This window comes from Caballeronia sp. INDeC2, from assembly GCF_023631325.1.
Lineage (GTDB): Bacteria > Pseudomonadota > Gammaproteobacteria > Burkholderiales > Burkholderiaceae > Caballeronia.
This window is the reverse complement of sequence record NZ_JALQDG010000030.1, coordinates 55,644-167,002: the sequence shown is the minus strand read 5'-3', so window position 1 is coordinate 167,002 and position 111,359 is coordinate 55,644. Positions and strand designations below refer to the sequence as shown.

The following is a 111,359-nucleotide window of genomic DNA, read 5'->3' as shown; positions in this document are numbered from 1 at the left end:
CTGTTCGATTCGTCAGATGATCATCAGCAACAGCCGTTCCCGCATGACGGTTTTGAAAGGAGGCTTGCGAACGGTTCTGTCGCAGGTTGCGACCCCAACCGGTATCACATAAAGTAGCTGAGCTTCTTTCCCGGATCCGCGCGTCACGCAACGCGCTCTTCGCGAGGTTCGAATGACTGCGAAAGCCTGTGCTTGGGTACTCGTACTGATGGCAGGCTCCGCAGCGGCGGCGCCTTGCTACAACGACGGCGATGTCGTCACGCTCGAAGGCACGGCAACGCGCCAGGCCGCGCATGAAGGAGATGCATCCTCGAAGCCCGCGTGGGTGCTTTCGTTGTCGGGACCGATCTGCGTGGTCAGCGCGAGCACGGGGCAGGGCGGGCGGCAGCAATCGAACGTTGCGGCGGTGCAGATCATCGATGCGACGCCAACGGAGAACGCGCGCGTCCAGTTGACGGGCAAGCTCGTCACCGGCAACGTAAGCGGCTACTACGCAGTGCCGACCGCGATCTGGGTGCTCAAGCAGCGCGTACTTTCGGGGCAATGACTCTTGCTGCCCGCCACGGGCGATGCGTAAAACCAGGGAGAAGTACGAACGATCAGGCGGCTTTCGCGTGCGCCTGATAGCGCCAGTACTCGGCGACGACGATATGCAGCGGTTGTTCTTCGAGCTTGCGTTCCTCGGCGAATCGCAAGATGGCGTCGAGTTGCGCGCCGTTGCAACGGAAGGCTGCACGGCGCGAGGCCGTCTGGTTTTTGTTGTACGTGTTCATGGCAATCCTTTTTTTAGGACCTTCCCCGACAGGGCAGGATCGTTCACGGGGCGGCCCGTGCGCGCGAACGCTGCCTGCTGCTTTCACATTAAGCCGGAGGCGCGCCCGCGCAACCGGCTGTTAGCGCACATAGCCGTCAAGACGTGAGAGATAGCGCAAAGCACGGGCCTGGCTAGTGCCGGGGTTCGTTGCTTTCAACGCCGGAATAAACCTTTCGGCCGTCTCGTTTAGCATGTATGGAACTCGCGCGGGAATCGAGACGCGGGGCGAGGGAGGAGAAGCCAGTGAGCGCCGATCAACATGCGCACGAGGAACTCGCACACATTGGACGGATGATCGCGGAACTGGAGCGTGTCGCGACGAAAGGGCACCTCGAACCGATGCGGCATGCCGTCATGCGGCCGGAGTACTGGCAGCGGCGCATCGATGCGTTGATCGTCGCATCGGCGAACGAGCCGTTGCGGCGCAATGCGGCCGCGTTGCGCGAGCGCCTCGCGGACGTATTCGCTAATGCGCTCGAACGGGATACGGGGTACGCGGGAGAACCGGCGCGGGAGACCGGCAGCAGAAAATGAAGCGAAGCGACGTGCGTGGCGGCGCGTGTGACGATCACATGCGCCGCCGCGGCGTCAACCTGTCTGCTCGACCGGCGTCACGTCGATATCGAGCTTCTGCGTGCCGCGCAGCACCGCGATCTTCACGGGCTTGTCGATACGCGATGCATCGAGCGTGCGCTGCAAGCCATCGACGCTATCGACGGCGATGCCATCCACCGCGACGATACGATCGCCCGTGCGCAATCCGCCGAGCGCGGCCGGACTGCCTTTCACGATTTCCATCACATGCACGCCGCTCGCGGACGCAAGCTCGAAGAAGCGCTGCACGCGTCGCGAGATCGGCGTGGTCGTGCCCGCCACGCCGATATACGCGCGCCGCACGCGCCCATACGCGAAGATCTGCATGATGACCCACTTCGCCGTGTCGATCGCGGTGGCGAAGGAGATGGCCTGCGCGCCGGAGATGATCGCGGTGTTCACGCCGATCACGTGCCCCGCCGAGTTGATGAGCGGACCGCCCGAGTTGCCGGGATTGAGCGCGGCGTCGGTCTGGATCACGTCGTAGATCATGCGGCCCGAGGTCGAACGCAGCGAGCGGCCGAGCGCGGAGACGACGCCTGTCGTGACGGTCTGCGCGAGCCCGAGCGGATTGCCCACCGCGATCGCGATCTGTCCCACGCGCAGGCTGCCCGAATCGCCCAGCTCGACATGCGGCAGCGGCTCCGGCGAACCGATGCGCAGCACCGCGAGATCGCTCGCGGGATCGTCGCCGACGAGATCGGCATCGAAGCGCGCGCCGTCCGCGAGCGTGACGACGATATGCGTCGCGCCATGCACGACATGGCTATTCGTCAGCAGATAGCCGTCCGGCGTGAAGATGAATCCCGAGCCCGTGCCGCCGACATTGCGGCGCGCGCCGCGCGGATCGGCGAGCTGGCGCTCGACGGAAATGAACACCACGGCTTGCTGCACGCGCTCGAGCGCGCCGATGACCGTGCGCGAATAGGCGTCGAGCAAGGCAGTATCGTCGATGGCGTCGAGCGGGGCGGAGGGCGCGGCGTCTTGCGCGCCGCGCGCAAGATCGTCGATGAATTGAGGCCGGCTTCCCATGGTGGTTGAACTCCCGTTGTCTGGGAGCGGACATGCGGGCCGCCGCCACCGATTTCAAGAGATAGCTGCGTTCGCAAGTAGTTTCATCGGCCCGAGCGTTTCGACGATGCGGCGCTGTGCATCGTCGCGCACGAAAAGCGAGCCTGCGAAGCCGAGCGCATTCACCGCGACGCCTTCGACATGCGAGACGCTGCGCGGCACCGCGAGCATCCAGCGGCGCGTGACGAGCAGGTTATAAGGCGCGCTCTGATGCGCGACGCCCGCGACATCGAGCGGCTGCACGCCGATCGCGTTCATCAGTTGCAGATAGGTTGCGTGCGCGTTCCCGGCGTCATCGTTGTCGAGCCATGCGGCCGCATGCGCGAACGCGAACTGCGGCGCGCGAAAAATGCCGCTTGTATGCGCGGCTTCGATGAACGGTTCGATGGGTAAGGTGTGACCGTCGAGCGGCAGCGGCACGATCTGCAGATGCTTGTGCGGCTGGCTCGATCCGGCGACCGTGCCGCCGTTATAGAAGCCGAGGCCCTCGAAGCGTTCGAGGCAGGCGAAGAGCGCGGCGAAGTCATCCTCGACGATCAGCGATTCCTGCGGCTCGAAGTCCGTCGTCACGATCAGAAGGTGATGCGCGAGCACGTTGAACTTGTTGAGCAACAGAAAGTGCCGCTCGCCGATATCGCCCACACGTAACGCTTCTTCGCACGGCGAGAACGGATCGCGCCATGCGCTCGCCGCTTCGGCCGTGGCCTTCGCCGCGAGCTTCGACGCTTCCTCCTTTCGCGCGAGATTCGCCGCTTGCCGCAAGAGAAAGCGCACGCCTCCATCTTCGATCACGCTTTGCACCGTGTCGAACGAACGCAGCGCACCGCATGCGAGCGCGCGTTGCGTTTGCGTGACGACGTCCTGCCACGAAGGGGCGTTCATTCGCGCCATGCTTCTCCTTTGCCGAACTCGAATCGATCGAGGGATGCCGCGTGCATTTCGATGCTATAGCCGGGCGCTTGCGGCGGCATATAGCGCCCGTTTTCGATGACCACAGGATCGAGAAAATGCTCGTGCAGGTGATCGACGTATTCGAGGACGCGACGATCGAGCGAGCCCGACACGCAGATGTAATCGAACAGCGAAATATGCTGCACATACTCGCACAAGCCGACGCCGCCCGCATGCGGGCACACCGGCACGCCGAACTTCGCCGCCATGAGCAGCACGACGAGCACTTCGTTCAGCCCACCGAGACGGCAGCTATCGATCTGACAGAAGTCGATCGCTTGCGCTTGCAGCAGTTGCTTGAAGATCACGCGGTTCTGGCAGTGCTCGCCGGTCGCGACGCCGATCATCGGTGCGAGGCGTCGGCGGATCGCGGCGTGGCCGAGCACGTCGTCGGGGCTCGTGGGTTCTTCGATCCACCACGGATCGAACTCGGCGAGACGGCGCATGTTCGCGATCGCTTCATCGACTTCCCAGACCTGGTTCGCGTCCATCATCAGCTTGCGGTCGGGGCCGATTTCCTCGCGCAGAATGCGCGCGCGCCGGATGTCTTCGTCGAGATTGCCGCCGACCTTCTGCTTGAAATGCGTCCAGCCCGCCGCGACGCCTTCACGCGCGAGCCGGCGAATCTTGTCGTCGTCATAGCCCAGCCAGCCCGCGGATGTCGTGTACGCGGGAAAACCTTGCGCGAGCATTTCCTTTTCACGTTCGCCGCGTGTTTCATGAAGGCGCTTCAACAAGGCGAGCGCTTCTGATCGCGTGATCGCATCGGTCACGTAGCGGAAGTCCAGGCAACTCACGAGTTGTTCCGGACTCATGTCGACGAGCAGTTTCCACACGGGTTTCTTCTCGCTCTTCGCCCAGAGATCCCACACGGCATTGACGACGGCAGCGGTTGCGAGATGAATCGCGCCTTTCTCGGGGCCGATCCAGCGCAATTGACTATCCGACGTGAACGCGCGCCAGAAGCCGCCCATGTCCGCGGCGATATCTTCGATGCTCCTGCCGACGACGAGCGGCGCAAGCGCCTCGACCGCCGCGACGACGACCTCGGTGCCGCGCCCGATCGTGAACGTGAGGCCATGACCCGCGAGTCCGGGCGCATCGGTTTCGAGTATCACGTAGGCGGCGGAGTAGTCGGGCGCGGCGTTCATCGCGTCCGAGCCGTCGAGCGACCGCGAGGTGGGAAAGCGGATATCGCGCACGGAGAGCTTCGTAATGCTGGTCATGTTGATCTCCTCGAAAGGTGGCGTGACGGCGATGCACAGGGTTTGAACGGAGGCTTGTATAAAGACGCGAATATGCTGCAACGCAGGAGGAGCAATCCGCATTGACAACCCGTGATCCACCTCCTAGCCTGCTAGCATGTTAGTGCGAAATCAAGGGCGGCGTGAGCTCATCGACGAATGAAAACAGTCTTGCCGCCGACCCTTACCGCGCGTTGCCCCGATTGCACGGTTCGGAGCGCGGCAGCCTCACCGACGCAGTCGAGGAGGCGCTGCGCGCGGCCATCGTCAATCTGGCGATGGAGCCCGGCATGATGATCGACAAGCTCGCAGTATGCGAGCGCATGGGCGTATCGCGCTTTCCAGTTTCGTCCGCATTGGCCAAGCTCGCGGCCGTGGGGCTCGTCGAAGTCTTGCCGCAGCGCGGCACACGCGTCATGCCTATCGTCATGCACGACATACGTCAGCATCTTTTCATACGCAGCGCGCTCGAAGTGGAAACCGTGCGCACGCTTGCTGTGGCATGCGATGCTGCCACGCTCGATGCGCTCGACGCCAACCTCGAACGCGAAGCCGACGCAGTGCAGCAAGGCTTGCGCCGCGAGTTTCATCTGCTCGATCTCGCGTTTCATGAATTGCTTCTCGACGCAATCGACTTGCCGCGCGTGAAGGAGATCGTCGCTGCATCGCGCAATGCGCTCGATCGCGCGCGCCGTCTGATGGCTAGTCCCGCGCGTCACGCGCATACGCTCGCCGAGCACACACGTATTGCCGATGCGATTCGCGCACGCAATGGCGATGCCGCCGCGCGCGCGATGCATGATCACCTGGATGAAGTCGTCGCGGAACTGCGGCGCTTTTCCGCTGAAAGACCGGACCTGTTCAGGGAGTAGGAGACAAGAAAGACGAGCGACATATGTGGTCAACCGCAATGGAGGAGACACACAATGAACCTGTTCAAGCAAGTGGGCGCCGTGGCGCTCGCGGCTGCGAGCCTGTGCGCATCATCGGCAATGGCGGCCGAGGACTTCAAGGGCGTGACCGTCAACGTGATGACGTTCGTCGGTCCGCAGATCGCGGAGCCGCTGCAACGCCGCGCGCCCGAGTTCGAAAAGCTCACGGGCGCGAAGGTGAACGTGCTGACGGTGCCGTTCTCTGACCTTTATCAGAAGCTATTGACGGACTGGGCGTCGGGCACGAACTCCGTCGATGCAGCGGTGTTCGCGCCGCAATGGATGGTCGATTACACGAAAGGCGCCTTCCTCGAAGACCTGACGCAGCGTGTCGCGAAAGACGCGGCATTGAAGGAAGACGACGTGATGCCGTTCTTCGTCGACTTCTCGCAGAAGTACAACGGCAAAACTTATCTCGTCGCGCTCGATGGCGACTTCCAGATGGTCTATTACCGCACGGATATCCTTCAGCAACTCGGCAAGCAGCCGCCGAAAACATGGGACGATTACCTCGATATCGCAAAGGCCGCGAACGGCAAGGTCTTCGGCGGCGACGGCAAACCGGTCGCGGGTTCGTGCATTTCGAAGAAGCGTAACGCGCAAGCGTATTGGGCGATCATCTCTATCGCGGGCGGTTATCTGCAATCGAAGGGCACGGCGCAAGGCGCATTCTTCGATCCGCGCAACTTCAAGTCGCTCGTGAACAACGACGGCTTCAAGGAAGCGTTGCGCATCTACAAGGAATCGACGACGTACGGACCGCCCAACGAAATCAATCTCGATGTCGGCGACACGCGCAGCGCGTTCATCTCCGGCCATTGCGCATTGACGCTCGACTGGGGCGATGTCGGCGTGCTGGCCATCGATCCGAAGCAGTCGAAGGTGATCGACAAGGTCGGCGCGGTGATCCTGCCCGGCTCGCGCAAAGTGGTCGATCGCGACACCGGCAAGCTCGTGGCATGCGACAAGACCACGTGCCCCTATGCGATCGACGGCGTGAATCACGCACCGTTCGCGGCCTTCGGCGGCTGGTCGGGCGGCATCAACGCGAAGGCGAAGCCGAAGGTGAAGGACGCCGCTTATGCGTTCCTGTCGTTCATGAGCCAGCCGGCGCAATCGAACGTCGACGTGACCATCGGCGCATCGGGCTTCAATCCGTATCGGCGTTCGCAGTTCACGGATATGTCGGCGTGGAAGAAGGCGGGCATGAGCGATACGGCGGCGAAGTCGTATCTCGGCGCGATTCAGCAGAGTTTGCAAAGCCCGAACATGATCATCGATTTGCGCATTCCGCAGAATCAGCGCTATGAGCAGGTCGTGCTCGATACCGCGGTCGCGCGCTTCGTCGCCGGCGAAATCGATGCGGACGCGACGATGAAAGCCATCGACAGCGGCTGGAGCGAGATCACCGACGATCTCGGCAAGGACACCCAGTTGCGCGCGTACAAGGCGTCGATCGGCGCGAAGTGATGACGAAGGCGGGCGCGTTCGTTCGTGACGCGCCCGCTTCGCAATGGAGATTCGATGAATACGCCGTCGCACGCATCGTCCGTGGTCGCGAACGAGCGAGGCTCGCGCGCGCGCGTCGCCAACTGGCTCGACCGGCAGGCGCCGTTCGTCTTCGTGTTGCCTACCGTGCTGCTGATTCTCGCGTTCTCGATCTTTCCGCTCGTGACGTCGGCGTATCTGTCGCTCACGCGCTTCGAACTGGGCGAGGGCGGTTATCAACTGACCTTCACGGGCCTGCGCAACTACGTGCGGCTCTTTTCCGGCAGCCAGCAATATCACTTCACCGGCGTGTTCCGCGCGCCGGGGATAGTTAGCATTGCAGCTATCGTGATCGCCGTGCTGGCGGTGATCGTGTGGTTCTATCGCTATTTCAGAGGCGACGGCCGCTCGATCATGGGCACGCTCGGCCGATCGATCAGCGCATCCGCGTTTCTAGCGCTCGTGTGGCTCGCGGCGAACACGCTCGGCGGCGGCGGCGCGCTCGGCAGCCTGATGGTGACGATCTTTTATGTCGTCCTCGGCGTTGCGCTGCAATTTTTCGTCGGGCTCGGGCTTGCCTATCTGTGCACGCTGCCGCTCAAGGGCGGACGCTTCTTCCGGCTTCTCTTCTTCCTTCCGCTGATGGTGACGCCCGTCGGCATCGCATACATGTTCCGCATGATGGCCGATACGTCCATCGGGCCGCTTGCGCCGGTATGGTCGTGGCTCGGCTTGGGGCAGATCGCATGGGCCGCGAGCCCGTGGCTCGCGCGGCTCGTCGTCGTGATCGGCGATACGTGGCAATGGGTGCCCTTCATGTTCCTCGTGATGCTCGCCGCGCTCGAAGGCACCTCGCGCGAACAGATCGAAGCGGCACAACTCGACGGCGCGTCGGCGTGGCGCGTGTTCCGCGATGTCACGTGGCCGTCCATCGCGCCTGTCGCCGCGAGCGCGGTGCTGATCCGCCTGATCGAAGCGTTCAAGATCGTCGACCTGCCGAACGTGCTGACGAACGGCGGTCCCGGCATCGCGACCGAATCGATGACGCTGCATGCGTTCATCGAATGGCGCGCGCTGAATCTCGGCGGCGCGTCGGCGGTGGCATACATGCTGTTCTTCGTCTCGACGATCGCATGCGTGTCGTTCTTCCAGTTCGTCGTGCGGCGCGCGCGAGGAGATCAATGATGAGCGCGTTCAAACGCTGGTTCGTGCCCGCGCGTCTGGATGAATTGCCGATCGGCGGCAAGGCGATCGCATATCTATTGCTCGGGCTATGGTCGCTCGTCGTGCTGTTTCCGCTCTACTGGATGGCGATAACGTCGTTCAAGCTGCCGGTGGATGTATCGACGGGGCCGCTCTACATCCCCTTCGTCGATTTCGAGCCGCATCTCGACGCGTGGCATTACATCTTCGTCGATCTCGGGCCGGACACGTATCGCCCTTATATGAATTCGCTGATCGTCGCGACATGCGGCACGGCGGCTTCGGTCTTTCTCGGTTCGATGGCGGCGTATGCGCTCGCGCGCATCGAGTATCGTCCGCCGGTTGCGGCGGTGGGTCTCGGCATCTTGTTGATCGCGTTGCTGATCGCGGCGGTCGCGTGGGGGCATGTCGATCTTCGCATCGCGCTCGCCGTCGCGCTTGCGTTGTTTTTCCTGCTGTTGCGCCCGATCATTCGACGTGCGCGCAAGCATCTGAACAACGACGACATTCTCTTCTGGGTCGTATCGCAGCGCATTCTGCCGCCTGTGGTCACGGTGATCCCGATCTATCTCATCTTCAGGGACGTCGGCCTGCTCGACACGCATCTCGCGCTCATCATCACGTATGCGACGGCGAACTTGCCGATCGTCGTATGGCTGATGTTCGATTTCTTCGATGGCGTCCCGCGCGAGATCGAAGAGAGCGCGCAGATCGACGGCGCGACGCGCTTCTCGATACTCTTCGGCATCGTGCTGCCTCTCGTCGCGCCGGGTCTCGTCGCAACGGGTCTGCTCGTGCTGATCCTCTCGTGGAACGAGTACCTGTTCGCGCTCTTTCTGACGACCGCGAATGCGCAGACGATGCCCTTGCTCGTCGCCGCGCAGAATGCGACGCGCGGTCCGCAATGGTGGAACATGTCGGTGCTGATACTCATCATGATCCTGCCGGTGATGCTGCTGACGCTCACGTTGCAGCGCTTCATCGTGCGGGGCATTCTCGTGGGAGCCGTGAAAGGATGACGGTCATGGATAGCGAGGCGGTAAAGGTCGACGACGCCCGCCTGACGAAGATAGCGGCGGCGCGCCAGCCGAAGAGCGTGTCGTTGAGAAACGTCGGCAAGGCGTTCGGCGACACGCGGGTGCTGCGCGATTTGTCGCTCGACGTGCAAGCGGGAGAATTCCTCGTGTTGCTCGGCGAATCGGGCTGCGGCAAGACGACGGCGCTGCGCATCGTTGCAGGACTTGAATCGGCGACGGAAGGCGCGGTGTTCGTCGGCGATACCGATGTCACGCACCAGTTACCGCGCGACCGCGATGTGGCGATGGTGTTCCAGTCGTATGCGCTCTATCCGCACAAGACGGTGTTCGAGAACATCGCGTATCCGCTCATCGTGAGAAAGCGCCCGAAAGCAGAGATCGATGCCGCCGTGCGCGAAGTGGCCGCGAGCGTGCAATTGGAGCCGTTGTTATCGCGTTTTCCGCGACAGCTGTCCGGTGGACAGCGTCAGCGCGTGGCGCTTGCGCGTGCGATCGTGCGGCGGCCCGCGGCGTTTCTGATGGACGAGCCGCTTTCCAATCTCGATGCCAAGCTGCGCGGCCACATGCGCGCAGAACTCAAGCACATGCAGCACGAACTCGGCATCACGACGATCTACGTGACGCACGATCAGATCGAAGCAATGACGCTCGCGCATCGTGTGGCCGTGCTCGACAAGGGCGCGTTGCAGCAACTGGATAGGCCCGCGCGCATCTATTCGGACCCGGCGAACCTGTTCGTCGCGGGGTTCATCGGTTCGCCGCCGATGAATTTTCTGCGCGGCACGCTCGAGCAAGGGCGCTTCGATGCGCCTGGTATTTCGCTTGCCACTGCGGTTCGTCATGAAGGCCAGGCGACGCTCGGCGTGCGTCCGGAGGAATGCTCGCTCGTGGCGCAAGGCGAAGGGGAATTGCAGGGGCGCATCTATTCGGTCGAATTGATCGGTGATCATTCGCTCGTCACGATGAATGTCGGTGAGCAGCAGGTGGTCGTGAAGGTGCCGAATACGTTCGCGGGCGAGATCGGCGGGGCCGCGGGCGTGCATGTGAACCGCGAGCGTATTTATTTCTTCGATGAGGGTGGGGCGAGGGTTCGTTCGGGCGGTTGAAATAGGTAAGCGTTCAAGGAGGTGGTGAAGGGGCGTCATCCGGATGCGGATCCGCAAGGGGCGGATCCTGCGATTCCTTTATTAGGCAGCGCCGATGTGTCCCGTGACGAGATGGGCGATATTGCCTCCGGCCATGAAAGCGGCGAGAGAGGCAATCCTTCGCAGATTTGACATGATCTTGTCGCAACATTGGACGGAGACTTGCGCCCCCTGCCAGGACGTTCCGACCAACGTTTTCCACGGTGAACAATCCATTTTGAAGGCGCCACGCGCATCATCGTAGGGGGATCGTCGCGCAAAACATCGTGTTTAGCCTGAACGTGCTCGAAGAGAATTCGGCTGAATGCCGTTCAGCGCGGACAGCATTTGAAGAAGCGCATCCTTGGGGAAGTCACTGGCCCACGAAGAAATTGCGAAGATTTTCGGCTTCGCTCGATGCTGACGTGGTGGTCGAGACTGGCCCGGCAACCGAAATCGCCAATGAAAAAAAATCGAACCGCAAGCCCCATCATTTTGATGCGCTAAGATCACACACCGCCCGAACCGATCGACCCATAACAGAACACATAAAAAAACGAACGTTCACAAACCGAGGATGAATAACCGATGCGCCGTGTGGTCTTCAACCAAAAGGGTGGCGTAGGCAAGTCCACCATCGTCTGCAATCTCGCCGCTATCAGCGCCTCCCGCGGCCTGCGCACGCTCGTGATCGACCTCGATCCGCAAGGCAATGCGAGCCAGTACCTGCTCGGCGCCGAAGCCCGCGACGCCCAGCCGAATCTCGCGAGCTTCTTCGAATCGGCATTGAGCTATAGCTTTCGCGAGCCGGCGTTCGAATCCTTCATTCATGCGACGCCGTTCGATAATCTCGACATCGTGCCGTCGCATCCGAGTCTCGAAGCGCTGCAAAGCAAGCTCGAATCGCGCTACAAGATCTACAAGCTGCGCGACGCGCTCAAGGGCATGCACCAGTACGACGCCGTCTATATCGACACGCCGCCCGCGCTGAACTTCTTCACGCGCTCGGCGCTGATCGCGGTCGAGCGCTGCCTGATCCCGTTCGATTGCGACGACTTCTCGCGGCGCGCGCTCTATTCGGTGCTCGATAACGTGCAGGAAATCCGCCACGACCACAATCCGGATTTGAGCGTCGAAGGCATCGTCATCAATCAGTTCCAGCCGCGCGCGAGCTTGCCGCAGCAACTCGTCGACGAACTGCGCGGCGAAGATCTGCCCGTGCTCAATTCGCATCTGTCGCTCTCCGTCAAAATCCGCGAGAGCCATCAGCACGCGCGCCCGATGATCTATCTCGAACCGCGTCACAAGCTCGCGCAGGAATATGTCGCGCTGCACGAAGAATTGAACGGCTGAAGCGACGCGCGACGACCAACGCGCGATGCGGGTCTTACCGCTCGTGCCGCCTCGCGAAATCTCGGGAATAAAACGGCGTCGCGGACGTTCATGCAGAAGACAGGCGCATTTCGTCGCGCCTCACTTCCCGCCAGATCATGAATATGACGACCGTTCCATCGCAGGCTCCGCATGGGTCTCTTGCCGGAAGTTCTCCCGGGGCGCCGCCTTCGACTGAAAGTCTCTCCGGCATGGTCGCATTCGTGCGCGCGGCCGAGTCGGGCAGTTTCGTGGCGGCGGGGCGCGCGCTCGGGCTCTCGGCGTCGGCGGTGGGCAAGAGCGTGATGCGGCTCGAAGCGAAGCTCGGCGTGCAACTGCTCAATCGCACGACGCGCAGGATCGGTCTCACGCACGAAGGCGCGCGCTTCTTTGCGCGCTGCAAGCGCATGCTCGCCGATCTCGAAGAAGCGGAGAACGAGCTGTTCCATTCGACCTCTTCGCCGCGCGGCCGTTTGCGCATCAGCGCGCCGTCGCTCGGCAGCCGGCTTCTGATGCCGCTCGTGCCGGAATTCAGGCGGCGTTATCCGGACATCGAACTGGATATCGATTTTAGCGATCGCGTCGTCGATATCACGCAGGAAGGCTATGACGCCGTGATCCGCACGGGACGTCTCGCCGATTCGCAATTGCTTGCGCGGCGGCTTGCGCAATACGGCCCGGTGGTGGTCGGCTCGCCCGCTTATTTCACGGGACACGGCGAGCCCATGACGCCCGCCGATCTCGAAGGCCATGCGTGCATCCGCTTCCGTTCTCCCGCGAGCGGCCGGCCCGAACCGTGGCGTTTCGCGCGCGACGATCACACCTTCGCCATCGATCCGCACGCGACGCTCACGTTCAACGACATGGAAGCGGTGCTCGCTGCATGCATTTCGGGCCTGGGCCTCGCCTGCGTGCCGGATTTCGTCGCGAAGAGCGCGCTGGAAGGCGGCTCGTTGCGCTCGGTGCTCGGCGCGCATACGCGCACGGAAGGCGTGTTTCAGATTCTCTGGCCGCCGAGCCGGCACGAAGCGCCGCGCCTGCGCGCATTCATCGATCACGTCGCGCAACGTCTGGGCGGGCTGCCGTCACACGAGGTGCGATTCCGCGCGGCGTAGTGATCAGCTTTTCTTCGTGGTCATCGCGACGAACGGCGCGGGCGCATGCGCGACTTTCTCGCTGCCGCACTTGGGGCATTTGAGCTGCACCGTCGCATGTTCGGCGATGTGCTCCGCGTGCTCGAAGTTCTCGCCGCAATCCTGACAACGATATTGATAAGTCGGCATGGCATCCTCCGCGCGCGACCGGTGATCCGGCGCGAGCGGCGCCGGTTCAACCCATTCTAGTTCAGCAAAGGCGCATGAAAATCGATCGACGATGAAACGATCACGTCCATTCCGCTTCATCGGCGTTCTGATCGGGCAGCGTCAACCCGGATGCGGGCAAAGGCAGCGCCGTCTTATAGCGCACCTGCTTGAGCGCGAAGCTCGAACGAATATTCGATACGCCCGGCATCTTCGTGAGCCGCTCCAGAATGAAGCGTTCGAGCGCGGCCACGTCGGGCAGGACGACGCGCAACAGGTAATCGGCGTCCCCCGTCATCAGATAACACTCCATTACTTCGGGGCGCTCGCTGATCGCCTGCTCGAAACGCGCGAGCGCGTCCTTGATCTGCTTTTCCAGACTGACCTGAATGAATACGTTGATGGAAAGCCCCAACGCTTCCGGATTCAGCAACGTGACGTGCTGCTTGAAAAGCCCCGCTTTTTCCAGCGCGCGCACGCGATTGAAGCAGGGCGTCGGCGAAAGATTCACCGCGCGCGCAAGCTCCGAATTGGTGATGCGCGCGTTTTGCTGAAGCTGATTCAATATGCCGATATCGGTGCGGTCTAGGCGCTGCTTGAGATTCGCCGTCATAGTCGAAAGATTCCGGTTTTTGGCGTTCTGGAAGAATAAACACACTACCGCAAAGCGCGGCGGCAGCCAAATGAGACGCACATTCTGCGCATCAATGGATATGCTTGAACATCCTTCAGCCACAGCGGAGTCGCGCCATGACCGACCTATCGAGCGGAACCAACCAGCTTCTTTCCATCGCCAAGGGACGTGAGGACGTTGACCCCGGCGAAACCGCCGAATGGCTGGAGGCGCTCGATGCCGTTGTCGCGCATGTCGGACGGGACCGCGCCCAGTACATTTTCGACAGGCTCGCGGAGCATGCACTGTCGGTCGGTGTCGAATCGGCGCGGGCGCGCGCGACGCCCTATGCGAACACGATTCCCGTCTCACAGCAGCCGCCTTATCCCGGCAATCTCGACATCGAAGAAAGGCTCGCCGCCGTGCTGCGCTGGAATGCGCTCGCGATGGTCGTGCGCGCGAATCGCGCATACGGTGAATTGGGCGGCCATATCGCGAGTTATGCATCGGCGGCGGATCTTTTCGAAGTCGGCTTCAATCATTTCTTCAAAGCCGCCGATGAGAACAGCGGCGGCGATATCGTCTATTTCCAGCCGCATTCGTCGCCGGGCGTGTATGCGCGCGCCTATCTCGAAGGCTTTCTCGATGAAGAACATCTGAAGCATTACCGGCGCGAGATCGCCGGACCGGGTCTGTGCTCGTATCCGCATCCGTGGCTCATGCCCGACTTCTGGCAATTCCCGACAGGCTCGATGGGCATAGGTCCGATCAATTCGATTTATCAAGCGCGTTTCATGCGCTATTTGCAGAATCGCAATCTGTTGCGCACGGAAGGGCGCAAGGTGTGGGGTTTCTTCGGCGACGGCGAAATGGACGAGCCCGAATCGATCGGCGCATTGTCGCTCGCGGCGCGCGAACAGCTCGATAACCTCGTGTTCGTCATCAACTGCAATCTGCAGCGGCTCGATGGTCCCGTGCGCAGCAACGGACGCATCGTCGATGAACTCGAGGCGCAGTTCACCGGCGCGGGCTGGAACGTGATCAAGGTGCTGTGGGGATCGGACTGGGATGCGCTCTTCGCACGCGATCGCACAAATGCGTTGCTGCGCGCTTTCGCGCATACCGTCGACGGGCAATTCCAGACATTCTCCGCCAACGACGGCCGTTATAACCGCGAGCGCTTCTTCGGCCAGAATCCGGAACTCGCGTCGCTCGTCGCGCATATGTCGGATGAAGATATCGACCGCTTGCGACGCGGCGGCCACGACGTGCGCAAGCTGCATGCTGCCTACGCGAAAGCGCTTTCGCATAAGGGTCAGCCGACCGTCATTCTTGCCAAGACAATGAAGGGTTTCGGCATGGGCACGGTGGGACAGGGCCGCATGACGACGCATCAACAGAAGAAGCTCGATCTCGACGATCTCAAGCAGTTCCGCGATCGCTTCCGCTTGCCGCTCTCGGATGAAGACGTCGAGCAAGTCAGGTTCTACAAGCCCGCGGATACTGCGCCCGAAATGCGCTATCTGCATGAGCGCCGCACGGCGCTGGGCGGTTATCTGCCGCGACGTCGCGCGAAGGCGTCGCAAGGCATTACGCCGCCCGCGCTCGATTCATGGGGCCAATTCGCGCTCGACGCCTCCGGCAAAGAGATGTCGACGACGATGGCCTTCGTGCGCATGCTCGGCAGCCTGCTGAAGGACAAGACGCTCGGGCCGCGCGTCGTGCCGGTGGTCGCGGACGAGGCGCGCACCTTCGGCATGGCGAATCTCTTCAGACAAGTGGGCATCTATTCGCCGCTCGGCCAGTTGTACGAGCCGGAAGACATGGGTTCGATGCTCTACTATCGCGAGGACACGCGCGGGCAGATTCTCGAAGAAGGCATCTCGGAGGCGGGCGCGGTGTCGTCGTGGATCGCGGCGGCGACGTCGTACAGCGTGCACGATCTGCCGATGCTGCCGTTCTACATCTATTACTCGATGTTCGGTTTTCAGCGCATCGGCGATCTGATTTTCGCGGCGGCGGACCAGCGCTCGCGCGGCTTTCTCATCGGCGCGACGGCGGGGCGCACGACGCTCGGCGGCGAAGGTTTGCAGCATCAGGACGGCACGAGCCATCTGAGTGCATCGACGATTCCGAACTGCCGCGCTTACGATCCCGCGTTCGCGTATGAAGTCGCGGCGATCGTCGACGAAGGCATGAGGGACATGATGGAGCGTCAGAACGACGTGTTCTATTACGTCACGGTGACCAACGAGAATTACGCACAGCCTTCCGCGCCCGGCGGCTCATTGGATGAAGCAACGCGCGAAGGCATCTTGCGCGGCATTTATCGCATCGACGGCGATGCAGACAAAGCGCACGTGCAATTGCTCGGCTCAGGCGCGATTCTCAACGAAGCGATTGCCGCGCGCACCATGCTCAAAGACGATTGGAACATCGACGCCGCCGTGTGGAGCGTGACGAGCTATACCGAGTTGCATCGCGATGGCGCGGCATCGGAACGTCTTGCGCGTCTCAACGACGACGACGCCGTGAACACACCGTTCGTCACGCGCGCGCTCGAAGCATCGCATGGTCCCGTGATCGCGGCGACGGACTACGTGCGCGCCGTGCCGGAACTCATTCGCGCCTACGTGCCGCGCCGCTACGTGACGCTCGGCACCGATGGCTTCGGCCGCAGCGACACGCGTCAGGCGTTGCGCGCGTTCTTCGAAGTGGATCGCGTGTCGATCGTCCTTGCCGCGTTGAAATCGCTCGTGGACGAAGGCGTCATCGATAAAACGGTGTCGAAGCGCGCGCGTGAGAAATACGGCAAGACACAGGAAGCGCACGACGCGCCCTGGATGCGTTAATCAGCCTTGTGCGCGGCGTCGAGCAGCTCGCGCACTTCGTCGTCGCTCGTCTGATCGAAGTCGATATAGAACTGCCCGACGCCGAAGTAATGATTTGGACGCAGCACGCAGACGAATTCGTCGACGACTTCGTTCACGCGCGCTTCGGAATCGAGCGGCGCAACGGGCAGCGCCGCGACGATCTTCGACGGATGCGCGTGACGCAAGGACATCGCCGCGGCCTTCATCGTCGCGCCGGTCGCCATGCCGTCATCGACGACGATCGCCACGCGCCCGACGACATCCAGCGGCGGCTGCGAACCGCGATACAGCTTCTCGCGCCGTGCGAGCTCCGCGCGTTCTTTCGCAATCACGCGTTCGAGATCGTCCTTCTCGACGCCCGCATATTGCACGATGCGCTCGTCGAGATAGAAGGCATCGCCGGATGCGATCGCGCCCATCGCGAGTTCGGGTTGAACCGGAACGCCGAGCTTGCGCACGACGAGCACATCGAGACGCGCGCCGAGCGCGAGCGCCACTTCATACGCGACCGGCACGCCGCCGCGCGGCAACGCGAGCACGGTCACATCGTCGCGGCCTTCATAAGCATGTAGATGCTGCGCGAGCTCGCGGCCCGCTGCCCTGCGGTTCTCGAACACGGAGTTCATGTTGCCTGTCCTTTCGCGCCCGACGCGCGCGAAAGAAAACGCGCCGCGCCGTCGAGACCTTCGTCGAATATCGAGCGATATCCGTTCGCGCCTTCACGCTGCAAAGCCCGGGCGATGTCGGCGTCGAACGCGTTATCGTGCACCGAGCGCAAGTCGGCGCGCAACGCGGCTTGAGGCAATGCGGCCAGCTCGCACGCGAGCGCTTCCGCCACGGCGCGCGCCTCGCCTTGCGGCGCGATGCGATTCGCAAGGCCGATGGCGAGCGCTTCCGCGGCATCGACCGCGCGGCCGGTGAGGATCAGATCCAGCGCACGCGACATGCCGATGAGACGCGGCAGCCGTATCGTGCCGCCGTCGATGAGCGGCACGCCGACGCGCCTGCAAAACACGCCCAGCACCGCCTGTTCCTCGACGACGCGCAGGTCGCACCACGCCGCGAGCTCGAGTCCGCCCGCGACCGCATGACCCGCGATCGCCGCGATCACGGGTTTGGTCAGCGCGAGCCGCGTCGGTCCCATCGGTCCGGGGCCGCTGCCATCGGGATGGATCTCGTTGCGGCGCGCGTCGTCGTCGAGCGCGGAGAGATCCGCGCCCGCGCAGAACGTGCCGCCCGCGCCCCACAGCACGGCGACCGACAACGCATCGTTTGCGTCGAAGCGCTCGAACGCTTGGCGCAGCGCGTGAGCGATGTTGCGATCCACCGCGTTGCGTCGTTCGGCGCGATCGAGCACGACCGTCACGACACGCGGATCGAGCGCGTGCGGTTCCATGCGTACGTGCTCGCCCAGATATTCGATGCGAAGCGCCATCGAAAGCTCCAAGTTCTCGCTGATGCAACTATCAGCATACTCGCCGCGCGACGCGATCACCATTTTGCGCGCGACCGGTGCATGCGATGCGACATGAACGTGCATTGCACCAAGATCGGGCGAAGCAGCGACCTTTCGAGGCGCGCGTTGCACCATGCTCTGCCGTGCCGATTCACGTCCGCGCACCGTTTCGATGCCGCTTGCGCCAACTTGGCCCGAAACTTGCAAAACGTGCGCCTCCTTCAAAATCCGATCGCTCGACGCATGCAGGCACTCCAAGCCGGAACCAACACTCTCTTTCTGCTGCTGGGCGCCGCAATGGTGCTTGCAATGCACGCGGGCTTCGCGTTCCTCGAACTCGGTACCGTGCGTCGCGAGAATCAGGTGAATGCGCTCGTGAAGATCCTCGTCGACTTCGCGGTATCGACGCTCGCGTACTTCTTCATCGGCTACAACATCGCGTACGGCGTCCAGTTCATGCACAGCGCCGATGTTCTCGCCGAACACAACGGCTACGCGCTCGTGCGCTTCTTCTTCCTGCTGACCTTCGCGGCCGCGATTCCGGCGATCGTGTCGGGCGGCATCGCCGAGCGCTCGAAGTTCAATCCGCAACTATTCGCGACGTGCGTGATCGTCGGCTTCGTCTATCCGTTGCTCGAAGGCGTGGCGTGGAACGAGCGCTTCGGCATTCAGGGCTGGCTGACGCAGGCGTTCGGCGCGCCGTTTCATGACTTCGCCGGCTCGGTCGTCGTGCACGCGTTCGGCGGCTGGGTCGCGTTGCCGGCGGTGCTGCTGCTCGGGCCGCGCCACGGGCGCTATCACAAGGATGGACGCATTGCCGCGCATCCGCCTTCGAGCATTCCGTTTCTCGCGCTGGGCGCTTGGGTGCTGGCGGTCGGCTGGTTCGGCTTCAACGTGATGAGCGCGCAGACGATCGACAAGATCAGCGGCCTCGTCGCGGTCAATTCGCTGATGGCGATGGTCGGCGGAACGCTCGCCGCGTGGTTCGCGGGCCGCAACGATCCGGGCTTCACCTACAACGGCCCGCTCGCGGGTCTCGTCGCGGTGTGCGCGGGCTCGGACCTCATGCATCCGCTCGGCGCGCTGATCGCCGGCGCGGTCGCGGGCGTGCTCTTCGTGCAGATGTTCACGTGCGTGCAGAACCGCTGGCGCATCGACGACGTGCTCGGCGTGTGGCCGCTGCACGGCATGTGCGGCGCGTGGGGCGGCATCGCGGCGGGCATCTTCGGGCAGAAGATCTTCGGCGGCATCGGCGGCGTGTCGATGTGGTCGCAGGTTATCGGCACGGTGGGTGCGGTGGCTCTCGCGCTCGCGGGCGGCGCGGCGGTGTACGGCGCGATCAAGGCGACGGTCGGCTTGCGGCTCGATCGCGAGGAAGAATTCAATGGCGCCGATCTCGCGATCCATCGCATCTCGGCGACGCCGGATCGCGAAATGGCGGGGTGACGCAAAGGCGCGCGCTTTGCTATAGCGTTATGAGGTTCACAGCCCACGCGAGCACATACGATGTCGAACGATCACACATCTCGTCAGCGCGGCATCATCGAAGAACTGAAGGTCGCGCAAGTTTTCGATCTCGACGCCGAACGCGAACGCCGCATCGCGTTCCTCGCCGACTATCTCGAGGCGCAGAAGCTCAGCACTTACGTGCTCGGCATCAGCGGCGGCGTGGATTCGTCGACGGCGGGCCGCCTCGCGCAACTCGCGGTGGAACGCCTGCGAGCCCGTCACGTCGATGCGCGTTTCATCGCGATGCGTCTTCCCTACGGCGAGCAGCGCGACGAAGCCGATGCGCAACGCGCGCTCGCGTTCATCCAGCCGGACGAAACGCTCACCGTCAACGTGAAGCCCGCCGCCGACGCGATGCGCGAATCGCTCGCGTCATCGGGCCTCGTGTATCGCGACGAGCGGCACGAGGATTTCGTGCTCGGCAACATCAAGGCGCGCCAGCGGATGATCGCGCAATACGCGGTGGCCGCCGCGCACTCGGGCGTCGTGATCGGCACGGATCACGCGGCCGAATCGCTGATGGGCTTCTTCACCAAGTTCGGCGACGGCGGCGCGGACGTGCTGCCGCTCTACGGCCTGAACAAGCGCCGCGTGCGCGCGCTCGCCGAAGCGCTCGGCGCGAGCGTCGACGTCTCGCGCAAGGTGCCGACCGCCGACCTCGAAACCCTCACGCCCATGAAGCCCGATGAAGACAGCTACGGTATCAGCTACGAAGACATCGACGATTTTCTGGAAGGCAAGCAGGTCACCGACGAGGTCTATACGACCATTTACCGCTTCTACGATGCGACGCATCACAAGCGCGCGCTGCCCGTCACGCCCGACGACGACTGGCGAAGGTACGCGCTGCGCTGAATGACGGCCCGGTTTTCATTCGTCATATCGCTTCGAGCGCGCGCCGGGTACGATATACCCGTCGATTTCCTCGGAGGCGCAACGCTTGGACTCCACAGAGACCGCGACATTCGATCTGCCGTTGCCCGTGCGCAATTTCGCGTCGATGCGAAAGATGCTGCTGCTCGTGCTGGGGGCGTCGATCGTGATTCCGCTCGCGTCCCTTTTTATTTACGGCTACTACGATCACCAGCGACGCTTCGCGGATGCGCAGGAATTGATCGAGCGTCTCACGCGCGTCGCCAACGAGCATGCGCTGAAGGTCATCGATCTGAACCAGCAACTGGAGACGCGCATCGTCGATCTGCTCGGCGACAGCGACGACGCGCTCGTCAAGCAACGCGAGGAAGGGCTGCACCGCACGCTCGACGACATGAGCGGCACGCTCGCGCAGATCGCCGCGATTTCCGTGTTCGGCGAAAAAGGCGCGCTGCTCGCGAATAGCCGCTGGTATCCGGCGCCTTCCGTGTCGATTGCCGAGCGCGACGACTTTCAGTCGGCGCGTGCCGTCGCGCCCGTGACGTACTTCTCGCTGCCGTTGCGCGGCAAGGTCGCGAGTTCCGATGTGTTCACGACGACGATGGGCCGCATCGGACGCAACGGACAGTTCTTGGGCGTCGTGTCGATCGCGTTGAAGCGCGACTATTTCAACGACTTTTATCGCGAACTCGCGGCGGGCGATCGCGCGCTCGTCATCGGGCTGTATCGGCGGGACGGCAACATTCTCGCGCGCTTTCCGGAGGGTGCGAACAGCACGCAGCCTGCAACGAACACGCCATTTACAAGCGCGTTTCGCAACAACGAACTGTACGGCGGCATGCGCATGCGTTCGAGCATCGATCACGTCGATCGGCTGCTCGCCTTCAGGCGCGTGGGCGATTCGCCGCTCTATGTATCCGCGGGTTATGCGACGTCGGTCGTCGAGAAGCGCTGGCGCGACAATCTCGCGCTCGTCGCGGCGATCGCGCTCGTGCCGTGCATCGCGGTGTGGCTGCTGATCGCGTTCTCGATTCGCCGGCTCGACGCCGAACAGGCCGCCTGGGAGCGATGGCAGGTCGAAGTCGCGACGCGCCTTTCCATCGAGGCATCGAGCCGCCAACTGCGGCGCATGAGCGCGCTCGGCAATCTCGTCGCCAACGTCGCGCACGACTTCAACAATCTGCTGATGGTGGTCGGCGCGAACATGGAACTTGCACGGCGCAAGCGCTTCAACGATGTCGAGAGCGAAGTGCTCGCGGTGGAACGCGCAACGGCCGGCGCGCAATCGCTCGCTCGGCGGCTCATGAGCGTCGCGCGCAAGCAGCCGCTCAGGCAAGAACTGATCGATCCGGCCAACTGGCTGAGAAGCGTGCTCGATCTCGTGAAGAAATCGGTGCATCCGTCCGTCACGGTGACGCTGGAGCTATCGCCCGATTTGTGGAACGTGACGGCCGATCCGGTCGAGCTGGAGCTCGCGCTCGTGAATGTCGCGGTGAACGCGAGCGATGCGATGCCGCATGGCGGGCGCGTGCTGATCCGCTGTCAGAACGCGCGCGTGCGCGGCGCCGAAACGGATATTCCCGATGGCGAATACGTGCTCGTCTCGATCACCGATAACGGCGAGGGCATGACCGAGCAGGTCCAGCGGCGCGCGTTCGAACCGCTCTTTACGACGAAGCAGCGCGGCGCGGGTACCGGTCTTGGCCTGACGCAAGTGCTCGCCGCGTGCGAGCAGGCGGGCGGCACGGCGCGCATCACGAGCGTGGCGGGTTCGGGCACGACGGTGCGGCTCTATCTGCCGCGTCGTCATGGGCCGATGCCGGAGACATCGAAAGCCTGCACGCCCGATGTCACGGAGCCGCCGATCGTGCCCGCGACCGACGACGCCGAGCAACCGCTGCGCGGCACGTCCGTGCTTCTCGTGGAAGACAACGCCGATGTCGCAGCGGGCGTGACGGCCGTGCTCGAAGTGTTCGGCTGCGCGGTGCATCACGAGGAAAGCGCGGATGCCGCGTTCGCGCTATTGGGCGAAGGCTATAGCTTCGATCTCGTCTTGTCGGACGTGCAGATGCCGGGCCGCATGAACGGCATCGATCTGGCCGAGCAGATCATCAAGCGTCTTCCTGCGCAAAAGCTCGTGCTGATGACAGGCTATGCCGACGAACTGGAACGCGCGAAGCATCTCGGCGTGCCGATCCTCGCGAAGCCTTTCGACATGGACGATCTACTCGATCTGATTGCGCCGGGCGTGCCGCACTGAACGCGCTCAGCGCTTGTCGTGCCCCGGCACGGCGCGCGCGCCGACGAGCGGGTTGAAGGCCGCGCGCTTCGGCTCCGCTGCTTCGGCGGTCTTCTTTGCCGTCTTCGACCTCGTATTGCCGCCCAGTTGGCTCAGCAGGTCTTCATCGTCTTCGGCTTGCGTTTCTTCTTCGTCGTTTGCCGAAGATTCGCCGCCCGCGAGATGCGCGACGACCGACATGAAGTCCTTACGTGCATTCTTCAGCGCGCGTCCCGGCATCATCACGAGCACGACGGCCTCGTATACGGAATGGCCATCGACGGTTTTCAGCGCCGTATCCTCGTTCCAGTCGATGCCGCTATCCGCATAAGCCGCGACGACATGATGCAATACCGCGGGCGACATCACGCCCGCATCGTAGAGCCCGACGAGCTGCCGTTCCGCGAGTGCGAACAGGCTCTTTGGATTGCGATTCGGCTTCTTCGCGGCCATTTACTTTGCGGCGGCGGGCGCGACCCGCCATATCGTATTGCCGACGTCGTCGGCGACGAGCAACGCGCCTTTGCCGTCCACCGCGACGCCGACGGGCCGCCCGAGCGCATGTCCGTCCGGCGATAGAAAGCCCGTCAGGATATCCTCGGGCGGACCCGAAGGCTTGCCGTTGTCGAACGGCACGAAGATGACCTTGTAGCCGCTCTTCGGCTTGCGATTCCACGAACCATGCTGACCGATGAACGCGCCATTGCGATAGCGCTCCGGGAACGCGTTGCCGTCGTAAAACGTGAGTCCGAGCGAAGCCGTGTGCGCACCGAGCGCATAGTCGGGCACGATCGCCGATTGCAATAGATCCGCGCGCTGCGGCTTCACGCGGTCATCGACATGCTGGCCGAAATAGCTATAGGGCCAGCCGTAGAACGCGCCGTCTTTCACCGATGTCAGATAGTCCGGCACGAGTTCGTCGCCGAGTTCGTCGCGCTCGTTCACCACTGTCCATAGCGCGCCGCTTTGCGGCTGCCACGACATGCCGTTCGGATTGCGCAAACCCGTCGCGAACAGGCGCGCTTGTTTGGATTCGATATCCACTTCCATGATCGCCGCGCGGCCGTTTTCGGCGTCGATGCCGTTCTCCGCCGCGTTGCTGTTCGAACCGACCGTCACATAGAGCTTCTTGCCGTCGCGGCTCGCGATGACGTTCTTCGTCCAATGATGATTGATGTCGCCAGCGGGCAGATCGATGAACTTCTCGCCGGGCGTCGAGATTTGCGTCGCGCCGTCTTCGTACTTGAAGCGCAGGATCGCATCCGTATCCGCGACGTAGAGGTCGTCGCCGACGAGCGCCATGCCGAACGGAGAATGCAGCTTGTCGATGAACACGGTGCGCGTTTCGGCGACGCCATCGCCGTCGGCGTCGCGCAGCAGCACGATGCGGTCCGGGCTTTCCACGCCGGCGCCCGCGCGCTTCTGAACTTTCTTCATCACGGCGCCCTTGATGCCGGCGTTTTCATCGTGCTTCGCGGGCGCGTTGCTTTCCGCGACGAGCACATCGCCGTTAGGCAGCGCCGCGACCCAGCGCGGATGTTCGAGACCCGCGGCGAACGCGGTCACGTCGAAGCCCGCGGCCGCTGTCGGCTTCTGTCCTTGCGCCCACGGTTTCGCAGGCGCTATGTTGACCGTGGGCAGCAGCGATCTGCGCGGCGCGGGCAGCGTTGGATCGGGGCCGAAGCCTTGCGCGTAATCATCGGCGATGGCCGCGCCGCTCGCGAGCATCAATGCGAGCGCAATCGCTTTCGTAAGCCGCTTTGTTTGCATTTTCAAACGTGCGCTCCTGACGAGTCAGCCCCCGCCGATGCCTTGTGTGACTTTGCCCGTGCCGCCGCAAGTCTTGCAATCGGCGCCATCGAGCTTGCCGGAGCCGTTGCAGTCCGGACAAAGATCTTCGCCCGTCCCCGGCGCGCCGGGATCGGCTTCATCGCCGGGATTGAGAGGGGGTTCCTGGGCCATTGCTGTCTCCTTGTCGTGAACGGGATTCGCTTCTCTTACAAAGAGAGCAAGCGACGTTCCTCGCGAGCTTGCAAGGCGTGCATTCGTCTGGCAGTCTTTTCACGCGAGCGGCGTTCATGGCACCGCAGTACTTAAGCGCATGCGCGTGTCCCTTCTGGTACGCATGATGCTCGCAAGTTCATGCGGCGTGAGCCGCGGCTTTCACCACTGCAACGTCATCACTTCGACATGCGATGACACAGCCAGGAGGGTTTCATGAGCGGAAATCAAAAGCAAATGGGCAATCAGCCGTCAACGCCGAATCAATCGAATCCATCGCACCGGCAACACGGCCAGCAGGAGAAGTCCCCGGGGCAGCCGCAGCAGGATCAGCAGTCCGGTCAGCGGCAGCAGAACCAGCCCTTGCCGCAGCATCAGGGCGGCCAGCGTCAACCTTGATCGTTCTGGAGAAGTGGCAGGAAGCAATGCGCGCGGCTTCGTTTCTACGAGGCCGCGTGCGATTTTTTTCAAGGCTTGCGTCCGAACGCTTCGCGCAGACGTTTCTTCGCGCGTTCCAGCGTGCTCTTGCGCGACTTCGGCAGATTGCGTCCCGCGCGATTGATATAGAAGTTGAGCATCGACATGGCCGACTGAAACGGCGAACCTTTGCGTCGCGCGCTGCGTGTCGATGAACGCTTGAGCGAATCGGCGATTTCCTGCGCATTGCCGGTCTTGAAGATATCGCGCTGGATATCCATTGCATCGCTCGTTTCCATTACATGATGCGACCAGCGATGCGTCGAGCGCGCCGGTTTCTTGCGCGCGCTCGCAAGCGAATGCCGTTGCCGCGTGCTGGGCCGCTTGCCGCTGCTGGTCGTTTTCTTCGATGCCGTCTTGCTCGTAGCCATAGTCTTACCTCAACGCTCTTTCCGATGATGCGCGACGAGCCGATGCGCCTCGCGTAACGCATCGACGATCGCCTTGTAGGCGCGCTCGCGTGTTTCGGGGTCGGGCGCGCGCAACGCGAACGAAGGGTGATACGTCGCAACGATCGCATGGCCTTCGTGCTCGATCGCATGTCCCATCGACGCCTGCAGGGTCGCTTTCGAATCGCGCAGCACGGACTTGAGCGCGGTCGAGCCGAGCGCGACGATCACCTTCGGCGCGACATCGCCCGTCTCCTTATCGAGCCAGTAATGACATGCTTCGATCTCGCGTTGCGCGGGTGTCTTGTGCAGGCGACGCTTGCCGCGCGGCTCCCACTTGAAATGCTTCACGGCATTCGTCACATACACCTCCTTGCGCGCGACGCCGGCTTCTTCGAGCGCGCGATCGAGCATCGCGCCCGCCGGCCCGACAAAGGGCTTGCCCTGCAAGTCTTCCTGATCGCCGGGCTGCTCGCCGACGATCATGATCGGCGCATGACGCGGACCTTTGCCGGGGACCGCTTGCGTCGCATGTTCCCATAGCGCGCAGCGGCGGCATTCGTCGAGCGATGCGGGCGTCTGGTCCGGTTCGACGCCGGGTTGCTTCGTGGCCATGTCTGCTCGCTCACGCGTTCGCGATGCGCCGCGCGTCTTCCAACGTGAGCGGCTCGCGCATCGCTTCGGCGAGACGGCACACGGCGGTGTCGTGTTCGCATGCGACGATCGCGCCCACATGTCCATCCTTCAACAGGTAGGCGATGAAATGTTGCGCGTCGAGATCGCCATCTATTTCGATGCTGTCCGGCTTCTCGACATGCCCGAGATAGTCGAAGGTCTTCTCGTAGTGATAAGTCCAGAAGTAGGGCACGCCGGCATATTCGCGCGCGCTGCCCGCCATGTTATAGGCAGCTACACGGCCGTGCTGCTCCGCAACGCGCCAATGCTCGATGCGCACGCTTTGGTCCGAGCGCGGCAGGGGAAAGTGCGCGATATCGCCGGCGGCATATAACTCTGGCGCGGCGAGCATGGTTGCATCTACGTTGACGCTTCCATCATCCGCGAGCGCGATGCCCGATAGAAACGATGTCGCCGGCTCGACACCCGTGCCCGCGATCACGACATCGGCTATCACCTTTCCGCCCGAATCGAGGATCACTTCGCTGACCGCATCCTCGCCCGCGAATTCGCTGATGCGCGCATTCATATGGAACGTCACGCCGTGCTTCTCGTGCAGCGCCCTGAACATCTCGCCGATGCGCTCGCCGAACTGCTTAGCGAACGGCACCTTGCCCGGCGCGACCACGGTCACGTCGATATCGCGTTTCCGCAGACACGAAGCCACTTCGAGCCCGATGAAACTCGCCCCGACGATCACCACGTGCTTGCATCCTTCGAGCGATGCGAGGATCGCGCGTGCATCATAGCGCGTGCGCAAAAGATGTACGTGTTCGAGATTCGCGCCGGGAATGTCGAGCGGCTTCGGAACGCCGCCGGTGCACACGAGCGCGGCTTCGTAATCGATTGTCTGTCCGTTCGCGAGTTCGGCGCGCTTCTCGTTCGGATCGAGATGAACGGCCTGCGATTCGATGCGTTCGATATCGTGCTTCGCGAAGAAATCGTCGTCGAGCAGGGGAGGCACATCGTCGGGCGGCATGTCGCCTGCAAGCGTGAACTTGCTGAGCGACGTGCGATCGTAGGGCTCGCGCCCGTCTTCGCCCGCGAGCACGATGCGGCCTTCGAAGCCCGCTTCGCGCAACGCCGAGCACGCAGCCGCGCCCGCCGCGCCCGCGCCGACGATGAGCATGGTCCGGGTCGCGTTCGTCGGCTTCTTCGGCACGTCGCCGCTGTCGATTGCCTGCGCGGGCACGTACACGTCGCCGTCCTTGATCGTCGCTTCGTAACGCGTCAATGCTTTCAGCGGCGGTGGTTCGACGAGACTGCCGTCGCGCACTTCGAATGTCCCCTTGTGCCAGGGACAAACGATACGCCCGTTGCAGATCGCGCCTTCGTCGAGCGGGCCGCCCGCGTGGGGACATTGGGCAGTATAGGCCCGTACGTCGTCGCCATCGCGCACGAGCAGAATCGGGATTTCCTTCGCGTCGTCGTCGCCTTTCACGCATACGCGTGTGCCGCGCTCGATGGAAAGATCCTCAAAGCGCGCGACTTTATGCAGGGTGGGGGACATCGCACTCTCCGGTGGCTGAAGCATCAGGCCATGCGAAGAGCGCGAAGCAATTATCGGACCGCGACAAAACGCCTGATCAAAGCGCTTCCGTCACCGCGCGCAGAAACTGCCGCGTGCGCTCATGTTGCGGCGCGGAGAAGAACTGCTGCGGCGGCGCCTGCTCGATGATCTTGCCTTGCGAGAAGAAACACACGCGATCGGCGAAGTCCTTGGCGAAGCCCATCTGGTGCGTGACCATCAGCATCGTCAGGTTGTGCTCTTCGCCGAGCCGTCGAATCACGGTGAGCACTTCGCCGCACAATTCAGGGTCGAGCGCGGAGGTCACTTCGTCGAACAGCATGATCTTCGGGCGCATGGCGAGCGCGCGCGCAATCGCGACGCGCTGCTGCTGTCCGCCCGACAACTGCGACGGATAGTGATTGCACTTTTCCGAGAGGCCGACCATCGAAAGCAAGTCGCGCCCGCGCTCGGTCGCTTCCTTCTTCGACAAGCCGAGCACGCTCATCGGCGCTTCGATGACGTTCGCGAGCGCGCTCATGTGCGGGAACAGATTGAAGCTCTGAAACACCATGCCGATTTTGCTGCGCACCTGCCGAACGTGTCGCGGCGATGCGGGCACGAGCTTGCCGCCGCGCATCTCGTGCGTGAGCGGCTGACCGTCCACGTCGATGACGCCGTCGGTGAGCGGGTCCAGCGTCATCAGCACACGCAGGAGTGTTGACTTGCCCGAGCCGCTCGGCCCGATGATCGCCACCTTTTCGTTCGGCGCGACGTCGAGATCGAGGCCGTCGAGCACGGTGAGCGCGCCATAGCGCTTGGTGACATTGCGAAAGCGCACCATCGGCGTATTCGCGCTGGCGTCGGCCGCTGCGCCGAGCGCCGGGTCGAGATCTCGTTTCATCTGCTGCTCCTGGAGTTGCATTACCGTGCGCCGTCCGTCCAGCGGGGTCTGAGTGGTCGATACGCGAGGCTGCACGTTCATGGCAGCCTCACGCGCCGTTCGAGATGACGCACGCCCGAAGCGAACGTCACGCTGATGATGAGAAAGAAGATCCCGGTCATGGTGATCGGTTCGAGATAGCGGAATGTCTCGGAGCCGATGTTCTTCGCCTGCTGCATCAGTTCGACGACGGTGATCGCGGAGAGCACCGGCGTGTCCTTGAACATCGCGACGAGATAGTTGCCGAGCGCGGGAATCACCGGGCGTATCGCTTGCGGCAGAACCACGCCCGTGTACGTGCGCCACGGCGAGAGCGAAAGCGCGCACGATGCTTCCCACTGTCCGCGCGCGACGCCGTTGAGTCCCGCGCGATACACCTCGGACACATAGCACGCATAGTGCACGGCGATGCCGAGCGTGCCCGCCATCAGCGCGGACATCGTGAAGCCATAGAGCGGCGCGACATAGAAGAGCACGTAGACCTGAATCAGCAGCGGCGTGCTGCGAATGAACTCGATGAAGAACGCAGTCGTCTTCGCGAGCGGCGCGAATTCGCTGCGCCGCATGATCGCGAGCACGAGGCCGAGCACGAGCGCGATCGCGAACCCGACGAGCGTGATGCCGATCGTATAGATCGCCGCGCGCGCCAGTTCGGGCAGGATATGTAGCGCGTATTTCACATCGAAGAGTTGACCCAGCGATGTCATGATGCAGCCCCCGGAACCGTGCGGCGAACGGCGACATGACTGCTCACGCGCCGCTCGAACACACGCATGACCGCGACGATCGCCTGCGCCATCACGAAGTAGATGAGCAGCGTGAGCCCGAAGATTTCCGCGGTCTTGAAGGTCGCTTCGTCGAGTTGGCGCGCGCGGAACGTGAGGTCCGAGAGCGTGATCAGCGAGACGAGCGACGTGCCTTTCAGCAGCTCGATCATCAGGTTGGTCGCGGGCGGCAGCGCGTTGATCATCGCTTGCGGCAAGACGATGCGGCGCAGTCGCGCGGCCGCGGGCATGTTCAGCGCCAGCGCCGCTTCATACTGGCCGCCGGGCACCGAGCGCAGTGCGCCGCGCAGGATCTCCGAGCCATACGCGCCGTAGTGCAGCCCCAGACCGACGATCGCCACGGTGAAAGGCGTCAATTGCACGTCGAAGGGCGGCAGCGGTAGCACGAAGAAGAGCCAGAATAGTTGCACCAGCAACGACGTGCCGCGAAACACCTCGACATACACGTTGCCGGCCCAGCGCGCGGCGCGGTAGGGCGCGGCGCGCAACGCCGTTGCGACACCCGCCATGACGATCGCGAGCAGAATGCTGATGACGGCGATCTGGATCGTGACGAGCGTGCCCTTCATCATCAAAGGCAGAAGCTCATTGAGGTCACTCATGACGGTTCCTCGCAAATTGATGAATGCTGTGCGTCGCTATGAAAGCGTGCTCAACCGGCGCACAACTCCGGCGCTTTCTTGGTCGTCACGTTGGACTTGTCGAAGCCGAAGGGGGCGACCGTCTTCAGATGATCGTCGGTGCCGAGCCACTGATGCAGTTCTTTGTTGACGGTGTCGCGCAAATCCGCGTCTTCGGGGCGAAACGCGAGCGCGCCGTAGCCGGTGTGCTTCGGATCGTCGTTGAACTGGCTCAGAGCTTCGACCTGCGGGCCGCCTTTTTCGGCGAGACCCTTCATCGTCAATGCAGTGCCGACCGCCGCATCGGCGCGGCGCGCGCGCACGGCCTGCAATTGCGCCGTGGTGTCGGGAACCTGCAGGATTTGATCATCCTTGATGCCCGCCTGGCGCGCATAACCGAGTTCGGCCGTCCCTGCCATCACAGCAAGTTTCGTGTCCGGTTGCTTTGCGACATCGGCATAGCTATGCAGGCTCTTCGGATTGCCTTTCATGGTCAGCAGCGTATCGGGAATCTGGTATTGCGGATCGGCGAAGGCCACTTGCTTGCAGCGTTCCGGCGTGATGTACATGCCCGCCGCGATCACGTCGAAGCGCCCGGCCTTCAGGCCCGGGATCAGCGCGCCCCATTCGGTCAGCACCGCATCGACCTTCTTCACGCCGAGCTTGGCGAAGACCTTCTTCGCTATCTCGGGCGATTCGCCGGTCACGGTGCCATCGGGCGTCGTGTAGGCGAAGGGCGTTTCGTTTGCATAGCCGATGCGCACCTCGCCGGTGCGCTGAATGCGCTGCAACGTGGTTTCCGCGCTCGCGCTCGTGGCATAGGCGGCAAGGCTCGCTGCCGCGACGCACGCCGCTGCCAGCATTCCAGACAGTCGCTTCGTGTTCATATCGTTCCCGTAGTGATGGTTTTTCAAGCGTGGTCGAGTGGGCAATCCGATGGCGCGAATACGTGAGACACAGAGAAAACCCTTATTCCACCGGGCTTTTAACGCGCTCGCAGCGCAGCCACCGACGCAGAATACAAAGCCATATATTTGTTCCGATTGCTCTAGGACAATTATTTTCACGCGCGCTTTTGCGCCACTATTGCGCATGGAACAGGCATGCGAGGAGCAGACGTGAATGAAAGATGGCGCGACGCCGTGCGCACGGTGCAGGGTGTGCAGTCCAAATACAAGCGGCTCGTCAAGGCGATGGCCGCCGACATAGAAAGCGGCGCGCTCGCATCGGGCGAACGTTTGCCGCCGCAGCGCGAAGTCGCGGCGGATCTCGCGATCAGCGTGCAGACCGTGACCAACGCATACAAGGAACTCGAACGGCAAGGGCTGATTCGTTGCGAAGTCGGGCGCGGCAGCTTCGTGACCGCGCGCGTGACCGAGACGATGTCCCACTACATGCTCGATACGGCCGAACGTTCGGTGGTCGATTTTTCCATCGCGCGCATCGTGCATACGCCCGAGCACGACGCGATGTGGCGCAAGGTCTGCGCGACGTTATCGACCATCGAGGATCAGCCGTGGATTCGCGCATTCAGGCCGATTGCGGGCTTCGACAGTCATCGTCAGGCGGGCGTCGAATGGCTCGCGTCGCTCAACATGCCCGCGAAGGTGGAGACGCTGCTCGTCACCAATGGCGTCGCGCATAGCATCTTTCTGGCGCTGGCGAGCATCGTCGGGCCCGGCGATACGGTGCTATGCGAAAGCCTCACGGATCATGGCGTGATCGGCTCGGCGAACGTGCTGGGGTTTACGCTCAAGGGTCTTGAGATCGACGAGCACGGCATACGCCCCGAGCACTTCGAGGAGGTCTGCGACAGCGAACGCGTGAGTGCGCTCGTCTGCACGCCGACGCTGAACAATCCCACGGTCGCGCTGATGCCCGATTCGCGGCGCCGCGCGATTGCGCGCATCGCGGAGCGCTACGGGGTGTATGTGATCGAGGACGATGTCTACGGCGCGCTGCCCGCCAAGACGCAGACGCCCATCGCGAGCCTGATTCCCGAGTTGGCGTTCTACTGCACGAGCATGACCAAGTGCGTGCTGAGCGGTTTGCGAACCGGCTTCATGACGGTGCCGCGGCGTCTCGCATTGCGCGCGGAAAGCGTGTTGCGCGTGAGTTGCTGGATGGCGACATCGCCGATTGCGGAAGTCAGCGCACGCTGGATCATGGATGGCACCGCGCAACGTCTCGTGCAGATTCAGCGCGAGCGTCTTGCGGCACGCCAGAGCGTCGTGCGCGAAGTGCTCGGCGAGTATGTGCTCGGCAGTCATCCGAACGCGCTGTCGGTGTGGCTGCGCGTGCCCGACGAATGGGAAGCGGAACGCATCACGCGCGAGCTGCGCAATCGGAATATCGCGGTAACGTCGCCCGATCCGTTTCTCGTGCGCGGCGCGGACCGGCCCAATGCAGTGCGCCTATGCGTAGGCGCGGAAGTGGGCGAGAGCACGTTCCGCACGGCCGTGGAAACCATGCGCGAAGTCTTCGGGCAATACCCGCATGTGCACGACTTCAACTAAATGAACTAGGACAATCGAAAACGATTTTTTAGGACATTAGACTGAGTTGCATCGTTACCCGAACACGGCACTCAGTCACCCATGTCCGCACTCACGCTCGCCGATGTCTACCGCGCCCGCCAGCGCATCGAAGGCCGCGCGCTCGTCACGCCGCTGGTTCTTTCGCTGTCGCTGTCGCGCATCGCAGTCGTGCCGGTCCATCTGAAACTCGAAACGCTGCAACCCACGGGCAGCTTCAAATTGCGCGGCGCGGCCAATGCGCTCGCGCAACTCGTCGAGCAAGGATGCACGCGTGTCGTCACGGCATCCACGGGCAATCATGGCCGCGCGGTCGCGCACGCGGCGCGCGCGCTCGGCATCGAAGCGGCGGTGTGCATGTCGTCCCTCGTGCCGAAGAACAAGGTCGATGCGGTGGCCGCGCTCGGCGCGCGCGTCGTCATCGTCGGCAAGAGTCAGGACGATGCGCAGATCGAAGCGCAACGTCTCGTGCGCGAGGAAGCTTATGCATTCGTGCCGCCTTTCGACGACGAACGCGTGATCGCGGGACAGGCCACCATCGGCCTCGAAATTCTCGAAGCGCTGCCGGATACGGCGAGCATCGTCGTGCCGTTGTCGGGCGGCGGGCTCTTCAGCGGCATCGCGTTCGCGGCAAAGAACATTCGCCCCGGCGTGAAGCTGATCGGCGTGTCGATGCAACGCGGCGCCGCGATGCACGCGAGTCTCGCGGCGGGCAGGCCGGTCTTCGTCGACGAACTCGAGACGCTCGCCGATTCGCTCGGCGGCGGCATCGGCCTCGATAATCGGCACACGTTCGCGATGACGCGCGATCTCATCGACGATGTCGTGTTGCTCGATGAAGTGTCGATCGCGCGCGGCATCGTGCATGCGTATCGCGAAGAGCGGCTCGTCGTCGAAGGCGCGGCGGCGGTCGGCATCGCGGCGCTGCTCGATGGCGCGATTGCCGCGCAGGACGGGCCCATCGTGATCGTCGTGAGCGGCAGCAACATCGATATCGAAACGCATCGCCGCCTGATCGGAGCGGCCTGAACCCATGTCCAACATCGATACCTCCACCGTGCTGCTCGGCCAGGCGCAGTTGCGCAAGCTCGTGCCGCTCGACCTCGACGCGATCGGGCAAGTCGAAGCCGCGTTCAAATCGCTCGCGACCGAAGCCGTGGCGATGCCGCCCATCCTGCGTCTCGACATTCCCGAGCACGCGGGCGAAGTCGATGTAAAAACCGCTTATTTGCCGCGCTTTTCGAGCTTCGCGATCAAAGTCAGCCCGGGCTTCTTCAACAATCCGTCGCTCGGATTGCCGAGCTTGAACGGGCTGATGCTGGTGCTATCGGCGCACACGGGTCTTACCGAAGCCGTGTTGCTCGATAACGGTTACCTCACTGCGGTGCGTACCGCGGCCGCGGGTGCGGTCGCGTCACGCTGGCTCGCGCGCAAGGATGCGAAGCGCGTAGCGATCATCGGCGCGGGCGAGCAGGCGCGTCTGCAATTGAAGGCGTTGCGTCTCGTGCGCGACGTCGAGCATGTAACGGTATGGGCGCGCGATGCCGAAAGCGCGCATCGATTCGCGCGTGACTGCGAAGACTTGCCGTGCGACGTGGCCGACAGCGTTCATCAAGCGCTCAAGCATGCGGATATCGCCATCACGACGACGCCGAGCCGAGAGCCCTTGATTCATGCGCGCGATCTGCATCCCGGCCTGCACATCACGGCGATGGGTTCCGATGCCGAGCACAAGAACGAGATCGCACCCGATGTCTTCACGAAAGCGCGTTATGTATGCGACCGCTTGCAGCAAGTGCGCGTGCTGGGCGAACTGCATCACGCGATAGAAAGCGGCGTGATCGATGCGGATGCTTCCTTCGCGGAACTCGGCGAAGTCATCGCGCAGAAGGCACAAGGGCGCGCAAACGACGACGATATCACCGTGTGCGATCTGACCGGCACCGGCGCACAGGACACCGCGATCGCAACGCTTGCCGTCCAGCGTGCGCGGGCGAGCCAGGCAGGAACCATTTTCCGCAACGATGTGACCGCTTGATAGAGGGGACGATGTCCGAATTCATGCAAGAGAGGGGGCAGGCGCCCGTGGTACGTCTGCCGTTCGAGCGCGGCGAGTACGACGCGCGCATCGCGAAGACGCGGCGTGCGATGGAGAAGGCGGGCATCGATCTGCTGATCGTGACCGATCCGACCAACATGGCATGGCTCACCGGCTACGACGGCTGGTCGTTCTACGTGCATCAATGCGTGCTGCTCGCGATGGATGGCGACCCGGTCTGGTACGGCCGCGGCCAGGACGCGAACGGCGCGAAGCGTACGGTGTTCATGTCGCACGACGATATCGTAGGGTATCCTGATCATTACGTGCAGTCGCCGGTGCGTCATCCGATGGATTACCTGTCGACCGAAGTGATCGCGGCGCGCGGCTGGAACAAGAAGCGCATCGGCGTGGAGATGGACAACTACTACTTCAGCGCGAAGGCGTATGCGTCGTTGACGCAACATCTGCCGGACGCGAAGTTCGTCGATGCCACCGCGCTCGTCAACTGGCAGCGCGCCGTGAAGTCGCCGCGCGAGATCGAATACATGCGTGTCGCGGCGCGTATCGTCGAGAGGATGCATGCGCGCATTCTCGACAAGGTCGTGCCGGGCATGAAGAAGAGCGATCTCGTCGCGCAGATCTATGAGGCGGGCATTACCGGCGCCGATGGCTATGGCGGCGACTATCCCGCGATCGTGCCGCTGTTGCCGACCGGTTCCGACGCCGCCGCGCCGCACCTCACATGGGACGACTCGGCCTTCACCGCGAACGCGGGCACGTTCTTCGAAATCGCCGGATGCTTCAGGCGTTATCACTGCCCGCTCTCGCGCACGGTGTATCTCGGCAAGCCGCCGCAGCATTTCATCGAAGGCGAGAAGGCGGTTGTCGAAGGCATCGAAGCGGGCCTTGCTATGGCGAAGCCGGGCAACAAGACCGAGGACATCGCCAATGCGTTCTTCGCCGTGCTGCGCAAGTTCGGCATCGATAAGGATAGCCGTTGCGGTTATCCGATCGGCGCGAGCTATCCGCCCGACTGGGGCGAGCGCACGATGAGTTTGCGTCCCGGGGACAAGACCGTCCTCGAACCCGGCATGACGTTCCACTTCATGCCGGGCCTGTGGCTCGACGACTGGGGCCTCGAAATCACGGAGAGCATCCTGATTACGGACACCGGCGTCGAGACCTTCTGCAACACGCCTCGCAAATTGTTCGTGAAGGAGTAGCACGATGCGCGCGTCACCGATCAGCCCGACCGTCGACTTCGACGCCGATGGAGAACAGCACGGCTTCTTGAAGCTGCCGTATTCGCGCAACGATTCGGCGTGGGGCGCCGTGATGATTCCGGTCACGGTAATCAAGCGCGGCGACGGGCCGACGGCGTTGCTCACGGGCGGCAATCACGGCGACGAATACGAAGGGCCGATCGCGCTGGCGAAGCTCGCATCGACACTCAAGGCGAGCGACGTGAATGGCCGCGTGATTATCGTGCCGTTCATGAACTATCCCGCGTTTCGCGCGGGCTCGCGCACATCGCCGATCGATGCGGGCAACCTGAATCGCAGCTTTCCCGGCAAGCCGGACGGCACGGTGACGGAGAAGATCGCGGACTACTTCCAGCGTCATCTGTTGCCGCTCGCCGATTACGTGCTCGATATCCACGCGGGCGGCCGCACGCTCGACTTCCTGCCGTTCGCGGCGATACACGTGCTGAACGACGGGACGCAGCAATCGCGTTGCGAAGCCGCGATGCGCGCGTTCGGCGCGCCGTATTCGATGCGCATGCTGGAGCTCGATAGCATCGGTCTCTATGACAGCGCGGCGGAGGAGGCGGGCAAGGTGTTCGTATCGACGGAACTGGGTGGTGGGGGCTCATCGACCGCAAAGAGCGTCGCGGTTGCGCAACGCGGCGTGCACGGCTTTCTTGCGTATGCGGGCATCCTTGAGAAGGACGTGACGCGCGGGCAAGCGCGCACGACGACGCTGCTCGACATGCCGGATGGCTCCTGCTACACGACGAGCGAACATGCGGGCCTGCTCGAAATGTGTCGCGATCTCGGCGATATGGTGAAAGCGGGCGACGTTCTCGCTCGTGTGTATGACATCGCGCGAACGGGCGCGGCGCCGGTGGAATATCGCGCGAAGCGTGACGGGTTGCTGGCGGCGCGGCATTTTCCGGGCCTCGTGCAAACGGGCGATACCGTGGCCGTGGTCGCGGATATCGTCGAACGCAACATTGCCGTGAGCGTGTGATTTGATCAAGCTCGACCGCTACGATCTGGCTATCCTGCGCATTCTTGCGCGGGATGGGCGCATTACGAAATCGCGTCTTGCTGAAGAGGTCAATTTGTCGATCTCGCCGGCGTGGGAGCGTGTCAAGAAACTCGAAGACAGTGGGCTTATCAAGGGTTATCGGGCGGATATCGATTGGACGGCTGCGTTCAAGGGCAGCCGCATCGTCGTGGAGGTGACGCTTTCGCGTCATACTGCGCAGGATATGCGGCGGTTCGAGGAACGTGTTTCCTCTGCTTCCGAAATTGTGCAGTGTTATGCCACCGGCGGTGGAGTGGATTATGTGCTGCACGTCGTGGCGCGGGATATCGATCACTATCAGCGGTTCATCGATTCGCTGCTCGTCGAGGAGTTGGGGATCGAGAGGTACTTTACTTATATCGTCACTAAGGTTGTAAAGGACTTGGCTGAGGGGCCGCCGGGATGGGCTGATGATGTAGTGTGATGTTTTTTGTTGTTGTTGAATTCTGTAGTGTTGCTAATAAACCGACAAGAATACGCGTTTCCCGGGAGCCCGAGCACCCAAAAAATCCGCAAACGCTCTCAAACCCAAACAGAAAAAACACCAACCCTCCCCCGCGAAAACAAAAAAACCCTCGCCCACACGCCCCATAAACTAGAAGCATCGAATCAACCAAGCGAACACACGCTGTGAGCAAGGAGACAAACATGCTGCTAGGTCATCCCGTTCTATTCAAATCGCTTTGTTATATCGACGGCCGCTGGGTCCATAGCGACAGCGCAGCGTCGATCGCAGTGACCAATCCCGCGGATCAAAAAGTTATCGGGCACGTCCCGATGCTCGAGCAATCGCAAATCAAAAAAGCAATCGACGCCGCCGACCGTGCATTCCAATCCTGGCGCTGGATGCCGCAGCAAAAGCGCAGCGCGCTGCTCTTGCGCTGGCATGAGCTCATCATGCGTCATCAGTCCGACCTCGCGGGTATTCTGTCGCTCGAACAAGGCAAGCCGATAGCCGAATCCAAAGGCGAAATCGCATATGCAGCAAGTTTCATCGAATGGTTCGCGAACGAAGCGAAGCGTCTGACGGGCCGCACCATTCCCACGCATATCGACGGCGCGCATCTCGGCACGTTGATGGAGCCGGTCGGCGTCGCCGCGCTCATCACGCCGTGGAATTTCCCCGTCGCGATGATCACGCGCAAGGCCGCCGCCGCCATCGCAGCGGGCTGCACCGCCGTCGTGAAACCCGCGCACGAAACGCCGTTCTCCGCGATCGCGCTTGCGCAACTCGCCGAAGAAGCCGGCTTTCCGCCGGGCGTGTTCAACGTCGTCATCGGCGAACCGCAAATGGCGATGGAAACGCTCGTCAGCGATACGCGTGTGCGCGCCGTGAGCTTCACGGGTTCGACGCGCGTCGGCGGTCTCGTCGCGAAGACGGCGGCGCAGGCGGGCATCAAGAAGCTCGCGCTGGAACTGGGCGGCAATGCGCCTTTCATCGTGACGGAAGATGCGGACCTGGAACACGCCGTGCGCGTCGCGGTGGGCGCGAAGTTTCAGACGTCGGGTCAGGATTGCTGTGCTGCAAATCGCATTCTCGTCGCGCGTCCGCTCTATGAACGATTCGTCGAACGCTATACGGAAGCGGTAAAAGCGCTGAAAGTGGGAACGGCATTCGAAGCCGATGTCGATGTCGGCCCGCTCATGCATCAGGCCGCATTCGATGCGACCGTCGCGCGTATCGAAGATGCGAAAGCGCAAGGCGCGCGCATCACCGTGGGCGGCAATGCGCATGCGCTCGGCGGCTGGTTTTATGAACCGACCGTCGTCGCCGATGCCAAACCAGGCATGCGCATCTACGACGAAGAGAACTTCGCGCCGATCTCCGCGATTTCCCCGTTCGATACGCTCGACGAAGCCGTCACACGCGCGAACGACACCGAGTACGGCCTCGCCGCATACGTCTGCGCGACGCGCATCGATTCGATCTTCCAGCTCGTGCGTCGACTCGACTTCGCGATGGTGTCGGTCAACGGTGTGAAGTTCACCGGCGCGCCGATTCCATTCGGCGGCATGAAAGCATCGGGTCTCGGCCGCGAAGGCGGCGCGGAAGGCTTCGAGCCCTTCGTCGAAACGAAATACTTTTGCCTCGGCAATCTAGGCCTGCCGCTCACGAGCGCGGCCTGAAAGAACTATCCTCAAAGACACGCATCATCGAATCAAGGAGAAGCATATGACCCAGCAGAATCAATCGCTCGAACAATTGTTCGCCGAGGACCGCGCGCACTTCATGCATCCCTCCACGCATGCGCACGATCATGCGAGCGGCGCGCTGCCCGGCAAGATCGTCACGGGCGCAAAGGGCATCCGCATTCAGGATCATCAGGGCAAAAGTTATATCGATGCGTTCGCGGGACTCTATTGCGTGAACATCGGTTATGGCCGCACAGAAGTCGCGGAAGCGATCTATGAGCAGGCGAAAAAGCTCGCGTATTACCACACGTATGTCGGTCACTCGACGGATGCGATCATCGAATTGTCATCGCGCATCATCGACTGGTCGCCTGAAGGCATGAAGAAAGTGTACTTCGGCATGTCGGGCTCGGATGCGAACGAAACGCAAATCAAGATCGTCTGGTATTACAACAATGTTCTCGGCCGTCCGAACAAGAAGAAGATCATTTCGCGCGAGCGCGGTTATCACGGTTCGGGCATCGTGACGGGCAGCCTCACGGGATTGCCAAGCTTTCATCAGAACTTCGATCTGCCGATCGAACGCGTGAAGCATACGGTTTGCCCGCACTGGTATCGCAAGGCGCCGGCCGGCATGAGCGAAGCGCAATTCACTGCGTATTGCGTGGAAGAGTTGGAAAAGTTGATCGCGAAGGAAGGCGCGGATACGATCGCCGCGTTCATCGCCGAACCGGTGATGGGCACGGGCGGTATCGTCGCGCCGCCGCAAGGCTATTGGGAGGCGATCCAGGATGTGCTCAAGAAGCACGACATTCTCCTGATTTCCGACGAAGTCGTGTGCGGCTTCGGCCGTCTCGGCTCGAAAATGGGTGCGCAGCACTTCGGCATCAAGCCGGATCTCATCACCGTCGCGAAGGGTCTGACGAGCGCGTATGCGCCGCTGTCGGGCGTGATCGTCGGCGAGAAGGTGTGGGACGTGATCGACAAGGGTTCGCAGGAATTCGGTCCGATGGGCCACGGCTGGACCTATTCGGGCCATCCGATCTGCGCGGCCGCGGCCATCGCCAATCTGGATATTCTCGAACGCGAGAACCTCACGCAGAACGCCGCCGATGTCGGCGCTTATCTTCAGCAGCAATTGCACACCGCATTCGATGCGCATCCGCTCGTCGGTGAAGTGCGTGGCGTGGGCATGCTCGCGGCGCTCGAATTCATGGCCGACAAGGACGCCCGTACGCCCTTCGATGCCGCGCTGAAGGTCGGTCCGAAGGTATCGGCGGCGGCGCTCGAACGCGGCGTGATCGCGCGTGCGATGCCGCATGGCGACATCCTCGGCTTCGCGCCGCCGCTCGTCACGACGCGTGCGGAAGCGGCCGAAATCGTCGGCATCGTGAAACAAGCGGTGGATGCGGTGGCGAACGAAGTTATCGGCTCGGCGCTGTCGACGCAAGCGATCTAACTTTCAGTGTTGGTACATGGGCGTGGAAGTGGTACGCGCGTTGCTTAACTAACCTCGATCTATTGACTGAAGGAGGCTGACGATGACCGATACCGAAGACAAGCGTCACGAGCAACCGCATTCCGCGCCCAATCCGAATGCGGCGGAGAAAGAACCGGAGAATCGCCGTCTGGATCAGCACCCGCATCAGACAGCGGAAGTGCCGTATGGATCCGGCAGTGCGCCCGAGGTTGCGGGCAAGGGCGGTTTCGATGACGACAACGCGGCTGTTCCCGATCCCGCGAACAAACATACCGAACCGTTGCCGCGCAAATAGCGACCTGACTGATACGCCTCAAAAACAAAACGGCCATTTTTATGGCCGTTTCGTCATTTGCGCCTTACTTTAGCGTGTGGCGATATACATCGTGATTTCAAAGCCAAAACGCATGTCGGTAAAACTCGGGGTTTCCCACTTCATAGAGCCTCCTTGTGCATGACTGGCCAGACGGATGCCGGGCCATTGCGCGGTTCAACTGCTGCGGGCGCCGTGCAAATTCGCGCATCCCAAAGCGACGCACTTTAATCCTAGCGCGATAACGTGTACTACACGATTGGAAATTGCACCGGCGTTCATTTAATTTATTTATAGCGATGAGGGAATACCCGGATCCAATGATCAGATAGTTTGGGAAAGCGCACATATCACTCCGCACGCATTGCCTCGCGCAGCACCGCATCCGTGCTGTCGAAGGTATGGTCCGTCATCTTGTTCAGCACGGCCATCACTTCGCCGTCCGCTCCATTGCTTTTTGCAAGCGCAAGGATTTTTTGCTTGCCCATCGGATAGTCGGCGCCCTTCAGCGCGCGTGCGATTTCTTGCGGCGGCGGCTCGTCCGGATGCCGATGATACTGCGAATGCGCGGGATGCTGTGCCATTTGAGCCTCCTTTCCGATTCAACGATAACGCTTACGAATCAGCAACGTGCGTTCCCGTCGTCGGGCGCGCTTGATGCTGTCCTGTGGCCACGATCAACGAAAAGAGAGGCAGGGCGCAACATGACAATCGCAGCAGACCGCGTGTCCGATACCGAAATCAAGGTCGGCGACACCATTTATACCTTCGACGCGAAGGCCACCGCCGACGGCTTTCAGCAATGCCTCGGCAACGACACGGTCGAAACGTGCGCGAAGAATCACGCGCCCGTTTCGACGCGCGCCGCGTTCGATGAAAGCGGCGAGCCGAAGGGCGAACCAGGCAGCATCATCTCGCCGTCGCTGGGCGGCATGCCTTGATGCGTGATGCGCTCATAGCGCCGCGCTCGCCGTCGTCGAGCGCGGCGCAAGCGATGCGCGCGTGAGCGCGTCCAGCGGCAGCGGCTTGTCGAAGAAATAGCCTTGCGCTTGCGCGGCGCCCATGTCGCGCAGCACGGCGAGCGTGGCCGCGTCCTCGACGCCTTCTGCGACGAGCGTCAGATCGAGCGATTCGGCCATGCGCACGATCGCGCGCACGATTGCACGGCTGCGCGGACTTTCGGTCAGTTCGAGAATGAACGACTTGTCGATCTTCAGTCCGGTGAACTGATACTGGTGCACATAACTGAGCGACGAAAAGCCCGCGCCGAAATCATCGAGCACGACGGACATGCCGTTGTCCGCAAGCCGCTGCATCGTGCGGCGTGCGAGCGCGGGTTCGGCGACGAGCGCGCCTTCGGTCAATTCGAGGCACACGCGCGACGGCGACACGCGATAACGCCGCAATAACGCGAGCACGTCGTCGGCGAATTCCGGGCGCGTCATGCTGTAGCTCGAGCAGTTCACATGCACCGGCGGCCAGTGCGCGAAATGCGCGTTGGAAAGAATGGCGGCGACGCGCTCGAGCATGTAGAGATCGAGCCGGCCGATAAGCCTCAAGCCTTCCACCGAAGGCAGAAATTCGCCCGGCCCGACGAGGCGGCCATCGGGCTGACGCCAGCGAATCAATGCTTCCAGTGCGACGACTTCACCGCTCTTCACATCGACGATAGGCTGAAAGTAGGGCACCAGTTCATCGTCGCGTTTGATCGCGTTGCGCAGCGCGCCTTCGCGTTCCACTTGGTCCGACACCTCGCGTCGCAGTTCCTGATTGAACACGACGAAGCTATCGCGGCCAGCGTTCTTCACGCGATACATCGCGGTATCGGCATCGCGCAATAGATCGGCGGGCTCGGTATGAAACTGACTGTCCGCACTCACGATGCCGATGCTGCACGACGAAAACACGACATGCTCTTCGATATGAAACGGCAGATCGAACGCGGCGAGAATGCGCTTCGCGATCGCTACCGCATCGCGTACGTATGCATTCGGCGACAGCACGGCGAATTCATCGCCCCCTAGACGCGCGAGCAGATCGGTCGAACGCAAACAGTCACGCAGGCGCGCAGCGGCTTGCACGAGCAGCATGTCGCCGAAATGATGACCGAGACTGTCGTTCACGACCTTGAAGCGATCGAGGTCGATGAACATCACCGAAAGCTGGTCGCCGCGCGTCTGATAGTCGTGCCATGCGCAGCGCAGCCTCTGCATCAGGTGGCTGCGATTGGGCAGGCCCGTCAATGAATCGTGCGAGTTTTCGTAGAGAAGGCGCGCGTTGACATCGTCGAGTTCGCGCGTGCGAGCCTGCACGCGTGCTTCGAGTTCGAGGTTCGCGGCATGCAGCGCTTCGGCATCGCGACGACGTGAGAGCGCGGTGTCGATATGACGCGACACGAAGGTGAGCAACTCCTGATCGCGCAGCGAATAGCGCACGAGCGGCGAATAGCTTTGCACGGCGAGCACGCCTCGCACGACGTCGCCATCGAAGAGCGGAATGCCGAGCCATGAACGCAGGCGCACTTCGCGATGCTCGATCTCGAACGCGCCTTCTTCGATGAGACGCAGCGCTTCCGAATGATCGATGAGCCGCGGGCGCCGCTCGTTTATCACGTATTCGGTGAGGCCGCGTTGACCGCGTCGTGGCGCGGGGCGCTCCTGCACGATCTCGTCGACGTAATACGGGAACGACACTTCGCCCGTTTCCGTTTCGAAGAGCGCGATATAAAAATTGCGCGCATAGAGCAGCTCGCCGACGATGCCATGCAGGCTGCGAAAAAACTCCATCATGTCGCCCGGACGGCTCGACAGTTCGGCGATCTGATAAAGCGCCGCCTGCAAGTGCTCGGATCGCTCGCGCTCCGCGATGCCGTGACGCAGCGCCGCGTTGAGCTTCGACAATTCGGAGGTGCGCCGCGCGACCTGCTCTTCGAGATCGGCGCGGTGCAGGATACGGTCGAGCGCCATCGCCACATGGCGTGCGACGACGAGAAAGAGCGCGCGGTCCTCGGCGGTATAGATGCGCGATACGTCGTAGACCTGCATCGCGAGCATGCCGAACACTTCGTCGCTGGCGTTCTTGAGCGGTGCGCCCATCCAGAACTCGGGGCGATCGCCGATGCAATAGAAGCGGCCCGCGCGCTCGGCCGCGCAGATATCCGCGGCGGTGATGAAAAGCGGTTGCCCGCTCGTGAGCACCTGGCCCGTCATCGACAGGCGCGCCGGATTCAGGATGTCGTAGTTCTCGGCCGCGACGACATCGGTATCGATCACATCGACGTAATACGGATACGTGATCTTGCCCGACTTGCGATCGTAGAGCGCGAGATAAAAGTTCTCGGCGTCGATGAGCGTGCCGAGCCGTTCATGCACGCCGCGCAGAAAATCGGCGCGCTCGGGCACCGAGCTCGCGAGGTACGCGATTTCATAGAGCACGCGTTGCGTGAGTTGCGCGCGCGCGAGAGCGTCGGCCTGCACGCGCTCGCCGAGCGTGCGCGCGAGTTCGGCGAGATGCGCGTCGTCGCGATGCGTGACGGGGGCAAGCAGCCAGCCGAGCACGCTTTCGCCGCGGCCGGTCGGCCAGCAGTGCCAGCCTTGCGCGGCGCAGAATTCGGCGAGACGTTCGTCCGCGATGCTGTGCGGCCATGCTTGCGCGCCGGGCAGCGGTGCATCGCCGCGCCGCTCCAGATGCAACTGCTCGCCCGCGCGATACCACGCCCACTGCTGCGGGCAGCCCGTCGCCGCGGCATCGCGCAGCAAAGCGTCGATCGGTGGCGCGACGCTGGCATCGGTCGCCACGGCTGCAGAATCGACCGCGGTTGCGCGGGCAACCTGCGCGTCGTACGCGGGAAACACACTCATCGGCGCTCCAGGCCATGTTGTCGCCACGGCGGGCGGTTCTCGTTCGGCGACTGCGCTCGCACGCCGCCTGGGGGCGCGCGTCTCAAGCAAACGTTCTAAATGGGGTAACGGCAGCGAGCATACAGGCTTGAGTATGGAGGACAAAAAAAGCCGCCACGCCCGCACGCGCGCGGGCATTCATGCCGGATGCGCAACGTCGGCGCGGTCGTGTCCGGTAAATCTCTCCCGATAAGCCTGCGGCGTCACGCCGAGTGAACGCAAAAAACCGCGGCGCATCGTTTCTTCGGTGCCGAAGCCGCAACGCGCGGCGACGCGCTTGACGGGCAGCGCAGTATCGCCGAGCAAACGCCGCGCAGCTTCGAGCCGCATGCGCTCGATCGAGCGCGCCGGCGTCGTGCCGGTCTGCGCGCGGTAATGGCGCACGAAGCTGCGCTCGCTCATGCCGACGCGCGCGGCGAGCACGCCGACCGACAAATCCGCCGCCAGATTTTCGGCGATCCACGCATGCAGTTCGCCGAAGCGTTCGCCCGATTTTTGCAGCGACAGCGCCGCGCTGAATTGAGCCTGCCCACCGGGGCGCTTCAGGAACACGACGAGTTGACGCGCGACATCGAGCGCGAGCGTGCGCCCGAGATCGTCCTCGACGAGCGCGAGCGACAGATCGATGCCCGCCGTGACGCCGGCGGACGTCCATACATCGCCGTCGCGGATGAAGATGGGGTCGGGCTCGACGTGGACCGAAGGAAAGCGCGTGGCGAGTTCCGCGCAGCGCGTCCAGTGCGTGACGGCGCGGCGGTCGTTCAGCAGGCCCGCCGCCGCGAGCAGGAACGCGCCGGTGCAGACCGACGCGGTGCGCCGCGCATGCGCCGAACGCGCCCGCACCCAGTCGACCAGTTCGCGATCACGCACCGCTTCGTGCACGCCCCATCCGCCCGCGACGATCAGCGTGTCGCACGCTTCGTCCGCTTCGGGCAGCACATCGCCGACGAGCCCCAGTCCTGCCGACGCGCTGACCGTGCCGCTTCGCGAGACGACGCGCGGACGATACGGTGGCGGCAAGCCCGCCGCCTTCGCGAGATCGTTCGCCGATGCGAACACCTGCAACGGACCGGCGACATCGAGCAATTGGACGTCGGGAAAGGCGAGCACGTCGATTGTGCGTGGAGCGTCGGCGGTCATGGCGGTCTCCCGAAAGCAAATTGGCGGAAAAGGTGGGTCGTGTGTCAACTTCGCCATAGCGTAGCGGCGTAGCATCCATTCGTCTATTGCATTCCATCGACCAAGGAGAAGACGATGACGCTACACATCGGCCTGTTGCTGTTCCCGCGCGTGCAGCAACTCGACATGACCGGGCCCTACGACGTTTTCGCATCCATGCCCGACGTGAAGGTGCATCTCGTCTGGAAAACGAGCGAGCCGGTGCAATCGAGCGCCGGCATGATCCTGACGCCAGACGCGACTTACGCCGATTGCCCCGCGCTCGACGTGATATGCGTGCCGGGCGGATCGGGCGTCGGCGATCTGATGGAAGACGAGGAGACGCTCGCCTTTCTTCGCAGGCAGGCGGCGAATGCGCGTTATGTGACGTCGGTGTGCACCGGATCGCTCGTGCTCGGCGCGGCGGGCCTGCTGCGCGGCAAGCGCGCGACGACGCACTGGGCGTATCACGAACTGCTCTCGGAACTAGGCGCCATTCCGGTGCGCGAGCGCGTGGTGCGCGACGGCAATGTTTTCACTGGCGGCGGCATCACGGCGGGGATCGATTTCGCGTTGACGCTCGCGGCGGAACTCGTCGGCGAGCATGAGGCGCAGGCGATTCAGCTGCAGATGGAATACGCGCCGGCGCCGCCGTTCGACGCGGGCGATCCGGCGCACGCGCCCGCGGCCGTCGTCAGCGATGTGCGCGAGCGTTGCGCGCCATCGCTGGCGGCGCGCGGCGCGATCACGGCGCGTGCCGGGGAGCGACTCAAACTGAATGCTTAATACAAAACGCGTCATGCAAGATGGTTCAATGCATGCGTAATGCAAAACGCCGGATGATCAGAAGCGCTTTTGCATGAAATAGCGCGGCTGGCCGGCATGGAAATCGGCAAGCTCGCCGAAGGTCTCATAACCGCAGCGCGCGTAGAGTGCGCGCGCCGCGGGGTTGACCGTGTCGAGCCACGCGGCACGGCAGCCGCGCTTTCTCGCCTCGTTTTCGGCGGCTTCCAGCGCGCGTGCGCCGAGTCCGGCGCCGCGCGCGTCCTCGCGTATCCACAGCCATTTCACGAAGAGCCAGTCCCATGCGGTGTAGCCCGCGATCCCGCCGACAAAATCGTCGTCGCGATACAGCGACACGGCGAGATCGCGCTGCTGGCTCGGCCCGAGTCGCGCGCGATTGAATGCCGCGAGGCCGCCCGCGACGTCCTCCTCGAAGCTCGCGTCGATCCAGTCCGTGACCGTGAGGGTGATGTCCGCGCTCATAAATGATCGCTCAACCCTGCGCGGCCGGCGCCACCGATGCGCCCTTGATGCCGTGCCGCGCGAGCGCGTCGGCGACGAAGCCCGAGCGCTTTATGTCCTCGACGAATTCGCTCAGATAGCGCGCCGCTTCATCGCCGCGAGTCTTCGACAAGCCCATCGCCTGCTGGATCACCATGAAACGTCCGTCGAGCAGACGCAAGCCGGGCGCGCGCGCCGCATCGGCTTCGAGTTGCTGTTTCACCCCCGCCGCGACTTCGAGGTTATCGCGCAGGAATTCATCGACCACGGTTTGCGACAACGCCGTGCGCACGATCTGCGCATGCTTGATCTCGCGCGTGAGAAAGAGATCGTATGCGCTGCCCTTGCCGACCATGATGCGGTTTCCCTCGCGATCGACATCCTCGTTGCGCGTGAGTGGCGACGCATCGCGCACGAGATAGCAGCCTTCGATCAGCACGTAAGGTGCGGTGAACGAAATCCCCGCGCCGCGCAGGGGATCGATCGCGAAGAAGCCGATATCGGCGCCTTCGTTCGTGACCGTTTCGACGGACTCCGCGGCCCTATCGAACGAGGTGAACGACACAGGCACGCCGAGCCGCGATGCGAACTCACGCGCGATATCCACCGATACGCCGCCCGGCTCGCCGGTGTCGGTTCGGTGCGCGAGAATCGGATTGCCGAGATTGATCGATGCGCGTAGCGCGCCCGTCGGCACGAAGGCGTTCAGCAAGGAAGAGGAAAGAGTCATGGCGTCCGTCGATTGAATGAAGGGAAGGATTCACACGAGCAATCCGATGCAGAATACGCGAACCGCAACCGCTCTGGTAAAGGAACGACATGCAACATACACGCATCGACAGCCGGGAATTGATCGCGCGTCTGAAGCTCGAACCGCATCCTGAAGGCGGATTCTTCCGCGAGACGTATCGCGCGAGCGATAACGTCATACGCGAAAACGAAGGCGAAACGCGCTCGGCATCGACCGCGATCTATTTTCTGTTGTGCGATGGCGCGTATTCCGCATGGCATCGCATCCGCTCGGATGAAGTCTGGCATTTCTATGCAGGCGATCCGGTCGACGTGCATGTGCTCGATGCAAACGGCACGCTCCTCACGCATCGTCTCGGCAACGCGCTCGAGCATGCGGATGCGGTGTTTCAGGCGGTCGTGAAGGCAGGCGACTGGTTCGCCGCCGCATGTCACGATGAAGAAGGCGCGGCGCTCGTCGGCTGCACGGTCGCGCCGGGCTTCGAGTTCAGCGAGTTCGAACTCGCTGCGCCCGGTACGCTGGAAGCACGCTATGCGCAACATCGCGAACTGATCGCCAGGCTAGGCCCCAAGCCGTGACGATGCGGTTATCATCGCGCGCATCATCGACAACAATACAAGGTCAGGCATGAGCGCAGTGCGCCGCGGGATTCAATCGATCGAAGTCGGGGGCGCGCTCTTGCGTGCGCTGGTGGATCACGGCGGCCCGATGCTGCTCGGCGATCTCGCCAGGAAGGCGGGCATGCCGTCGGCCAAGGCGCATCCGTATCTCGTGTCGTACGGCAATCTCGGCCTGATTCAACAGGACGCCGCCACGGGCCGATACGAGCTCGGGCCGTTCGCGTTGCAAATGGGGCTGATCAGCCTGCAGCGCGTCGATCCGGTGCGTCTTGCGATCGCGGAAGTCGCCAACATGACGCCGCGCATCGAGCATACGGTCGCGCTCGCGAGCGCGGGCAGCTATGGACCGACCATCGTTCATATTCAACAGGCGAGCGTGCCCATTCACGTGACGATGCGCACGGGCACGGTGATGTCGCTGCTGCAGACTGCGACGGGCCGCGCGTTCGCCGCCTATCTGCCGCCGATGACCGTCGATGCGCTCGTCGCGATCGAGCGTGCGGGCGCGTTGCAGATCGGCGCCGCGCGTCGCGACTACACGCGTGCGCAGATCGATGCGATGCTCGCCGAAGTGCGCGAGCATGACATCGCGAGAGCGATCGACGAACCGGTCGCCGGCATCAGCGCGATCAGCGCGCCGGTGTTCGACCATACGCGCAATATCGTGCTCGCAATCACGGCGATCGGACCGAGCGGCTCGTTCGATGGCGCGTGGGATGGCGACATTGCGAACGCGCTACACGCTTGTGCTCAACGCGTATCGAAGATGCTGGGCTTTGTCGGCGTCTGATTTTTTCGGTGCGGTCCGAAAGGGTCCTTCGTACGTGCTTCTTTTCCCTATGGGCTTTTTCGCTGGAACGCCTTTTCTTGTTTGCTTGTTCTTTGGCTAGCGCAAAGAAAGTGACTGCCGTCCCACGCAGGGGAAGCCAGCGCACGGCCCAAACATACGGGTAAACCTAAGTTAAACACTGTAAAACGACTTGTACAATGATGAACAGATAACCAGAAGCGAAGCGATTCGCGAGTCGACAAAAGGCTCGACGATGGAGACGATCGAATGTCCGTGAACTACGCCAGTCTGCGTTTCAAATACGAGCGCGCGCCCGATCACGATGCGCCCGCGTCCTCGCCTTATCCCGTTGCCGTGATCGGTGCGGGCCCGGTCGGCCTCGCGACGGCCATCGACCTCGCGCAGCAAGGCGTGCGCACCGTGCTGCTCGACAACGACGACACCGTATCGACCGGCTCGCGCGCCATCTGCTTCGCCAAGCGCACACTCGAAATTTTCGATCGACTCGGCTGCGGCGAGAGGATGATCGAGAAGGGCGTGAGCTGGAATGTCGGCAAGGTGTTCTTGCACGACGAGCTCGTCTACACGTTCAATCTATTGCCCGAAACGGGGCACGCGCGGCCCGCGTTCATCAACTTGCAGCAGTACTACGTCGAGAGCTTTCTCGCCGAACGCGCGATGGAGTTGGAGCAACTGCAATTGCGCTGGAAGAGCAATGTGACCGGCCTGACGCAACATGACGATCACGTCGAATTGCACGTCGACACGCCGGACGGCAACTATTCGCTCAAGGCGCAGTATGTCGTTGCCGCCGACGGCTCCCGCAGCGCGATGCGCAAACTCCTCGATCTCGACAGCCACGGCCGCACCTTCAAGGACCGCTTCCTGATCGCCGACGTAAAGATGAAGGCGCCGTTTCCGACCGAACGCTGGTTCTGGTTCGACCCGCCGTTTCATCGGAATCAGTCGGTGCTACTGCATCGTCAGCCGGATAATGTATGGCGCATCGATTTTCAGCTCGGCTGGGACGCGGACCCCGTCGCGGAGAAAGCGCCCGAGCGTGTGATTCCGCGCGTGAAGGCGCTGCTCGGCGAAGACGCCGAATTCGAACTGGAATGGGTGAGCGTGTACACGTTCTCGTGCCTGCGCATGGATAGCTTCAGGCATGGGCGCATCATTTTCGCGGGCGATTCGGCGCACGGTGTGTCGCCGTTCGGCGCGCGCGGCGCGAACAGCGGCGTGCAGGACGCGGACAATCTTGCGTGGAAGCTGAAGCTCGTCGTGAACGGCGATGCACCGCACACGCTGCTCGATACCTACGCATCCGAGCGCGAATACGCCGCCGACGAAAACATCCTCAACTCGACACGCGCCACCGACTTCATCACGCCGAAGAGCGCGGTATCACGCCTCTTTCGCGATGCGACGCTCGATCTCGCGAAGGATTGCGCATTCGCGCGGCGCATGGCGAACAGCGGGCGTCTTTCGGTGCCCGCGGTGCTGCGCGATTCGGCGCTCAATACACCCGACGCGGACGGCGACGCCTTCGATTGCGCGATGATGCCCGGCGCGCCGTGCGTGGATGCTCCCGTGCGCGTAAGTGACCGCGATGCGTGGCTCTTGCCTCAGACGCATGGCGGCGCGTTCACGGGCATCTATTTCTGTGGACTGGGTCACGGTCCCGAAGTCTGCGCGCAAAGTCTCGCCGCGTTGTCGAACGCGCCGTTGCCAGTGCGTGCGCTGATCGTCGTGCCGCGAGGCATGAACTGCACGGTGCCGGGCGTGACCGTGATCGAAGACATGGAAGGCGTGGTCGCGCATCGCTTCGACGCACGGCCCGGCACCTTCTATCTGCTGCGTCCCGATCAACACGTTTGCGCGCGCTGGCGTGCCTTCGATGCCGCATCGGTCGTGGCCGCGGTCAAACGTGCAACCTGCAACGGATGACGAATCGTATGAAGCTCAATCTCGAACTGAATATCGCGGATCACGATGCGTTTTACGAACGCCTCATCGACACGCACAACGGGCTCTCCGACGAGGCGAGCCACATGCTCAACGCGAAGCTCGTGCTGCTGCTCGCGAACCATATCGGCGATAACGACGTATTGAAAGAAGCGCTGGCGATGGCGCGTCACGGCCTCGACGCGAGCTAGTCTTTCAGCGCGATACCCACGCGCTCGCAGATGAACGCGCCGATGCCCGCGATGTCGTTCAAATCGAGCACCGGCAAGTTCGATTCGATCGCGGCGGCATCATCGGTTGCAATTGCGACTATCTCCACGTCGCTCTTGTAGAGCGGATCGCGGCCCGCCGAGGGCCGCACGACTTCGAGCCGCGGCATCGCTTCACGAGCGAATCCTTCCACGATCACGAGGTCCGCGTGCGACAAGCGCGCAGCCAACTCGGCAATCGGCGGCTCGGCGTCGCCGTTCAGTTCACGCACGATCGCATACCGGTAGGGTGACGCGATCAGCACTTCCCCTGCGCCCGCGCGGCGAAAGCGCGCACTGTCCTTGCCCGGCGGCTCCAGTTCGATCGAGTGATGACTATGCTTGATGACGTTGACCGTGAGGCCGCGTGCGCGCAGCCATGGCAGCAGCGCTTCGATCAATGTGGTCTTGCCCTGGCCCGAGCGGCCCGCGATGCCGAAGAGCGGCGGATGACGCGAATTCATGCGTATGGTCGACTGATTGCTTTGGTTTCGATCAGACGAGTTTAACGGGTCGATGGCAAGCGCGGAGAAATCGCGCTATCGTCGGGCATTGCCTTTGCGGCACTTCACGCCAGCGCGCGCAACGCGTTTCCGACCCCATCGCGCGAGGCTCAGCAATCAAGGATCTCCGACATGGCCGAAGACAATCCCAGCACCGCTCTCGCACCGCAGCAGTTCTCCATCGACGTGATGCTCGAAAAATATGCCAAGGGCGACGAGACGCGCGTCGAAGATATTTATCTGCGCGTGGCGCGCGGCGTCGCGCTCGCCGAGCCGAAAGAAACGCGCGCGAAGATCGAAGCCGAGTTCGTCGATAACTTCAAACGCGGCGCGCTCGGTGCAGGGCGCATCATGAGCGCGGCCGGCGCGGGCATCGACGCGACGCTCATCAATTGCTTCGTGCAGCCCGTGGGCGATGCGATACAGAGCGTCGACAGCAACGGCTTGCCGGGCATTTACGTCGCGCTGTTGCAGGCGGCCGAGACGATGCGTCGCGGCGGCGGCGTCGGGTATAACTTTTCCGCGATCCGTCCGCGTGGCGCGCGCGTGCATTCCACGGGATCGGCGGCATCGGGTCCATGCAGCTACATGGACGTGTTCGATGCATCGTGCCGCACGGTCGAAAGCGCGGGCTCGCGGCGCGGCGCGCAGATGGGCATTCTCGATTGCTCGCATCCCGACCTCCTCGAATTCATCGCGGCAAAACGTACGAAAGGGCGCTGGAACAATTTCAACGTATCGGTCGCGGTGACCGACGAGTTCATGCAGGCCGTCGCCGATGACGCCACATGGCAACTCGTGCACAAGGCCGAGCCATCGCCGGCGCAGCGCGCGGCTGAAGATATGCATCAGCGCGACGATGGTCTTTGGGTCTATCGGGAAGTGCAGGCGCGCGAAGTATGGAACACGATCATGCGCTCGACTTACGATGTCGCCGAGCCGGGTGTCGTGTTCATGTCGCGCATGAACGACGATAACAATCTGCGCGCGGTCGAATCGATTCGCGCGACCAATCCTTGCGGCGAACAGCCGCTGCCCGCATACGGCTGCTGCAATCTCGGTCCGCTCAATCTCACGCGCTTCGTGCGCGATCCGTTCGCGCAGATGCGCGGCGGCGCGCCGTCGTTCGATTGGGACGGCCTTGCACGCACGACGCGCACGCAAGTGCGCTTTCTCGACGACGTGCTCGACGTCACGCTCTGGCCGCTCGAAGAGCAGGCACGCGAGGCCGCAGCGAAGCGCCGCATCGGCGTGGGCTTCACTGGCCTCGGCGACACGCTCGTGATGCTCGGCCTGCGTTACGACGCGCAGGAAGGGCGCGACTTCGCCACACGCGTCGCGCGCACGATGCGTGACGAGGCGTATCGCGCATCGGTCGAACTGGCGAAGGAGCGCGGCAAGTTTCCGCTCTTCGATGCAAAGCGTTATCTGGAAGAGGGCACGTTCGCCTCGCGCCTGCCCGATGACATCAAGAGCGCGATACGCGAGCACGGCATCCGCAACAGTCATCTGCTATCGATCGCACCGACTGGCACCGTGAGCCTCGCGTTCGCGGACAACGCATCGAACGGCATCGAGCCCGCGTTCTCGTGGACCTATCAACGCACGAAGCGCATGGCGGACGGCTCGCGTCAGACTTTCGCCGTCGAAGATCATGCGTACCGGCTTTATCGCGAGATGGGCGGCGACGTGAACGCGCTGCCCGAGTACTTCGTCAGCGCATTGGAGATGTCCGCGCACGATCACATGGAGATGATGGCCGCGGTGCAACCGTTCGTCGATACGTCGATTTCGAAGACCGTGAACGTACCCGCCGATTATCCGTTCGACAAGTTTCAGGATCTCTATCTCGAAGCATGGCGGCGCGGATTGAAAGGGCTTGCGACGTATCGGCCGAACGAGACTTTGGGTGCGGTGCTTTCGGTTACGCCCGCTCAAACGCCGAGCGATTCACCGGACTCCGAACTCGATCTCGATCCGTTGCGCATTGCGATCGATCATCGGCCGAGAGGGGAGTTGCCCGCGATCATCGAGAAGGTCGAGTATCTGACGCAGGCGGGAAAGAAGTCGCTTTATCTCGCGGTCTCGTTTATCGAAGTGACGGGGCGTATCGGCGGCGAGGACGTGACGATCGAGCGGCCCATCGAGTTCTTCATTCCCACGGGACAGCGCGACGAATCGCAGCAATGGATCACGGCGACGATGCGTTCGCTTTCGCTCGCCGCGCGCGGCGGTTTCGCGGCGCGCACCCTGCAGGACATGCGAAAGGTGTCGTGGGATCGAGGACAGGTGCGTCTCGGCGATGTCGAACGGCTCGACGGACATCGCAGTCCGCGCTGGCACGATTCGGAAGTCGCCGCGCTAGCGTATGCGATCCAGCAGATTCTTTACCGCCGCGGTTTTCTCGACGCAGAAGGAGACCAGGTACCGTCGCGCGTGCTTGCGCGCAAGCGTGCCGATAGCGCGCCGCATCCGATAGCTGTAGCCGATGAAAGCGAAGAGGTATCCGAGGGTATCGCGGGAGGTGAGATCGATCCGCATAGCCTTTCCCTGATGCACGGCCGGAAATGCGCGACGTGTGGTGCGAATGCAGTGATCCGCAAGGACGGCTGCGACTTCTGCACGGCATGCGGCGAAATCGGTACGTGCGGTTGAGTGGAAGAAAAAAGGCGCGGGCTTGTGTCCGCGCCTTTCATGTCACGCTCAATGCGAGCGCTCAGTGCTCTTTTGCTTCGACTCTTCTGCAACGTCCGTTGCGTGAGTCGCGTGTTGCGTGAACGGATGCCATACCGGCGTGAGCGTAGGAAGTTCGTCGAGAAGCGAGAATTGATCGAGCGATGTGTTTTCGAACATGATGACCTCTGAAATCTTTTTCTGACGGCGTGCTCAGCGCGCCGTTACGTTGCCTTGCGCTGCCGAGCCGTTGGCGTACTCGACGATCTCACGGTTGCGGGCTTCCGCTAGTGCCGCATCGCGTGCGCGTTGCTCGCTTTGCGCGGCGACGGCATCGCCCCACATGCTGCGCTCCGGATACGAATTGCGGTTCAATGCAGGCAGTGAGCCATTGGAATACGCGGCGGCGAGTTCGGCACGCACCTGAGCGCGTGTCTTGGGCGTATCGCCAGCACTCGTTTGCGTTTGCGTCTGAACCTGATACGTGCCGGCACGGCCGATCCCCTGGCCGCCTTCCGCGAACGCGGTAGTCGTGACGACGGCGGAGATGGCTGCGAGAGAAAACCCCGTGATGAGCTGTTTCATGCTTGCGACTCCTTTCATTCCGATGCGGCGTGCGGGCAAATGCGGATTGCAATTGGCGAATGAGCACGCTGCGTTGGAAGTGAATGTAGTCGCGCGGCAGGCGCGGATAAATGCCGTATCGGCGAATAGATTTATCGATATCGGCGAATAATCGCGAAGAGCCTTGTGAGACGGGCCTTTGCGCACCGCTAAGCGAGTTGCTTATGGAAGAAAGTCGTGCCGCAGAACGTGCCGTCGGGCATCAATGCATAGTTCGGCACGACGCCCACACGCTGCCACCCCGCACGCTCGTAGAGGCGTTCCGCATCGCCGCCGGTGACGGTGTCGAGCACGAGAACCGACTTGCCTGCGGCGCGCGCGGCTTCGTCGGCGGCGATCAACAGACGCTGTGCAATGCCGCGTCGCCGTGCACGGCGCGCGACGAGCATCTTCGCGACATCCGCGCGATGCGGCTGATTCTCCGGCTGATCCGTGACGATCTGCACCGTGCCCAGCACGTGCCCTTCGGCGTTCTCCGCAACGAGCAGGATGCGTTCATCACGCGCGACGCCGTGCATGACGCGTGTCCAGAATTCGACGGCCGTCGCACGCGAGATCGGCAGCATGAAACTCACGGACGCGCCGCCTTCTACGCAATCGATGAGCACGTCCGCCAGCGCTTCCACATACCCCGATGCTTCGTTCGCGCCGACGCGGCGCACGGTGATGCTTTCGTTCATCGTTGGTCTTGTAGACACCCGCTATGCAATGACATCCTCGGTGCCCGCGACTTCCGGCGTGCCATGCCGCACGATCGTGGGCGATGCCGTGCTCGTCGGCAGGCAGCGTTCTTCCGCATCCTTCTGGCCTTGCAGAAGCGGGCAGCGTTCGAACAATTCGGCGGCCCAGTCGACGAACACGCGCACCTTCGGCGACAGATGCCGGTTATGCGGATACACCGCGGAAATAGGCATCGGCAGGGGATTCCATTGCGGCAGCACTTCGACGAGTTCGCCCGCGCGCAGATGCGGCAACGCCATGAAACGCGGCACCTGAATGATGCCGACGCCCTTCAGCCCACAACTCAGATACGCTTCGGCGTCGTTCACCGCGATCATGCCGCGCATCTTCACTTCGATGTTCTCGTCATCGATGACGAAGTCCATATCCATGACGCGTCCCGTGCGGCTCGAAAAATAATTCACCGCCGTGTGATTCTGCAAATCCTCGATCGTTTTCGGCGTGCCGTTGCGTTCGAGATATTGCGGCGCGGCCACCGTCACGCCCTGAAACACGCCGATGCGCCGCGCGACGAGACTGGAATCCTGCAACGTGCCTACGCGAATCACGCAATCGACGCCTTCCTGAATGAGATCGACCGGCTTGTCGCCGAAGCCCATCATCAGTTCGATATCCGGGTAGCGCGTATGGAAATCGCATAGCTGCGGCATAACGATGAGCCGCCCGATCGCGCCCGGCATATCCACGCGCAATTTTCCGTGCGGGCCTTTGCCGTTGTTCGAGAACGAGCCTTCGGCTTCCTCGATGTCCGCGAGTATGCGCACGCATCGCTCGTAATACGCGGCACCGTCGGGCGTGAGATTGAGCCTGCGCGTCGTGCGCTGAAGCAGACGCACGTTCAGATGCGCTTCCAGATTCTGAATGATCGTCGTGACCGAGGCGCGCGGCAGATTGAGCGTATCCGCTGCGCGCGAAAAGCTATTGGTGTCGACGACGCGGGTGAAGACCTGCATTGCTTGTAGCCGATCCATGTTCTCTCACCTTCTTTACTTAGCGACGCAACTATTTAAGCGAGCGCTAAAAATGACCGAATGAACGATCGCAAGGGATAACCACGATTGTTCGGTGCGACCGAATTGTGTTGCCGGATTATAGGCATTTATTAAAAAAGGCGCGGACTCCAGAATTCGCAGCATCGCAACTCATGCGTGCAGGCCTTGCAGCATCGGCCTTGCACCGAAAATAACCATGGCATCACTGTTGGATCTGGAGTCGAGCCCCCGCTTGTGCATAGAAGACGTGCACATCACGGGACACGCGCAACCGATCGCGCTGCGCAGCTATCGTCCCGCTTCGGATGGCACGGTGTTGCCGATCGTTCTTTATTTCCACGGCGGCGGTTTTATCGGCGGCTCGCTCGACGATGCCGATATCGCCGCCGCGACGATCGCACGCGATACGCCCGCCTGGGTCGTGTCGGTCGGCTATTCGCTCGCACCGAAGTTTCCGTTTCCCGCCGCGCCCGAGGACGGTTATCGCGCGGCGCAATGGGCCGTCGCTCAGGCTCGCGCGCAACGTGCCGATCCGCAGCGTATCGGCGTTGCCGGTCACGACGCGGGCGGCAATATCGCGACCTGCCTCGCTGCTATCGCGCGTGACCGTGGCGATATTCGCATGTCCGCGCAAGCGTTGCTTGCACCGCTGCTCGACCCGAGCATGACGCGCCTTGCCGACGAACGCAAAGTGCTGTGCCCCGATTTCGAGGCGTGCGAATGCGCGCAGTGGTATCGCGCGTATCTGCCGAATCCTTCGCAACGCCTGCATCCGTATGCCGCGCCGCTCGAATCGCGCCGTCTCGGCGGCCTGCCGCCCGCGATCATCGCAAGCGCGGAGCACGACCTCCTGCATATCGAGGCGGAGAAATACGCGGGCGAGCTGATCGCCGCGGGCGTGCCGACCGAAGTCACGCGTCATGGCAAGACATCGCATCAGGCGCTCGCCGCGCATCCGGATGCGCTCGCCGACGTCGTCACGTTCTTCAGGAAACGGCTGGCGCGCGCCAAATAGGTGCACGAAAGCAAGCGCAAGAAAGCAAGCGCAAGAATCGGCACGCATCGCACGCATTACACAACAACAATCTCAACGCAACCGGAGCCTTTAACCATGTCATTCACTCGCAAACGCATCTACGCCGCGCTAGGCGCGACGCTGATCATCGTGGGCGCGGGCGGTTACACCGCCTGGCGCGGTCACGGCGATTCGGCGATCAACGAAGCCAGGGCCGCCGCTCATAGTCCGACCGCAACGGAAGTCGACGTCGCGGCCGTGGTGTCGAAGACCATCACCGACTGGCAGAGCTATTCGGGCCGTCTCGAAGCGGTCGATCACGTCGACATTCGCCCGCTCGTGCCGGGCACGATCGTCGCCGTGCATTTCAAGGATGGCCAGCTCGTGAAGAAGGGCGATGCGCTCTTCACGATCGACCCGCGTCCCTACGAAGCCGAAGTGGATCGTGCGCAGGCGCAGCTCGCGGCGGCGCAGGCGCGCAACGGTTATACGTCGACGGATGCGGCGCGCGCGGAACGGCTGCTCGCCGATAACGCGATCGCCAAGCGCGACTACGACGAAAAGCAGAACGCCGCGCGCGAGGCCGTCGCCAACCTGAAGGCCGCGCAGGCTGCGCTCGAGACCGCCAAGATCAACCTCGCGTACACGCATATCGTCGCGCCGGTCGCGGGGCGCGTGTCGCGCGCGGAACTCACGGTGGGCAACATCGTGTCGACGGGCGCGAATGCGCCGTTGCTCACGACGCTCGTGTCCGTGTCGCCGATCTACGCATCGTTCGATGTCGATGAACAAACGTACTTGCGTTATCTCGGCCGCGATGCGGGCAGCGCGGTGCCGGTATCGCTCGGTCTCGCGAACGAGGACGGCTATTCGCGCGAGGGCGTCGTCGATTCCGTCGATAACCGCCTCGATACGACCTCGGGCACGATCCGCGTGCGCGCGCGTTTCAGCAACCCGGACGGCACGCTCGTGCCGGGGCTCTATGCACGCGTGAAAGTGGGCGGCGGCACGCCGCATCCGGCCGTGCTCGTGGAAGACGAAGCCATCGGTACCGATCAGGACAAGAAGTACGTGATGGTCGTCGACAAGGACAACCGCGTGCAGTACCGCGAAGTGACGCTCGGTCAGACGCATGAAGGCCTGCGTGTCATTTCGGAGGGGCTGCAACCGGGCGAGCGCATCGTCGTCAATGGCTTGCAGCGCGTGCGTCCCAACGACGTGATCAAGGCCAACAACGTCGCGATGAACGATAGCGGCGCCGCGCCCGCCGTGAAGACGGCATCCGCCCAGTGATGCGCGTCATCCGCAACAGACAGAACCCGTCATGAACATATCCAAATTTTTCATCGACCGCCCGATCTTTGCGGGCGTGCTGTCGGTGGTCGTGCTGCTGGCCGGCATCATCGCGATGTTCAAGCTGCCGATCTCCGAGTATCCGGAAGTCGTGCCGCCGTCGGTCGTCGTGCATGCGCAGTATCCCGGCGCGAACCCGAAGGTGATCGCGGAGACCGTGGCCTCGCCGCTGGAAGAGCAGATCAACGGCGTCGAGGACATGCTCTACATGCAGTCGCAAGCGAATAGCGACGGCAACCTCACGACCACGGTCACGTTCAAGCTCGGCACCGATCCGGACAAGAACACGCAGCTCGTGCAGAACCGCGTGAACCAGGCATTGCCGCGTCTGCCGCAGGACGTGCAGCGTCTGGGCGTGACGACGATCAAGTCGTCGCCGACGTTGACGATGGTGGTTCACTTGAACTCGCCCAACGGCCGCTACGACATGACGTATCTGCGCAACTATGCGCTGATCAACGTGAAGGACCGGCTCGAACGCATCGCGGGCGTGGGCGAAGTGCAGTTGTGGGGCTCGGGCGATTACTCGATGCGCGTATGGCTCGATCCGCAAAAGGTCGCGCAGCGCGGCATGACGGCGACGGATGTCGTCAACGCGATCCGCGAGCAGAACGTGCAGGTCGCAGCCGGTGTGATCGGCGGTTCGCCGACGCTGCCGAACGTGCCGCTGCAGCTGAACGTGAATGCGCGCGGCCGCTTGCAGAACGAGTCGGAGTTCCGCGACATCGTGCTGAAGACTTCGCCCGACGGCGCGGTGACGCATCTCTCCGATGTGGCGCGCGTCGAACTCGCCGCATCGGAGTACGGCTTGCGTTCGCTGCTCGACAACAAGTCGGCAGTTGCAATCGCAATCAATCAGCAGCCGGGCGCGAACTCGCTGCAGATCTCCGACGAAGTCCGCAAGACGATGAAGGAACTGAAGGCCGACATGCCTGCGGGCCTCGAATATCAGATCGTCTATGACCCGACGCAGTTCGTGCGTTCGAGTATCGAAGCGGTGATTCATACGCTCGCGGAAGCGATCGCCCTGGTGGTGCTCGTCGTGATCGTGTTCCTGCAGACGTGGCGCGCCTCGATCATTCCGTTGCTCGCGGTGCCGGTCTCGATCGTCGGTACATTCTCGCTGCTGCTTGCGTTCGGTTTCTCGATCAACGCGTTGTCGTTGTTCGGGATGGTGCTCGCGATCGGCATCGTCGTCGACGATGCGATCGTGGTCGTCGAGAACGTGGAGCGCAACATCGAGGCGGGGTTATCGGCGAGAGAAGCGACATATCAGGCGATGCGCGAGGTGAGCGGGCCGATCATCGCGATCGCGCTGACGCTGGTGGCCGTGTTCGTGCCGCTCGCGTTCATGTCGGGTCTCACGGGCCAGTTCTACAAGCAGTTCGCGATGACCATCGCCATCTCGACGGTGATCTCCGCGTTCAACTCGCTAACGCTGTCGCCCGCGCTCGCCGCGCTGCTGTTAAAGGGCCACGACGAGCCGAAGGACTGGCTCACGCGCGGCATGGACCGCGTGTTCGGCGGCTTCTTCCGGGGCTTCAACAAGGTCTTTCATCGCGGCTCGGACGCGTATGGCAAGGGCGTGAAGAGCGTCATCAACCGCAAGGCATTGATGATGGTCGTGTATGCCGTGCTGCTCGCGGGCGCCGTGCTGATGGGCAAGGTCGTGCCCGGCGGCTTCGTGCCCGCGCAGGACAAGGAGTATCTGATCAGCTTCGCGCAGCTCCCGAACGGCGCATCGCTCGACCGCACCGAAGGCGTGATCCGTCAGATGTCGGATATCGCGCTGAAGCAACCGGGCGTGGAAAGCGCGGTGGAGTTTCCGGGCTTGTCGGTGAACGGCTTTACCAACTCGTCGAGCGCGGGCATCGTGTTCGTCACGCTGAAGCCCTTCAAGGAGCGCGTGCATGACAAGGCGTTGTCGGCGAATGCCATTGCGGGTGCGCTGAATCAGAAGTATGCGGGCATCAAGGGTTCGTTCATCGCCGTGTTCCCGCCGCCGCCGGTCCTCGGTCTCGGCACGCTCGGCGGCTTCAAGATGCAACTCGAAGATCGCGGCGCGCTCGGCTATGCGGCACTTGCCGATGCCACGCAGGCGTTCATCAAGCGCGCATCGCAGACGCCCGAGCTCGGACCGACGTTCTCCAGCTATCAGATCAACGTGCCGCAGTTGAACGTCGATCTGGATCGCACGAAGGCGAAGCAACTGGGCGTATCCGTGACGGACGTGTTCGACACGATGCAGGTCTATCTCGGCTCGCTCTACGTGAACGACTTCAATCGCTTCGGACGCGTGTATCAGGTGCGCGTGCAGGCGGATGCGCCGTTCCGTGCGAACCCGGAAGACATCGGTCTGTTGAAGACGCGCAACGCGAATGGCGACATGGTGCCTTTGTCGTCGCTCGTGAAGGTGACGCCGACGTATGGCCCCGAAATGGTCGTGCGCTACAACGGCTACACCGCCGCGGATATCAACGGCGGTCCGGCTCCGGGTTATTCGTCGGGCCAGGCGCAGGCCGCGGCGGAACGCATCGCGGCGGAAGTGCTGCCGCGCGGGATCAAGTTCGAATGGACCGATCTCACGTATCAGCAGATCCTCGCGGGCAATGCCGCACTGTGGGTGTTCCCGATCAGCGTGCTGCTCGTGTTCCTCGTGCTCGCCGCGCTGTATGAAAGCCTGACGCTGCCGCTCGCGGTGATCCTGATCGTGCCGATGAGCATTCTGTCGGCGCTGCTCGGCGTATGGCTCACCGACGGCGACAACAACATCTTCACGCAGATCGGCTTGATGGTGCTGGTGGGCTTGTCGGCGAAGAACGCGATTCTGATCGTCGAGTTCGCACGCGAGCTGGAGATGCAGGGACGCTCGATCGTGCAGGCCGCGATCGAAGCAAGCCGTCTGCGTCTGCGCCCGATCTTGATGACGTCCATCGCGTTCATCATGGGCGTGGTGCCGCTCGTGCTGTCGACGGGCGCGGGCTCGGAGATGCGTCACGCAATGGGCGTCGCGGTGTTCTTCGGCATGCTGGGTGTGACGCTCTTCGGTCTGATGCTGACGCCGGTGTTCTACGTGATCCTGCGCAAGCTTTCCCGCACCGAACACGTGACGGACAAGCACGGCTCGCATCCGCAGATGCGCGGTATCGGTGCCTCCTACGAGGCGCAATGAGGTCGATGATGAATAAGCTACATGTTTTATCGAGTCTGATGGCCACGCTGTTGCTGGTGGCGGGCTGCTCGCTTGCGCCCACTTACGAGAAGCCGGATGTCAACGCGCCGTCCGCGTACAAGGAAACGCCGCAAAAGACGCTCGACGCATCGGAAGCGGGCACGTGGAAGACCGCCCAGCCGTCTGAAGAGATGATGCGCGGCGAATGGTGGACGACCTTCGGCGACGCCACGCTCAACGATCTGGAAAAGCAGGCGCAGGACGCGAACCAGAATCTGAAGGCGGCGGCGGCGCGCGTGAAGGAAGCGCGCGCGATCAACCAGACGGCGCGCGCGGGCCTCTTCCCGACGCTCGACGCGGGCTTTGGCCCGACGCGCGAGAAGTTCTCGCCGGCATCGCAATTCCTGCCCGCCGATGGCAACGTGCCCGCGCAGACGCTGTGGCGCGCGCAGGCGAGTGCGTCGTATGAAGTGGATCTGTTCGGCCGCGTGTCGAACTCGGTACAGGCGGCGAACGCCGACACGCAGCAGAGCGAGGCGTTGTTCCGTTCCGTTCAACTGGCGTTGCAGGCGGACGTCGCGCAGAACTACTTCAATCTGCGCGAACTCGATGCCGAGACGGATGTCTTCACACGCACAGTGCAGTTGCGCGAGGAAGCGCTGAAGCTCGTGCAACGCCGCTACACCGAAGGCGATATCAGCGAGCTAGACGTTGCGCGCGCCAAGTCGGAACTCGCGACGGCGCGCTCCGATGCGATGACGGTGCAACGTCTGCGCGCGGCATCGGAACATAGTCTCGCGGTGCTGCTCGGCAAGGCGCCGGCCGAATTCTCGATCGCCGCGAACCCGCTCAAGCCGGTGACGGTGCGCGTGCCGCCGGGATTGCCTTCGGCGCTGCTCGAACGTCGTCCGGATATCGCGTCGGCAGAACGCGCGATGGCGGCGGCGAATGCGCGCATCGGCGTGGCGAAGGCGGCGTTCTTCCCGTCGCTGACGCTGACGGGCTCGGGCGGCTTCGAATCGGCGACGCTCGGCGACCTCTTCAAGTGGTCGAGCCGCACGTTCCTGCTTGGCCCGTTCGCGGGCACGGCGCTGAATATCCCGATCTTCGATGGCGGCCGGCGCAAGGGCAATCTCGCGAATGCGCGCGCGGTGTATGAAGAGGATGTTGCGAGCTATCGTCAGCAGGTGCTTGTGGCGTTCCGTGAGGTGGAGGACAACCTTTCGGATCTGCGCATTCTCGAAGATCAGACGGCGACGCAGGACGATGCGGTGAAGGCGTCGGTGCGCGCCGCGCAGCTTTCGCGTACGCAGTACACCGAAGGCGCGGTGAACTATCTCGACGTGATCGATGCGGAGCGCACGGTGTTGCAGACGCAGCGCGCCGCGGTGCAGTTGCGGGGCACGCAGGCCGTGTCGACGGTGAATCTGATTCGCGCATTGGGCGGCGGGTGGGGCGATGCACAGCCTACGCCGGTGCCTGAACCGAGTCTTGCGCAGAAGTGATGCGAAGATGGCCCTGCTCTATGCGGGGCCATTTTGTTGGTAGGGTCCGAGCCGGCTGTCGGCGACGAGCGAGCACTTTCTCAGTGCATCCGTTCAAACGAATGACACCCCATTGTTCGCCTCCCGGAACATATGTCTTCACCTTCCGGGCGTTTATCCGCAAGCCCCCATTCCTTAAAATTCAACTCATGGGATAGGGAGCCGATGATGAAAGACTTGATCGCAAAACAACTGTATCAGCCGGCGGTGGTGCTGCCACTGCTACTGTTGACGCGCCTGATGGTCACGCTCGACTTCAATCTCGCGCAAGTGATGTTCGTGATGGTGCTCAAGGGTTCGCAGCACGCCTACCAATTCGCGCTGCGTCACACCGTGGCGCGTCAGCGCAGCAGCGTCGCCGTGAAGCACGTGCCCTGCAACAACTGCTGCTGACGCGATCAGCGTCATCGAACGTCAATACACTTCGGGCACATACATCTCATCAGGCACGGGCTGGCGCAGATAGTCGGGATTGAACACGCGATCGGGCAGCTTGATCGGCTCGTGTTCTATCTCGTGATACGGCACCTGGCTCAACAGGTGATGCATGCAGTTCAGGCGCGCGCGCTTCTTGTCGACGGCCTGCACGACCCACCACGGCGCTTCGGGAATGTGAGTGCGCTGAAGCATGACTTCCTTCGCGGCCGTGTACGCCTCCCAGCGGCGGCGGCTTTCCAGGTCCATGGGGCTCAGCTTCCACTGCTTGAGCGGATCTTCGATACGCGCTTCGAAGCGCACTTCCTGTTCGTCGTCGGTGATCGAGAACCAGTACTTGACGATCTGGATGCCGCTGCGCACCAGCATCTTTTCGAACTCGGGAACCGAGCGGAAAAATTCCTCATATTCTTCGTCGGTGCAGAAGTTCATCACGCGCTCGACGCCCGCGCGGTTGTACCAGCTCCGGTCGAACAGCACGATCTCGCCAGCCGCGGGCAAGTGCGATACGTAACGCTGGAAATACCACTGCGTGCGCTCGCGATTGTTCGGTGCGGGAAGCGCCGCCACGCGGCACACGCGCGGATTCAGCCGCTGCGTGATGCGCTTGATCGCGCCGCCTTTGCCCGCCGCATCGCGTCCCTCGAACAGCACGACGAGCCGATGCCCCTTGTGCACGACCCAATCCTGCAGCTTCACGAGCTCGCCCTGCAGACGGAACAGCTCGCGAAAATACGTCTTGCGCAAGAGCCGTTCTTCTTCCGAGAACGTCGATTCGCCGTCGAGGAAGCGATCGTCGACCTCCATCTCGAACTCTTCGTCATAACTGTCGATGATGTCGGCGTGGAAGCGGCGCTGTTTTTCCGTCTGATTCATGAAGGGCTCCGTGGCGTTCTTGGGCTGCCGCCGTCGTGATGACCGGTCGTGGCGCGGGCCGGCCGATTATGACGCTATTTAATGGCGGTCATATGACAACGACTGATTCCGTCATTGTAGAAAGCGGCGCGCGCGCGCTCAAATCCGGCGCGCCGCTTTGTGACACGGCGCCGCGCGCCGTTAGAATGTTCCGGCACTTCGATGGCATGCCGATGGCATTGTCGACGTCCCTCAACATCCACCGCGAGCGAACACGATGACCGCAATGATCCCGAGTTTCGACGAAGCCCAAACCGCGCGCCTCGTGCCTTATGACAGGCTCGTGGACACGCTCGCCGCGACGATGCTCGATTACGCGGCGGGCCGCATCGTGAGTCCGGAGCGCATGGTCGTGCCGATCGAGGGCGGCGTCATGCTGTCGATGCCCGCGAGCGCCGCCGATATCGCGATGCACAAGCTCGTGAACGTATGCCCGGGCAATGGCGCGCGCGGCCTGCCGACGATCCACGGTCAGGTCACCGCGTACGACGCCGCGACGGGCGTGCCGCAATTCATGCTCGACGGTCCCACGGTCACGGGGCGGCGCACGGCGTCCGTGTCGATGCTCGCTATCCGTGCGCTGCACGCCGCCCCGCCGCGCGACGTGCTCGTGATCGGCACGGGCAAGCAGGCGGCGTATCACGTCGAGGCGCTCGCCGCCGTCTATCCGGATGCGCGCGTTCGCGTGCAGGGCTCGCGTCTCGAACGCGCGCGCGAATTTTGCGCCGCGCATGGGTCGGTGTCGGGCAATCTCGCCGCGCTCGAAGATGCCACGATTCCCGATTCGGTCGATGTCGTCATCGCCGCGACCACGAGCAAGACGCCCGTCTATACGATGCCCGCGCGTGCGGGGCGGCTCGTGATCGGCGTGGGCGCCTTCACGGCCGATGCCGCCGAGATCGCCGCCGCGACCGTCCACGCGAGCGAACTGTATGTCGACGACGCCGCTGGCGCGCGTCACGAGGCGGGCGATTTCATTCTCGCGGGCGTCGACTGGAGCGCGGTGCATCCGCTGGCCGAGGCGCTCGCCGCTCCCAAAAACGCCACGGGTTCCGTGATGTTCAAATCGGTCGGATGCGCGGCATGGGACCTCGCCACGTGTCGCGTCGCGCGCGCGGTTTTGTCGGAGGAAAGCAATTAAGGCGCGCCACGCCACACAGCGTCGGAATCGCTTGGAACGGTACTTGCTGAATGTTTGCCCATTGAAAGAGGGCGCAACGGCGTCACACGATAAACGGCGCAGCGAAGGCGCCATAGCAATCGAGCAAGCGAACTGAACCATGAAAAGTCGATACGACAACAGATGGCACCCGTGGATCCCCGCGCGCGAGGACGGACGCGAAGGCGCGGGCGCGACGAGCCAGACGGCTCCCCGCACCCGCGCTGCACCACCCGCGGGTTATTTCATCTCGGTGCTGGAACTCGCGACAGGCGAGAAGCTCGGCAACGACGAACGCATGCGCGCCGTCGCGATGCTCGAATCGCAATTCGGCGAGGGCCGGCCGCGCACGCTGAAAGAAGCGGTGCGCATCTGCGCGGCGGCGATCGATTCGTCGACCTTGCAGCGCATGGCACGCGGCGCGAAGGCCTGAAAAAGAATCTGCGCGGCGCGTTTTTTCACATCCGTGTAAAACGCGCGTGCTTGCGAATAAGCGCGCGAACGTTCGAACGCGCGTGCAGACTGTCTATTTGACCGTCTGAATCACTTCGAAGCCTTCGAACTCCGGGTGACCGAGATAAAGCTGGCGCGTTTCGCCGCCGGCATTGCGATGCGCAGCGCGAAACGCGTCGGATCGTGTCCAATCCTCGAAGGCCGCCTGATTCGCCCAGATCGTGTGGCTCGAATACAGGACGTGATCGTCCTTCACGGGCCCCTTGAGCAGATGAAACTCGATGAACCCCGGCACGTCCTTGAGATGCGTGTCGCGGCTGGTCCAGAGGCGTTCGAAGTCGGCCTCGGCGCCGGGCACGATCTTGAAGCGGTTCATGGCGATATACATGTCGATGCGTTCCCTTCACCGTTAGGTCAGAAATAGAAATATCAGCCGCGCCCGAGTTCGACGAGCGTCGTGAAGCCGCCGAAGAACATGCGTTGAGGATCGAACGGCGGCTCGCCGGACTCCATCATCGATTTGAGGCGCGGATCTTCCATCACTTTTGCGTTGATGCTGTCGCGCTGCTCGCGCGACTCGTAGACGATATACGAGAACGCTACCGTTTCGCCTTCCTTAAGCTGCACGCTCTGCGGAAACGACGTGAGCTTGCCGGGTTTGACGTCGTCGGCGATGGTTTCCACGAACTGCAGCGCGCCGTGCTCGAGCCAGATCTTGCCGGCGGCTTCGGCCATGGTGCGATAGGCATCGATCTTGTCGATCGGCACGGGTACGACGAATCCATCCACGTAATGCGGCATTTGAGTCTCCTGAATCGGTTCGAGAGCGGACCGCGCATGCGATGCGCTGCTCCCTTTGAGCGATTTGTAAGCATCGAAGTTCAGACCGGGTCATGCGGCAATCCGGCGGTCCATGCTTCGGCCGGCAATGCGCGCTTCAACACCGTGGCCGATAGCGGCGCGAAATTCATTCGGTAGACGGACTGGAGCGGCATGCCCAGCATATGCGCGAGCGCGGCTTTCACGACGATCGCATGCGTGACGACGATGCATCGCTCGCACGCATCCAGGCGATCGACAAATGCAAGCCCGCTCGCGACGCGCGCCGTGAGCATCGCGACGCTCTCGCCGCCGTGCCCGCGCGCGTGCGGATCCGCGAGCCACGCGGCGACATGCTCGGGCTCGTGCTCCCCGATCTCGCGTATCGAGCGCCCGCGCCAGCGGCCGTAGTCGATATCGTCGAACGCGGGAACGATCTCGACTGTATCCGCGATCCATTGCGCAGTCTGGCGTGCCACGCGCGCCGGACTCGTGATGACGCGTGTTTCGCCCCGCAGCGGCGCAAGCTGCAAGCTCGCGTCGTGTTCCGCGTCCTCGTCGCCTATGGGAAAGCGGCCGGTTTTCATCGCGCGCGTGGCGGCGTGACATAACAGAATGAGTTCCAAGAGAGTCGCCGGGCGAATCGGAATCGTTTTACTTTGCCGCCGATCATCATAGAATGGCAAGCTTGCAGTGCGAGGAAGCCGGTGCAAACCCGGCACGGTCGCGCCACTGTATGCGTTCGTCAGCGTGAAAGCGTTGCGCCGCGAGTCAGACCCCGCTGCATGCTCTTCGTCAATCGGGACGCGCTTTTCCCTGGAGAACCACCATGAATGCTTCCAACACGCCGGTCTTTTCCGCTCCGGTTTCCCCGCCGCTCGACGCACCCGTGCCCATTCCGGTGCGCGAAGTGCTGCCTTGGGCCGTTTTCATCGGTCTTCTTTTGCTGATCGCTATTTACTTCGTCGGCGCGGAGCAGGGTGCGACGTCGATTTTCTCGGGCATGTACGTCCACGAGTTCGTTCACGACGGCCGGCATTTGCTCGGCTTTCCGTGCCACTGAGGACGCGTCATGATTCGCACTTTGCTGATACGCGGCATGATCGCGGGACTGGTCGCGGGCCTGATCGGCTTCGGCTTTGCGCGGGCGTTCGGGGAGCCGTCGGTGGCGCGCGCCATCGCTTTCGAGGAACAGCACGAGCAGGCGCAGCCCGCGCACCAACACGACCATGAGCATGCCGATGCCGCGCCGGGCGCCGCGCATTCGCACGATCACGGCGATGAAGAACTCGTCTCCCGCGACACGCAAGCGGGCCTCGGCCTCCTGACCGGCGTCGCGGTGTTCGGCACCGCGCTGGGCGGTCTTTTCTCGCTAGTGTTCGCATTCGCCTACGGGCGGCTCGGCGCGTTGCGCGCGCGCGGCACGTCGGCGCTTCTGGCGTTGCTCGGCTTCGTGAGCGTTGCCATCGTGCCGTTTCTCAAGTACCCGCCGAATCCGCCAGCGGTCGGCAATCCCGACACCATCGGGCCGCGCACGGCGCTCTTCTTCGGCATGGTGGCGATTTCGATCGCGGCGGCAGTGTTCGCCGTGTGGCTGCGGCGGCGCATGGCCGCGCGGCATGACGGCTGGAACGCGACGCTCATCGCCGTGGCTGCGTATATCGTCGTGATCGTGGTGGCGCAGGTCACGCTGCCGCATATCGATGAAGTGCCCGCCGATTTCTCGGCGTCGCTCTTGTGGAACTTCCGCTTGGCCGCGATCGGTATTCAGGCGCTGATCTGGGCGACGCTCGGGCTTGTGTTCGGCGCACTCGCCGCGCGTGAACTGGAGCGGCCGGCTGTCAGGAGAATGGCGACGGCTTGACCGGTTTATCCGGCCGGATCACGAGGCTCACTTCGCGCTCGCCGCACGCCGCGCGAGCAAGGCATCGAACAGATCGAGCTTCGCGGCATCGTCCATCGATCTGAAAGTCTTGATCTCTTCGCGGCTTCTGAAGCATCCGTGGCATAAGCCCGTTTCGGGATCGAGCTTACAGACGTCGGTGCATGGCGAGCCGATAGGTTCCTGCGTCTTTGCGCGCTCGATCGTGAATGCGAGATCGAGCGGCGTGCGAATGTCTTGCGTCGTCGTCATAGTGATTCGCCGCGAAAGAGTGCGGCGGCCGCGGCCGGATTCGACGGCCAGTATGCGTGCATGTAAGTGGCCGTGACCGGGCCGTGTCGAAAGAGCGCTTCGCCCGATGTGCCCGTCGTCGCGTGCGTGGCTTGAAGGGCGGCTTGCATCGGCGTTTGCAGTGTCGAGTAATGGAACGTGTGGCCCATCATCGCGCCGTGCATGGTGTCGATGCGCTGCATCGCGAGGCGCGACAGCTTGCGTTGCATCGCGGCATCGCCCGGCAGAATGCCGAGCATCGCGTGCCGTGTTCCTTCGATGTCCGTCAGTGTGTCGAGCAGATAAAGCATGCCGCCGCATTCCGCGACGACCGGCTTCGCTTTCGCGACGTGCTCGCCGATAGACACGCGCGTGCGCGCATTCGCAGCGAGCCTCGCCGCATGCAGTTCGGGATAACCGCCAGGAAGATAGAGCGCGTCGGCGTCGTGGGGCGCGGGTTCGTCGCTGAGCGGCGAAAACGTGCTGATGCGCGCGCCCATCGCAATGAGCAGATCCACGTTCGCCGGATACACGAACGAGAACGCGGCATCGCGCGCAATCGCGATATGCATTCCGTCGAGCAGACGCGGGGGCACGGCAAGCGTCGCATCGTCGAAATGAACGGGCGGCGGCAGATCCGCGAGCGCCGTTTGCGCGATGGCATCCGCGGCGCGATCGAGCCGCGCGTCGAGGCCCGCGATTTCTTCAGGCTGCGTGAGGCCGAGATGGCGCTCGGGCAGCGCGATATCGTCCGCGTTCGACAGATGGCCGCAATAAAGCAGCCCCTCCGGAATGGTCTCCGACAGCATCTGCGCATGACGCGCCGACGCGACGCGATTCGCGAGCACGCCATGAAACGGCACGTCCGCGCGATAACGCGCGAGACCGAACGCGATTGCGCCGAAGGTCTGCGCCATGCCGTGCGCGCCGATCACCGCGAGCACGGGCACGTTGAACGCGGCCGCGAGATCGGCGCTGCTGGGCGTGCCGTCGAAAAGACCCATCACGCCTTCGATGAGAATGAGGTCGGCCTCGCGCGCGGCCTCTGCAAGCAATGCGCGGCACGCGTCCAGACCGACCATCGACAGATGCAGCGAATAGACGCTTGCGCCGCATGCGCGTTCGAGGATCATCGGATCGAGAAAATCCGGACCGGTCTTGAACACGCGCACGTTCAGGCCACGGCGCGTGTGATGACGCGCGAGCGCGGCCGTCACCGTGGTCTTGCCTTGATGCGACGCGCTTGCGCCGATGAAAAGAGCGGGGCAGTCGGGCATCGCGTTCAGAACTCGACGCCGCGTTGCGCCTTCACGCCCTGCTCGCGATAAGGATGCTTCACGAGCCGCATTTCGGTGACGAGGTCGGCGAGTTCGATCAACGCATCGGGTGCATGGCGTCCCGTCACGACCACATGCACCATTGCGGGCCGCGCCTTGAGCACGTCGAGCACTTCATCGAGCGGCAGATATTCGTACTTGAGCACCGTGTTCAGCTCATCGAGCACGACCATCCGATACTCGCCGCTTTCGATCATGCGCCGCGCTTCGTTCCAGCCTTTGCGCGCGGTGGCGATGTCGGCTTCGCGGTTCTGCGTGTTCCAGGTGTAGCCGTCGCCCATCGTGACGAAATCGCAATGCGCGATTGCGCCGAGGAAATCGCGCTCGGACGTATGCAGCGCGCCCTTGATGAACTGCACGACGCCGAGCTTCATGCCATGACCGAGCACGCGCACGGCCATGCCGAACGCCGCCGTGGTCTTCCCTTTGCCGTTGCCGGTATTCACGATCAGCAGGCCTTTTTCATGATCGGCGGCGGCCTGCTTTTTCTCGTGCCCTTCCTTGCGACGCTGGGTCATGCGCAGATGCGATTCGGTATCGGTTTTCACGGGATCTCCAGGGAAAGACGGCCGTATCGTACAACAGGTCGACGGTTCGATAGCGAGCGTTTGCGGCTTAATTCTGCGCTAACAGACGGCGGGCATCATGCATTCACGCACTCACCCGACTTCAGGAGCAAGAAAATGGACGCGCTCTATCTCTATCTGGAACTCGTCGCGCTGGCCGTGCTCGTCTGGCTTTGCCGCGATAAATTCAAGCCGCTCGTCGCGAAGCCGCTCGCCGAAACGGAGCGCCCGCGCACGGCGACCAAGCCGGTGTTCATGTTCCGTTCGCACCGCGTTCATGCACCATTGCGATCGCGACGGTTACGCCGCAATCGATCGTCTTTGGCACGATGAGCGTGCGCGCGTTGCCCGCAAGCAGCGCGCATGGCTCGCATACGCCGTCGACGTTCAAGTGCTTCGCTGCGTGATGTGAAATCCCGGTGTGCGGCGCGTGCGCGATTTCATCGGCGCTATAGAAACGCAGCGGCAAGCCATGACGTGCGCAGAACGCGAGCAAGCCCGCTTCGTTCCTTTTCGCATCGATGCTCGCGACGATCGCGATATCGCCGAATTCACGCCTGCCCAGCGCGACACGTACGGCATGTTCGATCGTATCGGCGTTCGTGTCTCGCCTGCAACCGATGCCGACCGCAAGCCGCATGATTGCAGGCGCATTCATGCAAACTATCGAAGATTTCATGTCGAATGAAGAGTGTGGGCCGACATTATGACACCGCGCAAGCCTCGTCATTCCTTGACGCTCGCGCGCGCCGGGCCTAGACTTTCACGCAGTTTTGGTGCTCGCGCGCGGATTCTCTCGTGCGCAGTTAAACGGGAAGCAGGACGCGTTCCTTTCGACCGATTCGAGTGAACGTCAACCTGCGCTGCCCCCGCAACGGTAAGCGATTCCCCGCGCGCGCGATGTTTTCATCGCACGAACGGGAAGCCGGCTTCGAGGCCACTGCGCATATTCATGCGCGGGAAGGCGAAGCGGCGTGATCGTCAGCCCGGATACCGGCCATACTTTTACAGAGGATCGCTGCCGCGGGGATGCGGCGCGGCCCATGACCCATCGAAAGCGTGCGTTACTCTTTTCATTCCGCGGCGTTGGCACGCATCGCGCGACATGAAGCGCACGCACCAGAAGCCACGGAGCAACGATGCAAACCCGCAAGATCCCCGTCACCGTCGTGACCGGCTTTCTCGGCAGCGGCAAGACCACGCTGATGCGCCATATCCTGTCCAACGCGCAAGGAAAGCGCATCGCGGTGATCGTCAACGAGTTCGGCGAGCTCGGCATCGACGGGGAAATCCTGAAGGGTTGCGGCATCGGTTGCGACGACGAAGCCGGTTCCAAGAACCGCAATCTGTATGAACTTGCGAACGGTTGCCTGTGCTGCACCGTGCAGGAAGAGTTCTATCCGGTGATGGAGCAGCTCGTCGAGCGGCGCGAGAGCATCGATCACGTGCTGATCGAAACATCGGGTCTTGCGTTGCCAAAGCCGCTCGTGCAGGCGTTCAACTGGCCGTCGATCAAGAACGCGTTCACGGTCGATGCTGTCGTCACCGTGGTCGATGGCCCCGCTGCCGCAAGCGGCCAGTTCGCGGCGAATCCCGTCGCAGTCGATGCACAGCGCAAGGCCGATCCGAATCTCGATCACGAATCGCCGCTGCACGAATTGTTCGAGGATCAGCTTTCGTCGGCGGATCTCGTGATCGTGAACAAGACCGATCTCATGGACGATGCAGCGCTGCAAAAGGTCGAAGCGCTCGTGCGTCCCGAGATTCCGCGCGAAGTGAAAATCGTGCCCGCGCAGATGGGCCGGCTCGATGTCCATACGCTGCTCGGTCTCGAAGCGGCATCGGAAGAGACGATTCATCTGCGGCACGATCATCACGGCTCGCCCGACGAGGAAGGCCATACCGATCATCATCATGACGAGTTCGATTCGGTCGTCGTTCAGGGCAAGGTCGAAACGCGCGAGCAGGCCATTGCGGCGTTGCATGCGCTCGTCGAGCATCACACGATCTATCGCGTGAAGGGTTTCGCCGCATTGCCGGGCGCGGCGATGCGGCTCGTCGTGCAGGGCGTAGGACGTCGTTTCGACAGCTATTTCGATCGCCGCTGGCAAGCCGACGAAGCGAAGACGCAAAGCCGCTTCGTGCTGATCGGCGAAGACCTCGATCGCGACACGCTGCAACGCGCGTTCGATGCGGCGCTCGCAAGCGCGCCCGCGCAGGCATAACGGTCATGCATCTGCTTCGCACGACACCGGGAGGCTTCGTCGACGATGCGCAAGGCGTCATGCGCATCGAGCAGACACGCGCGCCGATCGTGGTGCTCAGTTCCGCCGACACCACGCTCGCGTTGCTCGCAAGCGTGTTTCCGCGCCTCGAAGCGGGCTTTCCCGAAGTGCGGCTCGCGAATCAATCGTTTTTGCGTCAGCCCGCATCGGTCGATTTCTATGTCGACGACGTGCTGCGTCACGCGAAGGTCGTGATCGTCGATCACCTCGGCGGCGAATCCTATTGGCCGTACGGCATCGAGCGGCTCGTCGCGCTCGCGAGGCAGGAGCAACAGACGCTCGCGATGTTTTCGGGCGATCTCACCGAGGATCCGAATCTCATCGGCAAGAGCACGGCGGATGCGCAGTTTTGCCGCGAGTTGTCGCGCTATCTGCGCGAAGGCGGCGCGCGCAATGCGGAAGAATTTTTGCGCACGATTGCTCATCGCGCATTCGGCTTCGGGCGCGAGCCGCAACCGCCGAGCCCGCTGCCTGCCGTCGCGATCTATCATCCCGAACGCGATATCGCCACCATCGAAGACTGGCAGGCGCGCTGGACGGAAGGGGCACCCGTCGCCGCGATCCTGTTTTATCGCGCGCACTTGCAGTCGGGCAATACCGCCGTGTTCGATGCGCTCATCGAAGCGCTCGAGAAAGAAGGCATGAATCCGCTGCCGATCGCGATCTCATCGCTGAAGGAAAGCGTGAGCCGCGAAGTCGTCGCGCGTTTGTGCGCGGAGCATCGCGCATCGCTCGTATTGAATACGACGGCTTTCGCTGCGAGCGTAATCGGCGAGGACGAAACGTTCGAAGTCGCGGGCGATGCGCCCGTGCTGCAAGTCATCCTGAGCGGCGGCAATCGGGACGACTGGCAAAAAGACAATCACGGTCTCAACTCGCGCGATGTCGCGATGCATGTCGCGCTGCCCGAAGTCGATGGCCGCATCATCACGCGCGCGATCAGTTTCAAGGGACTCGCGTACTACTGCAAGCACACGCAAGTGGACGTGGTGCGCTATCAGGCCGATGCGGAGCGCGTGCGCTTCGTCGCCGAATTGAGCCGCCGCTGGTGCAGGCTGCGTTATACGCCGAACGCGCAGAAGCGCATCGCGCTCGTACTCGCCAACTATCCGGCGAGCGAAGGGCGCATCGGCAACGGCGTGGGACTCGACACGCCCGCATCGGCCATCGGCATATTGTCCATGCTCGCGCGCGAAGGCTATCGCGTGAGCGACATTCCAGCGAACGGCGATGCGCTCATCGCCGCGCTGACCGAAGGCGTGACCAACGATCCCATCGTGCGCGACTTGCGTCCGGCGTTGCAGAGTCTTTCACTCGACGAATATCTCGATGCGTATCGCACGCTGCCCGCCGATGCGCGCGCAGCACTCGAAAAAACGTGGGGCGCCCCCGAAGACGACTCTACGGTAAGACGTGGCCGCTTCATGATCGCGGGCTATCGTTGCGGCGAAGTCTTCGTCGGCATACAGCCTTCTCGTTCGCGCGAACGCAACGATTACGCGAGCTATCACGACGCCGAACTCGTTCCGCCGCATGCGTATCTCGCGTTCTATTTCTGGTTGCGTCTGCGCTTTCAGGTGGATGCGCTCGTGCATGTCGGCAAGCACGGCAATCTCGAATGGCTGCCGGGCAAGAGCGTCGCGTTGTCGTCGTCGTGCTGGCCCGACGCGATTCTCGGACCGATGCCGCATCTCTATCCGTTCATCGTGAACGATCCGGGCGAAGGCAGTCAGGCGAAGCGCCGCGCGCAGGCCGTCATCATCGATCATCTGATGCCGCCGCTCACGCGCGCCGAGAACTACGGACCGTTGCAGGATCTCGAGCGTCAGGTCGACGAATACTACGAAGCGCTGATGGTCGATGCGCGCCGCGCGAAGCTATTGCGCCGGTCGATCCTCGCGAACATCGTCGAGCACAAGTTGCACGAAGAGCTCGGGCTCGATGCGCCACGCGATGCCGTGGGTGAAGATGCCTTGCTCATGCGCGCCGATGCCTATCTGTGCGAGCTGAAGGAAGCTCAGATTCGCGACGGCCTCCATGTGTTCGGCGTGTCGCCGCAGGGCGTGCAGCGCCGCGACACGCTGCTCGCGCTCGGCCGCTTTCCGATCGGCGACGGGCAGGGCGCGAACGCGAGCCTCATCACGGCGATCGCGCGCGATCTGCAACTGCCCGACGACTTCGATCCCCTCGACGCCGACTGGGCCGCGCCGTGGAACGGGCCGCGCCCGCGCGCGCTCGTCGATGTCGTCGATGCGCCTTGGCGTCATCAAGGCGATACGCGCGAACGCCTCGAATCGTTAGCGATGCAACTATTGTCCGACGACGATGCCGCCGCGCCCGGTCCGCATGCATCGCGCGTGCTCGGACGCTTGCGCGGCGACGTGCTCGCACGCCTCGATGCATGCGGACCGCAAGAGCTTTTGCAACTCAAGCGCGGCCTCGAAGGGCGTTTCGTGCCGCCTGGTCCGAGCGGTTCGCCATCGCGCGGCAGGCCCGATGTCCTGCCCACGGGCCGCAACTTCTATTCCGTCGATACGCGCGCGTTGCCGACGCAAGCGGCCTGGTCGCTCGGGCTCAAGTCGGCGAACGCATTGGTCGAACGTCATGTGCAGGACCACGGCGATTTTCCGCGCGCGATCGGCTTGTCCGTGTGGGGCACGGCGACGATGCGCACGGGCGGCGACGATATCGCGCAGGCGTTCGCGCTGATCGGCGTGCGGCCGAAGTGGGCGGCGGGCAGTCATCGCGTGACCGACTTCGAGATTCTGCCGATATCGATCTTCAACCGGCCGCGCATCGACGTGACGTTGCGCGTATCGGGCTTTTTCCGCGATGCGTTCGCGAATCTCATCCATCTCTTCGATGCGGCCGTGCAGGCCGTCGCCGAACTCGACGACGAACCCGCCGACGTCAACCCGATCCGCGCGCGCATCCTGCGCGAACGCGACGAACTGAGCGCGCGCGGCATCGAAGCGAAGGAAGCGAGGCGGCGCGCGGGCTGGCGCGTCTTCAGCACGAAGCCGGGCGCGTATGGCGCGGGTTTGCAGGAATTGATCGACGCAAGACAGTGGCAGTCCGACGCGGATCTTTCCGCTGCCTATCAAAGCACCGGCGGTTACGCGTATTCGCAAACGGGCGACGGCGTCGAAGCGCGGGCGAGCTTCGGCACGCGGCTTTCGACGCTCGATGTCGTGCTTCAGAATCAGGACAATCGCGAACACGATCTGCTCGACTCGAACGATTATCATCAGTTTCAGGGCGGCATGGTCGCGGCCGTGCGTTATTTGTCGGGCGTGCAGCCGCAAGCGTATAACGCGGATCACAGCAATCCCGCCGCGCCGCGCGTGCGCACGTTGAACGAGGAGATCGCGCGCGTGGTGCGTTCTCGCGTCGTCAATCCGAAGTGGATCGATGGCGTGAAGCGGCACGGCTACAAGGGCGCGTCCGAACTCGCCGCAACCGTCGATTATCTTTTCGGCTATGACGCCACAGCGCGCGTCGTGTCGGATCATCAATACGCGCTCGTCACCGAAGCCTATGTGAACGACGCCGACACGCGCGAGTTCATCACGCAACACAATCCGCACGCGCTGCAATCGATCTGCGAGCGTCTGCTCGAAGCGATGCAGCGCGGCCTGTGGCAGGAACCCGCTGGCTATCGCGAGCAGGTCGAACGGCATCTGCTCGATGTCGAACAATGCATCGAGGGCCGACAACATTGAACTCGCTTACTTTTCCCTTTACCGCGCTAGTCGCGCAAAAGCCCTTGCAGCAGGCGCTTTTGCTCGCGGCCGTCGATCCCTCGATCGGCGGCGTGCTCGTCAGCGGGCCGCGCGGCACGGCGAAATCCACGGCGGCACGCGCACTCGCGGAGCTGTTGCCCGAGGGAAAGCTCGTGACCTTGCCGCTCGGTGCAAGCGAGGAACAGTTGATCGGCACGCTCGACATTCAAAGCGCATTGCGCGACGGCGGCGTGAAGTTTTCGCCCGGCCTGCTCGCGAAGGCGCATCTCGGCGTGCTGTATGTCGATGAAGTGAATCTTCTGCCGAATCCGCTCGTCGATCAGTTGCTCGATGTCGCGGCGAGCGGCGTGAACATCGTCGAACGCGATGGCATTTCGCATCGGCATGACGCGCGCTTCGTGCTGATCGGCACGATGAATCCGGAAGAGGGCGAGTTGCGTCCGCAATTGCTGGATCGTTTCGGTCTCGCCGTGGAGATGAGCAATTGCTTCGATGCGGACGTGCGGCAGCGCATCGTCAAGTCCCGGCTCGCATTCGATACGGATCCCGAAGCATTTCGCGCGGATCACGCGAGCGAAAAGGCGTCGCTGGGCGAGCGTATTCGTGCGGCGCGCGCGGCGCTCACGCAATTCGATTTCGACGACGCGGTGCATGCTCGCGTGAGCGCGCTTTGCATCGAGGCGCATGTGGATGGTTTGCGCGCCGATATCGTCATGCTGCGCGCGGCGCGTGCATTGGCTGCGTTGGAGAAAGCATCGCATGTGGACGCAACCCATGTCGAACGTGTCGCCGATGCGGTGTTGAAGCATCGACGGCGAGAAACAGAACCACCCTTACATGAACCGGCCAGGCGTGAATCCGCTTCGCGCGATGCGGGCGCGGCGGAATCGGACTGGGGCTACATGCCGCCGGAGCCGGCGGGCATCGCGAAGGTCAAGCAAGTGAGGCCGCTCGCCGCAAAAAAAGCCTGATCCATCGAAGGCGCGATGCGGATGCCTTCGACGTGGGGCGTCGCCTTCGATGGAACGAATCGCGCACGAAAGGCCGCTACGCTACGCGTGAGGGTGACGTGTGCACGTCGATCGACTGGATGTCTACGCTGCGCGCGAAGCGCTCGATGCGTCTCGACGCACGGCATCTTCGTTATCGACGCACGCAAGGCGAGAGCGCGGCGCTGCATTGCTTTCTTCTCGATTGCTCGGGCTCGATGCTCGCGGGCGAGCGGCTTGCGCGCGCGAAGGGAACGCTCGTAGCGTTGTTCGATCGGGCCTATCGCGAACGCGCGACGATCGCGCTCGTGTGTTTCGGAGGCGGACGTGCGAAAGTGCGCCGGCAGCCGGGCGCAGCGCATTGGTTCAACGAACGCTGGATCGCGCCGATCGGCGGCGGTGGCGGCACGCCGCTCGCGCTCGGCTTGTCGAGCGCCGCGACGGTGCTCGAACGCGCGGCAAGACACAGCCCGTCGCAACGGCGCTGGTTGTGGGTGCTTACCGATGGGCGCACGAATGAAAAGCCCCAGGCGCCGGCGTCGGCCGATGAGATCGTCGTCGTGGATTTCGAAGAAGGTTCGATTCGCGCCGGACGCGGCCAGGCACTCGCCCGCGACTGGGGCGCGCGATACATCACCGCCGATGCGCTCAGCGAAGGCGATGATCACTCATACCATCGCGGCGTATAAACCCAGTCGCCAACGACGCGCGTCGTCGATGAACCGACGATCACCATCGTCCGCATATCGACGAGTTCGCTGTTCAGTTCGCCCAGCGCAACGATGCGCAATGCTTCGGCCGGGCGTCCGATGTCTCTTCCCAGCACGACGGGCGTGTGCGGATCGCGATACTGCTTCACGACCTCCATCGCACGATCGAACTGCCAAGGCCGCGCTTTCGACAGCGGGTTATAGAACGCCATCACGAGATCGGCCTCGCCTGCATGCGCGATGCGTTTCTCGATCACGCTCCACGGCTTCAGGTTATCCGACAGCGACAGCACGCAGAAATCGTGACCCAGCGGCGCGCCTGCACGCGCGGCCGTCGCGAGCGATGCCGACACGCCCGGCACGATTGCGAGCTTCACCGCGCTCCATGCGGGATGGGCTGCGCGTCCCTTGTCGAGCGCTTCGAGCACGGCGGCGGCCATCGCGAACACGCCAGGATCGCCCGAGGACACGACGACCACGCGTCGTCCCAAGCTCGCCAATTCGAAGGCATGACGCGCGCGTTGGAGTTCCTCGCGGTTATCGGTCATGTGCATGCGCTGATCGTCGCGGAAAGGACCGGCCATGCGCACATAGGTTTCGTAGCCGAGCACGTCTTCCGCAGCGATGAGCGCGGTGCGCGCGGCGGGCGTCATCAGTTCCGCGCTGCCGGGGCCGAGTCCGATGACCGTCAGCGTGCCGCGCGTACGACCGATCGATTGCGCATTAATGGGCGCATCGCTGACATTCAATGCGATGCCCGGCGCATCGGCGGTGTCGAACGGCGGGGCATCGCAAAAGCACAGCGGTACGTTCAGCGCACGCGCGGCGTCTTCGAGTGATCGCGAGGTCATATAGCGCACCGGCGCGGCCAATGCAGCGAGCGCTAGCGGCGATAGCCCCTGCGCGCGCATCGCGGCACGCATGCGTTCTTCGACATCTTCATCGGACGCGATCCACGCGAGCACGCAACGCGGATGAATCACGAGACTATCTTCGTCGTGCGCGGCAAATGGCGTGATGCGCACGGCGAGGCGCGCATCGTCGGCGCGGGCCAGGTCGGCATCGTCGAGCCAGGGCGCGTGGCCTTCTATGCGTGTTGTCTCGCCCGCGAGCAAGCCGGATACGAAGCGCTTGCCTTGCTCGATATCCGCGAGCGCATAACCTTCGGGCGGTGCGAGCAGACATTGACCGAAGCGCAGCTCGCCGCTCGTGGTGATGGCGGGCGCGACTTGCAATGCTTGGCCGATCTCGCGCGCCAGCACATTTACGCCGCCCATGCCGCCGAGCAGCGGCACGACCGCGCTGCCATCCTGCGCAACGGCGAGCACGGGCGGTTCGAGGCCCTTATTGGCAAGACACGACGCGAGCGCGCGAATCACGATGCCCGCCGAGCACAGCGCGACGATCGGCGTGCCCGACGCATACAACGCGCGCACGTGCGCGCCGAAATCGTCATACGCGATGTCCGCGTTCACACGGCTCGCGAGGCCGTGCACGCGCGATTGCGCGAAATTTGCCTGTATGCGCCGCGCCATATCGAGCGCGCCCGTACCGAGCACGACGATCGCCATCGGCGTCAAAGAACTCACGCGCGCCATTTCTTCCCCGGCACGACGAGCAGCGAAAAATACGGCGACGCCATCGGATCGACTTCATCGAGCGGCACGATGCGCTGATTGGCCATCGTCGCGCGCTCGACATATAACGCGCGTTCATCGAGCCCGAGTTCGCCGAGCACGCGCCGCACTTTCTCGAAGTTGCGGCCGAGCTTCATGATGACAGCCGCGTCCGCCGCTTCGAGACGGCGCTTCAGGTCGTCTTCCGGCAATACGCCCGACAGCACCGACAGACTCTGGTTGCGATATACGAGCGGCACGCCCAGCACCGCGACGCCGCCAAGCATCGAGCACACGCCCGGCACCACATGCGCATCGAAGCGCACGGCGAGACGATCATGTAGATACATGTATGAGCCGTAAAAGAACGGATCGCCTTCGCAGATCACCGCGACATCGCGCCCGGCTTCGAGATGACCGGAGATCATGAGCGCGGCTTCGTCGTAGAACGCGCTGATGATCGTCTCGTAGCACAGCGGCGGTTCGAGCGCTTCGGTCGTCACCGGATAGACGAGCGGCAGCCGCGTCTGCGTATCGTCGAGATGCGACTCGATGATGCCGAACGCATTGCCCTTCTTGCCCTTCGCGACGAAATAAGCGACCACGGGCGCAGCCTTCAGCAAGCGCAGCGCCTTCAGCGTGATCAATTCAGGATCGCCCGGACCGACGCCCAATCCATAAAGACGTCCGCGAATCATTCGGCCTCCGAAGCAAGCGCGTTCACCGCCGCTGCTGCCATCGCGCTGCCGCCGCGTCGGCCGAGCAGGGCGACGAAGGGCACGCCGCGGCTATCGGCGGCGAGCATCGCCTTGGATTCCGCCGCACCGATGAATCCGACCGGAAAGCCCAAGATAAGCGCGGGTTTCGGTGCGCCGGCATCGAGCATGTCGAGCAGATGAAAGAGCGCGGTCGGCGCATTGCCGATCGCGACGATCGCACCTTCGAGATGCGGCAGCCACAATTCGAGCGCGGCGGCGGAGCGCGTGTTGTTCATTGCGCGGGCGCGTTCGGGAATCGATGGATCGCTCAACGTGCAGACGACACGGTTATCGGCGGGAAGACGCGCGCGCGTGATGCCTTCGGCGACCATGCGCGCATCGCACAGGATCGGCGCGCCCGCTGCGAGCGCGCGCCGGCCCGCGATGCCCGCGCCCGACGAGAAGCGCAGATCGCTCACGATATCGACCATGCCGCACGCATGGATCAGGCGCACCGCGAGTTTTTCCAGATCGGCGGGAATGGCGGCTAAGTCGGCTTCGGCGCGGATCGTCGCAAAGGACTGGCGATAAATCTGCGCGCCGTCGCGGATGTAGTCAAGCATCGGCATGGCTCCGGGCGAGCCGTTCGGCCGCCTCTTCGATGGTCAGATTGCGCGCGACGGTTCGTGCGTCGCGATGTAAGTCATAACGTCCCGGCGCGACGGCATAAAGCGTCACAGGGACCGGATGCGCCGCCGCGCACGAACGTTCGCAGCCGCTCAAATGCACCGCGCCTTCGTCGTGCGAGGGCAGAAGCGCAGCGAGGCGATGCGCGTCGGCTTTGGTGTCGGCGTGGCTTTTCGCGCAGCCTTCCGAGCCCGCGCACGCGATAAGGCGCGCGAGCGGTTCGTGCGTGTCGGTCGCAAGGCCGAGCGCGTGAAGGCGTCGCAGCACTTCGTGCGCGTCGTGTGCAGCGATGCCGGGGATCAGCACGCTTTGCCACGGCGTCATCGTCAGACGGCCTTCGGCTTGCGTGTCGGCGATATCGGCGAGGGCTTCGAGCGTGGCCGCGTCGAGACGTCCGAGGGGCGTTTGCGCGCCCGCGTACCACGTCGTGCGATACGGTTGCGCGTGGGCGCCGAGGCGCAGCGATGCATCGGCGGGTTCGCGTCGCCAGTTCTGGATGCTTGCATCGAAATCGAATGCTTCGAGAAAGCGCCCGATGCCGATACGCGCGAGCAGATCGCGCATACGATGTTCTTCAAGCGTGGCCAGCGCGAGAAACCGGCGCAGCACGCTCGACACGAACGTCACCACGTCGTTGCGATGTATCGCGCCGGATGGACGCTGTCGCATCGTCCCCGCGAAGCCGAATGCGAAGCGCGCGCCGTCGTCGAATGCGCAGAGCCACAGGTCGTGCGGATGATCGAGCATCGCGAGGCGCTCGCCGGCATCGAGCTGCAACGCGAATTTGGGCGACAGCGCATGAAGCGGCGTGTCGGCCTGCATTGCGTCGATGATTTGTGTGGCGAGCGCGCGCGTTTCGTCGCTCGCGAGCGGGCTGAGCATCACGTTGCGGATATCGTCGCCGCTTGCCGTCGATGGGCCCAGGCCCGCGTCGAGCGCGATGTCGATCAGCGCGGCGTGGGCATCGTCGCGAATGCCGCGCAACTGGAGATTCGCGCGATTGGTCACCTCGATCACCCCCGAGCCGTGTTCACGCGCCGCCCGCGCGACGGCCCGCGCCGCGTGCGCGCTCAACACGCCGCCCGCGAGCCGCAGACGCGCGAGGCCGCCGTCCCGCGCGGGCACGATGCGCATCAGGCCCGGGCACGCGGAGGCGCGCGGCGCGGCGTTGAGCGATGAGCGGTCGAATGAAGTCAAAAGCGTGACCCGTTGGGCTTCGCGCGTGATGAGCGAACCGGTACACCCCGCCCGGTCGGCGTTGCGCGAATGCGTTGAGTCGGCAGGTCTCTTGGCTGGCAGGTCTTCATTCGCGCCGGCCTTCCCGGTAAAAACCAGTGGCAGTGGAGCGCGGACTCGCTGCGTACAATTGCGGGGGCAGCCACAGTTTTCTGTGTTCCCTCTTAGGCCCCGGTCTCTTCGACCGTGGGCACCGACGGACCTGTATTATGCCCGCTTTTATCGACCATTCAGGCGCTTCAGGGCAACTCGAAGCGCGTTCCGAATCGCATGAAGGAGGCCGAGCATGCCGCACTGGCTGACCGTTGTCGGGATCGGCGAAGACGGCTGGCACGGCCTGTCCCGCGTCGCGCGCCGCGCGCTTCTCGACGCCCAGTCGATTCACGGCGGCGAGCGCCATCTCGCGTTGCTGCCGTCGCGCATCGCCGCGAGCCGCGTGCCGTGGCCGAAGCCGTTTTCGCTCGATGCCGTGCTCGCCGCGCGCGGCGACGGCAAGACCCGCATATGCGTGCTCGCGAGCGGCGATCCCATGTGCTTCGGCGTCGGCGCGACGCTCGCGCGCGAAGTCGCCGACGGCGAAATGCGCGTGATTCCTGCGCCGTCGTCGCTGTCGCTCGCGGCGGCGCGTTTGCGCTGGGCGCTTCAGGATGCCGTGTGCGTGTCGCTCGTCGGGCGGCCGGTCGCGTCGCTGCTCGCGCGCCTGCATCGCGGCGTGCGCTTGCTCGTGCTGAGCGCCGATGGCGCGACGCCCGCCGCCGTGGCCGCGCTTCTGACCGCGCACGGCTTCGGCGCGAGCCGCATGACCGTGTTCGAGCATCTCGGCGGCGATCAGGAGCGCCGCATCGACGAGCGTGCCGACGACTGGCGCGAGACCCTCGTCGCCGCGCTCAATCTCGTCGCGATCGAATGCCGCACGCACGCCGGGCACGCGGGGCCGCCGCTCACGCCGGGTTTGCCCGACGACGCCTATCGTCACGACGGCCAGCTCACGAAGCGCGACGTGCGCGCCGTGACGCTCGCGCGCCTCGCGCCGCAGCCGGGCGAATTGCTTTGGGACGTCGGCGCGGGTTGCGGTTCGATCGGCATCGAATGGATGCGCGCGCATGGCGCGTGCCGCGCTATCGCGATCGAAACGAACGAAAGCCGGCAGCGTCTCATCGAGCACAACCGCGACGCGCTCGGCGTGCCCGCGCTGCAGCTCGTGAAGGGCGAGGCGCCCGCCGCGCTCGATGGCCTGCCCGCGCCCGACGCCGTGTTCATCGGCGGAGGGTTGACCGTACCCGGCGTGCTCGATGCGTGCTGGGCGCGTCTGCGTCAGGGCGGGCGGCTCGTCGCCAATGCGGTGACGCTGCAAAGCGAGGCGGCGCTCGTCGAGTGGCGCGCGCGGCATGGCGGCGAACTGACGCGCATCGGCGTTGCGCAGGCGGAGCCGCTCGGCAGCTTCGATACGTGGCGTCAGGCGCTGCCGATCACGCTGTTGCACGCGAGCAAACCGTGATGCGTCATGCGTAATGAAGTGCCGGAAACCTCGAAACGCGTGCTGCTGCTCGGCGGCACCGGCGACGCGCTCGCGATCGCGCGCGCGCTGCCCGCCGCGCATGTCTACAGTCTCGCGGGCCTGGCGCGCGTGCCGGGCGATCTGGCGTGCGCGGTGCGCGTCGGCGGTTTCGGCGGCATCGACGGGCTCGTGCGCTATCTGCGCGCGGAAAATATCGCGCTCGTCGTCGATGCGACGCATCCGTATGCCGCCCAGATGAGCCGTCACGCACACGACGCTTGCGCGCTCGCGGACGTGCCGCTCTGGGCGGTGCGCCGTCCCGCGTGGCAGCCGCAGCCGGGCGACGACTGGCGCGATGCGTCGGACTGGCGCGAGATCGTCGAGCGGATCGCGTCGTTTCATCGGCCGCTTTTTACGCTCGGGCGCGAGGCGCTTGTTCATCTGCATGAAATTCCCGCATCGCAGCGCTGGACGATCCGTTGTCTCGAAGCGCATCCGGGCAACGAACGCGCGAAGATCATCGATGCGCGCGGGCCGTTCGATCTCGAAGGCGAACGCGCGTTGTTGAACGCTGCAAATATCGATGTCGTCGTCAGCAAGAACAGCGGCGGGCGCGCGACCGAGCCGAAGCTCGTCGCCGCGCGCGAACGGGGCCTGCCCGTCGTGATGCTCACGCGCCCATCGTTGCCGGATGCTGACCGAACGTTCGACGACGCCGCGAGCGCCCGCGACGCGCTGCTGCGCTGGCTCGACCGAATCCACACATCCGAAACATGACGATCTATTTCATCGGCGCCGGACCGGGCGATCCCGAACTCATCACCGTCAAGGGACAGCGGCTCATCCGCACGTGTCCCGTGATTCTCTATGCCGGTTCGCTCGTGCCGAAGGAGGTGCTCGACGGGCATCGCGCGACGAAGTGCATCGACACGGCCGAGCTCGATCTCGACGCCATCGTCGCGCTGTTGCAGGACGCGCACGCGAACGGGCAGAACGTGGCGCGCGTGCATTCCGGCGATCCGTCGCTTTACGGCGCGATCGGCGAGCAGATCCGCAGGCTCGACGCGCTCGCGATTCCCTACGAAGTCGTCCCGGGCGTGACGGCGGCGGCGTCATCGGCGGCGGCTTTGAAACGCGAACTGACGTTGCCGGGCATCTCGCAGACGGTGATCCTCACGCGCTACGCGACGAAAACGTCGATGCCGGAAGGCGAAAGCCTCGCGGATCTCGCACGTCATCGCGCGACGCTCGCGATTCATCTGGGCGTGCGGCATATCGAGCGCATCGTCGCGGATCTGCTGCCGCATTACGGCGCGGATTGTCCGGTGGCGGTCGTGTTTCGCGCGAGCTGGCCGGACGAGACGCGTATCGAAGGAACGCTCGCGGAAATTGCGTCGAAAGTGCGTGCGGCGGGCGTGGAGCGCACGGCGATGATTCTCGTCGGCCGCGTGCTTGCCGCCGACGGCTTCGCGGATTCGACGCTCTACGCGAAGGACTGATCACGCGATGCGCGACCTCGACACCGTGTTCGACGCGCTCGCGAGATCCGCCTTCCGGCGGCGCTTCGCGCTCGGCGTGCGCGAGGGGAAATATCTGCGCGAAAAGGGCATCGACACGGTGATCGCCCAGGCGCATGAGCTGATCGGCAAGCGGCTCGCGCCGCAATCGCCCTTGAACGACGGCAAGCAGACGCCATTTCGCGGGCATCCGGTGTTCATCGCGCAACACGCGACGGCCACGTGCTGCCGTTCGTGCCTGGCCAAGTGGCACGGCATCGCGGCGGGCAAGGCGCTCGACGAGGCCGAGCGTCAGCATGTCGTCGATGCGATCGGGCGCTGGCTGCGCGCGCAACCCTTGCCGACCGCGAATGCCGCCGCACCCGACAATCCGCAGCGCGAATTGCCCTTTTGATGCGCGGTTAATGCGCCGGATCGACCGCGATTTTTATCGCGCGCGCGCCGGCCGCCTCGAGACGCGCGCGCCGTATCGCGACAAGAATCAGCGACGCGAAAACCAGGGGCCCCAAACCGATGCCGTAATGCTTCGCGAGCAGATCGCCCATCTGCGGATACAGCCAGGCGACGCCCAGAATCGCCATTTCGCCGCGCAGCCAGCCGTCGCGCAACGCACGCGCGGCGATGAGCGCGAGCGGCACGCCGAGCCAGACGGCATCGTAGTTATAGATGTACGGGCTGATCATGAAGGTCGCCGCGACGAGCGCCGTCGCGCGCACTTCCAGCGACTTCGCGTTGCGCCACACCCACGCGACGGCGCACAGCGCCGCGAGCGCCTGGCATGCCTGCGCGGCGTAGGCGGGGCCGGTGGCCACGTGCGCCATGCGCAAGGTCGCAAAGAGGCTCGCCGTCTGATCCCACGGCAGCACGCCGCTCGCGATATAGCCGTTGGCTTCGCTGAGCCCGTGCAGGAAGATCGGCACGATGTCGATACCGAATACGCCGATCGAGATCGCCGTGAAGAGGGTCGCCGTCACAGCGGCCGCGATGAAGGTCGTCCACATGCCCGCGCACGCGAGCGCGACCGGAAACAGAATCGCCAGATGCGGCTTGATCGACAACAGGCCGATGAAGACGCCCGCGAGCACCGGCCGCGAGCGCATCGAGAGAAATGCCGCGAACGCGAGACTCGCGGTGAGACAGGCGTTCTGTCCCTGGGCCGCGTTCAGCCACAGGCCGGGAAACGCGACGATCCATACGAGCATGTGGCGCATCGGCAGGGCGCGACGGATCAGGAAGACGAACAGCGCGGAAGTAACGCCGATGCAAAGCGCATAGGCGACGGGCGCCGACAGCCACGCGAGCGGACGCACCAGCAGCAGAAAATTGGGCGGATAGAACCACGGCCCGGGCTGCACGATATTCGGCGAAAGTTGCCGCGCGGCGTGTTCGATCGCGGACCACGAATACGCGTCGAGCGGCGTGCCGTCGAGCGTGAGGCGCGAGGCCGCCCAGAACGTCAGAAAGTCCCAGCCGCCCGGATGGCCGTATTTCGCCAACGAGTTCCATGCGTTGAAGAAGAATCCGAAGCCCTGAAAGGCCAGCAGGACGGTGGCGCACCAGGCGCTCACGCGCCAGGCGTCGAGCCAGCGCCGGCCGGGTTCGCGTGCGAGGGAAGCGGGTCGGGTCGTCATCCGTTCGATATCGGCGGATGACGACGGAACTTTAGGCTACGCGATCACTGCGAGTGCTGGCCGGGCGCTCGCCGCCCGTTCGCCCGCCGCGCCAGCATATTCAGCCCCTCGACCAGCGCCGAGAACGCCATCGCCGCGTAGATGTAGCCCTTCGGAACGTGCGAGCCGAAACCTTCGGCGATCAGCGTCATTCCGATCACGAGCAGGAAGCCGAGCGCGAGCATCACGATCGTCGGATTGCGTTCGATGAAGCGCGACAGCGGGCCCGCGGCGAACAGCATCACCGTCACGGCGGCGATCACCGCGACGAACATGATCGGAATGTGCTCGGTCATGCCGACCGCCGTCACGATGCTGTCGATGGAAAACACGAGGTCGAGCAGCAGAATCTGGCCGATCGCCGAGAGCGGCGTCAGCGACTTGCCCGATTCGACGCCGCTGTGCCCGTCGGCGTGGTGCGTGACGTGGTGGCGGATTTCGGTCGTCGCCTTCCAGACGAGAAACACGCCGCCCGCGATGAGAATCAGGTCGCGCCACGAGAAGCCGTGGCCGAACGCTTCGAAGATCGGCGTCGTGAGCCGCACGATCAGCGCGACCGTGCCGAGCAGGCCGAGCCGCATGACGAGCGCGAGCGCGATGCCGATGCGCTGCGTGCGCTCACGGTGCGCGGCCGGCAGCTTGTTGGTCAGGATGGAAATGAAGATCAGGTTGTCGATGCCGAGCACGACTTCCATCACGACGAGCGTGGCGAGCGCGGCCCAGGCGGCGGGATCGGTGAGGAGGGCGACGAGATAGTCCATGGTCCGGGAAATGATTCGACAGGTGAGGGCGAGATATTAGCGTGTTCGTCGTCGTTAATGAAAGGAACTTGAAAACTTCGTTCGAATCGAAAATGGAGCGGCGCTTCGGTCACAAATACCCGAATTGAAACGCTTATTTGCGCTTGATCTGATGATGCGCCGCCGCATTTACGGGTAAACTCCTATGCTTTCGTGCCGCGTATCCGTGGCCGCCGTCCAATCTCCTGTCGCCCAGGACACCGAACTCAAGCCGCATGCAGGGTAAATCGCAACGTCTCGTCGAGCTGGACTTCTTCCGTGGGCTAGTGCTGCTCGTCATCGTCGTCGATCATATCGGGGGCAGCATGGTGTCGCACTTCACGCTGCATTCGTTCGCGCTGAACGACGCCGCCGAAGTGTTCGTGTTCCTCGGCGGCTTCGCCACGGCGACGGCTTATGTGTCGCTCGCTCAGCGCCGCTCCGAAAGCGCGGCCCGCGTGCGCTTTCTCAAACGCGCGTTCGAGCTTTATCGCGCGTTTCTCGTCACCGCCGCGCTGATGCTCGTCGCATCCTTCCTGCTGCGGCCGTTCTTTGGCCACGCGCCGAATCTCGCGCTGCATGACCTCGACAGTCTGATGTCGCAGCCGCTTTCGTCGATCGCGGAGATTCTCACGTTCGAGCGTCAGCCGTATCTCGCCGCCGTCCTGCCGATGTATGCGCTCTTCGCGCTCGCGGTGCCGCTCATGCTGCCGCTCGCGCGCAACAAGCCGTGGCTGCTCCTTGGCCTGAGCCTCGCGCTGTGGGCGTTCGCGTCGCAGGTGGGCGAATTCATGCCTTCTGTCGATGACAACCTCTGGGACTTCAATCCCGCCGCATGGCAGTTGATATTCGTGCTCGGCGTGCTGGCGCGCTGTCAGCCGGTTTACCAGCGCGTGAGCGTGAACCGCTTCGGCTGGATCGTGAGCGCGGGCGCAGTCGCGTTGATCGCGGGCATGGCGTATTACAAGCTGCTCGTGCTGCCGCCCGTGCTGGACAGCGCCTTCAAGCGCGATCTTGCCGGACCGCGCGTCGTGAATTTTTTGGCTATCGCGTGGATCGCGGCGAATCTGGCGCGCTATGGCGTCGTCAAGGCCGTGGCGCATCGGCTACCGTGGATCGGGGCGTTGGGACGGGACGGCATGGTGTCCTTCGTCGCGGGGACGGTGATCTCGCTCGTCGTCGATTCGATCCTGTTCACGCTGACCGATGGCCTCGTCAACGTACCAGCGGGCCTCGCCGCAGATGCGATCGCCATCGGCGCGCTGCTTTCCGTGCCGCATGCGCATCGGTGGGTCGCGAACTGGCTCGGCACGCGACAGCCGGCGCCAGTGGCGATGGCCGCCCCCGCGCGTGCGACCGTCGCGGCAACCGTCGACAATCGGACGCATTGAAAACGTCTAGGAGCGGGCTTCGCAGCCCGCTTTTTCCTGCCCCATCCCGCAACTAACGGTCGGATTTTTCACCCGCCGACGACAACGACGATGATCGTCGAGGCACGCAGCTTGCAAGCGTATGGCAGCCCAACATAAACGGACTCGTCAATGCTCAAGCTCGCCATCCTGTTCGCGATCATTTCCGTCGTCGCCGGACTCTTCGGCTTTACTCGCGTGTCTTCCGGCGCGGCGGGCATCGCCAAGATCTGCTTCTTCATCTTCCTGATTCTGTTCGTCGTGTTCCTCGTCATCGCGATCACGGCAGGCTCGCTTGTGTTGTAGCGCGAGCGCGGGCCGACCCGCGTGCTTCCTCGGATCGACCCGCACGCCGCGGCGGTGTTACATTGCCCCGACGAGTGGATCGAAAAAAAGGAGGAGGCGATGCAGCATGCCATCGGCGCGGCCTTGCAGCCTGAGCAACGCGATGTGATCCGTCATTCGCACGAGCGCTCGGCCACGTTCGGCCTGTTCGAGACGATGCGCCCGGATTACGCCGTGCTGTCGGGCGCGGAACTCGCCGTCAAGCTCGGAGAGAGCCGTGCGCTCTTCTCGCACGCACTGCCGGTGATGGAAACGCTGTACGCGCAGATCGCCAACACGCACAGCATGATCGCGCTGACCGACGCGAGCGGTCTCATTCTCCATTCGCTCGGCGACGACGATTTCCTCGCCCGCGCAGAAAAAGTCGCGCTGCGGGCGGGCGCGTTGTGGAGCGAAGAACATCAGGGCACCAACGCGATCGGCACGACGATCGCCGAGCGCGTCGCCGTCACCGTCAATGGCGATCAGCATTATTTGCGCGCCAATCACTTCCTCACGTGTTCGAGCGTGCCGATCCTCGATCCGCACGGCAATCTCTCCGGCGTGCTCGATGTCACCGGCGATCGGCGCGGATATCACCAGCACACGATGGCGCTCGTGAAGATGTCCGGGCAGATGATCGAGAACCGCCTGATCGCGAGCATGTTCGGCGACGGGCTGCGCATCCGCTTTCACAGCCGCCCCGAATTCATCGGCACGCTGATGGAAGGCCTCGCCGTCTTCGATCTCGATGGTCGTCTGCTATGCGCGAACCGCAGCGCCCAATTCCAGCTCGGACGCGAGCTGGCGCATCTGCGTTCGCAGACGCTCGAGGCGCTGTTCGGCGAGCGCGTCGACGCGCTGATCGCGTGCGCGGGCGAAGCACCGTGCCGGCTCGAACTGCATAGCGGGGTCGCGGTGTTCGCGAGCGTCGAGTTTCACGCGCGTCCGGCGTCCACTGCGCCGCTTGCGACGGCCGCGATCGCGACGCGCGAGCAGGCCGGATCGACCCTCGCCGATCTCTGCACCGGCGACGCGCAGATGAACGATATCGTCGCGCGCGTGCGCAAGGTCATCGGCAAGAACATCGCCATTTTGATCGGCGGGGAAACGGGCGCGGGCAAGGAAATGCTTGCGCGCGCGATTCACGGCGATTCGCCGCGCCGCGCGGGGCCGTTCGTCGCGGTGAACTGCGCGTCGTTGCCGGAGACGCTGATCGAATCGGAGCTTTTCGGCTACGCGCAGGGCGCATTCACGGGCGCGGCGAAGCGCGGTGCGATCGGCAAGATCGTGCAGGCCAACGGCGGCATGCTTTTTCTCGATGAAATCGGCGATATGCCGCTCGCGATGCAAAGCCGCTTGCTGCGCGTGCTGCAGGAACGCGTCGTCGAGCCGCTCGGCGCGGGGCGCGCGGTGCCGGTCGATTTCACGCTCGTTTGCGCGAGCAATCGCAAGTTGCGGGAGTGTGTCGCGCAGGGGACGTTTCGCGAGGATCTGTATTACCGCATCAACGGTCTTTCGGTTACGCTGCCGCCGCTTGCCGAGCGCACGGATCTGCGCGCGGTCGTCGACAAGATGCTGCGTCGCGAGCGTTTTGCGGGCCGCATCGTCGGCATCGATGACGATGTGCTTGCGCTCTTTGCGCGTCATCCTTGGCCGGGTAACTTTCGGCAGTTGAGCAATGTGCTGCGCACTGCGTCCGCCATGCTCGATGATTTCGATACGCATATCGGCGTCGAGCATCTGCCGCATGATTTTCTCGATGAGCTGGGTGAACGGGGTTCGATTGGAGATGTACCGTTGGCGGCGAACGGCGCGCGTCTCGTTGATATCGAAGCGAGTGCGGTGGCTGCGGCGCTGAAGGCTCACGGCGGCAATGTGTCGGCGACGGCGCGGGCGCTGGGGATATCGCGGACGACGTTGTATCGCAAGTTGCGGATTCGATGATGGCTCGTGCGCCTGTGCTGTAAATGTCGGGCTTCTATGGATGGCCTGATTTCTTGTTGGTTTATCAGCGATGCCCCGCCCGCACAGAGGCAGTGCTGATAAACCGACACGATTCCGGGATCCGGCGCAAAAGATCTACCCTTCGAGCACCCCACCATCCGCCGAAGGCAACGCCCCGCTATGATCCTTCAACCCAACGCCAGTGAGTCTCAACGTACGCGCTTCATTCAACAGCCAAACCAGCTTAAACGCCGCATTCTCGTAACCGAGCCCTTCGGGCCGAACATTCGAGATGCAGTTACGCTCGGCATCATGACGGCCAGCGCGCGGCGCATAGGTCACATAAAGCCCGAGACTGTCGGGCGAACTTAGCCCCGGCCGCTCGCCTATCATCACCACGACGATCTTCGCCCGTAAAAGCTCGCCGATGCGATCGCCTAGCGCGACGCGCGCCTGCGTCGCGATCACGACGGGCGCCATCTTCCAGCCGTCGAGCTTCCCGCGCAGACACGCAAGCAACGGTGCAACGTGCCGTTGCGCGGCAAACGCCGACAGGCCATCGGCGGCAACAAAGACGAGTTCGGGTGGATCGTCGGTCGTGTCGGCGTGCGTGCTCAGACGTTCGACGCTCGCATCGTCGAGCATGCGTCCTAGATCCGGGCGACGCAGATAGTGATCGCGATCCGGCGCGGCGCTGCGCACCTCGAGCGCATCGAAACCGGCGGCGCGCAGGGCGGATACCAGCGCAGCCGTATCGAGCGGCTGATGCACCGCGTCGCGCGCCTGCGCATGCGCGAGCTCGAACGCGAGCAAGGGCGCGGTCGGCAGGCTGCTACCGACGCGGCCGAGCGCAATGCGTGCATTGGTAAAGCGCCGCAGCGCGTCCCAGGCGTCGGCGCTTTTCATGAGTCGATCCATTCGAGCAAAGGTTGCGCGCTGGCCGCGAGCAGGCCGCCGTGTCCGTCGGTGACGCGCATCTTCGCGAGCCATGCTTCGAATTCCGGCGCGCGCTTCAGGTTCAGCACGCGGCGGATATAGAGCGCATCATGAAACGACGTGCTCTGATAATTGAGCATGACATCGTCCGCGCCCGGCACGCCCATGATGAAGTTGACGTTCGCAACACCGAGCAGCGTGAGCAGCGTGTCCATGTCGTCCTGGTCGGCTTGCGCGTGATTGGTGTAACAGATGTCGCAGCCCATCGGCACGCCGAGCAGCTTGCCGCAGAAGTGATCTTCGAGTCCCGCGCGGATGATCTGCCGGCCATCGTAAAGATATTCCGGGCCGATGAAGCCGACCACCGTATTCGTCAAAAGTGGTCTGAAGCGCCGCGCGACCGCATACGCGCGCGCTTCGCACGTTTGCTGATCGACGCCATGATGCGCGTTCGCCGACAGCGCGCTGCCTTGTCCCGTCTCGAAGTACATGACGTTGTCGCCGACGGTGCCGCGCTCGAGCGACAACGCCGCGTCGTGCGCTTCCTCCAGCAGCCCGAGCGAAACGCCGAAGCTCGCGTTCGCCCGCTCGGTGCCCCCGACCGACTGAAACACGAGATCGACGCTCGCGCCTTGTTCGATCGCCGCGAGCGTGTTGGTGACGTGCGTGAGGATGCACGACTGCATCGGCACGTCGTAGCGCTGGCGGAAATCGTCCATCATCGCAAGCAATCTGCCGATGGCGGCGGGCGAATCGGATGCCGGATTCACGCCGATGACGGCATCGCCGCAGCCGTACAGGAGGCCGTCGAGCATGGACGCGGCAATGCCTTTCGGATCGTCGGTCGGATGATTCGGCTGCAGCCGCACCGACAGATGCCCGGGCAGCCCGATAGTCGTGCGAAAGCGCGTGACGACCGGGCGTTTTCTCGCGGCAAGAATCAGATCCTGGTTGCGCATCAGCTTGGAAACGGCCGCGGCCATTTCCGGCGTGACGCCCATCGTGATGCTTTCGAGCGCGGCGGTATCGGTGCTGTCGGCGAGCAGCCACTCGCGAAATTCGCCGACCGTCAGATGCGCGATCGGCGCAAAGGCCTCGCGCGAGTGCGTATCGACGATCAGGCGCGTGACTTCGTCGTCTTCATAGGGGATGAGCGGCTCGTCGAGGAACGCGGCGAGCGGCACCTGCGCGAGCGCCATTTTTGCGGCGACACGCTCTTCTTCCGTCGCTGCGGCAATGCCCGCGAGTTCGTCGCCGGAGCGGCGCGGGCTGGCGCGCGCGAGCAGCGTCTTCAGATCGTCGAAGCGGTAGCGGCGCGCGCCGATCGTCTCGTGATAGCTCATCGCTTCCCCCGGATGGATCGATTTGATGCACTTTAGCCGCTTCGCGCGCGCCGCGCCGCCGCGCTCAAAAATGCGCCGCCGGGCCGAAACGCGCCTGCGTGCGATAATTTTTCGCTCGATTCAGCCAAAGCCCCGCCCCCAGCCCGTGAAAAACCTCCTCGTCCCCATTGAGCGTCTGAGCGATTTCGAAGAAATCGTCGATGTCCGCACGCCGCTCGAATTCGCCGAGGACCGCATCCCCGGCGCGATCAACGCGCCCGTCCTCAGCAACGAGGAGCGCGTGATCGTCGGGACGATGTACAAGCAGGTGTCGCCGTTCGAGGCGACGCGCGTCGGCGCGGCGATGGTCGCGCGCAATATCGCGATGCATCTCGACACGATCTTCGCCGGCAAGCCGCGCAACTGGCGGCCGCTCGTCTATTGCTGGCGCGGCGGGAAACGCTCGGGCGCGATGACGACGTGGCTCAACATGATCGGCTGGCAGGCGCGGCAACTCGAAGGCGGCTACAAAAGCTACCGGCGCGACGTGATCGCCCGGCTCGGCACGCTGCCCGGGCGTTTTCGCTTCATCGCGCTGATCGGGCATACCGGCAGCGGCAAGACGCGGCTCCTGAAGGCGCTCGACGCCGCGGGCGCGCAGACGCTCGATCTGGAAGCGCTCGCGGCGCATCGCGGATCGCTGCTCGGCGCGCTGCCGGGGCACCCGCAGCCGTCGCAAAAAGCGTTCGATTCGGCGCTCGTGCACGCGCTTTCGGGTTTCGATCCGGCCAAACCGGTGTTCGTCGAGGCGGAAGGGCGGCGCATCGGCTCGATTTCGATGCCCGATGCCGTGCTCGACAATCTGCATATCGCGTCGTGCGTGCAGGTGGAGGCGCGCCGCGACGACCGCATCGCGTTTCTGTTGCAGGACTACGGGCATCTCTTCGACGACCCCGCGTTCTTCAAGGCGCAGTTGACGAAGCTCGTCGCGCTGCATAGCCGCGAGCGCGTGGCGCACTGGCATCGGCTGATCGACGAGAACGCACGTGCCTCGCTCTTCGCCGAGCTGATCGACCGCCATTACGATCCCGCCTACCGGCGCAGCAACCAGGCGCTCTATACTGAATTGCCGCACGCGGCGCACGTGCTGTTCCGTCCGAACGACGCAGACAGCATCGATCAGGCCAAAGCGCTGCTCGCACAGCTTGCCGAGACGATGCCCGCGCTCGGCTAGCCGATATTCACCACTCGAAAGAAAAAACTTATGACCACGCTCCGACAACCGCGCGTCGCCCTCGGCTGGATGGTGTTCCTGCTGATCGCCGTCGTTGGCCTCTTCTACGTGAAATGGTTTCCGTACTACAACCGCGCGTTCGTCGCGGCGAGCCAGCATTCGATCGGCAAGTCCATTCTGATGGGCACGGCCGCCAGCGCGCCCGAGCCTTCGTGGCAAGCTGCGCTCGACTACGCGATGGCCTACGGCAAAGCGATCTGGCAGGCGATGGTGCTCGGCCTCTTGCTCGGCTCCGCGGTGCAGGCGCTGATTCCGCCGCGCTGGGTCGCCCGCGCGCTCGGCGAGCACAACTTCGGCAGCGTCGTGAACGGCGGCCTGATGTCCTTGCCGGGCATGATGTGCACATGCTGCGCGGCACCGGTCGTCGCGGGCTTGCGGGCGCGCGAGGCGGCGCCGGGCGCGGCGGTCGCGTTCTGGCTCGGCAATACGGTGCTCAATCCGGCAGCGCTGGTGTTCATGGGCTTCGTACTCGGCTGGCAATGGACCGGTTTGCGCCTCGTGCTCGGCGTGCCGATGGTGTTCGGCCTGGGCTACGCGGTGAACCGCATGGTGACGCCCGCGCAGGCGGCGGCGTCGCGTCAGACGCTCGCGAAGCTGATCGAAGAAGACGAGCCCGGCACCGCGTTCTCCCGCTGGCTCAAGATCCTCGGCCGCATGACCTTGCGGCTCGTGCCGGAGTACATCGTGCTCGTGCTGCTGCTCGGCGCGGCGCGCGCGTGGCTCTTTCCGCACATCGGGCCGGATATCGGCAACGGCATGCTGTGGATCGTCGTGTTTGCCGTCGCGGGCACGCTCTTCGTGATTCCGACCGCGGGTGAAGTGCCCATCATTCAGGCGATGCTGTCGCTCGGCATGGCGACGGGCCCGGCAGGCGCGCTTCTGATGACGCTGCCGCCCGTCAGCGTGCCGTCGCTCGCGATGCTCGCGCGGTCGTTTCCGCCGCGCGTGCTGGCGTTCGTGGCGGCCGCGGTCGTGGTGTTCGGGATCGTGAGCGGGTTGCTTGCGGCGGCGTGGTTCTGAGCGCGCGGGCGTCGCGCGTCAATGAATCGCGGCGCCCGCCCGAATCAGCAGCTTGAACGGCAGCGCGAGCAGCATCGTGCCGCCGACGCCCGCCATCCACAGCGCGACGAACCAGAAAACCTTCCGCGCGCGCTCAGTGGTATTGATGTTCGCCATGACGCACCTTTCCTCTGAAGACCCAGTAACCGAACGTCGTATAAGCGACGATCACAGGCAAAATCACCGCCGCGCCGACGATCGTGAAAAGCTGGCTCGAACGGGGCGCGGCCGCATCCCAGATCGACACGCCCGGAAAAATCTCGTGCGGTGAAATGCTCGCGACGAGTCCCGCGTAGCCGAGAAGCACGAAGCCGAGCGCCATCGCGAACGGACGCTTCTCGTGGCGCGACTGAATCGAGCGGCGCATCGCCCATGCGCACGCCGCGACGAGCACCGGCACCGGCAACAGGCGATAGAACAGCGGCGAATCGAACCAGCGCGACGCGATGCCCGCATCCTGCAGCGGCGTCCAGATGCTCACCACCGCGATCGTCGCGAGCTGCAGGAGCGTCAGCGGCCACACCACGCGATACATCCGCCGCTGCAGATCGCCTTCGGTTTTCGCGATCAGCCAGCACGCGCCGAGCAGCGCATACGTGACGACGAGCGCGCCGCCCGTGAAGATCGCGAAGGGCGAGAACCAGCCGAAAGGTTCGCCGGCGAAACGGCCGTCGGCGACGGGAATGCCGCCGAGGAACGCGCCGAGCGCCACCCCCTGAAAGAACGTCGCGCCCGCCGATCCGCCGATGAACGCGAGATCCCACATCGGCTTCGTGCGCTGCGCCTTCGCGCGGATCTCGAACGACACGCCGCGGAAGATCAGGCACACGAGCATCAGCACGAGCGGCAGATAGAGCGCGGACAGCACGGTCGAGTAGACCATCGGGAAGGCGGCGAAGAGGCCCGCGCCGCCGAGCACGAGCCACGTCTCGTTGCCGTCCCAGACGGGCGCGACGGTGTTCATCATCACGTCGCGGTCGTGCTGGCCGGGAAAGAACGGAAAGAGAATACCGATGCCGAGATCGAAGCCGTCGAGCACCACGTAGAGGAACAGGCCGAACGCGATGATCCCGGCCCAGGCGAGTGTGAGGTCCATTTTTTATGCTCCTTCGATGGACTGTTGCGGAAGGCTGAGCGGTCGTCGCGCGCTGCCGTCGGAGGCCGGCGTGTGCGAGCCCGGCAGCGCGGGACCGTGACGCAGCAGCTTAAGCAGGTAGTAGATGCCGGTGCCGAACACGATCGTGTAGACAATGACGAACGCGAGCAGCGACACGCCGACTTGCTGCGCGGTGACGGGCGACACGGCGTCGGCCGTGCGCATCACGCCGTACACGACCCACGGCTGGCGTCCGGCTTCTGTCGTGACCCAGCCCGCGAGCAGCGTGATGAATCCGCTCGGGCCCATCGCCAGTGCAAAGCGATGGAACCAGCGCGCATCGAAGAGCCTGCGCGTGCGATGCAGCCACCACGCGGCGATCGACATCACGATCATCAGTACGCCGAGGCCCGCCATCACGCGAAAGCTCCAAAAAACGAGCGTCGAGTTAGGGCGATCCTGCTTGGGAAATTCCTTCAGGCCGCGGATCTCGCCGTCCCAGCTATGCGTGAGGATCAGGCTGCCGAGATGCGGAATCGATACGGCGTATTTCGTGGTTTCGGCTTCCATGTCGGGTATGCCGAAGAGATTGAGCGCAGTGCCGCCTTTCTCCGTGTCCCAGATGCCTTCGATCGCCGCGATCTTCGCCGGTTGATGTTCGCGCGTGTTCAGGCCGTGCGCGTCGCCGACGAGCGCCTGGATCGGCGTCAATGCGAGCAGCAGCCAGAGCGACATCGAAAACATCTTCTTGATGGCCGGATCGCGCCGGCCTTTGAGCAGATGCCACGCGCCGGTCGCGGCGACGACGAGCGCCGCGACGATGAACGCCGCAATCGCCATATGCGCGAGCCGGTACGGAAACGACGGATTGAAGATGATCGCCCACCAGTCCACCGGCACGACATGATCGCCTTCGATGCGAAAGCCCTGCGGCGTCTGCATCCAGCTATTGGAGGCAAGAATCCAGAACGTCGAGATGATCGTGCCGATGGCGACCATCAGCGTCGCGCCGAAGTGCGCTTTCGGCCCGACCTTGTTCCAGCCGAACAGCATGATGCCGAGGAAGCCCGCTTCGAGGAAGAACGCGGTCATCACTTCGTACGTGAGCAGCGGCCCGGTGATGGGACCGGCGAAGCTCGAAAAGCCACCCCAGTTGGTGCCGAATTCGTACGCCATGACGACGCCCGACACGACGCCCATGCCGAACGCGACAGCGAAGACCTTCGACCAGAAAAGACACAGCTCCTTGTAGACCGGTTTGCCGGTTTTGAGCCATGCGCCTTCGAGCACCGCGATGAAGCTCGCGAGCCCGATGGAAAGCGCAGGAAAGACGATGTGAAACGAGACGGTGAACGCGAACTGGATCCGCGCCAGATCGAGTGCTTCGGGAGTCGCATGCATGATGACGTGTGCCTTGGAAATTCAGACGTGTGACGGGCCGGAGCTTAGCGCTATTTCGAGAAAGTGTTGCGCTGCGTCAGTGAATTCGCATTGCGCGCAAATGCCGCACTGTCAAGGGTTTGACGGCGCTACGGGCTTGATTCATCGGCTATTTGGAGATGACGGAATAGTGCAGTGCGGCAAGAGCGCACACGCGCTTTCGCGACAATCGACCGCACTGTTTGCATGTGCCGCGAGGAAGCGCGGAGAAAGAACTTTTACGTTGGAATGGCACGAGACGTGCGAGGCGCGCGGGTACCATAGTCGCTTTTGAACAACGCGCACCTCGCGCGTAGAAGGAGAACCATCATGCGCCTCGATGACCAGCCAGAAAGTCAGAACGTGGAAGACCGGCGCGGCGGGGGCGGCTTCCGTGTCGGCGGCGGGTCGCTCGGTATCGGGACGATCATCGTGGCGCTCGCGGCGTCTTACTTCTTCGGCATCAATCCGATGACGATCATCAACGGCGCGCAGGTATTGCAGGGCAACGCGCCGCAACAGCAGGCCGCGCCGCGCAACGCGCAGCCCGCCAACGATCCCGGCGCCGTGTTCGTGCGCCGCGTGCTCGGCAACACGGAACAGACGTGGCAGCACATCTTCCGGGCGCAGTTCAATCAGGACTATCCGGCGCCGCGGCTCGTGATGTTCTCGGGTGCCACGCAGACCGCGTGCGGAACGGGTCAGGCGGCAATGGGCCCGTTCTATTGTCCCGGCGACCGCAAGGTGTATATCGATCTTTCGTTCTATCGCGAGTTGCGCGACCGCTTCGGCGCGGGCGGCGACTTCGCCCAGGCTTACGTAATCGCGCATGAGGTCGGGCATCACGTGCAGAACGTGCTCGGCATCATGGACAAGGTCGATCAGGCGCGCTCGCGGATGACGCGTGAACAGGCGAATGCGTTGTCGGTGCGCGTCGAGTTGCAGGCGGACTGTTTCGCGGGCGTGTGGGCTGCCGTCGCACAACGCGACAACGCGAAGCTGATCGAACCGGGCGACTTCGAGCAAGGGCTCAACGCGGCGGCCGCGATCGGCGATGACCGTCTGCAGCAGCAGTCGCAAGGGCGTGTCGTGCCCGAGGCGTTCACCCACGGCACGAGCGCGCAGCGCCAGCGCTGGCTGCGGCGCGGCATGTCGTCGGGCGATGTCGGCCAGTGCGACACGTTCTCGGCGCGCTCGCTCTGAACGCATCGCGCGCGGTAACCGATCTTGCCGAATTGACCTATTCTGGAACGATCGTCGCGCGCGCTTGCGCACTGCGCTTACAAACACTGACAGTGCGTTTGTCTCAAATTTATTAGAATCGCTGCTTTTCCGGGACTGGCCCAGCGCGCCCCTGGGCCTACACTCGCACCGGAGCATTCCGTACCGTCCATGAAGCGAATTCTGATCGTCAAAGTCACGTCGCTCGGCGATATCGTCGAGACGCTACCCGTCGTTGCCGATCTGCGGCGCGCATTTCCGTCCGCCAAAATCGACTGGGCCGCGGACGCCGCCTTCGCCGATATCGTCCGCTGGAATCCGGGCGTCGATCGCGTGCTGAGCGCGCCGCTGCGCAAGTTCAAGAAGGCACGCAGCTGGAACGATCTCAGGGACATCGCCGCGTCGATCGGCGAGCTTCGGGCAGAGAAATACGACGTAATCGTCGATATTCACGGCGTCTACAAGAGCGCGATCATCGCGTTCATTGCGCGCGGAAGGCGGCGTTACGGCTACCTGAATCAGGATCTCGGCGAGCGCGGCGCGGCCTTTGCGTACAACGCGCGCTTCGGTCCGCGTCCGCTGACCGATGCGTGGCGCGGCATGCGCGTGAGCGTCGCCGACGCGCTCGGCTATCGGCTCGACGACACGCCGGACTACAACATCCGCCTCCCGGCTCCCACACGCGATCTGAATATTCCGCGCGACGCACGTATCGCGATGCTGTTTCATGCGACGTCGGCGGATGTGAAGAAGTGGCCGAAAGAGCATTGGGCCGAGGTTGGCCGCTGGCTCGCCGCTCGCGGCTACTCGATCGCGCTGCCGTGGGGCACGGAACGCGAGCAGGGCGAAGCGCAAGCTATCGCGTCGCTCGTGCCGGGTGCCGTCGTTTTGCCGAAGCTCTCCGTCGTGGAATGCGCGCACTGGATTCAGGCGTCGGAACTCGTTGTCGGCACGGATACCGGACTCGTTCATCTCGCGCATGCGCTGCAGCGCCGTACAGTCATGTTGTTCGCCGCGACCTCGCGCGAGCATTTCGGCGTGAACGATCCGGGACGTTCGGTTTCGGTCGGCGAAGAGGGCGCGCCGCCCGATGTGCCGCAAGTATTGGCCGCCATCGAAAGCGTGACCAGTTCGCAGTCGCAGCCGTTCTCTCACCCGGCCGAGTCTGGCGCGGCGATTCGCTGAAAGCGTTATCGCGTGAAAAACTTTTATGCGCATAAACCCACGAGGACAACCGTCCGGTAGGAACTCCAGTTCGCGAAACAAAAAACGGTGCGCGAACGTAAAAGTTGCCAAGTAGCACTTGACGGCACACTCGGCAAGCACGACGATTGCGGGAAATACTTAAGAATCGTCCGATAAGATGACCGAAGAAACCGCCGTGGATGCGCGCCAGGCACTGGTTCGCCTCCGAGCTTCCGAGATTACGCTCAACGTTCAGCTCGAATGGCCGATTGTCGCCGCCGATGGCGCGTTGCTCTTCGACGCGGGCGCCATCGTGCCCGACGAACGATCGCTCGAATTCATGTTCCGGCACTTCGAGCCGCACCGTGCGTTCCGGGAAGCGGCGCCGAACGTGCCGGAAGAAGACGCCGTCAAGGACGGACCGCTGGCGCTCGAGGACATTGGTCTCACCATCGGCGCCCGGGTCGGCCTACGCGGCACCGGCGGCACGGGTTCCGCGATGTACGCGAGCCGCGTGATCGGTTTCTCGACGCCACGTCGCAATGGCGAGCGTTCGCTTTTCGTGACGCAACCATTGATGGCCGGATTCGATCCGCTCGATCTGACACTCGGGGAGCAGGTCGATCTGGTCGCGCTCACGGGGCGGGGCGTGTTCCGCTTCGCCTGTACCGTCGATGCCACCTGCCGCGAGCCGTTCAACTACGCGGTGTTGTCCGCGCCGGGCGCGATCCGCAGATTGCGCACGCGCAAATTCGCGCGCATGCCGACGCGCCTCGCGGCGCATTTCGCAGCCGATGGCGAGTCGCAGACCGCGCGGCAACTGGGCCGCGTCAGCGACATCAGCCCTTACGGGATGTCGCTGACCGTCGCGAATCCGGCCGCGAGCGTGGGCGACCGTCTGCAACTCTCGTTTCAGTTCAAGACCGACGGCGTCGACGTGAAGATCGGCACTATCGCGATCGTGCGCCATGTCGGCACGGCCGACCCGGTCGACGGCAGTGCGGCCTATGGGCTCGAGTTCGAATCGCTCGAACCGGCGCAGCGCATCGCGTTGAAATCGTTCATGGCCGAGCACGGCTAGGCTCGCTCCAAGCCGTGCTTGCGAAAGCCGATCAGACGCCTGGAAAGCCGTCCGGAAAGAGCCGCTCGACGGCCGCCTCGAAATGCTGTATCGGCGCGGCCCCGCGCAGCGCGATCGGCGGCGGCGCTTCCTGACCGGGCGCGGCCTCGCGTGACAGCACCGCGAACGGCACGCCGGTCACGCCCAGCTTCTTCGCGAACTCTTCGTCTTCGATGACGAGATCGGTGTACGTGCCGTCATCGAGTGCTTCTTCGAGCATCTCAGGATCGACGCCGCAAGTCGACGCGATATCGAGCAACGCGTCCGTATCGCCGATGTCGATGCCTTCCTCGAAATACGCCTTGAAGATCGCACGATGCACGAGATCGAAACGGCCGGATTCACGCGCGAACATGGCCGTCTCGAAGGCCTTGCGGCTGCGCGGGGCGACCGGCGGCATGCGCATCGTCACGCCGCGCTCTTCCGCGAGCGGACGGACCGAGTTTTCCCAGGCGTCGACGATCTTGTCGCTGTTGGGATCGGCCAGCGGCGCGGGTTCGGGGCGCAACTCGAACGCATGCCAGCGGATCTCGACCGCATCGCCGTATGCGTTGCGGAACTGATCGAGCACGGGCGTCTCGAGATAGCAGAACGGACACACGAAGTCCGACCAGACGTCGATATAAAGCACAGACGTGGATGCCATGTAAGCCTCAAAAGCGAACGGCGCGCGTGCGCCGTTTGACCGAACCGGGCGGACGTCACCCGAGGGCGATGTCCGCAAAACCGGTATGTTAGCGCGTGCCGACGGCCGGCGCGCGCAGGCGCGCCGTATCAGAAGCCGCCGTCGATCTCGACCTTGCTGCCGTCGAAGAATCGTGACAGGCGAAACGCGCGCGGATCGACGAGCGGTGCATCGTTCGCGACGAGGTCCGCCACCAGCCTGCCCGCGGCCGGCCCGATGCCGAAGCCGTGCCCCGAGAAACCCGTCGCGATGAAGAGGCCGTGCCGGTCATCGACCGACGAGACGACCGGCACGGCATCGGGCGTCACGTCGATATAACCGGCCCACGCCTGTTCGATGCGCAGTCCGGCAAGCGCCGGAAACACCTTGCGGAACTCCGTGACCGCGGCTTCGTTGAAAGACTCGACGGGTGCGGGATCGAGCGTGCGCTGAGTCTCGAAGACGGTCGGCCGATCGAGCGGCCAGCGGCGCGGCCGGCGCAGTTCCTCGAAAAAGCGCGCATTCAGCGACAGCTTGATCGAGCCGAACTGACTCTTCAACGCGGGCAAAAACCTGGCGAACAGGCGAAAACTGTCCGGCGTGATGTCGTGATAGCTGTGAAAGGCATTGGCGATGGTATAGCCGCCGTCGAGACGCTTTCGGTAGCCCATTTCGTGATTGCACGCGCTCACGTCGGGGCCGCCTTCCAGCGGCGACGTGCGCATTACCGATGACCGCACCATGAGTTGCGGCACATCCACGCCGATGCTGCCGGCGAAATATCGCGTCCATGCGCCGCCCGCGACGACCACGCTCGCGCAGCCGATGCGTCCGTACTCGGTTACGACGCCGCTGATCGCGCCGCCGCTCGTTTCGATGCCGCGCACGGCGCAGGACGTCAACACTTTCGCGCCGCGTTCCCGTAGCGCGGCGGCCATGACGGGCACGGCGCGTTGCGGCTCGGCACGGCCATCGCCCGGTGTGTAGATGCCGCCTGCGAAGCGCCGCGCGGCGCCCGCCATCAACGTGCCGGTTTGCTCCGGCGAGACGATGCGCGAATCGAGCGCGTCGCGGCCCACAAGCGCCACGGCGCGCGCGAGCCATGCTTCGTGATCGGCGAGGGCTTTCGCATCGTCGGCGGCGTAGAGGATGCCGCATTGGCGAAAACCCGTGTCGATGCCGAGTTCGGCATCGATGCGCCGCCAGAGCTTGAGACTCTCCAGACTCAGCTCGAGCTCGCGCAAGTCGCGATGCGTCGCGCGACACCATCCCCAGTTGCGGCTCGATTGCTCGCCGGCGATGTATCCCTTCTCGCACACGGCGACGGACAGACCTTTCTCGACGAGCGCACGCGCGGTGCTGATGCCGATGATGCCGCCGCCGACGATGACGACATCGACGTGAGCGGGAAGCGTGCGGTCTTCGGGAATGCGTTCGGTGGGTGGACCCATGTGATGTGGTGCTCGTTATCCTGGTTGCGGCGTGTCGATCCGCGGGTCAGAGGATGCTAAGTGAAGCGATCGTTTTTGACCATACGAATCGGTATAACCCGAACGGCATAGGCCGCTTGGCAGGCTCTCTGCGCATGCTCGAGCGATCCGCTACGATGCAGAGTGAAGCGCCCGGAAGCGTGCCTGTCCGGGCACGGCGCATGCGTGCCAAAACACTTCGCCAATCGTGCGTCATCGCAGGTCCACTTCATCTACAGGAGAACTCTCGTGCAAAAGACAGCATCGGCAAAATGGAGCGGCGGCATCAAGGACGGCAAGGGTTTCATCTCGACGCAAACCGGCGTGCTCAACGAAGCGCCGTACGGCTTCAAATCGCGCTTCGAGGAAGGTCCGGGCACGAATCCGGAAGAACTGATCGGCGCGGCGCATGCGGGCTGCTTCACGATGGCGCTCTCGCTGCAACTGGAGATGGCCGGCATGAAGGCCGAGAGCCTCGAAACGAAATCGACCGTCACGCTGGATAAAGACGGCGAAGGCTTCACGATCACCGCGTGCCAGCTCGATCTGAAGGCGAAGATTCCCGGCGCGGATAAAGCCGCCTTCGACAAGGCCGCGCAGGCCGCGAAAGAAGGCTGTCCGGTGTCGAAGCTCTTTGCGGGCAACGCGAAGATCACGCTGAACGCCGAGCTCGTGTCGTAAGCGGCAGGGCAGTTCAGAGTCAAGTCGCGGACCGGCACATCACCCGTCCGCGTTTTTTTCGCGCGTCAGTTCTTCGATGATGAGCCGCGCGGGCGCCGGTAATGCCGCATCTTTCCTCGTCACGACGCCGTACGGCTCGGTGCGCGAACGCACGGCGATCGCAAGCCGCTTCGCCAGTCCGTGATCCGCGAGAAAGCTCGCCATGTCGAGCGGCATCATCGCGACAAGCGTGGGGTCGCGTTGCAGCAACAGGACGGTCGTGATGGTCGATGCTGTCTCGATCGGATGCAAGGGCAGCGGCAGCCCTGCTTCCTTGAACTCGCGCTCGTAGAGGCTGCGGATCGGCATGATGGCCGGATAGACGATCCATCGGCTGGACGCGAGTTCGCTCAGTTCGACACGCGGCGCATCGACGAGCGCATGTGCGACGCCCGCGACGATCGCGAGCGGCTCATCGCGCAATTCGACGTAGTGGTATTGATCCGGCTGGCGCGCGACGCTCGCGCGGCAGATCGCGACATCCAGTCGGCCCTGATCGAGCAGCGCCAGCAGCCGTGCGCTCGTGTCTTCGACCACTTCGACGGTAAGCAGAGGCTGCCGCTCGCGCAGGCGCGCGAGGGCATCGACGAGCACGCCCGACACCGCGCCCGTGATCGCGCCGATCGCGAGCCGACCGCCCGTGCCTTGAAGAATCCCTGCCATTTCCTCGCGCAAATGGGCGACGTCCATGTGAATCAGCCGCGCATAGCGGATCACGCAGCGGCCCAGTTCGTTGGGCTGGATGCCTTGCGGCGAACGCGTGAAGAGCGTTGCGCCCAGCGTGGCTTCGATCTCGCGCAGCGACTTCGTCGCGCCCGGCTGCGTGAGCGCCATTTCGTCGGCGGCGCGATGCAGCGAGCCGTGATCGTCGAGCGCGATGAGCAGGCGCAGTTGCTTGAGCCGCAAGCGCGCGGCGATGGAATCGGCATTCGGCAGCATGGCTGAGAGCGGCTAGGGGACTTCGAGAAGATAACGGAAAGTTATCCCCTCGGCAGCAGCTTTCATTATTCAAGCGTGAACGGCTTCTCTACATTGTGGGTTTCTGTCCAACCGTCAAGGAAACACCGACTCATGAAGCTGCTCCGATACGGCGCGCCCGGCCGGGAAAAGCCCGGCATTCTCGATTCCAGCGGCGCGATCCGCGACTTGTCCGGCGTCGTCGGCGATATTGCGGGCGACTCGCTCCTGCCCGAATCGCTCGCGCGCCTCGCGAGGCTCGATCTGTCGACATTGCCGGCCGTGCCTTCGGGCGAGCGCATCGGGCCGTGCGTCGGGCGCATCGGCAAGTTCATCTGCATCGGGCTGAACTATGCCGATCACGCGGCGGAATCGAACCTGCCCGTGCCTTCCGAGCCGGTCGTGTTCAACAAGTGGCTGTCGGCGGTCGTCGGCCCGAACGACGACGTGCGCATTCCGCGCGGCTCGAAGAAGACCGACTGGGAAGTGGAACTTGGCGTCGTGATCGGCAAGGGCGGCGCGTACATCGATGAAGCCGATGCAATGAGCCACGTCGCCGGTTATTGCGTGATCAACGACGTGTCCGAGCGCGAGTATCAGATCGAGCGTGGCGGCACCTGGGACAAGGGCAAGGGTTGCGACACGTTCGGCCCGATCGGCCCGTGGCTCGTCACCGCCGACGAAGTGCCCGATCCGCACAAGCTGCCGCTCTGGCTCGAAGTCGATGGCAAGCGCTATCAGAACGGCAACACCAGCACGATGATCTTCAAGGTCGGCGAAATCGTGTCCTATCTTTCGCGCTTCATGAGCCTGCAACCGGGCGATGTCATCTCGACGGGCACGCCGCCCGGCGTCGGCATGGGGCAGAAGCCCGAAGCGGTCTATCTGCGCGCGGGGCAGATCATGCGCCTCGGCATCGAGGGGCTCGGCGAACAACGACAACGGACGGTCGACGCATGAACCGGTACGACTTCACGAATCGCGTGGCCGTGGTGACGGGCGGCGCGCAAGGCATCGGCTACGCGGTGGCGGAGCGTCTGCTCGAAGGCGGCGCGCGCGTCGCGCTGTGGGATCGCGATGAAGGCGCGTTGTCCGATGCGCGCGCACGTCTGGGCGAAGTCGAAACCGTGGTGGTCGATCTCACCGATCGCGATGCCGTCGCCAAAGCCACTGCGCGCACGCTCGATCGCTTCGGGAGCATCGATGTCCTCGTGCACAGCGCGGGCATCGCGGGCGCGAACGCGACGGTCGCCGACTACGCGCCGGAAGAATGGTCGCGCGTGATCGACGTCGATCTGAACGCCGCCTTTCACGTCAATCAGGCGGTCGTCAGGACGATGATCGCGCGCGGCTACGGACGCATCGTCAATATCGCGTCTATAGCGGGCAAGGAAGGCAATCCGAACGCATCGGCATACAGCGCGGCGAAGGCGGGCGTGATCGCGTTGACGAAGAGTCTCGGCAAGGAAACGGCGGGACTCGATATCGCGGTGAACGCCGTGACGCCGGCCGCCGCGCGCACGAAGATTTTCGAGCAGATGAAGCAGGAGCACATCGACTACATGTTGTCGAAGATTCCGCGCGGGCGCTTCGTCGAAGTAAAGGAGATCGCGGCGATGGTCGCGTTCCTGGCGTCGTCGGAGAACTCGTTCACGACGGGCGCGGTGTTCGACTTGTCCGGGGGACGCGCCACTTACTGACAGCGCCGCATCTATAAAAACCAAAGGAGACAACGTGGATTCCATCGCCGCCCCGCGCGACGCCGCGCTGGACGACGCCCAGATCTACCGCAAGGTGTTCTGGCGCTTCGTGCCGCTTTTCGTCGCGTGCTTCGTGTTCTCGTATCTCGATCGCATCAACATCAGCTTCGCGAAGCTGCAGATGCAAAGCGAACTCGGTTTCTCCGACGCCATGTACGGCTTCGGCGCGAGCGTGTTCTTCGTCGGCTATTTTCTGTTCGAGGTGCCGAGCAATATCGTCCTGCATCGCGTCGGGGCGAAGCGCTGGATCGCGCGCATCATGATCACGTGGGGCATCGCGTCGGCGTGCATGATGTTCGTGCGCACCGAGACGTGGTTCTACGTGCTGCGCTTTCTGATCGGCGCGCTCGAAGCGGGCTTCGTGCCGGGCGCGCTGTACTTCTTCACGAAGTGGTTTCCGTCGTCGCGGCGCGGGCGCATCAATTCGTTTTTCATGGCGTCGATCGCGCTGTGCGGAATCATCGGCAGTCCGCTGTCCGGCGCAATCATGAAGTTCCGCGACGGTCTCAACGGCATGCCCGGCTGGCAATGGCTCTTTCTGCTCGAAGGCATTCCGTCGGTGCTGCTCGGCTTCGTCGTGCTCGCTTTCGTCGATGACGACGTCGATCACGCGAAATGGCTCCATGCCGACGAAAAGCGCGCACTCAAGGCGCAACTCGCGCGCGATCCGAAAGTCGGCGAAGTGCACTCGCTCAAGGCCGCGTTCAGCGAGCCCGTCACGCTCGTGATGGCGCTCATCTATCTCTTCCTGGCCATGGGCATCTACGGTCTCGTCTTCTGGATGCCGCAGCTCGTCAAGACGGCGGGCACGAGCGATCCGTTCAAGATCGGCCTGATTTCGATGCTGCCTTACGCGGTCGCGGGCATCGGCATGATCCTGATCGGCAGGCACTCGGACCGCACCGGCGAACGGCGCTGGCATCTCGGCGCCTGCGCGCTCGCGGGCACGATCGGCTATGTGCTGTGCGGCCTGTTTCCGGGCGATACCGTGATGCTCGTAATCGGCCTGACGATCGCGGCGACCGGCATCATCACGTCGCTCGGGCTGTTCTGGATCCTGCCGACGCGCTTTCTCAGCGGCATCGCGGCGGCGAGCGGCATCGCGCTCATCAATTCGGTCGGGCAGTTCGGCGGCATCATCAGCCCGTACATGGTCGGCAAGGTGAAAACGATGACAGGCAGCGCGACGCCCGGCCTCTATGCGATCGCGTTCGCGTGTCTGCTCGGCGCGATGCTCATCGTGTGGGGTTTGCCGCGCCGTCTCTACTTCCGGGAAAGCGGCGGCGAGTGAGGGAGGTCGCGCCGCGTCTCTCGACGCTGAAGCGGGTCTAGAACCGCTTCAGCGTTTCGTCATCTCCGGCATCGGCCGAAAGCGCGACGAACGCGTCGCCGCCCGCCCGCGCCCACGCACACGGCCCAACGCGCACCGCCGCGTTTTCGCTATCATGCCGATGGTCTGCGGCCCTTTGTCACGGCAATCTCTCCGCACGCGCGGCGCCCGAGCGGGTCCGATTCATTCGGCGCGATTTGCAGACCTTGCGATTACATCGCATGAGCCGACGATCCCATTCACCCGATCCGCCCGGAGCGCCGATGAAATTCAAGCTGGACTGGACCCTCGTTACCCCGATTCTCGCGCTCGTCGTGCTGGCTGCCACCGCGCTCATCCAGAGCACGGTGCTGATCGTGCTCGCAGCCATCGCGCTCGCGTTCGCCGTGTTCGCGGCCGTGCATCACGCGGAAGTGGTGGCGCATCGCGTCGGCGAGCCGTTCGGCACGCTGGTGCTCGCGATCGCGGTCACGGTGATCGAAGTCGCGCTGATCGTCTCGGTGATGCTCTCCGGCGGTCCCGAAAAAGCCGGGTTGCCTCGCGACACCGTGTTCGCCGCGATCATGATCTGCAGCGGCGCGATCGTCGGCC

112 protein-coding genes and 3 riboswitches (1 of these 115 only partly in view) are annotated in these 111,359 nt (G+C 63.5%); of the genes, 60 read left to right on the top strand and 52 right to left on the bottom strand.

The features are described 5' to 3' along the window. Positions 1 to 172 precede the first annotated feature (172 nt). Positions 173 to 547, top strand: coding sequence for a hypothetical protein (locus NCS28_RS19255; protein ID WP_250515353.1), 375 nt, complete (start codon positions 173 to 175; stop codon positions 545 to 547). A 52-nt stretch (positions 548 to 599) separates the two neighbouring features. On the opposite strand, the gene NCS28_RS19250 is transcribed toward NCS28_RS19255, so the two are convergent. Continuing rightward, entirely contained in the window at positions 600 to 773 is a 174-nt protein-coding gene (locus tag NCS28_RS19250) for a hypothetical protein (RefSeq protein ID WP_250515352.1), read from the bottom strand. A 284-nt stretch (positions 774 to 1,057) separates the two neighbouring features. Here NCS28_RS19250 and NCS28_RS19245 point away from each other — a divergent pair, with 284 nt between their 5' ends. Continuing rightward, positions 1,058 to 1,348 carry a hypothetical protein gene (locus NCS28_RS19245; protein ID WP_250515351.1) on the top strand — a complete coding sequence of 97 codons (291 nt, stop codon included), beginning with the start codon at positions 1,058 to 1,060 and terminating at the stop codon, positions 1,346 to 1,348. Between the two features lie 54 nt (positions 1,349 to 1,402). Here the strand turns inward: NCS28_RS19245 and NCS28_RS19240 are convergent, their stop codons facing one another. From NCS28_RS19240 to NCS28_RS19230, 3 genes are read right to left on the bottom strand one after another with little or no spacing between them, the layout of a single operon-like run. After that, entirely contained in the window at positions 1,403 to 2,440 is a 1,038-nt protein-coding gene (locus NCS28_RS19240; RefSeq protein ID WP_250515350.1) for a S1C family serine protease, read from the bottom strand. 54 nt (positions 2,441 to 2,494) lie between these two features. Next, entirely contained in the window at positions 2,495 to 3,370 is an 876-nt protein-coding gene (locus NCS28_RS19235) for an ATP adenylyltransferase family protein (protein ID WP_250515349.1), read from the bottom strand. After that, positions 3,358 to 4,656, bottom strand: coding sequence for an L-fuconate dehydratase (locus NCS28_RS19230; RefSeq protein WP_250515348.1), 1,299 nt, complete (start codon positions 4,654 to 4,656; stop codon positions 3,358 to 3,360). The genes NCS28_RS19235 and NCS28_RS19230 overlap by 13 nt, the downstream gene beginning before the upstream one ends. 161 nt (positions 4,657 to 4,817) lie before the next feature. Between NCS28_RS19230 and NCS28_RS19225 the strand changes: the two genes are divergently transcribed. The 7 genes from NCS28_RS19225 to NCS28_RS19195 all read left to right on the top strand — a co-directional run bounded on the left by NCS28_RS19225 (position 4,818) and on the right by NCS28_RS19195 (position 12,944). Then, complete coding sequence (locus tag NCS28_RS19225; RefSeq protein ID WP_250515347.1) at positions 4,818 to 5,546, top strand: GntR family transcriptional regulator; 729 nt, start codon at positions 4,818 to 4,820, stop codon at positions 5,544 to 5,546. Between the two features lie 54 nt (positions 5,547 to 5,600). Continuing rightward, positions 5,601 to 7,076: an extracellular solute-binding protein gene (locus tag NCS28_RS19220; RefSeq protein ID WP_250515346.1), complete on the top strand. Its 1,476-nt coding sequence runs from the start codon at positions 5,601 to 5,603 to the stop codon at positions 7,074 to 7,076. 54 nt (positions 7,077 to 7,130) lie between these two features. Next, entirely contained in the window at positions 7,131 to 8,279 is a 1,149-nt protein-coding gene (locus NCS28_RS19215; protein ID WP_250515345.1) for a carbohydrate ABC transporter permease, read from the top strand. Next, positions 8,279 to 9,316 (top strand): carbohydrate ABC transporter permease, encoded by a 1,038-nt coding sequence (locus NCS28_RS19210; RefSeq protein ID WP_250515344.1) that lies wholly within the window; start codon positions 8,279 to 8,281, stop codon positions 9,314 to 9,316. The genes NCS28_RS19215 and NCS28_RS19210 overlap by 1 nt, the downstream gene beginning before the upstream one ends. Positions 9,317 to 9,321: 5 nt before the next feature. Continuing rightward, a complete protein-coding gene (locus NCS28_RS19205; protein ID WP_250515343.1) occupies positions 9,322 to 10,440 on the top strand; it encodes an ABC transporter ATP-binding protein in 1,119 nt (372 codons plus the stop codon). A gap of 606 nt (positions 10,441 to 11,046) precedes the next feature. Then, positions 11,047 to 11,811, top strand: coding sequence for a ParA family protein (locus NCS28_RS19200; RefSeq protein WP_250515342.1), 765 nt, complete (start codon positions 11,047 to 11,049; stop codon positions 11,809 to 11,811). A gap of 230 nt (positions 11,812 to 12,041) precedes the next feature. Further along, the gene (locus NCS28_RS19195) at positions 12,042 to 12,944 is read left to right on the top strand and encodes a LysR family transcriptional regulator (protein WP_250515341.1); all 903 of its coding nucleotides are present in this window, start codon (positions 12,042 to 12,044) and stop codon (positions 12,942 to 12,944) included. Between the two features lie 3 nt (positions 12,945 to 12,947). Here the strand turns inward: NCS28_RS19195 and NCS28_RS19190 are convergent, their stop codons facing one another. Next, positions 12,948 to 13,112, bottom strand: a complete 165-nt coding sequence (locus NCS28_RS19190; protein ID WP_250515340.1) for an FmdB family zinc ribbon protein — start codon at positions 13,110 to 13,112, stop codon at positions 12,948 to 12,950. A 100-nt stretch (positions 13,113 to 13,212) separates the two neighbouring features. After that, positions 13,213 to 13,743, bottom strand: a complete 531-nt coding sequence (locus NCS28_RS19185) for an Lrp/AsnC family transcriptional regulator (protein ID WP_250515339.1) — start codon at positions 13,741 to 13,743, stop codon at positions 13,213 to 13,215. 137 nt (positions 13,744 to 13,880) lie between these two features. Here NCS28_RS19185 and mdeB point away from each other — a divergent pair, with 137 nt between their 5' ends. After that, the gene (mdeB, locus tag NCS28_RS19180) at positions 13,881 to 16,595 is read left to right on the top strand and encodes an alpha-ketoglutarate dehydrogenase (RefSeq protein ID WP_250515338.1); all 2,715 of its coding nucleotides are present in this window, start codon (positions 13,881 to 13,883) and stop codon (positions 16,593 to 16,595) included. Here the strand turns inward: mdeB and NCS28_RS19175 are convergent. Together NCS28_RS19175 and NCS28_RS19170 are read right to left on the bottom strand one after the other, a co-directional pair. Further along, positions 16,592 to 17,242 (bottom strand): phosphoribosyltransferase, encoded by a 651-nt coding sequence (locus tag NCS28_RS19175; RefSeq protein ID WP_250515337.1) that lies wholly within the window; start codon positions 17,240 to 17,242, stop codon positions 16,592 to 16,594. The two genes, mdeB and NCS28_RS19175, sit on opposite strands and share 4 nt — an antisense overlap. After that, positions 17,239 to 18,051, bottom strand: coding sequence for a crotonase/enoyl-CoA hydratase family protein (locus NCS28_RS19170; protein WP_250515336.1), 813 nt, complete (start codon positions 18,049 to 18,051; stop codon positions 17,239 to 17,241). Before NCS28_RS19170 ends, NCS28_RS19175 begins: the two co-directional genes overlap by 4 nt. Before the next feature lie 264 nt (positions 18,052 to 18,315). Between NCS28_RS19170 and NCS28_RS19165 the strand changes: the two genes are divergently transcribed. The 3 genes from NCS28_RS19165 (at position 18,316) to NCS28_RS19155 (ending at position 22,714) form a co-directional block, all read left to right on the top strand. Next, positions 18,316 to 19,518: an ammonium transporter gene (locus NCS28_RS19165; protein ID WP_250515335.1), complete on the top strand. Its 1,203-nt coding sequence runs from the start codon at positions 18,316 to 18,318 to the stop codon at positions 19,516 to 19,518. Between the two features lie 60 nt (positions 19,519 to 19,578). Further along, a complete protein-coding gene (gene nadE / locus NCS28_RS19160) occupies positions 19,579 to 20,436 on the top strand; it encodes an NAD(+) synthase (RefSeq protein ID WP_250515334.1) in 858 nt (285 codons plus the stop codon). Positions 20,437 to 20,521: 85 nt separating this feature from the next. Then, complete coding sequence (locus NCS28_RS19155) at positions 20,522 to 22,714, top strand: hybrid sensor histidine kinase/response regulator family protein (RefSeq protein ID WP_502801215.1); 2,193 nt, start codon at positions 20,522 to 20,524, stop codon at positions 22,712 to 22,714. A 6-nt stretch (positions 22,715 to 22,720) separates the two neighbouring features. On the opposite strand, the gene NCS28_RS19150 is transcribed toward NCS28_RS19155, so the two are convergent. The 3 genes from NCS28_RS19150 to NCS28_RS19140 form a co-directional block, all read right to left on the bottom strand. Continuing rightward, the gene (locus NCS28_RS19150) at positions 22,721 to 23,185 is read right to left on the bottom strand and encodes a hypothetical protein (protein WP_250515333.1); all 465 of its coding nucleotides are present in this window, start codon (positions 23,183 to 23,185) and stop codon (positions 22,721 to 22,723) included. After that, the gene (locus tag NCS28_RS19145) at positions 23,186 to 24,460 is read right to left on the bottom strand and encodes a PQQ-dependent sugar dehydrogenase (RefSeq protein WP_250515541.1); all 1,275 of its coding nucleotides are present in this window, start codon (positions 24,458 to 24,460) and stop codon (positions 23,186 to 23,188) included. A 66-nt stretch (positions 24,461 to 24,526) separates the two neighbouring features. Next, positions 24,527 to 24,694: a hypothetical protein gene (locus NCS28_RS19140; protein ID WP_250515332.1), complete on the bottom strand. Its 168-nt coding sequence runs from the start codon at positions 24,692 to 24,694 to the stop codon at positions 24,527 to 24,529. A 255-nt stretch (positions 24,695 to 24,949) separates the two neighbouring features. On the opposite strand from NCS28_RS19140, the gene NCS28_RS19135 reads away from it, so the two are divergent. After that, entirely contained in the window at positions 24,950 to 25,132 is a 183-nt protein-coding gene (locus NCS28_RS19135; protein WP_250515331.1) for a hypothetical protein, read from the top strand. Between the two features lie 68 nt (positions 25,133 to 25,200). Here NCS28_RS19135 and NCS28_RS19130 read toward each other — a convergent pair whose 3' ends face one another. From NCS28_RS19130 to ehuB, 7 genes are all read right to left on the bottom strand, one after another. Next, a complete protein-coding gene (locus tag NCS28_RS19130; RefSeq protein ID WP_250515330.1) occupies positions 25,201 to 25,581 on the bottom strand; it encodes a DUF3175 domain-containing protein in 381 nt (126 codons plus the stop codon). Between the two features lie 9 nt (positions 25,582 to 25,590). Further along, on the bottom strand, positions 25,591 to 26,214 hold the full coding sequence (locus NCS28_RS19125; RefSeq protein WP_250515329.1) for a UdgX family uracil-DNA binding protein: 624 nt from the start codon (positions 26,212 to 26,214) through the stop codon (positions 25,591 to 25,593). 10 nt (positions 26,215 to 26,224) lie between these two features. Next, positions 26,225 to 27,784, bottom strand: coding sequence for an FAD-dependent oxidoreductase (locus tag NCS28_RS19120; RefSeq protein ID WP_250515328.1), 1,560 nt, complete (start codon positions 27,782 to 27,784; stop codon positions 26,225 to 26,227). Between the two features lie 76 nt (positions 27,785 to 27,860). Continuing rightward, on the bottom strand, positions 27,861 to 28,685 hold the full coding sequence (ehuA, locus tag NCS28_RS19115; protein WP_284505154.1) for an ectoine/hydroxyectoine ABC transporter ATP-binding protein EhuA: 825 nt from the start codon (positions 28,683 to 28,685) through the stop codon (positions 27,861 to 27,863). 77 nt (positions 28,686 to 28,762) lie between these two features. After that, positions 28,763 to 29,431, bottom strand: coding sequence for an ectoine/hydroxyectoine ABC transporter permease subunit EhuD (gene ehuD / locus NCS28_RS19110; protein ID WP_502801214.1), 669 nt, complete (start codon positions 29,429 to 29,431; stop codon positions 28,763 to 28,765). Beyond that, positions 29,428 to 30,111, bottom strand: coding sequence for an ectoine/hydroxyectoine ABC transporter permease subunit EhuC (gene ehuC, locus NCS28_RS19105; RefSeq protein WP_250515327.1), 684 nt, complete (start codon positions 30,109 to 30,111; stop codon positions 29,428 to 29,430). Before ehuC ends, ehuD begins: the two co-directional genes overlap by 4 nt. A 50-nt stretch (positions 30,112 to 30,161) precedes the next feature. Continuing rightward, a complete protein-coding gene (gene ehuB, locus NCS28_RS19100; protein WP_250515326.1) occupies positions 30,162 to 31,016 on the bottom strand; it encodes an ectoine/hydroxyectoine ABC transporter substrate-binding protein EhuB in 855 nt (284 codons plus the stop codon). A 231-nt stretch (positions 31,017 to 31,247) separates the two neighbouring features. On the opposite strand from ehuB, the gene ehuR reads away from it, so the two are divergent. The 9 genes from ehuR to NCS28_RS19055 all read left to right on the top strand — a co-directional run bounded on the left by ehuR (position 31,248) and on the right by NCS28_RS19055 (position 40,922). Next, a complete protein-coding gene (gene ehuR / locus NCS28_RS19095; protein ID WP_502801213.1) occupies positions 31,248 to 32,645 on the top strand; it encodes a MocR-like ectoine utilization transcription factor EhuR in 1,398 nt (465 codons plus the stop codon). 81 nt (positions 32,646 to 32,726) lie between these two features. Continuing rightward, the gene (gene eutB / locus NCS28_RS19090; protein ID WP_250515324.1) at positions 32,727 to 33,692 is read left to right on the top strand and encodes a hydroxyectoine utilization dehydratase EutB; all 966 of its coding nucleotides are present in this window, start codon (positions 32,727 to 32,729) and stop codon (positions 33,690 to 33,692) included. Between the two features lie 4 nt (positions 33,693 to 33,696). Continuing rightward, positions 33,697 to 34,701: a cyclodeaminase gene (locus NCS28_RS19085; RefSeq protein WP_250515323.1), complete on the top strand. Its 1,005-nt coding sequence runs from the start codon at positions 33,697 to 33,699 to the stop codon at positions 34,699 to 34,701. A gap of 11 nt (positions 34,702 to 34,712) precedes the next feature. Beyond that, positions 34,713 to 35,927: an ectoine hydrolase DoeA gene (doeA, locus tag NCS28_RS19080; RefSeq protein WP_250515322.1), complete on the top strand. Its 1,215-nt coding sequence runs from the start codon at positions 34,713 to 34,715 to the stop codon at positions 35,925 to 35,927. 4 nt (positions 35,928 to 35,931) lie between these two features. Further along, positions 35,932 to 36,954 carry a N(2)-acetyl-L-2,4-diaminobutanoate deacetylase DoeB gene (gene doeB, locus NCS28_RS19075; RefSeq protein WP_250515321.1) on the top strand — a complete coding sequence of 341 codons (1,023 nt, stop codon included), beginning with the start codon at positions 35,932 to 35,934 and terminating at the stop codon, positions 36,952 to 36,954. A gap of 4 nt (positions 36,955 to 36,958) precedes the next feature. Next, positions 36,959 to 37,438: an Lrp/AsnC family transcriptional regulator gene (locus tag NCS28_RS19070; RefSeq protein WP_250515538.1), complete on the top strand. Its 480-nt coding sequence runs from the start codon at positions 36,959 to 36,961 to the stop codon at positions 37,436 to 37,438. A gap of 224 nt (positions 37,439 to 37,662) precedes the next feature. Further along, entirely contained in the window at positions 37,663 to 39,141 is a 1,479-nt protein-coding gene (locus NCS28_RS19065) for an NAD-dependent succinate-semialdehyde dehydrogenase (protein ID WP_250515320.1), read from the top strand. Positions 39,142 to 39,187: 46 nt separating this feature from the next. Next, on the top strand, positions 39,188 to 40,606 hold the full coding sequence (locus tag NCS28_RS19060) for an aspartate aminotransferase family protein (protein ID WP_250515319.1): 1,419 nt from the start codon (positions 39,188 to 39,190) through the stop codon (positions 40,604 to 40,606). An 82-nt stretch (positions 40,607 to 40,688) separates the two neighbouring features. Further along, positions 40,689 to 40,922, top strand: a complete 234-nt coding sequence (locus NCS28_RS19055) for a hypothetical protein (RefSeq protein ID WP_250515318.1) — start codon at positions 40,689 to 40,691, stop codon at positions 40,920 to 40,922. Positions 40,923 to 40,991: 69 nt separating this feature from the next. On the opposite strand, the gene pqqA is transcribed toward NCS28_RS19055, so the two are convergent. Together pqqA and NCS28_RS19045 are read right to left on the bottom strand one after the other, a co-directional pair. Further along, a complete protein-coding gene (gene pqqA / locus NCS28_RS19050; protein ID WP_008353049.1) occupies positions 40,992 to 41,066 on the bottom strand; it encodes a pyrroloquinoline quinone precursor peptide PqqA in 75 nt (24 codons plus the stop codon). Between the two features lie 224 nt (positions 41,067 to 41,290). Beyond that, positions 41,291 to 41,524 carry a DUF2795 domain-containing protein gene (locus NCS28_RS19045; RefSeq protein WP_250515317.1) on the bottom strand — a complete coding sequence of 78 codons (234 nt, stop codon included), beginning with the start codon at positions 41,522 to 41,524 and terminating at the stop codon, positions 41,291 to 41,293. Between the two features lie 120 nt (positions 41,525 to 41,644). Between NCS28_RS19045 and NCS28_RS19040 the strand changes: the two genes are divergently transcribed. Then, complete coding sequence (locus tag NCS28_RS19040) at positions 41,645 to 41,881, top strand: hypothetical protein (protein WP_250515316.1); 237 nt, start codon at positions 41,645 to 41,647, stop codon at positions 41,879 to 41,881. A gap of 12 nt (positions 41,882 to 41,893) precedes the next feature. Here NCS28_RS19040 and NCS28_RS19035 read toward each other — a convergent pair whose 3' ends face one another. Continuing rightward, positions 41,894 to 44,800, bottom strand: coding sequence for a sensor domain-containing phosphodiesterase (locus NCS28_RS19035; RefSeq protein WP_250515315.1), 2,907 nt, complete (start codon positions 44,798 to 44,800; stop codon positions 41,894 to 41,896). A 177-nt stretch (positions 44,801 to 44,977) separates the two neighbouring features. Next, complete coding sequence (locus tag NCS28_RS19030; RefSeq protein ID WP_250515314.1) at positions 44,978 to 46,036, bottom strand: GlxA family transcriptional regulator; 1,059 nt, start codon at positions 46,034 to 46,036, stop codon at positions 44,978 to 44,980. A gap of 57 nt (positions 46,037 to 46,093) precedes the next feature. Here NCS28_RS19030 and NCS28_RS19025 point away from each other — a divergent pair, with 57 nt between their 5' ends. Beyond that, positions 46,094 to 46,783 (top strand): DJ-1/PfpI family protein, encoded by a 690-nt coding sequence (locus NCS28_RS19025; RefSeq protein ID WP_250515313.1) that lies wholly within the window; start codon positions 46,094 to 46,096, stop codon positions 46,781 to 46,783. Positions 46,784 to 46,840: 57 nt separating this feature from the next. Here NCS28_RS19025 and NCS28_RS19020 read toward each other — a convergent pair whose 3' ends face one another. Next, positions 46,841 to 47,263 (bottom strand): GNAT family N-acetyltransferase, encoded by a 423-nt coding sequence (locus NCS28_RS19020; protein WP_250515312.1) that lies wholly within the window; start codon positions 47,261 to 47,263, stop codon positions 46,841 to 46,843. A gap of 10 nt (positions 47,264 to 47,273) precedes the next feature. Continuing rightward, a complete protein-coding gene (locus NCS28_RS19015) occupies positions 47,274 to 48,011 on the bottom strand; it encodes an ABC transporter substrate-binding protein (RefSeq protein WP_250515311.1) in 738 nt (245 codons plus the stop codon). A gap of 89 nt (positions 48,012 to 48,100) precedes the next feature. Here NCS28_RS19015 and NCS28_RS19010 point away from each other — a divergent pair, with 89 nt between their 5' ends. From NCS28_RS19010 to NCS28_RS18995, 4 genes are all read left to right on the top strand, one after another. Further along, positions 48,101 to 48,610, top strand: coding sequence for a cupin domain-containing protein (locus NCS28_RS19010; protein WP_250515310.1), 510 nt, complete (start codon positions 48,101 to 48,103; stop codon positions 48,608 to 48,610). A 49-nt stretch (positions 48,611 to 48,659) separates the two neighbouring features. Then, on the top strand, positions 48,660 to 49,442 hold the full coding sequence (locus NCS28_RS19005) for an IclR family transcriptional regulator (protein ID WP_250515309.1): 783 nt from the start codon (positions 48,660 to 48,662) through the stop codon (positions 49,440 to 49,442). Between the two features lie 267 nt (positions 49,443 to 49,709). After that, complete coding sequence (locus NCS28_RS19000) at positions 49,710 to 51,389, top strand: FAD-dependent oxidoreductase (RefSeq protein ID WP_250515308.1); 1,680 nt, start codon at positions 49,710 to 49,712, stop codon at positions 51,387 to 51,389. A gap of 8 nt (positions 51,390 to 51,397) precedes the next feature. Further along, positions 51,398 to 51,598 carry a DUF2783 domain-containing protein gene (locus NCS28_RS18995; protein ID WP_250515307.1) on the top strand — a complete coding sequence of 67 codons (201 nt, stop codon included), beginning with the start codon at positions 51,398 to 51,400 and terminating at the stop codon, positions 51,596 to 51,598. Here the strand turns inward: NCS28_RS18995 and mobB are convergent. Further along, a complete protein-coding gene (gene mobB / locus NCS28_RS18990; RefSeq protein WP_250515306.1) occupies positions 51,595 to 52,119 on the bottom strand; it encodes a molybdopterin-guanine dinucleotide biosynthesis protein B in 525 nt (174 codons plus the stop codon). The two genes, NCS28_RS18995 and mobB, sit on opposite strands and share 4 nt — an antisense overlap. Positions 52,120 to 52,290: 171 nt before the next feature. Here mobB and NCS28_RS18985 point away from each other — a divergent pair, with 171 nt between their 5' ends. Beyond that, positions 52,291 to 54,813 carry an adenosylcobalamin-dependent ribonucleoside-diphosphate reductase gene (locus tag NCS28_RS18985; RefSeq protein ID WP_250515305.1) on the top strand — a complete coding sequence of 841 codons (2,523 nt, stop codon included), beginning with the start codon at positions 52,291 to 52,293 and terminating at the stop codon, positions 54,811 to 54,813. A gap of 48 nt (positions 54,814 to 54,861) precedes the next feature. Here NCS28_RS18985 and NCS28_RS18980 read toward each other — a convergent pair whose 3' ends face one another. From NCS28_RS18980 to NCS28_RS18965, 4 genes are all read right to left on the bottom strand, one after another. Continuing rightward, the gene (locus NCS28_RS18980; protein ID WP_250515304.1) at positions 54,862 to 55,011 is read right to left on the bottom strand and encodes a hypothetical protein; all 150 of its coding nucleotides are present in this window, start codon (positions 55,009 to 55,011) and stop codon (positions 54,862 to 54,864) included. A 33-nt stretch (positions 55,012 to 55,044) separates the two neighbouring features. Next, positions 55,045 to 55,416: a DUF4148 domain-containing protein gene (locus tag NCS28_RS18975; RefSeq protein WP_250515303.1), complete on the bottom strand. Its 372-nt coding sequence runs from the start codon at positions 55,414 to 55,416 to the stop codon at positions 55,045 to 55,047. Between the two features lie 188 nt (positions 55,417 to 55,604). After that, on the bottom strand, positions 55,605 to 56,135 hold the full coding sequence (locus NCS28_RS18970; protein ID WP_250515302.1) for a GNAT family N-acetyltransferase: 531 nt from the start codon (positions 56,133 to 56,135) through the stop codon (positions 55,605 to 55,607). 21 nt (positions 56,136 to 56,156) lie between these two features. After that, entirely contained in the window at positions 56,157 to 57,167 is a 1,011-nt protein-coding gene (locus tag NCS28_RS18965; protein ID WP_250515301.1) for a LysR family transcriptional regulator, read from the bottom strand. A gap of 217 nt (positions 57,168 to 57,384) precedes the next feature. Between NCS28_RS18965 and NCS28_RS18960 the strand changes: the two genes are divergently transcribed. The 5 genes from NCS28_RS18960 (at position 57,385) to NCS28_RS18940 (ending at position 64,665) form a co-directional block, all read left to right on the top strand. Further along, positions 57,385 to 58,203 carry an alpha/beta hydrolase gene (locus NCS28_RS18960; RefSeq protein ID WP_250515300.1) on the top strand — a complete coding sequence of 273 codons (819 nt, stop codon included), beginning with the start codon at positions 57,385 to 57,387 and terminating at the stop codon, positions 58,201 to 58,203. 96 nt (positions 58,204 to 58,299) lie between these two features. Next, complete coding sequence (locus tag NCS28_RS18955; protein ID WP_250515299.1) at positions 58,300 to 59,496, top strand: efflux RND transporter periplasmic adaptor subunit; 1,197 nt, start codon at positions 58,300 to 58,302, stop codon at positions 59,494 to 59,496. A 31-nt stretch (positions 59,497 to 59,527) separates the two neighbouring features. Further along, complete coding sequence (locus NCS28_RS18950; protein ID WP_250515298.1) at positions 59,528 to 62,728, top strand: efflux RND transporter permease subunit; 3,201 nt, start codon at positions 59,528 to 59,530, stop codon at positions 62,726 to 62,728. A 5-nt stretch (positions 62,729 to 62,733) separates the two neighbouring features. Then, positions 62,734 to 64,233, top strand: coding sequence for an efflux transporter outer membrane subunit (locus tag NCS28_RS18945; RefSeq protein ID WP_502801212.1), 1,500 nt, complete (start codon positions 62,734 to 62,736; stop codon positions 64,231 to 64,233). Positions 64,234 to 64,440: 207 nt separating this feature from the next. After that, positions 64,441 to 64,665, top strand: a complete 225-nt coding sequence (locus NCS28_RS18940; RefSeq protein WP_502801211.1) for a hypothetical protein — start codon at positions 64,441 to 64,443, stop codon at positions 64,663 to 64,665. A gap of 21 nt (positions 64,666 to 64,686) precedes the next feature. Here NCS28_RS18940 and ppk2 read toward each other — a convergent pair whose 3' ends face one another. Continuing rightward, entirely contained in the window at positions 64,687 to 65,583 is an 897-nt protein-coding gene (gene ppk2, locus NCS28_RS18935) for a polyphosphate kinase 2 (RefSeq protein WP_250515295.1), read from the bottom strand. Between the two features lie 256 nt (positions 65,584 to 65,839). Here ppk2 and lhpI point away from each other — a divergent pair, with 256 nt between their 5' ends. Then, positions 65,840 to 66,763 (top strand): bifunctional Delta(1)-pyrroline-2-carboxylate/Delta(1)-piperideine-2-carboxylate reductase, encoded by a 924-nt coding sequence (lhpI, locus tag NCS28_RS18930; RefSeq protein ID WP_250515294.1) that lies wholly within the window; start codon positions 65,840 to 65,842, stop codon positions 66,761 to 66,763. Positions 66,764 to 66,902: 139 nt separating this feature from the next. Beyond that, positions 66,903 to 67,214, top strand: coding sequence for a hypothetical protein (locus NCS28_RS18925; RefSeq protein WP_250515293.1), 312 nt, complete (start codon positions 66,903 to 66,905; stop codon positions 67,212 to 67,214). A gap of 93 nt (positions 67,215 to 67,307) precedes the next feature. On the opposite strand, the gene hmuQ is transcribed toward NCS28_RS18925, so the two are convergent. The 3 genes from hmuQ to NCS28_RS18910 form a co-directional block, all read right to left on the bottom strand. Then, a complete protein-coding gene (hmuQ, locus tag NCS28_RS18920) occupies positions 67,308 to 67,622 on the bottom strand; it encodes a heme-degrading protein HmuQ (protein WP_250515292.1) in 315 nt (104 codons plus the stop codon). A gap of 41 nt (positions 67,623 to 67,663) precedes the next feature. Then, on the bottom strand, positions 67,664 to 68,035 hold the full coding sequence (locus NCS28_RS18915) for a DUF1428 domain-containing protein (protein WP_250515291.1): 372 nt from the start codon (positions 68,033 to 68,035) through the stop codon (positions 67,664 to 67,666). 80 nt (positions 68,036 to 68,115) lie between these two features. After that, positions 68,116 to 68,679, bottom strand: coding sequence for a histidine phosphatase family protein (locus NCS28_RS18910; RefSeq protein ID WP_250515290.1), 564 nt, complete (start codon positions 68,677 to 68,679; stop codon positions 68,116 to 68,118). Positions 68,680 to 68,727: 48 nt separating this feature from the next. After that, positions 68,728 to 68,853: riboswitch (cobalamin riboswitch) on the top strand. A 29-nt stretch (positions 68,854 to 68,882) separates the two neighbouring features. Between NCS28_RS18910 and NCS28_RS18905 the strand changes: the two genes are divergently transcribed. Continuing rightward, complete coding sequence (locus NCS28_RS18905) at positions 68,883 to 69,116, top strand: CbtB domain-containing protein (protein ID WP_250515289.1); 234 nt, start codon at positions 68,883 to 68,885, stop codon at positions 69,114 to 69,116. Between the two features lie 9 nt (positions 69,117 to 69,125). After that, the gene (locus NCS28_RS18900; RefSeq protein WP_250515288.1) at positions 69,126 to 69,917 is read left to right on the top strand and encodes a CbtA family protein; all 792 of its coding nucleotides are present in this window, start codon (positions 69,126 to 69,128) and stop codon (positions 69,915 to 69,917) included. 27 nt (positions 69,918 to 69,944) lie between these two features. Here NCS28_RS18900 and NCS28_RS18895 read toward each other — a convergent pair whose 3' ends face one another. The 5 genes from NCS28_RS18895 to NCS28_RS18875 form a co-directional block, all read right to left on the bottom strand. Next, a complete protein-coding gene (locus NCS28_RS18895; RefSeq protein ID WP_250515287.1) occupies positions 69,945 to 70,187 on the bottom strand; it encodes a DUF1289 domain-containing protein in 243 nt (80 codons plus the stop codon). Then, positions 70,184 to 71,482, bottom strand: coding sequence for a cobyrinic acid a,c-diamide synthase CobB (locus NCS28_RS18890; RefSeq protein WP_250515286.1), 1,299 nt, complete (start codon positions 71,480 to 71,482; stop codon positions 70,184 to 70,186). Before NCS28_RS18890 ends, NCS28_RS18895 begins: the two co-directional genes overlap by 4 nt. A 5-nt stretch (positions 71,483 to 71,487) precedes the next feature. Further along, positions 71,488 to 72,090, bottom strand: coding sequence for a cob(I)yrinic acid a,c-diamide adenosyltransferase (gene cobO / locus NCS28_RS18885; protein ID WP_250515285.1), 603 nt, complete (start codon positions 72,088 to 72,090; stop codon positions 71,488 to 71,490). Positions 72,091 to 72,201: 111 nt separating this feature from the next. After that, positions 72,202 to 72,387: a hypothetical protein gene (locus NCS28_RS18880; protein WP_250515284.1), complete on the bottom strand. Its 186-nt coding sequence runs from the start codon at positions 72,385 to 72,387 to the stop codon at positions 72,202 to 72,204. Next, complete coding sequence (locus NCS28_RS18875; protein ID WP_250515283.1) at positions 72,362 to 72,766, bottom strand: cobalamin biosynthesis protein; 405 nt, start codon at positions 72,764 to 72,766, stop codon at positions 72,362 to 72,364. Before NCS28_RS18875 ends, NCS28_RS18880 begins: the two co-directional genes overlap by 26 nt. A gap of 101 nt (positions 72,767 to 72,867) precedes the next feature. Continuing rightward, positions 72,868 to 73,124: riboswitch (cobalamin riboswitch) on the top strand. Between the two features lie 123 nt (positions 73,125 to 73,247). Between NCS28_RS18875 and cobW the strand changes: the two genes are divergently transcribed. From cobW to NCS28_RS18855, 4 genes are all read left to right on the top strand, one after another. Further along, entirely contained in the window at positions 73,248 to 74,333 is a 1,086-nt protein-coding gene (cobW, locus tag NCS28_RS18870) for a cobalamin biosynthesis protein CobW (RefSeq protein WP_250515282.1), read from the top strand. Between the two features lie 5 nt (positions 74,334 to 74,338). Beyond that, a complete protein-coding gene (gene cobN / locus NCS28_RS18865; RefSeq protein ID WP_250515281.1) occupies positions 74,339 to 78,115 on the top strand; it encodes a cobaltochelatase subunit CobN in 3,777 nt (1,258 codons plus the stop codon). Then, positions 78,091 to 79,107 (top strand): magnesium chelatase ATPase subunit I, encoded by a 1,017-nt coding sequence (locus NCS28_RS18860; protein WP_250515280.1) that lies wholly within the window; start codon positions 78,091 to 78,093, stop codon positions 79,105 to 79,107. Before cobN ends, NCS28_RS18860 begins: the two co-directional genes overlap by 25 nt. 119 nt (positions 79,108 to 79,226) lie before the next feature. Next, positions 79,227 to 79,814 carry a vWA domain-containing protein gene (locus NCS28_RS18855; RefSeq protein ID WP_250515279.1) on the top strand — a complete coding sequence of 196 codons (588 nt, stop codon included), beginning with the start codon at positions 79,227 to 79,229 and terminating at the stop codon, positions 79,812 to 79,814. Here NCS28_RS18855 and cobJ read toward each other — a convergent pair. The 4 genes from cobJ to cobG are packed head-to-tail and all read right to left on the bottom strand — an operon-like array spanning position 79,790 to position 84,033. Next, entirely contained in the window at positions 79,790 to 81,406 is a 1,617-nt protein-coding gene (gene cobJ, locus NCS28_RS18850) for a precorrin-3B C(17)-methyltransferase (protein WP_502801221.1), read from the bottom strand. The genes NCS28_RS18855 and cobJ overlap by 25 nt on opposite strands. Before the next feature lie 14 nt (positions 81,407 to 81,420). Further along, positions 81,421 to 82,149: a precorrin-2 C(20)-methyltransferase gene (locus tag NCS28_RS18845; protein ID WP_250515277.1), complete on the bottom strand. Its 729-nt coding sequence runs from the start codon at positions 82,147 to 82,149 to the stop codon at positions 81,421 to 81,423. Then, on the bottom strand, positions 82,146 to 82,772 hold the full coding sequence (locus NCS28_RS18840; RefSeq protein ID WP_250515276.1) for a precorrin-8X methylmutase: 627 nt from the start codon (positions 82,770 to 82,772) through the stop codon (positions 82,146 to 82,148). The genes NCS28_RS18845 and NCS28_RS18840 overlap by 4 nt, the downstream gene beginning before the upstream one ends. After that, positions 82,765 to 84,033, bottom strand: coding sequence for a precorrin-3B synthase (gene cobG, locus NCS28_RS18835; RefSeq protein ID WP_250515275.1), 1,269 nt, complete (start codon positions 84,031 to 84,033; stop codon positions 82,765 to 82,767). The genes NCS28_RS18840 and cobG overlap by 8 nt, the downstream gene beginning before the upstream one ends. A gap of 64 nt (positions 84,034 to 84,097) precedes the next feature. Beyond that, a riboswitch (cobalamin riboswitch) is annotated at positions 84,098 to 84,285 on the bottom strand. A gap of 73 nt (positions 84,286 to 84,358) precedes the next feature. On the opposite strand from cobG, the gene cbiE reads away from it, so the two are divergent. The 4 genes from cbiE to NCS28_RS18815 are packed head-to-tail and all read left to right on the top strand — an operon-like array spanning position 84,359 to position 87,481. After that, positions 84,359 to 85,570, top strand: coding sequence for a precorrin-6y C5,15-methyltransferase (decarboxylating) subunit CbiE (cbiE, locus tag NCS28_RS18830; protein WP_250515274.1), 1,212 nt, complete (start codon positions 84,359 to 84,361; stop codon positions 85,568 to 85,570). A 6-nt stretch (positions 85,571 to 85,576) separates the two neighbouring features. Next, the gene (locus NCS28_RS18825; RefSeq protein ID WP_250515273.1) at positions 85,577 to 86,347 is read left to right on the top strand and encodes a cobalt-precorrin-6A reductase; all 771 of its coding nucleotides are present in this window, start codon (positions 85,577 to 85,579) and stop codon (positions 86,345 to 86,347) included. Then, on the top strand, positions 86,344 to 87,069 hold the full coding sequence (gene cobM / locus NCS28_RS18820) for a precorrin-4 C(11)-methyltransferase (RefSeq protein WP_250515272.1): 726 nt from the start codon (positions 86,344 to 86,346) through the stop codon (positions 87,067 to 87,069). Before NCS28_RS18825 ends, cobM begins: the two co-directional genes overlap by 4 nt. Before the next feature lie 7 nt (positions 87,070 to 87,076). Continuing rightward, entirely contained in the window at positions 87,077 to 87,481 is a 405-nt protein-coding gene (locus NCS28_RS18815; RefSeq protein WP_250515271.1) for a DUF4186 domain-containing protein, read from the top strand. Positions 87,482 to 87,488: 7 nt separating this feature from the next. On the opposite strand, the gene NCS28_RS18810 is transcribed toward NCS28_RS18815, so the two are convergent. Both NCS28_RS18810 and NCS28_RS18805 read right to left on the bottom strand, forming a co-directional pair. Next, positions 87,489 to 88,718 (bottom strand): glycosyltransferase family 87 protein, encoded by a 1,230-nt coding sequence (locus NCS28_RS18810; RefSeq protein ID WP_250515270.1) that lies wholly within the window; start codon positions 88,716 to 88,718, stop codon positions 87,489 to 87,491. A gap of 44 nt (positions 88,719 to 88,762) precedes the next feature. Next, a complete protein-coding gene (locus NCS28_RS18805) occupies positions 88,763 to 89,518 on the bottom strand; it encodes a TerC family protein (RefSeq protein WP_250515269.1) in 756 nt (251 codons plus the stop codon). 254 nt (positions 89,519 to 89,772) lie between these two features. On the opposite strand from NCS28_RS18805, the gene NCS28_RS18800 reads away from it, so the two are divergent. The 3 genes from NCS28_RS18800 (at position 89,773) to NCS28_RS18790 (ending at position 93,216) form a co-directional block, all read left to right on the top strand. Continuing rightward, a complete protein-coding gene (locus tag NCS28_RS18800) occupies positions 89,773 to 90,927 on the top strand; it encodes an OpgC domain-containing protein (protein ID WP_250515268.1) in 1,155 nt (384 codons plus the stop codon). 150 nt (positions 90,928 to 91,077) lie between these two features. Next, complete coding sequence (locus tag NCS28_RS18795) at positions 91,078 to 91,251, top strand: DUF1328 domain-containing protein (protein ID WP_035503665.1); 174 nt, start codon at positions 91,078 to 91,080, stop codon at positions 91,249 to 91,251. A gap of 99 nt (positions 91,252 to 91,350) precedes the next feature. After that, a complete protein-coding gene (locus NCS28_RS18790) occupies positions 91,351 to 93,216 on the top strand; it encodes a sigma-54-dependent Fis family transcriptional regulator (RefSeq protein WP_250515267.1) in 1,866 nt (621 codons plus the stop codon). 135 nt (positions 93,217 to 93,351) lie between these two features. On the opposite strand, the gene eutC is transcribed toward NCS28_RS18790, so the two are convergent. Together eutC and NCS28_RS18780 are read right to left on the bottom strand one after the other, a co-directional pair. Beyond that, entirely contained in the window at positions 93,352 to 94,122 is a 771-nt protein-coding gene (gene eutC / locus NCS28_RS18785) for an ethanolamine ammonia-lyase subunit EutC (RefSeq protein WP_250515266.1), read from the bottom strand. Beyond that, positions 94,119 to 95,495, bottom strand: a complete 1,377-nt coding sequence (locus NCS28_RS18780) for an ethanolamine ammonia-lyase subunit EutB (protein ID WP_250515265.1) — start codon at positions 95,493 to 95,495, stop codon at positions 94,119 to 94,121. Before NCS28_RS18780 ends, eutC begins: the two co-directional genes overlap by 4 nt. 145 nt (positions 95,496 to 95,640) lie before the next feature. Between NCS28_RS18780 and mnmH the strand changes: the two genes are divergently transcribed. Next, complete coding sequence (gene mnmH / locus NCS28_RS18775; RefSeq protein ID WP_250515264.1) at positions 95,641 to 96,708, top strand: tRNA 2-selenouridine(34) synthase MnmH; 1,068 nt, start codon at positions 95,641 to 95,643, stop codon at positions 96,706 to 96,708. Positions 96,709 to 96,738: 30 nt separating this feature from the next. Beyond that, a complete protein-coding gene (locus tag NCS28_RS18770; RefSeq protein WP_250515263.1) occupies positions 96,739 to 97,788 on the top strand; it encodes a permease in 1,050 nt (349 codons plus the stop codon). 18 nt (positions 97,789 to 97,806) lie between these two features. Here the strand turns inward: NCS28_RS18770 and NCS28_RS18765 are convergent, their stop codons facing one another. Genes NCS28_RS18765 through NCS28_RS18755 form a run of 3 tightly spaced genes read right to left on the bottom strand, consistent with a single transcriptional unit; the run spans position 97,807 to position 100,324 of the window. Beyond that, positions 97,807 to 97,944, bottom strand: coding sequence for a hypothetical protein (locus NCS28_RS18765; RefSeq protein WP_250515262.1), 138 nt, complete (start codon positions 97,942 to 97,944; stop codon positions 97,807 to 97,809). Beyond that, positions 97,922 to 98,923, bottom strand: coding sequence for a cytochrome d ubiquinol oxidase subunit II (gene cydB / locus NCS28_RS18760; protein ID WP_250515261.1), 1,002 nt, complete (start codon positions 98,921 to 98,923; stop codon positions 97,922 to 97,924). Before cydB ends, NCS28_RS18765 begins: the two co-directional genes overlap by 23 nt. 3 nt (positions 98,924 to 98,926) lie before the next feature. Next, positions 98,927 to 100,324 carry a cytochrome ubiquinol oxidase subunit I gene (locus tag NCS28_RS18755; protein WP_250515260.1) on the bottom strand — a complete coding sequence of 466 codons (1,398 nt, stop codon included), beginning with the start codon at positions 100,322 to 100,324 and terminating at the stop codon, positions 98,927 to 98,929. A 348-nt stretch (positions 100,325 to 100,672) separates the two neighbouring features. Between NCS28_RS18755 and ypfJ the strand changes: the two genes are divergently transcribed. From ypfJ to NCS28_RS18740, 3 genes are all read left to right on the top strand, one after another. Continuing rightward, a complete protein-coding gene (gene ypfJ, locus NCS28_RS18750) occupies positions 100,673 to 101,545 on the top strand; it encodes a KPN_02809 family neutral zinc metallopeptidase (RefSeq protein WP_250515259.1) in 873 nt (290 codons plus the stop codon). A 189-nt stretch (positions 101,546 to 101,734) separates the two neighbouring features. After that, complete coding sequence (gene waaC, locus NCS28_RS18745; protein ID WP_250515258.1) at positions 101,735 to 102,748, top strand: lipopolysaccharide heptosyltransferase I; 1,014 nt, start codon at positions 101,735 to 101,737, stop codon at positions 102,746 to 102,748. A 178-nt stretch (positions 102,749 to 102,926) separates the two neighbouring features. Continuing rightward, positions 102,927 to 103,829, top strand: a complete 903-nt coding sequence (locus NCS28_RS18740; RefSeq protein ID WP_250515257.1) for a flagellar brake protein — start codon at positions 102,927 to 102,929, stop codon at positions 103,827 to 103,829. A 31-nt stretch (positions 103,830 to 103,860) separates the two neighbouring features. Here NCS28_RS18740 and NCS28_RS18735 read toward each other — a convergent pair whose 3' ends face one another. Both NCS28_RS18735 and NCS28_RS18730 read right to left on the bottom strand, forming a co-directional pair. Continuing rightward, positions 103,861 to 104,514, bottom strand: a complete 654-nt coding sequence (locus tag NCS28_RS18735; RefSeq protein ID WP_250515256.1) for a DsbA family oxidoreductase — start codon at positions 104,512 to 104,514, stop codon at positions 103,861 to 103,863. Between the two features lie 128 nt (positions 104,515 to 104,642). Further along, positions 104,643 to 105,983, bottom strand: a complete 1,341-nt coding sequence (locus NCS28_RS18730) for an NAD(P)/FAD-dependent oxidoreductase (RefSeq protein WP_250515255.1) — start codon at positions 105,981 to 105,983, stop codon at positions 104,643 to 104,645. A 267-nt stretch (positions 105,984 to 106,250) separates the two neighbouring features. Here NCS28_RS18730 and NCS28_RS18725 point away from each other — a divergent pair, with 267 nt between their 5' ends. Continuing rightward, a complete protein-coding gene (locus NCS28_RS18725; RefSeq protein WP_062255086.1) occupies positions 106,251 to 106,682 on the top strand; it encodes an OsmC family protein in 432 nt (143 codons plus the stop codon). A gap of 39 nt (positions 106,683 to 106,721) precedes the next feature. Here the strand turns inward: NCS28_RS18725 and NCS28_RS18720 are convergent, their stop codons facing one another. Further along, positions 106,722 to 107,660 carry a LysR family transcriptional regulator gene (locus NCS28_RS18720; RefSeq protein WP_250515254.1) on the bottom strand — a complete coding sequence of 313 codons (939 nt, stop codon included), beginning with the start codon at positions 107,658 to 107,660 and terminating at the stop codon, positions 106,722 to 106,724. Between the two features lie 132 nt (positions 107,661 to 107,792). On the opposite strand from NCS28_RS18720, the gene NCS28_RS18715 reads away from it, so the two are divergent. From NCS28_RS18715 to NCS28_RS18700, 4 genes are all read left to right on the top strand, one after another. Beyond that, on the top strand, positions 107,793 to 108,638 hold the full coding sequence (locus tag NCS28_RS18715) for a fumarylacetoacetate hydrolase family protein (RefSeq protein WP_250515253.1): 846 nt from the start codon (positions 107,793 to 107,795) through the stop codon (positions 108,636 to 108,638). After that, positions 108,635 to 109,378, top strand: coding sequence for an SDR family NAD(P)-dependent oxidoreductase (locus NCS28_RS18710; protein WP_250515252.1), 744 nt, complete (start codon positions 108,635 to 108,637; stop codon positions 109,376 to 109,378). Before NCS28_RS18715 ends, NCS28_RS18710 begins: the two co-directional genes overlap by 4 nt. Before the next feature lie 34 nt (positions 109,379 to 109,412). After that, a complete protein-coding gene (locus NCS28_RS18705) occupies positions 109,413 to 110,729 on the top strand; it encodes an MFS transporter (protein WP_250515251.1) in 1,317 nt (438 codons plus the stop codon). Positions 110,730 to 111,031: 302 nt separating this feature from the next. Beyond that, positions 111,032 to 111,359, top strand: the 5' end (the start) of a protein-coding gene (locus NCS28_RS18700; RefSeq protein ID WP_250515250.1) for a calcium:cation antiporter. The gene runs 767 nt beyond the window's last position; only the first 328 of its 1,095 coding nucleotides appear in the window; its start codon is at positions 111,032 to 111,034; the stop codon falls past the right edge of the window.

Excerpts from the sequence above, each read along its gene's own strand:
- NCS28_RS19055 (WP_250515318.1), top strand. The coding sequence starts at position 40,689 with ATGACCGATACCGAAGACAAGCGTCACGAGCAACCGCATTCCGCGCCC.
- NCS28_RS18945 (WP_502801212.1), top strand. The coding sequence starts at position 62,734 with ATGATGAATAAGCTACATGTTTTATCGAGTCTGATGGCCACGCTGTTG.
- NCS28_RS18975 (WP_250515303.1), bottom strand. The coding sequence starts at position 55,416 with ATGAAACAGCTCATCACGGGGTTTTCTCTCGCAGCCATCTCCGCCGTC.
- NCS28_RS18740 (WP_250515257.1), top strand. The coding sequence starts at position 102,927 with ATGACCGAAGAAACCGCCGTGGATGCGCGCCAGGCACTGGTTCGCCTC.
- NCS28_RS19230 (WP_250515348.1), bottom strand. The coding sequence starts at position 4,656 with ATGACCAGCATTACGAAGCTCTCCGTGCGCGATATCCGCTTTCCCACC.
- NCS28_RS18890 (WP_250515286.1), bottom strand. The coding sequence starts at position 71,482 with ATGCCCGACTGCCCCGCTCTTTTCATCGGCGCAAGCGCGTCGCATCAA.
- NCS28_RS19205 (WP_250515343.1), top strand. The coding sequence starts at position 9,322 with ATGGATAGCGAGGCGGTAAAGGTCGACGACGCCCGCCTGACGAAGATA.
- NCS28_RS18755 (WP_250515260.1), bottom strand. The coding sequence starts at position 100,324 with ATGCATGCGACTCCCGAAGCACTCGATCTGGCGCGGATCCAGTTCGCG.
- NCS28_RS19175 (WP_250515337.1), bottom strand. The coding sequence starts at position 17,242 with ATGAACTCCGTGTTCGAGAACCGCAGGGCAGCGGGCCGCGAGCTCGCG.
- NCS28_RS18825 (WP_250515273.1), top strand. The coding sequence starts at position 85,577 with ATGCGTAATGAAGTGCCGGAAACCTCGAAACGCGTGCTGCTGCTCGGC.
- doeA (WP_250515322.1), top strand. The coding sequence starts at position 34,713 with ATGTCCGAATTCATGCAAGAGAGGGGGCAGGCGCCCGTGGTACGTCTG.
- NCS28_RS18905 (WP_250515289.1), top strand. The coding sequence starts at position 68,883 with ATGAATGCTTCCAACACGCCGGTCTTTTCCGCTCCGGTTTCCCCGCCG.
- NCS28_RS18995 (WP_250515307.1), top strand. The coding sequence starts at position 51,398 with ATGAAGCTCAATCTCGAACTGAATATCGCGGATCACGATGCGTTTTAC.
- nadE (WP_250515334.1), top strand. The coding sequence starts at position 19,579 with ATGTCGAACGATCACACATCTCGTCAGCGCGGCATCATCGAAGAACTG.
- NCS28_RS19015 (WP_250515311.1), bottom strand. The coding sequence starts at position 48,011 with ATGACTCTTTCCTCTTCCTTGCTGAACGCCTTCGTGCCGACGGGCGCG.
- NCS28_RS18965 (WP_250515301.1), bottom strand. The coding sequence starts at position 57,167 with ATGGATCGGCTACAAGCAATGCAGGTCTTCACCCGCGTCGTCGACACC.
- NCS28_RS18795 (WP_035503665.1), top strand. The coding sequence starts at position 91,078 with ATGCTCAAGCTCGCCATCCTGTTCGCGATCATTTCCGTCGTCGCCGGA.
- NCS28_RS18780 (WP_250515265.1), bottom strand. The coding sequence starts at position 95,495 with ATGAGCTATCACGAGACGATCGGCGCGCGCCGCTACCGCTTCGACGAT.
- NCS28_RS19045 (WP_250515317.1), bottom strand. The coding sequence starts at position 41,524 with ATGGCACAGCATCCCGCGCATTCGCAGTATCATCGGCATCCGGACGAG.
- ppk2 (WP_250515295.1), bottom strand. The coding sequence starts at position 65,583 with ATGAATCAGACGGAAAAACAGCGCCGCTTCCACGCCGACATCATCGAC.
- NCS28_RS19005 (WP_250515309.1), top strand. The coding sequence starts at position 48,660 with ATGAGCGCAGTGCGCCGCGGGATTCAATCGATCGAAGTCGGGGGCGCG.
- NCS28_RS18730 (WP_250515255.1), bottom strand. The coding sequence starts at position 105,983 with ATGGGTCCACCCACCGAACGCATTCCCGAAGACCGCACGCTTCCCGCT.
- ehuC (WP_250515327.1), bottom strand. The coding sequence starts at position 30,111 with ATGAGTGACCTCAATGAGCTTCTGCCTTTGATGATGAAGGGCACGCTC.
- NCS28_RS18970 (WP_250515302.1), bottom strand. The coding sequence starts at position 56,135 with ATGAACGAAAGCATCACCGTGCGCCGCGTCGGCGCGAACGAAGCATCG.
- cobN (WP_250515281.1), top strand. The coding sequence starts at position 74,339 with ATGCATCTGCTTCGCACGACACCGGGAGGCTTCGTCGACGATGCGCAA.
- NCS28_RS19190 (WP_250515340.1), bottom strand. The coding sequence starts at position 13,112 with ATGCCGACTTATCAATATCGTTGTCAGGATTGCGGCGAGAACTTCGAG.
- NCS28_RS19170 (WP_250515336.1), bottom strand. The coding sequence starts at position 18,051 with ATGGCGCTTCGCATCGAATATCTGGGCGAGCACGTACGCATGGAACCG.
- cobJ (WP_502801221.1), bottom strand. The coding sequence starts at position 81,406 with ATGGCGATCGTCGTGCTCGGTACGGGCGCGCTCGATATGGCGCGGCGC.
- NCS28_RS19165 (WP_250515335.1), top strand. The coding sequence starts at position 18,316 with ATGCAGGCACTCCAAGCCGGAACCAACACTCTCTTTCTGCTGCTGGGC.
- cydB (WP_250515261.1), bottom strand. The coding sequence starts at position 98,923 with ATGGACCTCACACTCGCCTGGGCCGGGATCATCGCGTTCGGCCTGTTC.
- NCS28_RS18875 (WP_250515283.1), bottom strand. The coding sequence starts at position 72,766 with ATGAATGCGCCTGCAATCATGCGGCTTGCGGTCGGCATCGGTTGCAGG.
- NCS28_RS18810 (WP_250515270.1), bottom strand. The coding sequence starts at position 88,718 with ATGACGACCCGACCCGCTTCCCTCGCACGCGAACCCGGCCGGCGCTGG.
- NCS28_RS19220 (WP_250515346.1), top strand. The coding sequence starts at position 5,601 with ATGAACCTGTTCAAGCAAGTGGGCGCCGTGGCGCTCGCGGCTGCGAGC.
- ehuD (WP_502801214.1), bottom strand. The coding sequence starts at position 29,431 with ATGACATCGCTGGGTCAACTCTTCGATGTGAAATACGCGCTACATATC.
- NCS28_RS18790 (WP_250515267.1), top strand. The coding sequence starts at position 91,351 with ATGCAGCATGCCATCGGCGCGGCCTTGCAGCCTGAGCAACGCGATGTG.
- NCS28_RS18840 (WP_250515276.1), bottom strand. The coding sequence starts at position 82,772 with ATGCTTGACTACATCCGCGACGGCGCGCAGATTTATCGCCAGTCCTTT.
- mdeB (WP_250515338.1), top strand. The coding sequence starts at position 13,881 with ATGACCGACCTATCGAGCGGAACCAACCAGCTTCTTTCCATCGCCAAG.
- NCS28_RS18805 (WP_250515269.1), bottom strand. The coding sequence starts at position 89,518 with ATGGACTATCTCGTCGCCCTCCTCACCGATCCCGCCGCCTGGGCCGCG.
- mobB (WP_250515306.1), bottom strand. The coding sequence starts at position 52,119 with ATGAATTCGCGTCATCCGCCGCTCTTCGGCATCGCGGGCCGCTCGGGC.
- eutC (WP_250515266.1), bottom strand. The coding sequence starts at position 94,122 with ATGAAAAGCGCCGACGCCTGGGACGCGCTGCGGCGCTTTACCAATGCA.
- NCS28_RS18800 (WP_250515268.1), top strand. The coding sequence starts at position 89,773 with ATGCAGGGTAAATCGCAACGTCTCGTCGAGCTGGACTTCTTCCGTGGG.
- NCS28_RS19145 (WP_250515541.1), bottom strand. The coding sequence starts at position 24,460 with ATGCTCGCGAGCGGCGCGGCCATCGCCGATGATTACGCGCAAGGCTTC.
- NCS28_RS19210 (WP_250515344.1), top strand. The coding sequence starts at position 8,279 with ATGAGCGCGTTCAAACGCTGGTTCGTGCCCGCGCGTCTGGATGAATTG.
- NCS28_RS18710 (WP_250515252.1), top strand. The coding sequence starts at position 108,635 with ATGAACCGGTACGACTTCACGAATCGCGTGGCCGTGGTGACGGGCGGC.
- ehuB (WP_250515326.1), bottom strand. The coding sequence starts at position 31,016 with ATGAACACGAAGCGACTGTCTGGAATGCTGGCAGCGGCGTGCGTCGCG.
- NCS28_RS18955 (WP_250515299.1), top strand. The coding sequence starts at position 58,300 with ATGTCATTCACTCGCAAACGCATCTACGCCGCGCTAGGCGCGACGCTG.
- NCS28_RS18715 (WP_250515253.1), top strand. The coding sequence starts at position 107,793 with ATGAAGCTGCTCCGATACGGCGCGCCCGGCCGGGAAAAGCCCGGCATT.
- NCS28_RS19035 (WP_250515315.1), bottom strand. The coding sequence starts at position 44,800 with ATGAGTGTGTTTCCCGCGTACGACGCGCAGGTTGCCCGCGCAACCGCG.
- NCS28_RS18915 (WP_250515291.1), bottom strand. The coding sequence starts at position 68,035 with ATGCCGCATTACGTGGATGGATTCGTCGTACCCGTGCCGATCGACAAG.
- NCS28_RS19000 (WP_250515308.1), top strand. The coding sequence starts at position 49,710 with ATGTCCGTGAACTACGCCAGTCTGCGTTTCAAATACGAGCGCGCGCCC.
- NCS28_RS18765 (WP_250515262.1), bottom strand. The coding sequence starts at position 97,944 with ATGGCGAACATCAATACCACTGAGCGCGCGCGGAAGGTTTTCTGGTTC.
- NCS28_RS19125 (WP_250515329.1), bottom strand. The coding sequence starts at position 26,214 with ATGGCCACGAAGCAACCCGGCGTCGAACCGGACCAGACGCCCGCATCG.
- doeB (WP_250515321.1), top strand. The coding sequence starts at position 35,932 with ATGCGCGCGTCACCGATCAGCCCGACCGTCGACTTCGACGCCGATGGA.
- NCS28_RS18815 (WP_250515271.1), top strand. The coding sequence starts at position 87,077 with ATGCGCGACCTCGACACCGTGTTCGACGCGCTCGCGAGATCCGCCTTC.
- NCS28_RS19040 (WP_250515316.1), top strand. The coding sequence starts at position 41,645 with ATGACAATCGCAGCAGACCGCGTGTCCGATACCGAAATCAAGGTCGGC.
- NCS28_RS19135 (WP_250515331.1), top strand. The coding sequence starts at position 24,950 with ATGAGCGGAAATCAAAAGCAAATGGGCAATCAGCCGTCAACGCCGAAT.
- ehuA (WP_284505154.1), bottom strand. The coding sequence starts at position 28,685 with ATGAAACGAGATCTCGACCCGGCGCTCGGCGCAGCGGCCGACGCCAGC.
- NCS28_RS18735 (WP_250515256.1), bottom strand. The coding sequence starts at position 104,514 with ATGGCATCCACGTCTGTGCTTTATATCGACGTCTGGTCGGACTTCGTG.
- lhpI (WP_250515294.1), top strand. The coding sequence starts at position 65,840 with ATGACCGCAATGATCCCGAGTTTCGACGAAGCCCAAACCGCGCGCCTC.
- NCS28_RS19255 (WP_250515353.1), top strand. The coding sequence starts at position 173 with ATGACTGCGAAAGCCTGTGCTTGGGTACTCGTACTGATGGCAGGCTCC.
- NCS28_RS19120 (WP_250515328.1), bottom strand. The coding sequence starts at position 27,784 with ATGTCCCCCACCCTGCATAAAGTCGCGCGCTTTGAGGATCTTTCCATC.
- ypfJ (WP_250515259.1), top strand. The coding sequence starts at position 100,673 with ATGCGCCTCGATGACCAGCCAGAAAGTCAGAACGTGGAAGACCGGCGC.
- NCS28_RS18900 (WP_250515288.1), top strand. The coding sequence starts at position 69,126 with ATGATTCGCACTTTGCTGATACGCGGCATGATCGCGGGACTGGTCGCG.
- NCS28_RS18855 (WP_250515279.1), top strand. The coding sequence starts at position 79,227 with ATGTCTACGCTGCGCGCGAAGCGCTCGATGCGTCTCGACGCACGGCAT.
- NCS28_RS18860 (WP_250515280.1), top strand. The coding sequence starts at position 78,091 with ATGCATCGAGGGCCGACAACATTGAACTCGCTTACTTTTCCCTTTACC.
- NCS28_RS18720 (WP_250515254.1), bottom strand. The coding sequence starts at position 107,660 with ATGCTGCCGAATGCCGATTCCATCGCCGCGCGCTTGCGGCTCAAGCAA.
- NCS28_RS19060 (WP_250515319.1), top strand. The coding sequence starts at position 39,188 with ATGACCCAGCAGAATCAATCGCTCGAACAATTGTTCGCCGAGGACCGC.
- NCS28_RS18880 (WP_250515284.1), bottom strand. The coding sequence starts at position 72,387 with ATGAACGCGGTGCGAACGGAACATGAACACCGGCTTGGTCGCCGTGCG.
- NCS28_RS18845 (WP_250515277.1), bottom strand. The coding sequence starts at position 82,149 with ATGATTCGCGGACGTCTTTATGGATTGGGCGTCGGTCCGGGCGATCCT.
- NCS28_RS19065 (WP_250515320.1), top strand. The coding sequence starts at position 37,663 with ATGCTGCTAGGTCATCCCGTTCTATTCAAATCGCTTTGTTATATCGAC.
- NCS28_RS18770 (WP_250515263.1), top strand. The coding sequence starts at position 96,739 with ATGACCACGCTCCGACAACCGCGCGTCGCCCTCGGCTGGATGGTGTTC.
- NCS28_RS19130 (WP_250515330.1), bottom strand. The coding sequence starts at position 25,581 with ATGGCTACGAGCAAGACGGCATCGAAGAAAACGACCAGCAGCGGCAAG.
- NCS28_RS18940 (WP_502801211.1), top strand. The coding sequence starts at position 64,441 with ATGAAAGACTTGATCGCAAAACAACTGTATCAGCCGGCGGTGGTGCTG.
- NCS28_RS19195 (WP_250515341.1), top strand. The coding sequence starts at position 12,042 with ATGGTCGCATTCGTGCGCGCGGCCGAGTCGGGCAGTTTCGTGGCGGCG.
- NCS28_RS18980 (WP_250515304.1), bottom strand. The coding sequence starts at position 55,011 with ATGTTCGAAAACACATCGCTCGATCAATTCTCGCTTCTCGACGAACTT.
- NCS28_RS19020 (WP_250515312.1), bottom strand. The coding sequence starts at position 47,263 with ATGAGCGCGGACATCACCCTCACGGTCACGGACTGGATCGACGCGAGC.
- NCS28_RS19200 (WP_250515342.1), top strand. The coding sequence starts at position 11,047 with ATGCGCCGTGTGGTCTTCAACCAAAAGGGTGGCGTAGGCAAGTCCACC.
- NCS28_RS19185 (WP_250515339.1), bottom strand. The coding sequence starts at position 13,743 with ATGACGGCGAATCTCAAGCAGCGCCTAGACCGCACCGATATCGGCATA.
- cobM (WP_250515272.1), top strand. The coding sequence starts at position 86,344 with ATGACGATCTATTTCATCGGCGCCGGACCGGGCGATCCCGAACTCATC.
- eutB (WP_250515324.1), top strand. The coding sequence starts at position 32,727 with ATGTCCGCACTCACGCTCGCCGATGTCTACCGCGCCCGCCAGCGCATC.
- waaC (WP_250515258.1), top strand. The coding sequence starts at position 101,735 with ATGAAGCGAATTCTGATCGTCAAAGTCACGTCGCTCGGCGATATCGTC.
- NCS28_RS18895 (WP_250515287.1), bottom strand. The coding sequence starts at position 70,187 with ATGACGACGACGCAAGACATTCGCACGCCGCTCGATCTCGCATTCACG.
- cbiE (WP_250515274.1), top strand. The coding sequence starts at position 84,359 with ATGCCGCACTGGCTGACCGTTGTCGGGATCGGCGAAGACGGCTGGCAC.
- NCS28_RS19240 (WP_250515350.1), bottom strand. The coding sequence starts at position 2,440 with ATGGGAAGCCGGCCTCAATTCATCGACGATCTTGCGCGCGGCGCGCAA.
- NCS28_RS19215 (WP_250515345.1), top strand. The coding sequence starts at position 7,131 with ATGAATACGCCGTCGCACGCATCGTCCGTGGTCGCGAACGAGCGAGGC.
- NCS28_RS19250 (WP_250515352.1), bottom strand. The coding sequence starts at position 773 with ATGAACACGTACAACAAAAACCAGACGGCCTCGCGCCGTGCAGCCTTC.
- NCS28_RS19150 (WP_250515333.1), bottom strand. The coding sequence starts at position 23,185 with ATGGCCGCGAAGAAGCCGAATCGCAATCCAAAGAGCCTGTTCGCACTC.
- hmuQ (WP_250515292.1), bottom strand. The coding sequence starts at position 67,622 with ATGTATATCGCCATGAACCGCTTCAAGATCGTGCCCGGCGCCGAGGCC.
- NCS28_RS19030 (WP_250515314.1), bottom strand. The coding sequence starts at position 46,036 with ATGGCGAAGTTGACACACGACCCACCTTTTCCGCCAATTTGCTTTCGG.
- NCS28_RS19010 (WP_250515310.1), top strand. The coding sequence starts at position 48,101 with ATGCAACATACACGCATCGACAGCCGGGAATTGATCGCGCGTCTGAAG.
- NCS28_RS19085 (WP_250515323.1), top strand. The coding sequence starts at position 33,697 with ATGTCCAACATCGATACCTCCACCGTGCTGCTCGGCCAGGCGCAGTTG.
- NCS28_RS19025 (WP_250515313.1), top strand. The coding sequence starts at position 46,094 with ATGACGCTACACATCGGCCTGTTGCTGTTCCCGCGCGTGCAGCAACTC.
- NCS28_RS18960 (WP_250515300.1), top strand. The coding sequence starts at position 57,385 with ATGGCATCACTGTTGGATCTGGAGTCGAGCCCCCGCTTGTGCATAGAA.
- cobW (WP_250515282.1), top strand. The coding sequence starts at position 73,248 with ATGCAAACCCGCAAGATCCCCGTCACCGTCGTGACCGGCTTTCTCGGC.
- NCS28_RS18925 (WP_250515293.1), top strand. The coding sequence starts at position 66,903 with ATGAAAAGTCGATACGACAACAGATGGCACCCGTGGATCCCCGCGCGC.
- NCS28_RS18950 (WP_250515298.1), top strand. The coding sequence starts at position 59,528 with ATGAACATATCCAAATTTTTCATCGACCGCCCGATCTTTGCGGGCGTG.
- NCS28_RS18985 (WP_250515305.1), top strand. The coding sequence starts at position 52,291 with ATGGCCGAAGACAATCCCAGCACCGCTCTCGCACCGCAGCAGTTCTCC.
- NCS28_RS19235 (WP_250515349.1), bottom strand. The coding sequence starts at position 3,370 with ATGGCGCGAATGAACGCCCCTTCGTGGCAGGACGTCGTCACGCAAACG.
- NCS28_RS19140 (WP_250515332.1), bottom strand. The coding sequence starts at position 24,694 with ATGGCCCAGGAACCCCCTCTCAATCCCGGCGATGAAGCCGATCCCGGC.